Consider the following 104,969-nt stretch of genomic DNA (forward strand, 5'->3'; position numbering starts at 1 on the left):
GCGGGCGGCCCGTGGACACCAAGGACGCGTCCGGCCCGTACGAGGAACGCGGTTACGCCGACCCGGCCGGCCATTCCTTCACCCTGCGCCGCGTCGCCCCCACCGCGCCGAAACTCGGCTGAGCGGCGGGGGCGGCCCGGGCGGTCGGGCGACGGCGGGGCCCGTCAGTCCCGGCCGCCCTTGTCCTGCACCGGCCAGACACCGGTCGAGCGCTCGATGGCCTTGGCACCTGTGCGGTCCACGGCGCTGCGCACCGCCGCGAAGATCGCGCCCTGGACCGCAGCGGCCAGCAGGATCTCGCCCCAGCCGCGGTCCGGGTCCAGCGCGTCGGGCGCGTCGTCCTCGTGCCGGATCAGCTTCCACGTCTTCTGGAACGCGAGTCCGGCCAGCGCGCCACCGGCCCAGCCGAGCACGAAGCCGACGGGCTTGTAGGCGAGGGGGAGCGTCTTCTTCTTCGTCTTGGCCACTAGGTCTCCTCGGGTGTGGGTGTCGTGGGGGAGTGCGGGATCAGGGACGGCCGCGGGCCGGCACCTCCTCCGCGTGGCGCACCGGTCCCGGCGCGGTGCCGTCCCCGAAGGGCCGCCCGCCGAGCCGCTCACGGTGATGCGGCGTCAGCCAGCCCGCGAGGTCGGGGCCGAGCGGCACGATGCCGGTCGGGTTGATGCCGGTGTGCACCTGGTAGTAGTGCCGCTTGATGTGGTCGAAGTCCACGGTGTCGCCGAAGCCGGGCGTCTGGAACAGGTCCCGGGCGTACGCCCACAGCACCTCTTTCTCGGCCAGCTTCCACCGGTTGCACTTGAAGTGGCCGTGGTAGACCGGGTCGAAACGCACCAGTGTGGTGAACAGCCGGATGTCGGCCTCGGTGATCGTGTCCCCGACCAGGTAGCGCTGCCGCTCCAGCCGGGCCGTGAGCTTCTCCAGCCGCTGGAAGACGCCGGTGCAGGCCTCCTCGTACTCCTCCTGCCCGGTGGCGAAGCCCGCCCGGTAGACGCCGTTGTTGACGTCCTCGTACACCTCCGCCATCACCGTGTCGATCTCGTCCCGCAGACTTTCCGGGTACAGATCGGGCGCCCCGGGGCGGTGCAGCGCCCGCCACTCGGTGGCCAGGTCCAAGGTGATCCGCTGGTAGTCGTTGGTGACGAGCCGCCCGCTGGGTACGTCCACGATCGCCGGCACGCTCACCCCGCCCGGATAGCCGGTCTCGCGCCGGTCGTAGGCCTCGCTCAGATGGCGGATGCCGAGCACCGGGTCGCGGCCGTCCGGGTCGAGCGTGAAGCGCCAGCTGCGGTCGTCCTGCACCGGGTCGGCGATCCCCATCGACAGCGCGTCCTCCAGGCCGAGCAGCCGCCGCGAGATCACCGCACGGCTCGCCCACGGGCAGGCCCGGCTGACCACCAGCCGGTACCGCCCGGCCTCCACCGGCCAGCCGTCCCGGCCGTCGGCGGTGATCCGGTCCGCGAAATGACTCCTGGACCGGCGGAAGGCCTTCCTGCCGTACGCGCTGTTGCCGTCGCCGTCCCGCCCCATGACCCGCTCCTCACTCCTGCCGGGGGTGCGATCCTGCCCTTCTGCCTTCCCCGGGTTCCCCGAAACACCTCACCGGCACGGTGTGATCCCCCACGGCCGGGGCAATCGCGTCTTCGTGAGCGGTACACACACGCAACGTGACGCGGAGCGCCCGGCGGACCGCAGGACGCGGGTCACCGTCCTGGTGGCGCTGGCGGCGAACCTCCTCATCGCGGCCGCCAAGGCGGTCGGCGGCCTCCTCGCGGGCTCCCCCGCGCTGCTGTCGGAGGCGGCGCACTCCGTCGCCGACAGCCTCAACGAGGTCTTCCTGCTGGCCGCGCTGCGCCGCAGCCGCCGTCCCGCCGACCGGCGCCACCCCTTCGGCTACGGCAAGGAACGCTTCTTCTGGTCACTTCTCGCCGCCGTCGGGATCTTCGTGATGGGCGGCTGCTTCTCCGTCTTCCAGGGTTTCGAGGCCCTGCGCGACGGGGCGGAGGAGAGCACCGGCGGGTACGTCGCGGGCCTGGTCGTCCTCGGCGTGGCCCTGCTCGCCGAGGGCGCCTCGCTGCTGCGGGCCATGCACCAGGTGCGCCGCCAGGGCGGCGTGGCGGCCGGCCTGCGCGACCCGGCGCTGCGCACGGTCGTCGCCGAGGACGGCACCGCGGTGCTCGGCGTCGTCCTCGCCATGATCGGGATGGCGTTGCACATGGCCACCGGGCAGGTCGTCTACGAGGCCGCCGCCTCCTTCGCCATCGGCGCGCTGCTGGTGTGCGTGGCCTACCACCTCGGCCGCGAGGCCCGCGATCAGCTGATCGGGGAGGCCGCCGACCCGGAGGCGAGCGAGCGGATCCGGAGCCTGCTCGCCGGGCAGCCGGAGATCGACAGCGTGGAGGCGCTGTTCACCATGAAGACCGGGCTCGACTCCGCGCTCGTGGCCGCCCGCATCGACCTGGTGCCCGGGCTGGACAGCGAGCGGGTGGAGGAGGTCGCGGTGCGCATCAAGCGGTCCATCGCCGACGCGGTGCCCGAGGCGACACAGGTCTTCCTCGACATCACCGACCGCGCCGCGCGCGAGTCGTACGAAAGCCCCGCCGCGACGGGGGAACGCGGCGGGGCCTGACACTCACGTGCCCGCCCCGCGCCGGACCATGCACCCGGGCGCGGATTTTTCCGCAGAGGTGCGGCGAGTGCGCCGCGAGCGGCTCGTCCGGCCGGCCGGGGAGTCGCCTCGCAACGGCCGGCCGGGAAGTCACCTCACGCGCGGGCCGGGGGAGCGGGCCGCGTCATCCGGCCGGTTCGAGGACGAACACGGGGATCTCGCGGGACGTGCGCGCCTGGTAGTCGGCGTACGGCGGATACGCGGCGACCGCCCGCCGCCACCACTCGGCCTTCTCCTCGCCGGTGACCTCACGGGCCGTCATGTCCCAGGCATGGGGGCCGTCCCGCAGTTCGACACGGGGGTCGGCCTTGAGGTTGTGGTACCACACCGGGTGCTGCGGCGCGCCGCCCTGGGAGGCGACCACGGCGTACCGTCCCTCGTGCTCGACGCGCATCAGCGGCGTCTTGCGGATCTTGCCGCTCTTCACCCCGCGGCTGGTGAGGATGATCACCGGCAGGCCCGTCTCGCGCAGCGTCGTGCCGCGCGTACCGCCGGAGCTCTCGTACAGCTCCACCTGCTCGCGCACCCACTGTGTGGGGCTGGGCTCGTACTCGCCCTCCAGAGGCATGGCATCGGTCCTTTCGTCACTTGGCACGGTGTGCGTACCGCTTCTGTGCCGGACTGCAACACCGGTGCGCGGGCGTACATTTCCCCGGGTGCCCAACGGATCGCCGCCGCGCTGTCCGGGCCGGGACGGCCGGCCACGGAGTGAAGGGTTCCGGCCAGATTCCCCGGTCGGCCGATGTGGCCGAACTTCGCGTCGCAGCATAGATGCCCGAGGCATCTAATGAAGATCGAACGACGTACTCGACGTCTGCGAGGTCTTCCATGACGGACTTGACGCACCAGCCGGCACCCGTCGCCTTCCCGCAGGACCGCACCTGCCCCTACCACCCGCCCACCGCCTACGACCCGCTGCGCGCCGGCCCCCCGCTGGCCCGCGTCACCCTCTACGACGGACGTGCCGCCTGGCTGGTCACCGGGCACACCGTCGCCCGCGCCCTCCTCGCCGACCCGCGTCTGTCGACCGACCGCACCCGGCCGGACTTCCCCGCGCCCTCCCCCCGCTTCACGGCGGGCCGTGACCGCCGGGCGGCGCTGCTGGGCGTGGACGACCCCGAGCACCACGCCCAGCGGCGCATGCTGGTGCCCCGCTTCACACTCAAGCAGGCGAACGCGTTACGGCCGGACATCCAGCGGATCGTCGACGACCTGCTGGACGCCATGGTCGCCCAGGGGCCGCCCGCGGAGCTGGTCGGCGCGTTCGCCCTGCCCGTGCCCTCGATGGTGATCTGCGCGCTGCTCGGGGTGCCGTACGCCGACCACGAGTTCTTCGAGGAGCAGTCCCGGCGGCTGCTGCGCGGCCCGGGCGTCGAGGACGTCCTCGCGGCGCGCGACCGGCTCGAGGCGTACCTCGGTGACCTGATCGACGGCAAGGCCAAGGACGCGGAACCCGGCGGGGGCGTCCTCGACGAACTGGTCCACCAGCGGCTGCGCACCGGCGAGGTGAGCCGGGCCGACGTGGTCGCGCTGGCGATCATCCTGCTCGTCGCGGGCCACGAGACCACCGCCAACATGATCTCCCTGGGCACCTTCACCCTGCTCCAGCACCCCGACCGGCTGGCCGAACTGCGCGCCGACCCGGGGCTGCTGCCCGGCGTGGTGGAGGAACTGCTGCGGATGCTGTCCATCGCCGACGGTCTGGTGCGGCTGGCCGTCGAGGACATCGAGGTGGCCGGGACGACGATCCGGGCGGGCGAGGGCGTTCTGTTCGCGACGTCGGTCATCAACCGCGACGAGACGGTCTACGCCGACCCCGACAGCCTGGACTTCGGCCGCTCGGCCCGCCACCACGTGGCCTTCGGCTTCGGCATCCACCAGTGCCTCGGCCAGAACCTCGCCCGCGCCGAACTGGAGATCGCCCTGCGCACCCTCTTCGAGCGGCTGCCCGGCCTGCGGCTCGCGGTCCCCGCCGAGGAGATCCCCTTCAAGCCCGGAGACACCATCCAGGGGATGCTGGAACTCCCCGTGACCTGGTAAGAGGCTGACGCACCATGCGCATCCACATCGACAGGGACGTCTGCATCGGCGCGGGCCAGTGCGCCCTCGCCGCGCCGAACGTCTTCACCCAGGACGACGACGGCTTCAGCACCCTCGTTCCGGGCCACGACGGCCCCAGGCCCGACCCGATGACCCGCGAGGCGGCCCGCGCCTGCCCGGTGGGAGCGATCACGGTGGCGGCCCCGGCGGACTGACCCCGTCCCGTCCCGTCCAGTCCGGCGGCGGACCGGACGCGGCGACCCCGGCCGCGCGCCATCGCGGCGGGCGCCCCGCCGGGGCCTCCGGCAGTGGCGCGCGGCTGTGCCTCACGGCGGGCGTCCCGCCCGGGCCCCCGGCACCGGCGCGCGGCTGTGCCTCACGGCGGGCGTCCCGCCACGGGCCTCCGGCAGCGTCCACGAGTGCCACGACGTCGGCGGTCAGGGGTGGCGCCGACCCGGCGGGAGGCCGGCGTCGGCGACGTACCGGTCGAGGAGCACGAGCGCCGCGTCCACGGCCCGCGCCCGCAGGGCGAGCGGGGCCGCACGTTCCCGCTCCGGTGAACCCGGAGGCCCGCGGTCGCGGTCACACCGGTGATGATCTTCGAGTGCGCACGAACCCGTAGGCTCGCCACGTCAGCCACTGACCAAGGCAGGAGCAAGCAACGATGCAGTACGTGAAGCTCGGTTCCACAGGTCTGGACGTCTCCCGGATCTGCCTGGGCTGCATGACCTACGGCGTCCCGGACCGCGGCACGCACGAGTGGACCCTGGACGAGGAGGCCTCCCGGCCGTTCATCCGCCAGGCCCTCGACGCCGGGATCAACTTCTTCGACACCGCCAACGTCTACTCCGACGGCACCAGCGAGGAGATCGTCGGCCGGGCCCTGAAGGACTTCGCCCGCCGTGACGACATCGTGCTCGCCACCAAGGTGCACGGCCGGATGCGCCCCGGCGCCAACGGCGGCGGGCTGTCCCGCAAGGCGATCATGACCGAGATCGACCACAGCCTCACCCGCCTCGGCACCGACTACGTCGACCTCTACCAGATCCACCGCTGGGACCCGCACACGCCGATCGAGGAGACGATGGAGGCCCTGCACGACCTGGTGAAGGCGGGCAAGGTGCGCTACATCGGGGCGAGTTCGATGTACGCCTGGCAGTTCTCCAAGGCGCAGTACACGGCCGAACGGCACGGCTGGACCAAGTTCGTGTCGATGCAGAACCACTACAACCTCCTCTACCGCGAGGAGGAGCGGGAGATGCTGCCGCTCTGCGCCGACCAGGGCGTGGGCGTCCTGCCGTGGAGCCCGCTCGCCCGCGGGCGGCTCACCCGCGACTGGGGCACCGTCACCGGCCGCAGCACCACCGACACCTTCGGCAGCACCCTCTACCAGGAGGGCGACCGCGCCATCGTGGAGGCCGTCACCCGCATCGCGGAGGAACGCGGCGTCCCGCGCGCCCAGGTCGCCCTCGCCTGGCTGCTCCACCAGGACACGGTGACCTCCCCGATCGTCGGCGCCTCCAAGCCGCAGCACCTTCAGGACGCGGTGGCCGCCGTCGACCTGACGCTGACGGAGAAGGAGGTCGAGGAACTCCAGAAGCCGTACGTGCCGCACCCGGTCGCCGGTCACTGACCCGCCGGGCGCCGCGGGACGGCTCAGGCGCCGGTGCCCGCAGCGAACGGTGTCAGCGTCACCGCGGAGGCGTTGCCGCCGACCGGCACCGGGCCGCCCCGCCACGGCACCCTCAGCGACTCGCGCTCGTCGGGCGGCGTGACGAGCAGCGCGGCCGGAGTGGCCGTACGGGCCTCGCTGATCTCGGGGTTGGAGAAGGTCAGCCCGGCCCAGGCGCTGCTGCCCGGCGCCAGCGTCACCCGCGCCGCGGCCGTGCCGCTCCCGCGGCGCGGGTCGGGGCCGAGCTGCCGGCCGGAGGCGTCGACGAACGCGGCACCCGGGAAGCCGTACACGGTGCAGGTACGGGTGGAGGTGTTCGTCAGCACGACGGGGAAGTTCTCCTGCCCGGCGCCCGGGTCGTTGCGCCCGACCGAGGCGCGCAGATCGCCGGTGTGGCAGCGGGAGGACGCGGCGGGCCGCGCCGACGCCGTGGCCGGCGCCGTGGACCGACCGCCCGCCGGGGCGGGCGTGCCGGTGGGCTCGGCGGCTCCGGGGCGCATCGTTCCGGTGGGTGCGGCGGAGCCGGTGGCGGTCGTCGCCGGCGGTCGCTGCGCGGTGCTCGCGGCCGTGCCGCTGCCGCCGTCACCGCCGCCGCAGGCGCTCAGCGCGCCCAGCGCGGTGAGCGCGCTCACGAGCAGGACGGGAAATCGCGTGTACGGGGCCATGCCTGACGTCTGCCCCGGGCGCCGGGCCGTGATGCCGGGAGCGCGCGGGTTCACTCCGCCAGTCCCTCCATCATTCCGTCTGCCAGTCCCAGGGCCAGTCCTTCCTCCAGCAGCCCCAACTCCGCCCAGATGGTCTTGCCTTCGGTGGTGTGCCGGCTGCCCCAGCGCTGGGTGAGCTGGGCGACCAGCAGCAGCCCGCGGCCGCCCTCGTCCCAGGTCTTCGCCCGGCGCAGGTGCGGGGCGCTGTGGTTGGTGTCGGACACCTCGCAGATGAGCGTGGTGTCGTCGTGGATCAGCCGCAGCCGGATCGGCGGCGCCCCGTACCGGATGGCGTTGGTGACCAGCTCGCTCACCACCAGCTCGGCGGTGAACGTCGTGTCGCTCAGCGACCAGGCGGCGAGCTGGTCGACGACCTGCTTGCGGATCGGCGCGACCAGCGACGGGTCGGCGGGGATGTCCCAGGTCGCCACCTGCGCCGAGGGGAGCCCCTGGGTGCGGGCCAGCAGCAGGGCGACGTCGTCGGCCGCCCCGCCCGGCGGCAGCAGCGTGTGCAGGATGTGGTCGCAGGTCTCGTCGAGGGAGCCCGTGTCGGCCTCCAGCGCGCGGCACAGCAGCCGGTGCCCGGCGTCGACGTCCCGCTCCCGCGACTCGATCAGCCCGTCCGTGTAGAAGGCCAGCACGCTGCCCTCCACGAGTTCCAGCTCGATGCACTCGAACGGCAGTCCGCCCACGCCCAGAGGCGGGCCGGACGGCAGGTGCACCCGGCGCGCGGGACCGTCCGGCGGGAGCAGCACCGGCGGCGGATGCCCGGCCCTGGCCAGCGTGCAGCGCCGCGACACCGGGTCGTACACGGCGTACACACAGGTCGCTCCGACCTCGCCGGGGCTGCCCTCGCCTCCGGCCTCCTCGGACAGCCGCATGACGAGGTCGTCGAGATGCGTGAGCAGTTCGTCCGGCGGCAGGTCGATGTCGGCGAGCGTGCGCACGGCGGTCCGCAGCCGGCCCATGGTCGCCGACGCCTGCACCCCGTGCCCGACGACGTCCCCGACGACCAGGGCCACCCGCAGCCCGGACAGCGGGATGACGTCGAACCAGTCGCCTCCCACCCCCGAGCGGGCCGCGGGGAGATAGCGGGAGGCGGCCGAGACGGCGGCGCTGCGCGGCAGGGAGCGCGGCAGCAGGCTGCGCTGCAGGGCCAGGGCGGTCTCCCGCTCGCGCGAGTAGCGGCGGGCGTTGTCGATGCAGACGGCTGCGCGGGCGGTGATCTCCTCCGCCAGCAGCGCGTCGTCCTCGGTGTACGGCTCGGGGTGGCGGAACCGGTGGAAGACGGCGACGCCGAGCGTGGAGCCGCGGGCCTGGAGCGGCACCGCCATCGTGGAGTGCACGCCGTACTGCTGGAAGAGGCGGTGGCGGCGTTCGTCCCAGGACAGCCACCGTTCCAGGTCCTCGGAGGGCGCCGAGACCACGATCGCCTGGCCCGCCAGCAGCGCCGCGGCCTGCGGTGAGGGAGCCGGGTACTCCTCCGCGTCGCCCGGCATGGTCACCGCCCCGGGGCTGCCGGGATTCACCGAGTGGTGGGCGGCCCGGCGCAGCACGACGGGCGGGACCAGCCGGGCCGGCGGCTCCCCGCCGTACTGGTCCGGGTCGAGCAGGTCGACGCTGACGAAGTCGGCGAGCACGGGGACGCACACGGCCGCCAGTTCCTGCGCGGTGCGCGAGACGTCGAGGGTGGTGCCGATGCGGACGCTGGCCTCGTTGACGAGTTGCAGCCGCTCCCGGGACAGGTACTGGTCGGAGAGGTCGTGGGCGGTCACGCACACCCCGCGCACCCGGCCCTCGGTGTCGGTGACGGGGGCCATCCGGGCGAGCCAGGCGCGCGCACGGCCCGCACCGTCGGCGCGCAGCCGGGTCTCGGTGTCGAGCGGACGGCCCGTGGTGAGCACCTGCACGAGGCCGCGTTCGAGGTCGTCGCTCTGCGGGATCCCGCCGATCTCGGCGAGCCGCAGTCCGCGCACCCGGTTCTCGGGCAGCCCGACGAGCTCCACCATGGCGTCGTTCATCCGGTGCAGCCGCAGCCGCTCGTCGAAGAGGGCGAGGGCGCAGGGGGACTGCACGAGCGCCGCCGCCTCCAGCGGGTCGTCGGGCGCCGGGGGACCGGTGGCGTCCAGGGGGGTGACCACCAGCCAGTGGCCCGGTTCGCCGTCGTGGGGCCTGAGGTGATGGGCGAGCACCCACACCTCGACCGCACGGCCGTCCCGGTGGCGCAAAGTCACCGTTCCGTGGTGGCGCGGTGCCGCCGGACGGGGCGACACGGCCGGCGCCTCCGCCAGGAGACGGGTGGCGGGCCGGCCCACCACGTCCGTGGCGGTCCAGCCGAGCAGACGCTGCGCACCGGCGTTCCACCCGGTCAGCGTGCCGTCGTCGGCGATGACAGCCCGGGCCGTCGCGGCGTCGTCGAACGGGTAGTCCGGGCTCATCCTCGCACTCCATTGCGCACACTCACAGTGAACGGTGTGTCACTCGGTTCCAGAGTAGTGCGTCCCCGCCGCCCGCGGTCGGGAACCCCCGGCCTTGACCGGCTTCCGCCGTTCACGGTCAAGGCGTAATTCGGCCGGTATGGCGCGTCGAGTCGCCCGGTCGGAAAGCGGTGCCGCGACTCTTGACGCACCACCAAGCCCTCGCGTCAGAATCTGTTCGATCACGTTGTCTTGTGTGTACTTCTGCGCCCTCATGAAAGGGGAGCCGCTGTGTCGGTCACCAGGAGATCGGTCCTGCTCGTCTCCGCGGGAGTGCCCGCGGCCACGGCGCTGCTGGGGGTGGGGGCGTCCCCGGCCGCGGCGGCGGACCCCGGCTCCGGCGGCCGTCGCGCGCTCCCGCTGCGTGACGGCTGGCGTTTCGCCCTGGTGAACCCGGGCGGGATCACCGACCCGACCGGTGCCTACGCGAACGCCGCCGACCCCGGATACGACGACACCGGCTGGCGCCAGGTGGCCGTACCGCACGACTGGAGCATCGAGCAGACGCCCACGACCGAGCACGGCACCACCGCCGGGACCGGCTTCCTGCCCGGCGGGCTCGGCTGGTACCGCCTGTCCTTCACCCTGCCGCCGGCGTACGCGGGCAAGCGGATCGCGGTGGAGTTCGACGGCGTCTACATGGACTCCCGCGTCTCCTGCAATGGCACGGAGGTCGGCCACCACCCCTACGGCTACACGGGTTTCGCCTTCGACCTCACGGACCTGGTGCACACCGACGGCCGCACCCCGAACGTCCTCGCCGTCAAGGTGCAGAACCAGTTGCCGAGCAGCCGCTGGTACTCGGGCAGCGGTATGTACCGCGAGGCGCGCCTGGTCGTCACCGAGCCGGTGCACGTCGCCCGCTGGGGCACCCGGGTCACCACGCCCGAGGTCACCCCCGAGCGGGCCGTGGTGCGCGTGAGCACCGACGTGGTCAACGCGTCCGGCGCCGCCGCCGAGGTGGAGGTGGTCTCCCGGATCACGGATCCGCGCGGCCGCACCGTCGCCCGCACCTCGACCACCGTGCGCCTCACCGACGAGCACACGGAAGCTCACGAACTCGTCGTCCGCGAACCGCTGCTGTGGGACGTCGCCACCCCTGAGCACCGCTACGCCCTGCACACCGAACTCCGGGTCGCGGGGCGGACGACCGACACCTACCGCACCGGTTTCGGTATCCGCACGTTCCGCTTCGACCCGGACGAGGGTTTCCACCTCAACGGTGTCCACACCAAGATCAAGGGCGTCGACCTCCACCACGACCTCGGCGCGCTCGGCGCGGCCGTGCACATCGACGCGGTCCGCCGTCAGCTGACGATCATGAAGTCGATGGGCGTCAACGCCCTGCGCACCTCGCACAACCCGCCCGCGCCCGAGGTCGTCCAGGTCTGCGAGGAACTGGGCATCGTGATGATGGTCGAGGCGTTCGACTGCTGGCGCAGCGGCAAGAACCGCTACGACTACGGCCGCTTCTTCGACGAGTGGTGCGAGAAGGACGCCGGCGAGATGGTGCGCGCGGCCCGCAACTCGCCCGCCGTGGTGCTGTGGTCGATCGGCAACGAGATCCCCGATTCCACCTCCGCCGCGGGCCTCGCCATGGCGGACCGGATCATCGCCGCGATCCGGGCCGCCGACGACACCCGCCCGTTGGTCATCGGCTCCGACAAATACCGGGGGCTGCCCGCCAAGGGTTCGCCGGCCGACCTGATGCTGGCCAAGCTCGACGGGCTCGGCCTGAACTACAACACCGCCAAGTCGGTGGACGCGCTGCACGCCGCCTACCCGCACCTGTTCCTCTTCGAGTCCGAGTCGTCCTCGGAGACCTCCACCCGCGGCGCGTACCAGGAGCCCGAGCACCTCAACACCGGCGAGAACCACACCCCCGGCAAGCGGGCGGCCTCCTCCTACGACAACAACCTCGCCTCCTGGACCATGAGCGGCGAGTACGGCCACAAGAAGGACCGGGACCGCAAGTGGTTCGCGGGACAGTTCCTGTGGTCCGGCATCGACTACATCGGCGAGCCCACGCCGTACAACGTCTTCCCGGTGAAGGCGTCCTTCTTCGGCGCGGTCGACACGGCCGGCTTCCCCAAGGACATGTACCACCTCTTCAGGAGCCAGTGGACCAGCGAGCCGATGGTCCATCTGCTCCCGATGAGCTGGAACCACGAGGAGGGCGAGACCGTCGAGGTCTGGGCGTACGCCAACGTGGACACCGTCGAGCTGTTCCTGAACGGCGCGTCCCTGGGCGTGCGCACCTTCGACCGCAAGAAGACGCTCGACGGCCGGGAGTACCTGGAGACCACCGAGCCCACCGGCGACGACAAGACCTTCACCGACGGCCCCCACCCGGGCAGCTACACCAGCCCCAACGGCAGCGCGGGCAAGCTGCACCTGATCTGGAAGGTGCCCTTCCGGCCGGGTGAGCTGAAGGCCGTCGCCCGCCGCGACGGGCACGTCGTCGCCACCGACGTCCTGCGCACCGCCGGGGAGGCGCACGCCGTGCGGCTGACCGCCGATCGCACGTTGCTCGCCGCGGACGGCCGTTCACTCGTCTTCGTCACCGCCGAGATCGTCGACGCGCACGGCGTGGTGGTACCGGACGCCGAGCATCTCCTCTCCTTCGACGTCACCGGCGGCACTCTCGCCGGAGTGGACAACGGCCGCCAGGAGAGCGCCGAGCGCTACCAGGCGAGCACCCGCACCGCCTTCCACGGCAAAGCGCTCGCCATCGTCCGCGCGGGTACGAAGCCCGGCACCCTGAAGGTGACCGCCCGTGCCGAGGGGCTGCGCTCCGGCACGGCGAGCGTGCACACCCGGCCGGCCTCCTCGGCGTCCACCACCCCGCCCGCAGTGTTCGCCCCCGATCTGCCGACCCCGCCCGCCTACCCGTCCGCGGACGCGAGTTACTCGGGCCGCCCGGACACGCTCCCGGCCGCGATGCTCGACGGCGACCCGGCCACCGGCTGGTCCAACGGCTTCAGCAAGGCGCCCACCGGCCTGCTGCCCGGGTTCAGCGGGGCCCGCGCCAAGGACTGGGTGTCGCTGGACTTCGGCCGCACCCGCACCGTCGACCGCGCCGAGGTCTCCTTCACCGTCGACCCCACGCACAGCCTGCCGGCCGCGCTCACGGTCGACGTCTGGGACGGCCGGCGCTGGAGGTCCGTCACCCGGGCGCGCACCGACTGGGCCACCGTCTCCGACACCCCCACCGTCGTCACCTTCCCCGCGGTGCGCGGCTCCCGTCTGCGCCTGACCCTGACCAGCGCCCACCCGGGCGAGCCCCGGGGAGCGGTCCGCATCAGCCGGCTGGAGGTGCCGGGGACGTGACACCGGGGGCTCCGCCACGCGGGCCCCGGCCACCCTCGCCCGGCCCGGGTGCGCGCCGTCCCGCGCACCCGGGCCACATTCCGGGCGGTACCTGGTGACCGCTCATCTGACCTGGGCATATTTACGCGTGAGTACCCGAGCGGTACCGTGAGGGCATGCCAGCTCTGAATGTGGAGTTCAGCGAGCGCGAGCTAGAGGACCTGCGGCAGATCGCCAAGGAGCGCGGTACGTCGATGAAGGCGCTCGTGCGGGAGGCGGCCGCGGCCGACATCGCACGCCACCGGGCGCTGAAAGAGGGCGCCGAGGCGTTCCGGCGCTTCTTCACCGCCCACGCCGAGGAGTTCGCCGTCGCCTTCCCCGACGACGAGCCACCGGTGAGCGGCGAGGGGCGGGTCGCCTGAGCGATGGCTTCCGTCGTCCACATCGACGTCCCCTGGCTGCTGCAGCGACATGAAGAGGTCCTGCCGGAGCAGCCCACGATCAACGACTTCTCCGCGCTCGTCGCCGCCGTCGCCCGGCACCGCGTGGACCCGCCGCGGCTCGGCGTGAACTCCGACCCCGCCTGGCGGGCGGCCGCCCTGCTCCACACCCTCGCCGTGCTCAAGCCGCTGCCCTCGGCCAACGCCCGCTTCGCCTGTTCCACGGCGGTGGCCTACATGTTCGTCAGCGGGGTCGGCATCGACCCGCCCTACGGCGCCCTGGTCGACCTCGCTCGCGACCTGATGTCCGGCAAGGCGGACGTGTACCGCGCCGCCGACCGGCTGCGCTCCTGGCAGATCTGAACGGGCCTCCTCCGGGCCGCCGGCCGAGGGCGGGAGGATCAAGGCCGGCGGCCGTTTCGCGCGGGAGAGCCGCCGTCCCGCGCGGGGCCTCCGAGGAAAGGCCGTGTCCAGTGGACTACGGCGCGTGGTGGCCCGGCAGCGTGCGTGCGGCGCGGACGTGTGCGCGCGTTTCACACGGGGCGCGGGAATGTCCGAAAACGCTTGCCACAAGGGGGGATTGGGATGCGCCATTCTGACTTTCTGTCAATGGCGGGGACCCCCTCCGGGCGGCTTGTTGCGTGCAAGTCGGGTATGCAAGGCTGAGCGCTTCCCGCGCGCCGGAAATGGCAGGCCGTACCGCGTGTTGCTTTCACGGCGCGCGGAGATCCTGTGTTGTTCCAGCGCGTGGGAAGGAATCCGCTCACCGTGCCCACCCCCCACCCCCCTCGTCCCCCCTTTCCGCCGCCCTCCGCGCTCTCCCGCGGCGCGGTGGAGGAATCCGACGAGGCGCTCGCCGCCCGGGCCCGCGGCGGGCCCGACGACGACGTCACCCAGGCCACCGCCCTGCTGATGGCACGGCACTGGCAGCCGGTGCACGACTACGCCGTCATCTGCCTGGCCTCGTCGTCGCAGGTCGCGGCGATGGTCACGGCGGCCGCGTTCCACCAGGTGCTCGACCGGCTCACGCTGGGGGAGTCCGCCGCCGCACTGCGCCCGCGGCTGCTGCTGGCCGTACGGGGCACGGTGCGGCAATGGGCCGGCGCCGAGCGGATAACCGGGGTTCTGCCGCAGTTGCGCAAACCCGCCGGCGGGCGCGGTATGCGAGTCGCCAAGTACATGACAGCGGAAAACCGGCGGCTGACCGAGCGGTCATTCCACGCCCTTCCCGCCGAGGCCCAGTGCCTGCTGTGGCACATCGACGTCGAGGCCGAGCCGGTAACCGTTCCGGCCGCACTGCTCGGCATGACCGAGGAAGCCGCGGCGGCCGCTTACGAGGACGCCCGGGAAAAACTCCGCGAGGGCTGTGTCCGCGCCCATCGGGAACTCGCGCCGAACCCCGACTGCCGCCATCACAACCGTCTTCTCGACATTCCCCTGCGCCGCGGCGGCGGGCTGCTGCCCGAGGTGCGCCGGCATCTCGCCCAGTGCCGCCACTGCCGAGCGGCAGCCGAGCAACTGGAGCACTTCGAGGGCGCGTTGGGCACCCTCCTCGCCGAGGCCGTACTCGGCTGGGGGGCAGGCCGCTATCGCGACTCCCGGCCCGGCCGCGGCCGCGCCGGGGGCCACCACCGGGGCTCCGCACGCCACCGCGGCGGCCGCCCGGGCCGCCGGCTGCTGCCGCGCCGCCCGCTGCCCGGGGCCCGCTCCACGCGCACGCTGCTCACCGGGGCGGGACTCGCCTCCGGCGTACTGCTGACCATGCTCCTCGTGACCGGGGTGTGGTCCGACGACGGCCGGGGCACCGGCGCGGCCGCCTCCGCCGCCGCCACAGGCGTACCGGGTACGACCCCCTCCACCCCCGGTTCGCCCCGTACGACCGCCTCGCTGCCGCCCGCCGTCTCCACCGCGCCGCCCGGAGCAGCCGAGCTGCCGGCGGCTGCCGGGCGCAGCAGGCTGCGCAACGTCGCCGCCGGCCTGTGCCTCGACATCCGCGGCCGGGCCGCCGCCGGCGCCCAGGTCCAGCTCGCCGTGTGCTCCCCGGCCTCGACCCAGCAGTGGTCGTACGACGACGACGGACTGCTGCGCAGCACGGCCGCGCCCCAGCTGTGCCTGGACTCGCACGCGGACGCCGGGGTCGTCATCCTCGGCCCCTGCGCACCGCGCGGCGACCGGCGGGCCGACGACGTGCGCTACGACCTCACGGTGCGGGGCGAACTGCTGCCTCGCTGGGACGAGTCGCTCGCCCTGGCCGCGGCGTCCGAGGACGTCGGCGCCGACATCGTCGTCAAGGTCCGCGACGGCTCCGACGCCCGGCGCTGGGTCAGGGACACCCCGCTCCCGTCCTCCGCCTCCCGGTCGGTGGCCGGCACGGCCACCCGGCAGGCCCGTCCGGCCCGCCTGGCCGGCCACACCTGACGGGTGCGGGGGGGCTACGTCACGACGTCCCGGGGAGAGGCGCCCGCCAGGAACGCCGTCGCGTTGTGGACTGCGGCCGCGCCGATACGGACGACCGTCTCGCGGGTGACACCGCCGACGTGCGGGGAGAGCACCACGTTCGGCGCCTTCAGCAGGCGCAGGGACTGTGTCGGGGGCTCGGGGTCGAAGACGTCGAGCCCCGCCCCGGCGAGCGCGCCCCGCTCCAGCGCGTCGGCGAGGGCGTCCTGGTCGATCAGGGCGCCCCGCGCGGTGTTGACCACGAACGCCGTCGGCTTCAGCAGCGCGAGCCGGCGCGCGTCGAGCAGGTGCCGGGTCTCCTCGGTGAGCGGCGTGTGCAGGGTGACGTAGTCGGAGGCGGCGAGGAGTTCGTCGAGGGGGACGTACCGTGCGGCGAACCGGTCCTCCGTCTCGGCCGGCACCCGGCGGCGCGCCGTGTACAGCACCGTCATGCCGAAGGCGACGGCCCGGCGCGCGACCTGCTGTCCGATGCCGCCCAGGCCGACGATGCCGAGCGTCTTGCCGGACAGTTCCGTGAGCGACCGCGTGAGACGGGGCAGAGCCCAGTCGGCCTGTGTCAACGCGGTGTGCGCCGGGACGAGTTGCTTGGCGAGGGCCAGCATGAGGGCGAACGTCTGCTCGGCGACGTTCTGCGCCTCCGCCCCGGTGGAGCCGATCGTGCACACGGTGACACCGCGGGCGCGCGCCGCCGCCACGTCCACGTAGTCGTAGCCGTGGCTCGCGCACTGCACCAGCTCCAGATGCTCGGCGGCGGCGAGATGGCGGGCCGTGACCGGGGCGAGCGCCGTGACGAGGACGTGCGCGGCGCGCAGGGCGGTCGGGTCCTCGTCGGCGCTCTCCACGACCGTGACACGCGCGTCGCCGGGGAACAGGGAGGCGAGTGCGGCGCCCGAGGCCCGGCCGCCCACGTGCGGCGGGACGATCGCGAGGACGGTACGGCGGGCGCTCACGCGGTCTCCTCGGCGAGGTCGCCGGCACCGACGGTGGCGGGGCCGGCGTGCCCGGACAGGGCGAGGGTGAGGTCCAGTTCGGCGAGCAGACAGCGGATCACGTGTTCCACGCCCGCCTGCCCGTCGAGGCCCAGCCCGTAGACGTACGGCCGCCCCAGCAGCACCGCACGCGCGCCGAGCGCGAGCGCCTTGAAGACGTCGTCGCCGGTGCGCACCCCGCTGTCGAACAGCACCTCGAGCCGGTCACCGACCGCTTCCACCACCTTGGGCAGGGCGTCGGCGGCGGCGATGGAGCCGGCCACCTGGCGGCCGCCGTGGTTGGACACCACCACACCGTCCATCCCGGCACTCGCCGCGCGGCGCGCGTCGTCCGGGTGCAGGACTCCCTTGAGCACGATCGGGCCGTCCCAGTTCTCGCGCAGGAACTCCAGGTCCGGCCAGGTCTTGCCCGGGTCGGAGAACATGCCGACGAAGTGCATGACGGCCGCGTTCGGATCCTCCTCGACCGGCTTGGCGAGGCCTGCCCGGAAGGCCGGGTCGGAGAAGTAGTTGGCGGTGCCCACCCCGCGCAGGAACGGCAGGTACGCCTGGTCGAGGTCGCGCGGCCGCCAGGACAGCAGCGGGGTGTCCAGCGTGACCACGAGCACGCTGAACCCGCTCGCCCTCGCCCGGCCGAGGAAGCTGCGGGCGACCTCCGGGTCCCTGGGCCAGTACAGCTGGAACCAGCGCTCGGCGTCCCCCATCGCCTCGGCGACCCGCTCCATCGGCGTGCTGGAGGCGGAGGACAGGATGTACGGCACGCCCTGGGCGGCGGCGGCCCGGGCGGCGGCCGGCTCCGCGTCCGGGTGCATGATCGACAGGACGCCGACCGGGGCCAGCGCGAGCGGTGCCGGCAGCGAGCGGCCCAGCACCTGGACCGACAGGTCCCGCTCGCGCACGTCGCGCAGCATCCGCGGCACGATCCGGCGGCGCTCCAGGGCGGCCCGGTTGGCGCGCGCGGTGCTGCCGTCGCCCGCGCTGCCGGCCACGTAGCCGACCGGGCCGGGGCCGAGCCGCTGCTCGGTCAGTTCCTCCAGCCGGGTCAGGTCGGTGGGCAGGCGGGGCACCGCGCCCGTCATCCCGTTCAGGTAGATCTCGTACTGGAAGTCCGCCCAGTGCTTGGCCATGCGGGATCCGCCTCTCGTCACAGGGACCGTGGTGCCCAGACCATACCGACCGGTAGGGCGGTCGCGGCAGGTGAAAAGTGAACGGAATGGATCCTTCCGGCGACCTCCGGACGCGGAAGCGGAATGTTTCCGGACGATTAACTGACCGTGCGAATCGCGTCATTTGACCGGTTCTCATGATCGAAAGCGCTTGGAACCGGCATTGGAACGTTCGAATTACGTCACTTCACGCCACTGATTCAATACGCAATGTTACTGAAACACATGGGGTCGATGTGTGTTTCGGCGGCGGACTCGGCAGAGTTGCGCTCGCCGCCGCGGCCCCCGACCGGGGACACGGCCGGCACCACCCCCGAACCGAAGCGGAAGGATGCACACAATGCGGAACCCCGCGCGCTGGGCAGCGGCACTGACTCTGACGGCCACCGCCGTCTGCGGCCCCCTGGCCGGCGCCGCCCACGCCGCCCCGGCCTCGCTCTACGCGCCCTCGGCGCTCGTCCTGACCCTCGGCCACGGTGACAGCGCCGCGAGCGCGACACCGGCCCGCGCGGTCACCCTCTCCTGCGCGCCCACGGCCTCCGGCACCCACCCGGACCCCGCCGCGGCCTGCGCCGAACTCCGCCTGGCCGGCGGCGACCTCGACGCGCTGAACGCCGGCGCCGAACCGCTGTGCACCAAGCAGTACGACCCCGTCGTCGTCACCGTCGACGGCGTGTGGCAGGGCAAGCGGATCTCCTACGAACGGACCTTCGCCAACGAGTGCGTGAAGACCGCCCACGGGCCGACCGTCTTCGCGTTCTGAGGACCGGGATCGCACGGACCCCGTGAAACGCCGCGCGAGGCTCGCAGGTGGGGAGTGCGAGCCCCTGTTGCGGGGCGCCGTGTGATCTCGCACCGGGGGTCGGCCAGGCGGAGTGGGGCCGCCGGCCGACCCCCGGCGTGACGGTCGTGCCAGAGGGGCGGCCCTCCGGGAACACCGCGGGGGCGGCGGTGGTGTGTGCGGGCGCGGGCCGCCCGAGGGGGGGGGCGCCCCCCCCCCCCCCCCCGCCAGGAGGGCCCCCCCACCCCGCCGCCCCCCCGGCCCCCCCGCCGCCCCGGCTCTGCTGTGTCCGGCCGAGGACAGCCGACGAGGTCAGCCGCCCCGGCGGCCCCGGTCCGTCCGGTCCCCGGCCGCGTCCGTCGGGCGGTCGCCGCCCCGGGCCGGGGTGTCCGGCTTCGCCGTCCGGCGGTGGCTCGTGTCGCACCACGGGTAGCGGCGGCTGCGCCGGCAGGTGCACAGGGCGACGCGGAAGCGGTCGGAGGAGACGGTGCTGCCGTCCTCCAGTTCCACCTCCACCGGGCCCTCCACCAGCAGCGGGCCGGGGCGCTGCACCTTGATCCTGCGCGGCGGGTCAGACGGGGAGTTCGGCACGGACCACCACCAGTTCCTCGCTCGTGTCCTCGGCGGACAGCAACCCCCGCGCCCGCAGCCAGCCCTGCCGTTCACGCAGCACGGGACCGAAGCCGATGCGGTGGCGCCGGGTCACCGACGCCTTCAGCCCGGCCGCACGCAGGCAGGCCAGGGTCTGCTCCGGATCGCTCAGCGCGGAATGGACGATCAGCAGGATCCCTCCCGGGCGCAGCAGACCGGGTGCCTCCCGGCAGATCCGGTCCAGCAGCAGCCTGCCGTCGCCTCCGGCGTCCCAGGCGCGGGCCGCGCCGCGCGCCGCACGGGGGCCGTCGGGGGCCGGCACGTAGGGCGGGTTGGCCACGATGAGGTCGAAGGACTGCCCGCGCACCGGCTCGAAGAGGTTGCCGCGCCGGATGCGCAGCCGCAGTCCGGACCGCCAGGCGTTCACGCGCGCGCTCCACACCGCCCGCCGCGACACGTCGACAGCTGTCACCCGCATACCGAGACGCGCGGCCTCCAGGGCCAGGGCCCCGCTGCCGGTTCCCACGTCCAGCACGGCCGCGCCCCGGGGGAGCGGCTCGTCGCACAGCGCCCCGGCCAGGAGCCGGGTGTCGTCCTGAGGGGCGTACACGCCCGGAAGCACCAGAGGAGTCACGAGCCGTCGAGTTCCCCCTTCATCAGGAAATATGAGGGACTTCTGTGGCAGTCGGGGCGTCCAGTGGTGTCCGCAGCGAAGAGGAGCCCGAGCGCCAGGCGTCGAGCAGCCGGTCGGCGAGACGGCCCTCCAGGTATTCGGTGGCGTCGATGCCGAAGACCACGTCGGGCGCGAGGTGCGGCTCCTCCTCCAGCAGGCCGTCGATCACCTCGTGCCGGACGATCTGCTCGTGCACGGCGTCCGCCTCCACGTGCTCGTCGTAGAAGAACACGGCGGCCGGGCCCGCGCCCGCGCGGCGCATCGCCTCCGCGAGCCGCCGGGAGCCGGGGGAAGAGGTGATCTCGACGTCGGCGAAGTGGCCCACCAGGGCGCCGCGCAGCTCGCGGTGCAGGCCGAACAACGACATCAGGTTGACGATGCCGAGCATCTCCGCGCAGCCCGCGTCGAGATAGCGGCCGTAGGCGGTGTCCAGGCCCAGGTCCGTCATCAGGTCGGCGAACAGGCGGGCGTGCACCCGGTCGGCGCGGCCACCGCCGAACTCGTCGAACTCCACCGCCGCCATCGCCGCCTTGGCCCGCCCCGTCAGCCGGGGCAGCACCCAGGCGTGCGGGTCGGCCTCCTTCAGGTGGTACAGCGAGCGGTGCGCCGCGTACTCGCGCAGCTGCCACAGCTCGCCCTTCTCGCACAGGTGGTGGCTGACGCCGGTGCCGTCGGCCGGTTCGACCAGCAGATCGCCCACGGCCTCCTCGACACTGGCGTGCACGGGTGTGTCCGCGCGCAGCGCCGACAGGAAACGCTGCTCCAGTGCGGCCCGGGTGCGCAGCAGGTCGGGGTCCCACTCCCGGTCGCCGGGCACCCCGGCGAAGCCCCGGTAATGCAGCTCGTAGCACACGTACAGAGCGAGTTGCAGGTCGTCGCCGTACGGGTCCGCGCCGGCCACCGCGGAGGCGGCGGGCAGCGGACCGGTGCCGCGCAGATGGTCCAGGACGGCCCCGGACAGGGGGCCGCGGGCCGACGGCAGCCGAGGTTCGCGGAGATCATGTGCCATGCCGCCTGGGTACCCGGGCCGACCGAAGACACGCGTGGCACGCCTGGTGGGCGTACTGCGCGCCCGCCGGCTGCCGCCCGTGCGGCCTGGCGGCACCGCATGACGGCGGCCCCTGCTTCGACCGCGGCCGCCCGCGGAGGCGTGCGTGCCCGAACGGTCGCCGAGCTGGAGTCGGGCAACCTCGACGCCGCCTGCGAGCAGGGCGTGCGGGCGGTGGAGGTGGCCGGACGGATCTCGTCGGCGCGTACCACGAAGTACGTGAAGGATCTGCTGCACCGGCTGGAGCCGTACGGGGACGAGCCGCGGGTGTGACGGGGCCGCCGGGGGGAGACGAGCCGACCCGGCCGCGGGCCGACCGGCGTCGCGGTGGCGGGTCGGGTCAGGTGGGAAGGCCGGGGGAGGGGGCATCTCGGCGGGGCTCCGGCCCGGGCGCGGGAGAGTCAGCGCCCGTCAGCCGGGTCGCGCGCCTCCGCCCTTGCCCGGGGCTGCGCACCCAGGGCCCCGTGCCCCGGTCATGCGCGCCGCGCGTCCCGTCCGTGCAGGTGCACGCAGCGCCGGGGACCCGTCAGCCGGGCCCACGCGCCCTGGGGTCCGTGTGCCCTGGGTCTGCGCGCCGCGCGTCCCGTCTGTACACGTCACGCAGCCCCGGGGGTGTCAGCCGGGGCCCGCGCGCCCTAAGGTCCCTGTGCACTGCGTCTGCGCGCCGCGCCTTCGTCCTCTGCACGGCCCCGGGCCCGTCAGCCGGACCTACGCGCTTCACGAGGGTCCGCATGCCCTGGGCCCGCGCGCCCCGCCTTTACGCAGCCCCGCCTCCACGCAGCCCCGCCCCCCGCGCCCCCGGCGGGCGCGTCCCGCCGCGGCGCCCCCAGCGCGCACCAGCCGGGGCCCGGAGCGTCTCCGGGCCCCGGCTGGGCGGGCCGTGCGGCGGTGGCCGTCGGTGTGCGGCCGTCGGTGTGCGGCCGTCGGTGTGCGGCCGTCGCGGCGGTCCGGGCTCAGTCGCCCTGGGATTCCTCCTCGGCGCGGGCGTTCGGTGTGATGGCCTCGCCGGCCTCGCCCCGGTGGCGCTTGTCCCGCTCGTCGTCCGTGACGCGCTTCTCGGCGTCCTCCACCTCGTGCAGGATCTCCTCCAGCGCCGTCTCGGGGCGGCGGCTGCTGTTCTCGGCCATGTCGTCGTCCTCCTCGTTCTTGCCGTTCACTTCGTCAGCGCCGCGATCCGCAGCGGCACCGGCTCGGGGAGCGCCGGCTCCTCGGCGCGCCGGCAGATCTCCGCCCACCAGGACGGTCCGTCCTCGACGTGGCGCAGCATCACGCCCTCGCGGATCGCCCACGGGCAGACCGCGACCGACCTCAGCCCGGTCAGCTTCATCGCCGTGTGCCCGACCACCGCACCGGCGAGGCTCTGCGTGGCGCGCGGCGCGGAGATACCGGGCAGTGCGGCCCGTTCCGCGGCCGGCAGCCCGGCCAGCCGGGCGGCGGCCCGGCGCAGGTCCGCGCGGTGCAGCTCCCGCTCCACGAACGGCCCGTGCCGACCGGGCGCCGCCCCGCACAGCCGCCCCAGCTGCTGGAAGGTGCGCGAGGTGGCGGCCGCCGTGCGCGGACCCTCCCACCGGATCCGCGCCGCCACGTCCCGCAGCTCGTGGCGCACCCGGCGGCGCAGTGCCCGCAGCTGTTCCGGTGCCGGCGGATCCTGGCCGCCCTCGAGGAACTCATGCGTCAGCCGCGCCGCACCCAGCGGCAGCGAGGCCACGAAGTCCGGCAGCCGGCCGCGCCCGAAGGCGACCTCCAGCGAGCCGCCGCCGATGTCCAGCAGGGCCAGCGGTCCCGACCGCCAGCCCATCCAGCGCCGCGCCGCCAGAAACGTCAGCTCGGCCTCCAGCTCACCCGGCAGCGTGCACAGATCCACCCCGGTGCGGGCCCGCACCTCCCGGAGCACCTCGCCCCGGTTCGGCGCGGCCCGTACGACGGCTGTCGCGAACGCCAGCGGCCCCGCCGCGCCCCACTTCGCCGCGGTCCGGCTCGCCCCGGCGACCGCGTCGGCGAGCTGGACGACGTCCTCCTCGGGCACCGGATCCCCGGGTCTGACGCGCTGTCCCAGTCTGAGCCGCCATTTGGCGGTGTGCACCGGCAGCGGCACCCCGCCCTCCGCGTCCGCGACCACCAGCCGGACTGTGTTCGATCCGACGTCCACCACACTCATGCGCATGGAGGGGCGAGTACCCAGCGCGGTGGGATCATGCCGTTACGCATTTGTGCATTCCTTGACAGGCATATAACCAAGAAGGAATATTGGGTCGCATGTCCGACGACGCCTCACTGTGGACCGCCCTCGCCGACCCGCACCGGCGCGCCATCGTCGCGCTGCTGCTGGAGGGACCGCGGTCCGTCGGCGAGATCGTCGAGGTCCGCGGACTGAGCCAGCCCAGCACCTCCAAGCACCTCAAGGTGCTCAGACAGGCCGGCCTGGTCCGGGTACGGCAGGACGCGCAGCGCCGCGTCTACGCCCTCGACCCGGCCCCGATCGCCGCACTGGACGCCTGGCTCGCCCCCTACCGCGGCCTGTGGAACACGAGCCTGGACGCCCTCGGCCGCCGCCTCGACGGCACGTCGGACGCGTCCGGGGACGCCACAGACCCCGAGCCCCCCGAGACCTCCCCGGAACCCCCCACCCCGAAGGACTGATCCGCCATGGCCGCCGACCTCACCGGCACCTACCTCACCCTCGACGACGGCCGCCCGGCCGTCCGCTTCAGCCGCACCTACGACCACCCCGTGGACCGCGTCTGGCGTTTCGTCACCGATCCGGACGAACTCGCCCAGTGGTTCCCCTCCCGCGCCGAGTTCGACCTGCGCCCCGGCGGCACCGTCACCTTCCGCGGCGACCCGGCCATGGCGGACTCCACCGGCCGGGTCGTCGCCGTCGACCCGCCCCGGCACCTGTCCTTCACCTGGGGCGACGACGAACTCCGCTTCGACCTGGAGGAACTCGCCGAGGGGCGCACCCGCTTCACCCTCACCAACGTCCTCGCCGCACCGGACAGCGCCGCCCGCAACGGCGCCGGGTGGGAGGTCTGCCTCGCCGCACTCGACGCCGCGGCGCGCGGCGAGCGCCTCCAGGGGCCGCACGCGGGCCCCACCGCCGACTGGAAGGCGCTCTACGCCGCCTACATCGACGCGGGCCTGCCCTCGGGCGCCCCGGTGCCCGGCCTGGACTGACCCACCGCGCCACGGGAGAACATCACGTCATCTGCCGTCGCACCAGCTCGTGCAGCCGCCCGCCCGTGTCGGCGAGCAGCTGCGCGGGCGGCCCCTGCTGGGCCACCCGGCCGTTCTCCATCACGATCACACGGTCCGCGTCCAGCACCGTCGACAGGCGGTGCGCGATGACGATCCGGGTCGCGTTCAGCGCCTTCGTGGACTCGATCACCGTGCGCTGCGTCTCGTTGTCCAGGGCGCTGGTCGCCTCGTCGAAGAACAGGATCCGCGGGCGCCGGATCAGCGCCTGCGCGATCATCAGCCGCTGCCGCTGCCCGCCGGAGATCGCACCGTTGCCGGCGACGATGGTGTGCAGCCCCATCGGCATCCGCTGGATGTCCTCGGCGAGCCCCGCCATCTCGGCCGCCGCCATCGCCTCCTCCGGCGTGTACGGCTCGGTGCCGCAGATGACGTCCAGGATCGACCCGGTGAACGGCTGCGCGTGCTGGAGCACCACCCCGCACTGCCGCCGCACCGCCGACTGGTCGAGGGCGGCCAGGTCCTGCCCGTCGTACAGGACACTGCCGGAAAGGGGTCTGTCGAAACCGATCAGCAGCCGCAGCAGCGTGGACTTGCCGCAGCCGCTCGGGCCGACGACCGCCACGAACTCACCCGGGCGCACCTCGAAGGACACGTCGTCCAGGACGAGCGGTCCGTCGTCGGAGTAGCGGAACGACAGCCGTCGCGCCTCGATCGCCCCGGACAGCGGACCCGGCCGGGTGCTCGCCGCGGGCACCTCGGGCGCGGCCTCGAGCACCGGCCTGATCTCCTCGAACAGCGGCAGCGCGGCCACCGCGGAGACGAACGCGCCGGTCAGCTGGGTGACCGAGGTCAGCAGCATCGTCACCGACGTGTTGAAGGTGAGGAAGTCGGCCGCCGACAGCGCGCCGCGCGCCGGACCGGCCAGCAGCATGAACATCAGCAGCGAGCACAGCGGGAGATACACCGCGCCCAGCACCGAGTTGAGGTTCTTGATCTTCCCCAGCCGCTGCTGCAGCTCACGGCTGCGGGCGAACTCGGACGCCCACGCCGCGTAGGCGTAGTTCTCGGCCGCCGCCACCCTCAGCTTCGGCAGTCCGCGCAGGGTCTGGAAGGCCTGGTTGTTCAGCTTGTTGGTGAGCACCACCAGCTTGCGCTGCCAGCGCACCTGCCACAGGCCCAGCGCCGTGAACACACCCGCGATGACCACGAGCATGCCGATCGCCGCCATGGCCATCGGCACGCTGAACCACAGCAGCAGCCCCAGGTTCATCGCGCCGACGGTGACCGACTGCGCCACCGACGGGCCGACTCCGGCCAGCAGTCGGCGCATCGCGCTGACACCCATCGCCGCGCTCGCCAGTTCACCCGTGGAACGCTGCGCGAAGAACTTCGTCGGCAGTCGCAGCAGCCTGTCCCACACGGCCGGTTGCAGCGTGGCCTCGATCCGGCCCTCCAGCCGCAGGATGGTCAGGTTCTGCAGCAGCATGAACGCCGCCGCCACCACACCGGAGACCATCACCGCCAGGCACACCTGCACGATCAGCCCGGACTGCGCCCGCGGCACGTACTCACCGAGCACCCGGCCCGTCGCCACCGGCACCAGCGCGCCGATCGCCACCGTCACCAGCCCCGCCAGCAGCAGCCACATCAGATCCGAGCGGGTGCCGCGCAGCGTGAACCGCAGCAGCCCCAGCGGCCCGAGCCCCTTCTCCGGCAGCGGCCGGTAGAACATCACCGCGCGCGCCTCGAACTCCCCGGCGTTCGCCTTCTCCACCGGCGTCTCCCGGCCGGTCGCCGGATGGACGGCGACATAGCCGCCGCGCCGCCACAGCAGGGCCACCGGCGCCCCGGACAGCGCCCGCCGGCCGACCAGCGGCCCGGCGTTCTCCCGCCACCAGCGGCCGTTCAGGCGGACGGCCCGGGTGCGCAGCCGCGAGGCGAGCGCGACCCGTTCGACCGGGTCGAGCCGGTCGTCACCGGTGCCGGACTGCGGCGGTGCGGTGAGCGTGATCCCGGCGGCCTCGGCGACCAGTTTGCAGGCCGCGTAGGTGGCGTCCGCGTCGGCGGACGTGGTGCGCTTGGCCGAGCTGCGCCCGATGGAGGCGAGCAGGGTGCGGTCGGCCTGGGCGCGCACCGCCTCACCGGCCTTGATGCCGGCGGCCGTGCGGGTCTCGTGGGTGCGCTCCAACTGCTCGATCCAGCGGTCCAGGGTGGCCAGCAGCCGGTACTGCTGGTCCACCATGCCCTGCCAGACCGCCGGGTCCATCAGCAGGTCGGCGGCCGCCTCCTGGCCGTACAGGGAGCCGTACTGGACGCTGCCGGGCGGCACCTGCATCCAGAAGACGTCGTCGTCCTCCGCCATGCTCGAAGACGCTCGCACGGGGGCGCCCCCACCGTCCGCCGGGCGTTCCTCGGCCATCGGCGCCTGGAACAGGACCGACAGACCGCGGCCCACGCCGAGCGCGAGGGCGTACTCCAGCGGACTCGTCGTCGGCGGCACGTACTGCGGGTTGCCGTACTCGTCGTAACTCCACGTCTGCGTCTGCGCGGGCTGGTACAGCTCGCGCAGCGCGACGCGGTGCATCACGCAGTCGCGCACCGGGCGGGCGACGAGCGTGTGCTGCGGCCCGGCGACCGGGCCGAGCAGCAGCGAGCCCGCCTCCAGCCGTCCCAGGTGGTGCCAGTGGCCCTGCTGCGCGGCGTCGACCGCGAACAGGTCCAGTGCCCCGGCCGCGACCAGCCACAGCACCTGCGGGCCCTCCAGGTCCAGCCGGCCGAGGCCCGCGCAGTCCAGCGGCGTCCCCAGCTGCCCGAACGCGCCGAGCACCAGGTCGCCTTCGTGTACGGCCGTCATCTCATCGCTCCCTGACCAGCGCCGCGTACGCGCCGCCCAGCGCCACCAGCTCCTCGTGCCGGCCGCGCTCCACGATCTGGCCGTGCTGGAGCACGACGATCTCGTCGCTGTCGCGCACCGTGCTGAGCCGGTGCGCGATCACCACGCAGGCGCAGCCGCGGCGGCGCAGGTTGTCCATCACGATCTGCTCGGTCTCGGCGTCCAGGGCGCTGGTGACCTCGTCCAGGACGAGGATGCTCGGGCGGCGCACCAGGGCGCGCGCGATCTCCAGCCGCTGGCGCTGCCCGCCGGAGAAGTTGCGGCCGTCCTGCTCCACCTTGCTGTGGATGCCGCCGGGCCGGCGCGTCACCACGTCGTACAGCGCCGCGTCGCGCAGTGCCTCCAGCACCGCGTCGTCGGGGATCGACGGGTCCCACAGCGCCACGTTGTCCCGGACCGTGCCCTCGAAGAGGAACACGTCCTGGTCGACGAAGGACACCGAGGCCGCGAGCGCGCCGCGCGGAATGTCGTCCAGGCGCTGCCCGTCGATGCGGATCACGCCCTCCCACGGCGTGTACAGGCCCGCGATCAGCCGGGACACCGTCGACTTGCCGCTGCCCGAGCCGCCGACCAGGGCCACCTGCCGGCCGGGGCCGACCGTCAGGTCGAACCCGCTCAGCAGCGGCTTGTCCAGCGGGCTGTAGCCGAAGGTGATGTCCTGCAGCTCGACATGGCCGTGCAGCCGGCGTGTGGAGTCGGCGCCGCCCGCGCGGCCGTAGAGCGGATCGGCGCGGAAGTTCTCCACGTCCTTCAGCCGGGCCACGTCCGCGGCGAAGTCCTGGATGCGCCCCGCGACGCCGTTGAGCCGGGTCAGGGGAGCGGTGAACCGGGTCACCAGCGCCTGGAAGGCGACCAGCAGACCGACCGAGATGTGCCCCTCGATCGCCCGCATGCCGCCGATCCACAGGATCAGCGCGCTGTTCAGCGTGGCCAGCGTCGGCGCCACCACGCCCAGCCAGGCGCTCGGCACGCCGAGCCGCTGCTGCTCCTCCAGCGTGGTGGCGTGCTGTCCGGCCCACTTGCGGAAGTAGCCGTCCTCGCCGCCGGTCGCCTTCATCGTCTCGATGAGCTGAAGGCCGGTGTAGGCGGTGTTGGTCAGCCGTGCGCTGTCCGCGCGCAGCTTCGCCGTGCGCGTCGCGCGCAGCCGGACGACCACCCGCATGGCGACGACGTTCAGCAGGGCCACTCCGATGCCTACGGCCGTGAGCTGCGGGTCGTAGGTGTACAGCAGGATCGCGTACAGCACGACGACCACCGCGTCCACGCCCGCCGCCGCCAGATCGCGGGCCAGGGTCTCGGCGACCTGGTCGTTGGACTGCAACCGCTGGACCAGGTCGGCCGGGCTGCGCTGGGAGAAGAAGGTCACCGGCAGCCGCAGCAGATGGCGCAGGAAGCGGGCGCTGGAGAGCGTGGAGGAGATGATCCGGCCGTGGTGCAGGTTCGCCTGTTGCAGCCAGGTCAGCGCGACGGTGAGCGCGACACACGCCGCCATGGACGCGAACAGCACGCCCAGCAGCGAGGTCTGCCCGCCGATCAGGAACATGTCGATGTAGGTGCGGCTCAGCGCCGGCACCGCCGCGCCCACCAGCACCAGCAGCAGGCTCGCCAGCACCGCCGCCGGCAAGGTGCCCGCGGTGCCCTTCAGCCGTGCGGGCATCGCCCCCCACACGCCGGGCTTGCGGCCACCCGTGGTGAAGTCCTCGCCCGGCTCCATCACCAGCACCACACCGGTGAAGCTGCCGTCGAAGTCCTCCAGGGTGACGAACCGGCGGCCCTTGGCGGGGTCGTTGACGAACACGCCGCGCCGGCCGAAGCGGCGGCCCATCCCGTCGTAGACCACGTAGTGGTTGAACTCCCAGAACAGGATCGCGGGCGCCTTGACCTCGGCGAGTGCCGCCAGGTCCATCTGCATGCCCTTGGCCGTCAGACCGTAACCGCGGGCGGCCTTGAGCAGGTTGGAGGCGCGTGAGCCGTCGCGGGAGACGCCGCAGGCGATGCGCAGCTCCTCCAGCGGGACGTGCCGGCCGTAGTGGCCGAGCACCATCGCCAGGGAGGCGGCACCGCACTCCACCGCCTCCATCTGGAGCACGGTCGGGGTGCGCACGGTCCTCGCGCGCGGCTTCGGCACGGAACGCTTCGGCGGGGCGGCGCGTCGCCGGCCCCGCGTCTCGGGTGCGGCGGTGATCACGGCAGCAGCCAATCGACGGGACGCTGATCGGCCAGGTGGATCGAACCCGTGGCCAGGGTCATGGAGGTCAGGGGGTACGGCGGGCCGTCCGCGGACGACCAGCGGTAGCCGCTCCCAGTGCGGGACGAGGTGTCCAGTTCGACCGTGACGGCCACCGGCCGACCCTTCTTCGTGAACTGCTCGCCGAGCTGGCTGTCCCCGAGGAACGCGCCGATGGCCTGCGCCGACTGGGCGGTGCGGTCCACGGACTTCACATGGCCGCGCAGCACGCCGTACTGCTGCGCCGGCACCGTCTGCACGGTCAGGTCCACGGCGGCGTGCGCGGGGATGATCGAGGCGTTCTCGGCCGGGACGTACACGGTGGCGTACAGCGGGTCGCCGGCGTGCGCGACCTTCTCCACGGCCGCGACGTTCGCGCCGGTGGAGATGATCTGCCCGATGGTGGCGGCGAGCGCCGTGATACGGCCCGCGGCGACCGTGCGGACCGTGGTCTCGCCGTCGGCCGTGCGGACCTTCAGCACCGGGGCGTTCGCGGGCAGCCGGGCGCCCTCCTCGGCGAGGACCGCCGTCACCTGCCCCGCGACCGGGCTCTGCAGGACGTAACTGCCCTCCCCGTGGGTGAGAACGGCCGGCGCGCCGACCGTGGAGGCGACGGAACCGGTCACCGCCCACACCGAGGCGGCCACGATCGCGACCACCGTCACCGACAGCACGAGCCAGCCCTGCGGGCGGGCGAGACGCACCGGAAGATCGAGCTCCTCCGGTGATTGGAGCTTGGCGAGGGCCTGTTGGCGGAACTGCACGGTCACCTACATCGGGTACGGCACCGGTGGCACGCCCGTAGGTCCCGGAGCCGGGGGGCGGCTGCGGGACCTACGGGGGGCACAGAAGGTGCGATCAGAGGCCGGCGACCAGGCCGGTGATCGGGGCGGTGTTCAGGCCGGTGACGCCCTCGACCGTGCCGACGACCGTGTCCACCACGCCCGAGACCGGGGCGATGCCGTTGAGGGCACCGGTGGCGGTGTTCAGGGCGTTGACGGACAGGCCGCCGGAGACGTTGTCCAGCTCGGCGTCGGAGATCTCGACGGTCGCAACCTGGGGGGTGGAGTTCATGATGGAACTTCCCTTCATATGGGTATGTCACAAGGGGGGTACCGGGGGTCACGGGGATCCCCGCGGTGCGTTGGATAAAAGCACGCGGCGACCGCGCGCTTCCAATCAACCTGGGCTCTCACCTGGGCACTTGTGCCGCTCGCCGACCCAAAGGTGCAGGCGCGCGCACGCGGCGTCGGCGACTTCTTCACACCTCGCTCCGCTTCGGCGCACACCCCGGCTTGCGGTCCGCCGGCCGAATCGGGCACTTGGCGCAAACGAAGACCGGGCGCCGCGCGGTTGTGCAGATCCGCGGCACCCGGTGACCTGGTTGAGCATTCGATGTGCAGATTCCCTGAAGCAGATATTCCGTTCCGTGTCCGCAACCGACCGTCGCCGGACGGATACCGATCGTGTCAGCCTCGGGTCCGACCGGCATGGCGCGCGTCAGCCGTCGCGCCCCACCGATACGGCTCGCAACAGCCGTTGCCCGGCCGGTATCGCTCGCGTGAGGCGTCGCCCAGCCGGTATCGCTCGCGTGAGGCGTCACCGGACCCGGATCGACCGCCTCAGCCGTCGCCGGGCCCGGACCGGCCCCGTCAGCCGTCGCCGGACCCGGATCGCTCGCGTCAGCCGAGCAGTGCGTACACCGTGGTGGCGTGTGCGGCGAGCTCGCCCGAGGCCGCGTCGACGAGCGAGACGTCCGCGAACGCCATGCGGCGGCCCAGCTTGGTGAGCACCGCCGTGATCAGGACGTCCGCCCCCGTCACGGCGCGCTGGAAGGACGTCGACTGCTGCACGGTCGTCATCGGGACATAGCCGTCGCGCGCCGCCGACACGGCGAGCACGGTCGCGGTGTCGGCGGCCGCCATCAGCGCCTGCCCCGACAGCGCCCCGCCCTCCCTGGCCAGCCGGTCCGACCAGGGCAGGCGCAGCGTCGCCCGGCCCGGCTCGATCTCCTGCACGGACAGCCCCAGATCCAGCACCCAGGGCGCGAAGTTGCCGGACAGGATCTTGTCCGCCTCGGCGGTGGTCATCGTCATGCGGGGATTCTTCCCGCATCCGGCCCGCCACGCCCGTGTCCCGGCCCGATCGCCCCTCCGTGTCCCGGCCCGATCCCCCCTCCGTGTCCTGGCCGGATCGGCGCGCGTGGCAAGCTCGTTGACACACCGCGTTGAACACCCCGCCCGCGCCCTGCGTACCAACGGCCGTCCAGGCGCCGCTGAGAGGGCCCTACCCCCACAACCCCCCAGGAGGGCGAGAACGTTGAGTCACAAGCGAATCCCGAAGCGCAAGGCAGCGATGGCGGCGGGCGGTGTGGCGGCGCTCGGCGCGGCGGCGATCCTGCTGCCGCAGGCCAACGCCTCGCAGGACGGCGCCTCGGGCACGCCGGCCCCGCGCACCCTCAAGGCCGCCGACGCCCAGGGCCTGGCAGCGCAGCTCTCCGGCCTGCTGGGCGATTCCTTCGCCGGCTCCTACTACGACGCGGGCAAGCGCCAACTCGTCGTCGACGTCGCCCCCGGCGGCGACGACAACGTCGTCGCGCAGGCCAAGAAGGCCGGTGCGGCGGTGCGCGAGGTCGCCCACAGCCTGGCCGCCCTGAAGTCGGGTGCCCGCACGCTGAAGGACCGGGCCTCCATACCCGGCACCGCCTGGGCCATCGACCCGCGCACCAACAAGCTGCTGGTCACCGCCGACCGCACCGTCACCGGCGCGCGGTGGGAGCGGCTCCAGTCGACCGTGCGGAGCCTCGGCCAGGACATGGCCACGGTGAAGAAGTCCACCGGGACCTTCAAGACCTTCGTCTCCGGCGGCGACGCCATCTTCGGCGGCGGGGCGCGCTGCTCCCTCGGCTTCAACGTCACGGCGTCCGACGGCTCACCCGCCTTCCTGACGGCCGGTCACTGCGGGGTCGCCGCCAAGCAGTGGTCCGACGCGCAGAACGGACAGCCCATTGCCACCGTCGACCAGGCGGTCTTCCCCGGCAACGGCGACTTCTCCCTCGTCAAGTACGACGACCCGAACACCCAGGCGCCCAGCGAGGTCAACGCCGGCGGCGGACGGACCGTGCAGATCAGCCAGGCCGCGGACGCGACCGTCGGCCAGCAGGTCTTCCGGATGGGCAGCACGACGGGACTGCACGACGGGCAGGTCCTCGGACTCGACGCCACCGTCAACTACCCCGAGGGCACGGTCAGCGGACTCATCCAGACGAACGTGTGCGCCGAACCCGGCGACAGCGGCGGCTCCCTGTTCACCCAGGACGGCCTCGCGGTCGGCCTCACCTCGGGCGGCAGCGGCGACTGCACCTCCGGCGGGGAGACGTTCTTCCAGCCGGTGACGACGGCACTGCAGGCGACGGGGGCGGCGCTGGGCGCGGGTGCCGGCGCGGGTGCCGGCGGCGCGGGCCAGGGCGCGGGTGAGCAGCAGTCCGGCGCCGGCCAGTCCGGCAGCGGCGCGGGCGACGGCTCGGCGACCGGCGACGGCTCGGGCGCACAGGACGGTTCCGGCGCGCAGGACGGTTCCGGCGCAGGTGACGGTTCCGCGCTCACCGGGACGAACTGACTTCGCCCCCTGCGGACCCCCTGACCGGCCTCACCGCGGTTCCCGGCCGGCAGGGGAGACGGTCCGGTCCTCCGGCGGGAGGGCCGGACCGCTCATCGCGACCTCATCACACCGGCTCGTCCCGAGCGGGTCCTCACGACCAGGCTCATCGCGCCCCGCTCACCGGGCTCGCAGGACCAGCAGCGCCACGTCGTCGATGCGTTCCTCCCCGGCGGTGTACTGCGTGACGAGAGCGTCGGCGAGTTCGTCCAGCGGCATGTCGCCGCAGTCGGCGAGCCGCTCGCACAACTCGGCCAGCGCGTCCTCGATGTCGGTGCCCGGGGACTCGATCAGCCCGTCGGTGTAGAGCAGGAGCAGCGCCCCCGGCGGCAGCTCGAACTCGGTCGTCGCGTACGCGGCCCCCGCGTCGATGCCGAGCAGGGGACCGCCCGCCCGGTCGAGCACCTTCACACGTCCGTCCGGCCTGCGCAGCAGCGGCGGGGGATGCCCGGCCCGCGCCATCACCGCGCGTCCGTGTCCCGGGTCCAGCCGCAGGTACAGACAGGAGGCGAACAGGTCGGAGCCGAGGTCGATCAGCAGCCGGTTGGTGGCGCTCATGACCTCTCCCGGGCTGTGCCCGACGGTCGTGTACGCCCGCACCGCGGTGCGGATCTGCCCCATCAGCCCCGCCGCCGTCACGTTGTGCCCCTGGACGTCCCCGATGACCGCCGCCGCCAGCGGAGGCGAGGGCACCAGGTCGTAGAAGTCGCCGCCGATGTCCATGCCGCGGGTCGCGGGCAGATAGCGCGCGGCCGCGTCGATGCCGGGCAGCGGGGGCAGCGAGTGCGGCAGCAGGGCCTCCTGCAGCCCGTGCGCCAGCTGGTGTTTGACGTCGTACAGCAGAGCGCGTTCCAGTGCCTGCGCGATCAGTCCGCCGAGACTCGTCAGCACCGCGCGCTCGTCGGCCGGGAACGGGTGCGGCTCGGCGTAGGCGAGGACGCAGGTGCCGACGGGGCGGCCGGAGGCGATGAGCGGCAGATACGCCCAGGCCGCGAAGCCGTCCGGGGTGGCGTGGCGGGACGGGTACAGCCGCTCCAGCTCCCGCCGCGAGGCGAAGAACGCGGGCACCCCGCTGTTCAGGGCCTGCGTGCCGGGCGTCGCCTCGGTCAGCGGGGTCCCGTCGAACCGCTCCACGACGTGCGCATCCGGGTAGCCGCGGTGTCCCAGCACATGCAGCCGGCCGGCCCGCGAGCCGAGCAGCACCACGGCCCGGCTGCCGACGGCCGGGGCCAGCTCCTGAGCGACCAGCGCCACCACGTCCTGCACGCCCACCGCCTCGGTCAGCGCCCCGGCCAGGCTCAGCACCTGCGAGATGGTCACCAGCCGGGACGGCGCGTCCCCGGGCTGCGGACCGGCCCGGTACAGTTCCGACACCGCCCGGGCCCGCGAGATGCGCACGCTCAGCCCGGTCGTGCTCGGATACAGGCGGAACGACAGCCATGTGCCGGGCGGGCGCATCGCCACGAACGACGTGACCTGCTGGCTGATCAGCGCGCCCCGGTAGCGGTCCTCGTACATCGGATCGCGCAGCCAGGGCAGCGTGACCCACGGCTGGTCGCCGAGCAGGTCCTCCACCTCGGCGCCCAGCAGTTCGGCCGCCGCCGCGTTGACGAAGGAGACCCGGCCGTTCAGATCCAGCGAGCACAGCCCGTACGGCAGCCGTGCCACCATCCGGGCCGCCTCGGCGGAGCCCAGCGAGCCGGTCAGCCCCTCCGGGGGCGGCGTGGCGAGCAGGTCGGGCTCGGACCGCAGCGGCCGGCCCTCGGCGGCGGCCCGCTCGAGCTGCCGGGCGAGGTGGTCGCAGGCCGCGGTCAGCCTTCGGAGCTCGTCCTGCTGCGGCTCGGCCGGACGCCCGCCGGGCCAGGTGACGAACACCGCCCCGTACACCGTGGAATTGGTGGCCACCGGCAGGGCGGCCAGCCCGAAGGGGTAGGGGAGCACCACCGAGATCCGGGGGTAGCGGCGGGCCATGTCCTCCTCACCGCCCACCCACACCGGGCGCCGCTCGCGGGCCGCCTCCGCCACCGGGATCGGCGCGCCGAGCCCGACCCGCTCCCACGGGGCGGCGAACGCCCGGGGCATCCCGACCATCACCGCCATCTCCAGCACCGGCTCGTCGGGGACCCTCAGGTACACCGCGCCGGAGTGCGCCCCGACGTCCTCCAGCATCGCCGTGAGCGCCAGCGACAGCAGCGGTCCGCTGTCCGGTTCGCCGTGGCCCGCTTCCTCGCCCGGCGTCCCGTGGTCCGCTCCCTCGTCCGGTTCCCCGGGGGCCGGTGCGCCGTCCGGCTCCCCGTGAGCCGGCGCAGCACGCCCGGGCGGCTGCCCGTCGGTCACGCCGACCACCTCCTCGCCCGCCCGCGTCGGCCGCGGACCCGACGTTGCACGCGTTCCCCGCAGGCACGCCGGAAAGCCCCGGGGAGGTCCCAGGGATCAAATCTGCCTCGCCGGGCCGAGCCGCGCACGGCGAGCGCCCGCGAGCCGCCGCGACGGGCGGTGCCCTGGGCCGTCACGCCGCACCGGCCGGCGCGGGGATCGGTTGCCGGCGCCCTGCGCCGACGCAAACCCACCCGGCTACCCCGCCCTGCGGGTGATCATGCCCGGACAGTCGGAGCGCGGGGCGGTGCACGGGCTGCACCCGTGCGCCCCCGCGCCTCGCGTTGGCCGGATCTCCGCCACCGGGGAACGTCACTAACGCCAACAATGGGGCACGCGTTCACCACCACGACTCCGGCGCAACGAGCTGAAGGGGCAGCATTGATCCGGGTACTTCTGGTCCATGACGCGTCTCTGGTGCGGTCCGTCCTCGCGGACTGGCTGCGCCGGGAGGACGACCTGCGCGTCTACGACACCTCATGGCGCGCCGCGCCGGGCCGGGTGCGGTCGGTACGGCCCGACGTGTGCGCGGCGGACCTGGAGTGCTCCGACGCACCCGGCGTCCCGCCCCTCGGGGAGCTGTGCGGGCGGCCGGCGGACGGCACGGGGCCGCGGCTGCTGGTGCTGGCCGACGCGCACCGGCCGGGGCTGCTGCGAAGAGCCCGGGAAGCGGGGGCGCTCGGCTACATCGGCAAGGAGGGCGCGCCCGAGCGCCTGATCGAGGGCATCCGGCGTGTCGCCGAGGGGGAACGTTTCGTCGACGACTCCCTCGGCTTCGGCTTCCTGGAGGCCGCCGAGATGCCGCTGACCCGGCGCGAGCTGAGCGTGTTATCGCTCGCGGCCGGCGGCGCCTCCGTCGCGGAGATCGCCGGGAGCCTGCACCTGTCGCACGGCACGGTGCGCAACTACATGGCGGCCATCACCCGCAAGACCGGTGCCCGCAACCGCATCGACGCCATCCGCATCTCCCAGGGTCAGGGCTGGGTCTGACTCCGCCGGAGCCGGGACCATGGCGGGGGCGGTGTCGGTGGCCCAGTGGCCGACCAGGTCGCGGTACAGCGGCGAGCCGGCCAGCAGCTCGCCGTGCGTGCCGTACGCCGTGCGCGGGCCGTCCAGCACCAGCACCCGGCCGCCGCGCCGCGCCGAGCTGATGCGGTGGGCCACGACGACCAGCGTCCCGCCCGCCCGCCGGGCGAAGGCCCGCTCCGCGCGCTCCTCCGCCTCCGCGTCCAGATGGCAGGTCGCCTCGTCCAGCAGCACCAGCGGCGCGTACGACAGATGGGCCCGGGTCAGCGCGATCAGCTGCCGCTCGCCCGCCGACAGCGCCGCCGGGTCCACCGGCGCGCTCGGACCGCCGAGCCGCTCCAGCAGCGGCGTAAGCCCGACCGCGTCGGCCGCGGCGAGCAGCTCCGGCTCGGGCACCGGTTCCGGCCGCAGCAGGCTCAGGTTCTCCCCGAGGGTGCCGCTGTGGACGTACGCCTCCTGCGGCACGAGCACCCGCAGCGCGGCGGCCCGCGCCGAGGGCACCGGCGCGCCGTACACGCGGATACCGCCGCGCACCGGCTCGAGCAGCCCCGCGACGAGCGCGGTGAGCGTCGACTTCCCGATGCCGCTGGGCCCGACGACGACCAGATGGGCGCCCTGCGGGAGCGTGAGGTTGAGGTCGTCGATCACGGGGGCCGCGCCCGGGCCGTAGGCGAAGCTGACGCCGGTCAGGCGCAGGGCGGCTTCCTCGGCCGCCGCTGCCGGTGCGGTGACGGGAGCCGCCGGGGGGCCCGCCGCGGCCGTCTCCCGCGCGCCGCCCGGCACCGGCTCCCCGGCGTCCGCCCGCGGTGCCAGCCGGCGCAGGACCACCGTCAGGCGGGCGCCGCTCGTGCCGAGGCCGTGGACGAGGGTGCGCAGGGCGGGCAGCAGGGACTGGGTGACGTAGGCGAGGGCGCCGACCAGGGCGCCCGGGGTCACCCCGCGGGCCAGGAGCCAGGGTGCCGCGGCCGGCAGCAGGACGGCCGGCAGGTGGCCGCCGACGGCGAGGGCCGCCGTGCGCAGCACGGAGAAGCGGGCCAGGGAGCGCGCCGCACGCAGTTCGGCGTCGATGTCCACTCCGACGTCCGCCGCGACGCGTTCCTCCGCCCCGGACGCGGTGATGTCCCGCAGCCCGGGGCAGACGGCGCCGAGGCGCGCGGCGAGTGCCTCGTCGGCGGCGAGGTAGGTCTCCTGCCGCCGGGCCAGCGGCCGCAGCGTCACCGCGAACAGCGCCACACCGGCGGCCAGCGGCGGCCCCACGACGAGCAGCAGGGGCGGCGCGAGGGCGAGCAGCCCGGCGACCGCGCCGACGGACGTGAACAGGAACGACCGCGCCACCATCACCAGCCCGGCGAAGGTGTCCCGCGCGATCTCCACCTGCTGGGTGAGGCCGGACAGCGCCCCGTCGTCCGCCTCGCGCACACCGCGTTCCACGACCAGGGTCACCAGCCGGTCCCGCAGCGGTTCCACCAGCGCGGCGACCGCGCCGTACACCCGCCCGGTGCCCAGCGCGCCGGCCAGCACCCCCGCGCCCGCCACCGCCAGCCAGACCAGCCCGGTCCCGGCCCGCCCGGCGAGGAACCCGTCGTCCAGGGCGCGGGCCAGACCGTAGCCGAGCAGGAAGGTCTGCCCGGTCTCCAGCACCGACCAGCCGGCCAGCCGCAGCAGCACGGGCCACCGCCGGCGCAGGAACCGCGCCCCCCGTACGAGGAGCCCGGCGCCCGCAGCCGTACCTTCCCCTCCGCGCACCGCCCCGCCTCCTGCGCTCACCGCCCCGCCTCCTCCCGCTCCGCGCCGGCGAACACCGCCCGGTAGCCGGGGTCCCGCCACAGCGTCTCGTGCCGGCCCACGGCGCGGACGCGTCCGCCGTCCAGCCAGGCCACGACGTCCGCGCGGGCGGCCGTCGCGGCGCGGTGGGCGACGAGCAGGCGGGTGCCCCGGCCGCCCGGACCGGTGAGAGCCTCGGTGATGTGGTGCTCGGTCACGGTGTCGAGGCTCGACAGCGCGTCGTCCAGGACGAGCAGCCGCCCGCCCCGGGCGAAGGCGCGCGCGAGACCCAGGCGCTGCGACTCGCCGCCGGAACGCGGGGCGTCGGCCAGGGCGGTGCCGTAGCCGGAGGGAAGGCGTCGCACGAAGTCGTCGGCGTGCGCCGAGCGGGCCGCGTCGCGGACGCGGCCGGGGGACGGGTGCGGCAGGCCGAGGGCGAGTGCGTCCTCCACCGTGGTGCCGAGCAGCACAGGGCGGTCGAAGGCGCAGGCCACCGCTGTCCGCAGCTCCTCGGCGGACAGCTCCCGCAGGGGCACCCCGTCCAGCAGGATCTCCCCGGCGTCCGGGTCGGCCAGGCGCGCAACCAGCGCCGCGAGCACCGACTTGCCCGTCCCGGAGCGGCCGACGACCGCGAGCGTGGTCCCGCCCGGCACGACCAGGTCGACCCCGTCGAGCACCGTGCGCTCGCCGCGCCGCGCGGTCACCCCGCGCAGTTCCAGGCGTCCTAGGCCGCCCTCCGGCAGCCGGCGTCGGCCGTACCGGGGCGCGGGCACGGCGTGCAGCTCGCCCAGACGTCCGGCCGCCGCACGGGCCCGCGCCACAGCGGTGAGCTGCCCGACGAGCGCTCCGACACCGGTGGCGAGCACCGCGTACCGCGACGCCGCCAGCAGCTCCCCGGCGGTGAGCCGGTGCCGGGCCAGCAGCAGGCCCGCGACCGCCACCACCGCCAGTTGCAGCAGCGGCGCCACCGCGACGGCCTGCGCCGCGGCCCGGCCCTGCACCCGCCACATGCGGTGCCCGGCGCGGGACAGTTCCTCAAGCGGCGCGAGGATGCGGGCCGTCTCCCGCTCCTGGAGCCCGGCCGCGCGGATGGTGCGCCGCCCGGCGACGGCCTCAGCCAGCGTCGCCGCCATCCGCCCCTGCACCCGCTGGTAGTCGGTGACGCTGGCGGACGTGTCGCGGGCCAGGGCGCGCAGCAGGAGGTAGAGCGGCGGTGCCCCGGCGAGCAGGACGACCGCCAGCCAGGGGTCGATCAGCGCCAGCGCGACGACGCCCCCGGCCGGCACCACGATCGCGGCCGGCAGCGCGGCGCGGGCCGCCGGGGCCGTTCCGGCCGCGGCGGCGTTCCCGACCAGCCGGGCGACCAGTTCACCGGCCGGGAAGCGGTCCTGGGCCCGGGGACCGAGAGCGAGCACATGGCCGGTGGCACGACGGCGCAGCCACGCGGTGGTGCGGGCGTCGACGGTGCCGTGGAGCACCGTGTCGGCCGCGTCGAGCACGGCTGTCAGCAGCACGAGGCCCGCGCACAGCAGCACCCAGCGCGTCGCGGACTCGTGCGCCAGCAGCAGGTCCAGGGCCCGCCCCAGCGCCGCCGGCAGCAGCAGCCCGGCGCCGGCCGACGCGACACCGGCCACCGTCAGGGCCGTACGGCGACCCGCGCTGTGCCGGGCCGCTGCGCGCAGCAGCACCCGGCTCTCGTCGTTCGCCGTGCCGCCTCGCTGGTGCGCACCTGCCATGCCGCCTGCTCCCGGAGAAGAGTGAGGGCCCCGGGTGGCCCCCGTGCGAAGGGGGCCACCCGGAGCCTGGGTCACGCGAGGGGTGTCACGCTCGGGGCGTCACACACAGAGCAGGACGCTCGCGGCGCTGATGCAGGACAACAGGCTGACGGTGCTCGCGCCGCCGCCGCCGGTGTGCTCGTCGGACTCCATCGTCTGCAGGTCGAGAAGAGCCATGATCGTGTCCTTTCGTCATGGGGACAGGGGTGATGTCACGACCGCGGGACTGCGGCCGCGTCTATTGGGGCCGCGTGAGCGGCGGGAGGAACGGCAGGTGTGCCGGGCCGGGGCCGTCGAGGGCCGCGCCGAGCGCCAGCAGGCAGCCCGCCGTTCCGGTGGCGAGGTCCATGGAGAGCCGCATCATCTGGTGGCCGGGGAAGGCGAGCTGGCCCTGGTAGGCCATCGCGTACCAGCCGAGCCCGGAGATCTGGCCGGCCAGGAGCTCCGGCGCCGCCCCGGTGCGGCTCAGGTGCAGGATCAGTCCGGCGCGGCCCTGGAACAGCCCGGGCTGCGCGTAGAAGCGGGAGGTCGCGGCGGTCAGTACGCCCGCCCGTACGGCCGCGAACTGTTCGGCCGCCTGCGGCGCGTGCGTGAGGAAGTCGTCCAGGACCATGCCGATCCCGGCGCTGCCGTCGCCGAGATACGGCAGGGTGCGCCAGCCCTCGTCGACCTCCAGCGAGCCGCCCGGCCGCACCACGCAGCGTTCCAGGTCCCGCTGGAGTGCCACACCGGCCGCCCGCAGCAACTCCGCCTCACCGGTGCGTTCGTACTGCCGCAGCAGGAACAGCGCCGGCCCGCTCGCGCCGCGCATCAGCCCGGCCCGCCGTTTCGGCGCCGGCGGCTCCGCCAGACGCCCGACGAGGACCCGCGCCGCCTCGGCGGCCCGCTCGCCCAGCTCGCTCTCGCCGGTGGCGTCCGCGAGCGCGCCGAGGACCAGGCCGAGCCCGGCGAGTCCGCCGTGCAGGTCCGAGGACAGGTTCTGCCAGCGTTCGCGGAGGATGCCCTCGACGAGGTCCAGGGCCCGTTGCCGGTGGCCCAGCAGGGCGAGTACGTGGGCGACGCCCGCGAGACCGTCGTACAGGCCGAGCGGGGTGCCCACGGGCGCCGGGTCGGTGTGGTCCAGCAGCCAGCGCTCGCCCTCGTCGTAGCGTTCGGCGCCGGTCGCGGCGAGCGCGTACAGCACGCCGGCCGCGCCGTGGCCGATACCGAGACCGCCCCCGTCGGAGAACTGGGCGATGTCGCCGGGGAAGAGCCGGTCGTCGCGTTCCGGGGTCGCCGAGGCGAGGATCGCCTTGGTCATCGAGTCCCGGCTGTGCGGCCAGTCGGCGGGATCCACGAGCGGGACGGATCCCGCCGACCGGCCGGCCGTGTCCCGGGTGATCTCGGCGACCGCCTCCGCCAGGAAGCCGGCGGGCACCTCGGGGAACTCACGGGCGATGACCTCGGCGAGGTGGGCCGCCTTGCCGCGGTCCACCACGAACAGCGTGGTCACCGGCAGGAACAGCGCGAGCCGCAGGCAGGCGAGGGCGTAGCGGTCCACCTCTACGCCCCGCCGGTCGGGCGGCGCGAAGAAGCCCGGGTGGGCGACGACCTGGCGGCCGTGCTCCTCGACGGGTGCGGCCGCCTCGAAGTCGATCAGGTACACCGACTCCTCGTCGGGGGCGACCATGATGTTGAAGACGTGCAGGTCGTTGAAGACGATCCCGCGCGCGTGCACCTTCTCCACCGCCTGCTCCACGGCCCGGTGGATGCGCACCGCCCACGCCGTGTACGCGGCGACCTCGCCGGGATCCGGGTCCGGCGTGAGCAGCGGATGCCGCTCCGCGAAGAACGCGTTCAGCGGCCGCCCCTCGACGAAGTCCGTCACCAGGAACCGGTGGTCGCCGAGCGTGAACCAGTCCCGCACCTCCGGCACCACACCGGTGCCCGCCAGCCGCTCCAGCGCGTCCTTCTCCCGCTCCAGCCGGGCGATGGCGTCGGCGCCGTCGGAGGCCAGCCCCGCGTGCGGGCGGCCCTCCTTCAGCACCACCTTGCGGCCGTTGCGGGTGTCGGTGCCCGCGTACACCCCGCCGCCGTTGGAGAAGTGCAGCGCCTTGTCGATGCGGTACGGCAGCTCGCCCACCGTCGTGGTGTTGCGCGCGGCCAGATGCGGCGCGAGGAACTCGGGCAGCGTCACCCACTCCGGCACCTGGAAGGAGGGAGTGCGCCGGTCCGGCACCAGCCGGCCCTCCCCGTCACGGACCGCCGGCACCAGCGCGCCGCGCTCGTCGACGACGTAGGAGCGCGCGAAGGCGCCGTAGCGGACGTACAGCGGGCCCTCGCCCCAGCGCAGGTCGGTGAGGATGTACGGGCCCTCGAAGCCCTCCAGCAGCTCGCCCAGCTCCCGCAGCACGGTGTGCAGCTGCTCCTCGCCGTCCGGGTAGACGGTGACGAACTTGCCGCTGGTGTCGCGCCCGGCGTACTTGGCGTTGCGCAGGTGCAGCAGGTGCGGGCCCGGCACGAACTTGAACGGGATGCGGCGCGGCACGCAGTAGTCCCACACGATCGCCGCGATCCGCTCGGCGTTCGCCCGGGTGGCCGAAGCGTGGATCTTCCAGCCCTGGGCCGGACCGAAGTGCGGCCGGCCGTCCGCGGCGAGCGGGGTCAGCGTCAGCCAGTCTCCGACGCGCGCCGCGCTCCAGCCCGCCGGCACTTCACGGCGCGCCGCCGCGAACAGCGGTGCGGCCTGCTCGCCGCCGTCCGACAGCCGGTCCGGCGTGTCGTAGAAGTGACGGTCGGCGAGGGCGTACACCTCGTACCGCTTGTCCATGCCTCCCCCTCCGTGGTCCGCCCAAGAGATTTCCAGTGAGTGACCGACCACCGACAGTCACGGGTGTCACCACATCGCCGTGCAGAACGCATGCGTCAACAGATGTTCGGATCGTTTCGAGCAGCTCAGCCGCCGCGGCCCGGTCGCGGTCGCAGGGGCTGCGCGGGCGGGCGATGCGCGCTGTAATACCGACGTGGTCGGTGAGGGAGCTGCGGGACGCGAGCCGCGGACACTGCGTGCGGAACGTGCCCTCAAGGCGCTCGCCTCCGGCCGCGACTCACCCGAACGGCTCCGGCAGGTCCTCGAACAGGCACTGGTGTTCGCCGACGCGCAGCTGGCCGCCGTCTACACCCCGGGTGAGGACGGCGACCTGCTGTGTCTGGTGGAGTGCGCCGGAGTGCCGAGATCCGTGTACGGCCTGCGCGAGAGCTACCCGGTGTCCGGGGGCTCGCCGGCCGCCGACGTGCACCGCACCGGGCACGCGGTGTGGCTCGGGCCCCGGGAGCTGGCCGCGCGGGCGCCGTCGCGGCGCGTTCCCGCACTCGACTTCCACCTGGCCGCGCTGCCCCTGCACGGCACCGGCGGCTGCCTCCTCGCCGTCACCGAGGAGAGCGGCGGCTTCGGCACCGAGGCGCGTACCTGTCTGGAGCTGGTCGCCGCGGCCGTCGTCACGGGCGTGCCGGTCGCGGCCACCGAGACCGGTGAGCTGCCCGCGCACTCCTTCAGCCTCGCCATGGACAGCGGGCGGGTCGCGGTCGGTGACGGCATCCTGCGGCTGTTCGGGCTGGACCGCGAGGACTTCGACGGCAAGGTCGAGACCCTGCTGCGGCTCACCGTCCCCGAGGACCTGCCCGCACTGATGTCCGTCGTCGAGGCCGACCACATGTCGATAGGCGACCGCGAGCTGGAGTTCCGGATCCTCCAGCCCTCGGGCGCGCCCAGGTGGCTCCGGCTGCGCGGGCGGCTGCTGCCCGGCGGGGAGGGGCGGCCCGCCCGGCTGGTCGGCACCGTCGAGGACACCTCCGCGCTGCGCTCCGACGTCACCGACGTGGCCCGGGTGCAGCGCCTGGCCGCCATGCTGGCCACCGCGGGAACCGTGCGGGACGTCAGCCAGGCCGTCGTGTCCGCCCTGCGCAAACCGCTGCGGGCCGACCGGATCGCGCTCGCCGAGCTGGAGGGCGACCGCCTCGTCGTCACCGTCCTCGACCCGCCGCAGCCCGAGGCCTGGCCGGAGCTGTGGCGGCTGGAGTGGCGCGCCGAGTGGCCCGACGCGCCCGTGCGTGCCATGCCCACCCTCGCCGCCGCGCTGCGCGAGGGCCGCGCCCAGATCTGGCCCGCCGGCACCGCCCTGGAACCCGCCCTCGCCGAGGTCGGGCCCGGCGGACTCGCCGTGCTGCCGCTGCCCGCGGGCAACCGCATGGCCGGCGCCTGCCTCATCGGCTGGGACGCCCCGCACGACTTCGGCCCCGACGAACGCGCCCTGCTCACCGCCTCCGCAGGCCTCGCCGGGCAGGCCCTGATGCGCGCCCACGCCTTCGACGCCGAGCACGAACTGGTCGGCATGCTCCAGCGTCAGCTGCTGCCGCGCCGGCTGCCCACGCTGCCCGGCGCCGTCGCGGTCGCCCGCTACCTGCCCGCCACGGCCGGCCTCGAGGTCGGCGGGGACTGGTACGACGTGATCCCGCTGCCCGACCACCACGTCGCCCTCGTCATCGGCGACGTACAGGGCCACAGCACCGCCGCCGCCACCCTCATGGGGCAGATGCGCACCGCCCTGCGCGCCTACGCCGTCGAGGGCCACCCGCCGGACGTGGTCGTCTCGCACGCCAACCGGCTGCTGGCCGACCTGGAGACCGACCTGTTCGCCACCTGCGCCTACGTCGACCTCGACCTGGAGTCCGGCTCCGCGTGGTGCGTACGGGCCGGGCATCTGCCGCCGGTACTGCGCCATCCCGACGGCAGCACCGAGATCGTCGAGTCCGACGGCGGCCCGCCGCTCGGTGTGCTCCCGCAGGCGGACTTCCCGCTCGGCCCGCTGTCCCTGCGGCCCGGCACGGTGCTCGCGCTCACCACGGACGGCCTGGTCGAGTCGGCGGACTCCGACATCGACACCGGCCTCGCCCGGCTCGCCCACGACCTCGGCGGCTGCGGCGTCGCCGACCTCGGCACGGTCGCCGACGCCCTGCTCGGCAACGCCCACCGCAGCGACGACGTCGCCCTGCTCCTGCTGCGCTACGACGGGATGGCCTCGCGCCCGCGGCGGGAGAGCTGGACGGTGTGGCGGGTGCCGCAGGCCGTCGGGCACGCCCGCCGCTTCGCCCGGCGCACCCTGCGCGCCTGGGGCGTCCCCGCGTCCGCCGTCGACGCCGCCCTGCTCGTCGTCTCCGAGCTCGTCACCAACGCCCTCGTGCACACCGGCGGGCAGGTCCGCCTCAGCCTCACCCTGGTCAACCACCGGCTGCGCATCGCGGTCGCCGACGCCTCCCCGCGCACCCCCGTGAAGCCGACCAGCATCGGCTGGGAGGCCACCGGCGGCCGCGGCATCCTCCTCGTGGAGGCCGTGTCGGACACCTGGGGCGCGGTCCCCGTCAGCGGCGGCAAACAGGTGTGGAGCGAGATCGACATCGCCCGCTGAATTCCCGTGTCACCGGGCGGCTGCGGGTAACCCGGCTCCCGCACACCCCCTTGGCAAGGAGTACGCCATGACCCAGCACGTCCGCGACATCATGACCGCCGACCCGGTCACCGTGGAGCCGCAGGCCTCCGTCACCGCCGTGGCCCGGCTGATGCGCGACGAGGACCTCGGCGCGGTCCTGGTGACCGACGGCGACGACCTGCGCGGCCTGGTCACCGACCGTGACCTGGTGGTGCGGGGCATCGCCGACGGCGGTGACCCGGAGCAGACCACCGTCGCCGGCATCTGCAGCGACGACGTGGTCACCGTCGGCCCCGACGACGACCTGAGCCTCGCGATCCGCCTGATGCGCGAGCACTCGGTACGCCGTATCCCCGTCGTCGACCACGGCCACCCGGTCGGCATCGTCTCCCTCGGCGACACCGCCATGGAACGCGACCCGGACTCGGCCCTCGGCGACATCAGCGCGGCCCGCCCCAACACCTGACACCACGTCACCCCCTCCGACCGGACACCCCACCGGCCCGGTGCCCGGCGGGCGCCTTGGGGCCGGCCCGCGGCCCTGGCAGCCACCGCCCCGCGACGGGCGCCGCCGGGCGCCTGCGGCGAAGCCGCCCCGGGGCTGACGGGCGCCGCCCACGACGCCGTGCGCAGGCGTGCCTGGCGACCCGCCGGTCTGCCCGGGGGCGGGCGGGCGTAGCACCGCCGCGCAGGCTGCCGTCGCCGGTCGCAAGTGAAGGCCCGTCCAAGCCGCTGTGGGCGGCGCCCCAGGGATGGACGCCGCCCACAGGGGCTTGTGCAGCCGTGCCTGGCAACTGCCGGTCTGCCCGGGGCACGTGGGCAAAGCCTCGCATCGCGGGCAGCCGTTCCCGGCCGCCGGTGAAGGGCCCGTCCGGCGACCTGCCGGAGTCTCCCCGCCCCGGGGTGCGGATGCAGCCCACGGACCCTTGCGCGGGCGCGCCTGGCAACGTGCCGGTCTGCCCGGTGCACGTGGCGGAGCCCTGCCCGGCTGCCTGCGGCCCGGGCCGCCCTGCCAAGGGCTGATCCGGCGGCCTGCCGACGCCGCTCGTGGGCCGCGGACACCGCCCACGTAAGCCTGCCTGCTGACCCGGTTGCCATCCGAAGGCCCGTTCGGCGGCCTGCCGCGTCGCGGCGCTCGGGGGACTGGCGAGCCACCCGGCCGCCAGGGCCCGCCACCCCGGCTCCCGACCCCGGCACCGGCTCCCCCGGCACCGGCTCCCACCCCCGGCACCGGGCGTGGTGCCGGCTCACTCCCGCACTAGGCGCGTCCGGTGCGGGCGCCCACCCTGCGCGTCCGGCGCGGACGCCCACCCGGCGCGTCCGGTGCGGACGCCCACCTCGCGGCCCCTCCCCGCAAGGGCTCGCCCACCCTCTCCGCACCTGCACCGGTCCGTCCGCCCCCGGCGTGTGCGGGATGCGCGGGCCCGAACGGGTGCAGTGCGGTGGAGACGCGGGTGGTTCCGGCGGCGCCGCGTGGCGCGGGTGCGCCGGCGGGGGAGGGACATTTGCGGTGCATCGGCGAGCGCGGGAGGCACAGGGACGTGGAGCGGGACGGCCGGCCGGAGCCGGTGGCGGGGGACAGCAGGGGCGAGCGGCTGGCCGGTGCCCTCGACGCGCGGCTGCCGGTCGGCGAGGGCGGCGCGATGCTGCGCAAGGCGTTCCCCGACCACTGGTCGTTCCTGCTCGGTGAGATCGCCCTGTACAGCCTGCTGGTGCTGGTCCTCACCGGCGTGTGGCTGACCTTCTTCTTCGACCCGGAGATGCGCGAGGTCGTCTACGCCGGCTCCTACGGGCCACTGCGCGGCGTACTCATGTCCGCCGCCTACGACTCCACCCTGCGCATCAGCTTCGACGTACGCGGCGGGCTGCTGCTGCGCCAGATCCACCACTGGGCGGCCCTCGTGTTCGCCGCCGCGATCGGCGTGCACCTGCTGCGGATCTTCTTCACCGGCGCCTTCCGCCGGCCCCGCGAGCTGAACTGGGTCATCGGCGTCACCCTGTTCATGCTGGCCCTGGCGGAGGGCTTCGCCGGCTACTCCCTGCCCGACGACCTGCTCTCGGGCACGGGCCTGCGCATCGCTCAGGGCATCATGCTGTCGCTGCCGGTCGTCGGCACGTATGTGAGCTTCTTCGTCTTCGGCGGCCAGTTCCCCGGGCACGACTTCATCTCCCGGCTCTATCCGATGCACATCCTGCTGCTGCCCGGCGTGCTGATCGGCCTGGTGACCGTGCACCTGATCCTGGTGTTCCACCTCAAGCACACCCAGTGGAGCGGCCCCGGACGCACCGAACGCAACGCCGTCGGCAAACCGATGGTGCCGCAGTTCTCCGCGAGCTCCGCCGGACTGTCCCTCATGGTCTTCGGCCTGCTCGCCGTGCTCGGCGCCGTCGCCCAGATCAACCCGGTGTGGGTCTACGGTCCCTACCGCCCCGACCAGGCCTCCACCGGCTCCCAGCCCGACTTCTACGTCGGCTTCCTGGAGGGCGCGCTGCGCCTCGTACCGCCGTGGGAGACGGATCTCGCCGGTCACACCCTCATGTGGAACGTGCTCCTGCCCGCCGTGGTCCTGCCCGGTCTGCTCTTCCTGGTGCTGTACGCGTACCCGTTCGCCGAGCAGCGGCTGACGGGGGAGTGGCGCCAGGAGCAGCACCTGTGCGACCGGCCCCGCGACCGGCCGGTCCGCACCGGCCTGGGCGTCGCCGGGGTCGTCTTCTACGGCGTCCTGCTGGTCGCCGGCGGCAATGACGTGGCCGCCGCCACCTTCCGCGTCTCCGTGAACGTGATGACCTGGACCCTGCGCGTCCTGCTCGTCCTCGCGCCGATCGCCGCGTTCTTCCTCACCCGCTGGCTGTGCCACGCCCTCACCGACGAGGAACGCGAGCACCTTCTCGAGGGCGTGGAGACCGGCGACGTACGGCAGACCGTCGAGGGCGGCTACGAGGAGAGCCGGCGCCCCGTCACCACCGTGCGGCCCGGCGCCCCGCGGCCGCAGCTCACTCCTGGTCCTCGCCCCGGTGCACGTACTGGAACGCCATCCCCAGAACCCCCCGAGCCAGCACCGCCGTCCCGATGAGGAACAGCCACAGCCCGTACACCACTCCGGTGGCCGCCAGCGCGAACCCGGCCGCGGTGACCACCGGCCAGTGGCTCGCCGCGGGGAAGAACTCCACCGGCCCGGCCGCGTCGACGACCTCGGCGTCCTTGCGGTCCTGCGGCCGCGGGCCCCGGCGCCGGTACTGCACGGCGCTGAAGAAGGACACCAGGGACGCCATCAGAAAGGCGATCACGAGCACCGCTGAACCGGCCGGCTCCCGTGACCAGCCGCCGTAGAGCGCGGCGATGCCCGCGAAGAACAGCGCCACGCCCCCGAACAGCTTCGACTCCGCCTTCACCGCTGCCCCACCTCCTTCGCCCGGCTCGCCACATGGGGATGGTGCAGCTCGAAGGCGGGCGATTCGGAGCGGATCCGGGGCAGGGCGTGGAAGTTGTGCCGCGGCGGCGGGCAGGAGGTCGCCCACTCCAGGGAGCGCCCGTACCCCCACGGGTCGTCCTCGGTGACCACCCGGCCGTGCCGGGCGGAGTACCACACGTTGTACAGGAACGGCAGCGTGGACACCCCGAGCAGGAACGCCCCCGCCGTGGACAGGGTGTTGAGCAGGGTGAAGCCGTCGGAGGGCAGGTAGTCGGCGTACCGGCGCGGCATGCCCGCCTCGCCCAGCCAGTGCTGCACCAGGAACGTCAGCTGGAAGCCGGGGAAGAGCAGCCAGAAGTGCAGCTTGCCCAGCCGCTCGTCGAGCATCCGGCCGGTCAGCTTCGGCCACCAGAAGTAGAAGCCGGCGAACATCGCGAACACCACCGTGCCGAACAGCACGTAGTGCAGGTGCGCGACGATGAAGTACGAGTCGGTGAGGTGGAAGTCCAGCGGCGGTGAGGCGATCAGCACGCCGCTCAACCCGCCCAGCAGGAACGTCACCAGGAAGCCCAGCGACCACAGCATCGGCGTCTCGAAGGAGATCGAGCCGCGCACCATGGTGCCGATCCACGCGAAGAACTTGATGCCCGTCGGCACGGCGATCAGGAACGACATCAGCGAGAAGAACGGCAGCAGCACCGCCCCGGTCGCGAACATGTGGTGCGCCCACACCACCGCCGACAGCATCGTGATGCTGACGGTCGCCCCGATCAGCGGCAGGTATCCCCACAGGGGTTTGCGGCTGAACACCGGGATGATCTCGGAGATGATCCCGAAGAACGGCAGCGCGACGATGTAGACCTCCGGATGCCCGAAGAACCAGAACAGGTGCTGCCACAGCAGCGCGCCGCCGTTCGCCGAGTCGAAGACGTGCGCGCCGAACTTGCGGTCCGCCTCCAGCGTGAGCAGCGCCGCGGTCAGCACGGGGAACGCCGGCAGGACCAGGATCGAGGTGAACAGCACGTTCCAGGTGAACAGCGGCATCCGGAACATGGTCATGCCGGGCGCGCGCAGGCACATGATGGTGGCGATGAAGTTCACCGCGCCCAGCGTCGTCGACACACCGGCCACCACCAGCCCCATCGCCCACAGGTCACCGCCCGCGCCGGGCGTGTGCACCGCGTCGTTCAGCGGCGCGTAGGCGAACCAGCCGAAGGACGCCGCCCCCGTGGGCACCAGGAACCCGGAGACCACCATCAGGCCGCCGAACAGGTACATCCAGTACGACAGCGCGTTCAGCCGCGGGAACGCCACGTCCGGCGCGCCGATCTGCAACGGCATCACGGCGTTGGCGAACCCGGCGAACATCGGCGTCGCGAACAGCAGCATCATGATCGTGCCGTGGATCGTGACGAACTGGTTGTAGCCCTCCTCGCTCAGCAACTGCAGCCCGGGCCGCGCCAGCTCCGCGCGCATCGCCATGGCCAGCAGACCTGCGAGGAGGAAGAAGCAGAACGCGGTCACCAGATACAGGTGCGCGATCACCTTGTGGTCGGTCGTGGACGTCCAGCGCAGCAGCGCACGGCCGAACGTCCGCCCGGCCGAGGCCGGGTGTCCGTCCGGTCTGCGCTGTGCCCGCAGGTCTGTCATCGTCCTCCTCCCCGGACCGCGGCGACGCTACCGCCGTGGTCCACGGCGGTGTCCGCGCCACGCAGGGCCCGGGGCCGGAGGTGCGCCCCTACGGCCTATCCGCGGCTGCCGCCCGGTTTGTGGACGTCTGTTTGAATTCGGGACGTCCGGGGACCCGGCGACGTAGTGCGAACGAAGGAACGCGCGGGCAGCGAAGGAAGATGAGACGCCGTGACGACCGCTCAGTCCCAGGACAAGACCGTCATACGCCGAGCCGAGACCGGCTGGGCGAGGGCCCGCAGGCTGCGGCGCCAACGCGCGCTGCGCACCTGCCTGCCCGCCGTGGAGGACCCCGGCGCCGAGTCCGCGTCGTACACCGGGACCGACGGGAACATCGTCCGGGGTGAGGACTGAGGCCGGTGCGCGTCAGGCGTGCGTCTTGGCGAGGAGTTCGAGGATCTCCTCGGTCGTGCCGGTCTCGCCCAGCCGCGGGAAGATCCGCCGCACGCTGTTCGAGTGCGCCTCGGCGTCCATGTCGCTCATGGCGTCCGTGGCGAGGGTGACGTGGTAGCCGTGCTCGTGCGCGGCACGGGCGGTCGACTCGACGCCGATGCTGGTGGCGATGCCGGTCAGCACGATCTGCGTGACCCCGCGGCGACGCAGCTGCACGTCGAGGTCGGTGCCGTGGAAGGCGCCCCAGTTGTGCTTGGTGACGGTGATGTCCCCCGCGTGCCCGGCCAGTTCCGGCACGATGACGTCCCAGCCCTCGGGGCGGGCACCCCCCGCCCGGGGGGCTTCGGTGCGTCCGGGGACGGCGTCGGCGCCGTCGGCGCCGAACGACACCCGCACCAGGACGACCGGCAGGCCGCGCTCCCGGAACGCGTCGGCCAGCCGGGCGGCACGGGCGACGACGTCGGCGCCCGGATGCGGCTGCACGGGCGCGGCGGCGATCCCCGCCTGGAGGTCGATCACCACGAGGGCGGTGCGCGGATCGAGAGCGGTGACTGCCATGGTCGGGCCTTTCGGTGGTGTTCTGACGTCGGGTGAGCGTTCCGGGTCGACGGAACGAGGGAGTGTCACGGCTGCGAGAGACGCTCCAGCAATGCCAGCGCCTCGAGCACCGTGTGCCGCTCGGCCTCGGTGAACCGGTCCTGCAGGGCGCGGGTCAGCCACTCCTCGCGGGCCTGCCGGTCACCGGCGATACGGTCCTGGCCGGACTCGGTCAGGGTGACCAGCTGGCGCCGGCCGTCGGCGGGATCGGGGCTGCGCCGGATCAGGCCGTGCTGCTCCAGTGCGGCCAGCGTGGCCGCCATCGACTGCGGGCGCACCCCCTCGGCGGACGCGAGCGCGCTCGCCGTGGCCGCGCCGTGCTTGCCGACCAGGGTCAGCGCGGAGACCTGCGACGGGGTGAGCGCGTCGTCCCCGGCGACCTCACGGACGCGGCGCCGCAGCCGCCCGATCAGGACGCGCAGCTCCTGGGCGGCGCGCACGGCGCTGCCGGAGACCTGCGGGGCGTTCTCGTCGTGAGGCATGCCCCGACGGTAATTTCTTCAGGCAAAACTGTCCAGTTTCACCTGAACAGCCTTCCTGAACAGTTTCACCTGAAGACAGCGCGGGCGCACCTGCCACGAGCCGACACCTGAGGACAAGGCGGGCGCGCCTGCCGCGAGCCGGCGCCCCGCCGCCGCGGACCCGCGCCGTACGCTGAAGCCGTGCGCCTGCTGCTGATGTCCGACACCCATCTCCCCAAGCGCGCCAAGGCGCTGCCGGCGCCGCTGCTCGCCGAACTGCCCGACGCCGACGTGGTCCTCCACGCCGGCGACTGGGTCGACACCGCCACCCTCGACCTGCTGGAGAGCCGCAGCCGTCGGCTGATCGCGGTGTACGGCAACAACGACGGCCCCGAGTTGCGCGCCCGCCTGCCCGAGGTGGCCCGCGCCGAACTGGGCGGCCTGCGCTTCGGCGTGGTCCACGAGACCGGCCCCGCTCAGGGCCGCGAGGCGCGCTGCGCCGCCCGCTTCCCCGACCTGGACGTCCTGGTCTTCGGGCACAGCCACATCCCCTGGGACACCACCGCGCCCGGCGGCCTGCGGCTGCTCAACCCCGGTTCCCCGACCGACCGCCGCCGCCAGCCCCACTGCACCTACCTGACCGCCGCCGTGGCCGACGGCCGGCTCACCGACGTCGTCCTGCACCGGCTGCCGCCGCGCTGACGGCCGCCGCCCGCAGGCCGACGTCACCGCGCGGCGGGCCGCGCGCCGGGCCGTTTCACCGCCCCGGCGTCAGGGCACCCGAGGCGGACGCCTCTCGACGAGTGCGGCCGACGCGGACACCCATTGACCGCGTCGGCCGCTACGAATGATCCATGGCTGACACACCTCTGACGCTCCTCAAGCGCGCGGTGCGGCCCGCCGCGCGCCCCGCCTCGCCCCGGGGCGTGCTCGTCGTCATGTGCGCCGGGTACTTCCTGGTGCTGCTCGACGTCACGATCGTCAACGTCGCCCTGCCCGCGATCGGCGCGCGTCTCGGCACCGACGTGGGCGGCCTCCAGTGGGTGGTCGACGGTTACGCCCTGGCGCTCGCCGCCCTGATGCTGACCAGCGGCACCGCGGGCGACCGGCACGGACACCGGCGCGTCGTGCTGGCCGGACTGGCGGTCTTCGGCGCCGGATCACTGGCCTGCGGGCTCGCCCCTACGGCCGGCGCGCTGATCGCCGCCCGGGTCGCGCAGGGCGTCGGGGCCGCGCTGCTGCTGCCCGGCACGCTCGCCGTGATCGGCCGTGCCTTCCCGGACCCCGCCGGGCGGGCGCGAGCCATCGGGGTGTGGGCCGGTGTCGGCAGCCTCGCGCTGCCCGCCGGGCCCCTGCTCGGCGGTGTCCTCGTCGACTGCCTGGGCTGGCGGGCGGTCTTCCTGGTCAACGTGCCGATCGTGCTGGTGGCCCTGGTCCGCGCCGCGGCCGTCGTCCCGGAGAGCCGCGAGGAGACGGCCCGCCCCCTCGACCTGCCGGGGGTCGTCCTCGGCGCACTGCTGCTCCTGGCGGCGACCTACGCCTTCATCGAGGGCGGCCGCTCGGGTCCGGCGGCGCCCCGGGCCGTCACGGCCGCCGTCGTCGCGGCGGCCGCCCTCGTGGCGCTGGCCGTCGTCGAGTCGTGCCGCGGCGACGACGCCATGCTGCCGCCGGCCCTGCTGAAACGACCTGCGTTCGACGCGGCGAACACCGCCGCAGGGATCATGAACCTGGGCACCCTGGGCACCCTGTTCGTCCTGATGCTCTACCTGCAGTCGGTCCAGGGCCGCTCGCCTCTCCTCGCGGGGCTCGCCCTGCTGCCGCTGTTCACCCCGCTCGCGGTCCTCGGGCCGCTCGGCGGCCGTATCACCAGCGCAATCGGCGCCCGGCTGCCCGCCACCGCCGGTCTGCTCGTCGCGGCGGCCGGGCTGGCGCTGCTGGTCCGCGCGCACGCCCACTCCGGCTACGGCGTGCTGCTGCCCGCGTTCCTGCTGTGGGGGACCGGTCTCGGCCTGCTCACCCCGGCCGTGGTCGCCGCCGCCGTCGCCGCCGTACCTCCCGAGCGGTCGGGGCTGGCCTCCGCCGTGAACAACACCGCGCGCCAGACCGGCGGAGCCATCGGCATCGCCGTCGCCGGAGCCGTCGCGGGGTCCGCCGCCGACCAGAGCCGCTTTCTGCGCGGCTTCCACGCCGTGGCGCTGGGCTCCGCCGGTCTCTATGCGGCCGCCGCGCTCCTCGCACTCGCCGTCCTGCCCGGGGCGCTGCTGCCCGCGCCGGCGCGCGGGGACTGACCGGCGGGCTGCGGACATGGGCCGGGCCGCCTCACCTCGGTGGAAGCGGCCCGGGCGCTGCGAGTGGATTGCGCTGTCACGGACCTCCTTCGATGGGACGGTTTCCCTGAAGGCGAAGCATGTCGTGCATGCCTCGTCCATATACGGCGCGACTACCCCGTACCGCCCCTGTCACACCCATGCGCCGACGGATTTTTTCCCGTCGGGCAGGCCCGCGCTCAGCTGCTCGGAACGCTCCAGCCGGCGGGGACATGGCCCAGCCGCACCCGCTGCGGGTGGTCGCCGACCGGGACCGACACACGCTTGCGTCCCGTGGCGAAGTCGATGGCCGTGACCTGGTCGGCGCCGCTCTCGGAGATCACGCAGTCCCGGCCGTCGCCGCTGACCGTCGCCCAGTACGGCTTGGACGCGGGGACCAGCGGGCCCTCCTGGAGGGTGGCACGGTCGACGACGGTCGCGTAGTCGTCCATCGTGCCCGCCACGCACAGCTTGCTGCCGTCCGGCTTCATCGACAGGCCGTGGTGACGGGAGTCGTTGACGAAGGTGGTGCGGTCGTCGCTGGTGGCGGGGTTCTTCGGCAGGGTCTTGACGCGGGTGATCTTGTCCGTGACGAGGTCGTACTCGAAGAAGCCGTTGAAGAACGACACCTGGAAGTACAGCGTGGACTCGTCGGGGGAGAAGACGGCCGGCCGCACCGCGTCGGAGTAGTCCTTCAGCCCGATCGCGTCGAGCCGCTCGCGCATGTCGATCACCTTGACGGGCTTGTACGTCGTCGCGTCGACGACCGTGATGTGCCGGTCGCCCTTCGTCCAGTCCAGCCACGGTGCGTCCAGCGCGGTGTTCACGTCGCCGATGGCCATGTTCCAGAGGTACTTGCCGTCCTTGGTGAAGATGTTCTCGTGCGGCTTGTCCCCGGTGGCGAAGGAGCCGACCAGCCGGCCGGTGTCGATGTCCAGGACGTGCACGGTGTTCGCGGTGGACGCGGACACCGCGACCCGGGTGCCGTCGGGGGAGACGGCCATGTGGTCGGCCCGGTAGCCGGACACCGGGAACCGCCAGTTCAGCCTGCCGGTGGCCAGGTCGATGGAGACGACGTCGGCGAAGCTGGGCCGTGAGACGACGACCGAGCGGCCGTCGGGCGTGGAGTACATGTCGTCGGCGAACTGGTCGTGACCCTCGCCGACACTGCTGCGGATCGCCATGAAGTACACCCACTTGACCGGATCGGCGTTGATCTCCGCCAGCCGCTGCTCCTTGTCGGGTACGACGTTGATCCGGCCGACCCGCGCGAAGTCACCGCTGGAGGCGATGACATCGGCCGTGCCGTCCCAGTTGTTGCCGACGAACAGCACCTCCCGCAGCCCCGCCGCATCGGCGTGGGCGGCGGTGGCGGGGGAGGCGGCGGTGAGCGCGAGCGCGGCGGCGACCGTGCACAGAAGTCGGGGGCGGAAGGCGGGCATGACGGCTCCTCGGGGTGGGGTGGAACCCGAACACACGTGATGCGCAAGAGACTTACTGCAAAGTAAGGAAGGGTCGCCCACCCCGGCAAGAGTGCGGACGCACCTATGCCGCGATCCGCCCCAGCGCCTCCAGGACCGGCCCCTCGCCGTCCTCCGCGCGGATCCGCCTCCCGAGGTCCCGGGCCCGCCGCCCGTACGCCGGGTCCGTGACCGCCTCCACGAGCGCGGAGGCCAGCGCGCCGGCGGTGAGGCGGCGCAGCGGCAGCACGCGCGGAGCGACCCCCAGGGCGACCAGCCGGCCTGCCCAGAAGCGTTCGTCGAACTGGATCGGCACCGGCACCGCGGGCACCCCGGCCCGCAGCCCCGCGGCGGTGGTACCGGCGCCGCAGTGATGGACCACCGCCGCCATCCGCGGGAACAGCAGCGAGTGCGGCACCTCGTCGACGAGCAGCATGTCGTCGCCGTCGGCGCTGAGCCCGCCCCAGCCGCGCTGGATCACCCCGCGCAGCCCCGCCCGGCGCAGCGCATCCGCGACGGCCGCGCTGACGCCGCCCGCGTCGGGCACGGTGGCGCTGCCCAGGCCGACGAACACCGGCGGCGGCCCGGCGTCCAGGAACTCCCGTACTTCCCGGGGGAGTTCGTGCTCCCCGTCGTACGGCCACCAGTAGCCGGTCACCTCCAGGCCCGGGCGCCAGTCCCGCGGCCGGGGCACCACCAGCGGACTGAAGCCGTGCAGCACCGGCCAGCGCTGCCGCTCCCGGGCGCGCAGCGCCGCCGCCGGACGCAGCGCGGGCAGCCCCAGCCGGGCCCGGACGGCCGGCACGGCCGACGCGAAGACGTGCTCCACGGCGAGGTTCACCCCGAGACCCGCGATCCGGTTCCCGGCGCCGCCCCAGGAGCCGGTGGTGAGCAGGGGCGGGGCGAACTCCCGCGTGGCGGCCAGCGGTTGCAGATGCAGGCCCAGGCTCGGCCGGCCCAGCCCCTCGGCGACGGCGTGCCCCAGCGGGGCGAGCGCGGCGCCGAGGAGGAGCACATCGGCGTCGGCGGCGGCCGCCAGCAGCGCGTCGGTCATCCGGCCGGCCAGCGCCCGCGCCATCCCCACCACCCGTACCAGCTTGCCCACCCCGGTCGTGCTGCGGTGCAGGCCCCGGCCGCGGGCCGACTCCAGCTCGGCCCGCGGATCGACCGGCAGCGCGTGGAACGCCACCCCCGAGCCCGCCAGGAGCGGCGCGAACCGCTCATGGGTGACCAGGGTGACCTCGTGCCCCGCCCGCGCCAGGGCGTGCCCGAGACCGGTGAAGGGGGCCGCGTCGCCCCGGGATCCCGCCGTCATGATCGCCACACGCACGCAGCGCAGTATGGCGAGGATCCCGCGACTCCACAGGAACGACCCGCGGGAAACGGCCACTTCGGCGCTACCGGGTCACACCGACACCCCGAGCTGCCGGGCCGCCGCGTCCACCGTCTGCTCCAGCAGCGTGGCGATGGTCATGGGGCCGACCCCGCCCGGCACCGGGGTGATCAGCGAGGCGCGCTCCACCGCCGAGTCGAAATCGACGTCACCGACGTTGCCCTCGTTGTAGCCCGCGTCGATCACCACCGCGCCCGGCTTGAGGTCCTGCCCCCGGATCAGCCGGGGCCGGCCCACGGCGGCGACGACGATGTCCGCCTCCCGCACGGCAGCCGGCAGATCCGCGGTGCGCGAGTGGCAGTAGGTGACGGTCGCGTCCCGGGCGAGCAGCAGCATCCCGACCGGCTTGCCGAGGATCGCGCTGCGGCCGACGACGACCGCCCGCTTGCCCGACGGGTCGACGCCGTACTCGTCGAGCAGCCGCATGATCCCGCCCGGCGTGCACGACACGAACCCGGGAAGGCCGAAGCTCATCGTCGCGAAGGACGCGAAGGTGACCCCGTCGACGTCCTTCTCCTGGGCGATCGCCTCGAACGCGGCGCGCTCGTCGATGTGGTCCCCCACCGGGTGCTGGAGCAGGATGCCGTGCACGGACGGGTCGGCGGACAGCGCCCGCACCGTCGCCACCAGCTCCTCGGTCGTGACGGACGCGGGCAGCGCCACATGCCGCGAGTCGATGCCGGCCTTGCGGCAGCGGTTCTGCTTCATCCGCACATAGGTGACGGAGGCGGGATCCTCGCCGACGAGCACCGTGGCGAGGCAGGGCGCCGTCCCGGTGCGCCCGGTGACGTCGGCGGCGCGCTTGGCGGTCTCCTCGACGGTGCGGCGGGCCAGCGCGGTGCCGTCCATGAGGCGGGCCTGGGTCACGATGCAACTCCTGAGCGGGTACGACATCGCCCAGGCGCACGGCATCGACTCCACGGGACCGCTCCCCGGTGGTGCTCCACCTCAGCGCCAGTCACGGCCCGCGACCAGGGTAACCGAGCCCGTGCGCCGCCCCGGCTCCCGGTACCGCACGAGGAAGGCCCAGGTCAGCCCAGGGCGGACCCGGACCTTCCGTGTCTCGTCACTCGTCCCATGCCTCGACCATGATCTGTTCCGAGATCTTGCCGTCGGTCAGCGTGATCATCGACTCGGACAGCACCCGGGTGCCGTCCGGATACTCGCAGGACTCGCAGTAGGCCGCGTGGTCGCCCTGGACCACGCACTGTTCCAGCTTGTGCGTCATGTCACGGCTGCAGACGTCGTCGAGCATCTCGCGGATCTGGTCCCGGCCGCGCAGCACCGCCGGGTTGCTGGGCTGAGCGTTGCGGTTGACGAGACGGATCTCCGCGTCGTCCGCGTACAGGGACAGCAGCGCCTCGGCGGTGCGGTCCTCGATGCCCCTACGCAGAGTCTCCGTGTCGAAGCCGGTGGGTGTCGTGGTGCCCATGGTGACCTCCTTGCCAGGCCGCGGCCCGAAGGAGGAGGGGACGGGCCGCTCGGGGCCTACCCCAAAGGCTCCTCCGCCCCGCCGGGCTCGGCAAGCGCAGCCAGGACGCTCCGCCTGACGGGTGAGCTGCCCGGCGCGCCCGTGTCCACCGGGCCCCTCCGGGCGTTGCTGAAGACATGATCTCCACTCGTCGTATCGTCGCCGCCGCCGCACTCGCCGCCGGGATCGCCGGCATCACCGCACCGGCTGCGAACGCCGGCGTCCTGGGCGCCGACCAGCTGAACCCGATCGCCACGCTCGACTCGCTCACCACCAGTGACATCCCGGCCGAGTACAAGGACGAGGTCCCGCGGGTCTCCCAGCAGCTGGCCGGGCTGAACCAGGTCAACGACCTGAACAAGCTGAACGAACTCCACCAGGTCACCGACCTGGTCGCCCCGGTGACCGGCCTGCTCGGCTGAGACCGCCCGACCGGTGCGCGGGGCCGTCCCGACGGGCGGCCCCTTCGCATGTCCCCGTCCTCGGCTCCCCGGCCCTTGATCACGCGTAGGGTCGGAACCGGGACGGATGCCCCGCCTAGGGAAGGATGGAGCAGCATGGCGCAGGAAGTACGCGGCGTGATCGCGCCGGGCAGGGACGAGCCGGTGCGCATCGAGACGATCGTCGTACCCGATCCCGGGCCCGGGGAGGCCGTGGTCCGCGTCCAGGCCTGCGGGGTCTGCCACACCGACCTGCACTACAAGCAGGGCGGCATCAGCGACGACTTCCCCTTCCTGCTCGGACACGAGGCGGCCGGTGTCGTCGAGTCCGTCGGCGACGGCGTCACCGACGTCGCGCCCGGCGACTTCGTGATCCTCAACTGGCGCGCGGTGTGCGGGCAGTGCCGGGCCTGTCTGCGCGGCAGGCCCTGGTACTGCTTCGCCACGCACAACGCCACGCAGCAGATGACCCTCGCGGGCACCGGCCGGGAGCTCTCCCCGGCGCTCGGGATCGGCGCGTTCGCCGAGAAGACCCTCGTCGCGGCCGGCCAGTGCACCAAGGTCGACCCGGCCGTCTCCCCGGCCGTCGCCGGACTGCTCGGCTGCGGGGTGATGGCCGGCATCGGCGCGGCGATCAACACCGGCGGCGTCACCCGCGGCGACTCGGTCGCCGTGATCGGCTGCGGCGGCGTCGGCGGTGCGGCGATCGCGGGAGCGCGTCTGGCCGGCGCGGGCCGGATCATCGCCGTCGACATCGACGACCGCAAGCTCGCCACCGCCCGCACCCTGGGCGCCACCCACACCGTCAACTCCAAGGACACCGACCCGGTCGAGGCGGTGCGCGAACTGACCGGCGGTTTCGGCGCCGACGTCGTCATCGAGGCCGTGGGCCGCCCCGAGACGTACACCCAGGCCTTCTACGCCCGTGATCTCGCCGGTACCGTCGTGCTCGTCGGGGTGCCCACACCCGAGATGAAGCTCGAACTGCCGCTGCTGGACGTCTTCGGCCGGGGCGGCGCGCTGAAGTCGAGCTGGTACGGCGACTGCCTGCCCTCCCGCGACTTCCCGATGCTGATCGACCTCCATCTGCAGGGGCGGCTGCCGCTGGACGCGTTCGTGACCGAGACCGTCCGGCTGGACGAGGTGGAGAAGGCGTTCGAGCGGATGCACCACGGAGACGTACTGCGCTCGGTGGTGACGCTGTGACGACCGCCCGCATCGAACGCCTGGTCACCTCGGGGCAGTTCACGCTCGACGGCGGCACCTGGGACGTCGAGAACAACGTGTGGATCGTCGGCGACGACCACGAGGTGATCGTCATCGACGCCGCGCACGACGCGGACGCCATCGCCGCGGCCGTCGGCGACCGCCGCCTCACCGCGATCGTGTGCACCCACGCCCACAACGACCATGTGAACGCCGCGCCGGAACTCGCCGACCGCACCGGTGCCGTGATCTGGCTGCACCCCGACGACATGCCCCTGTGGCAGCTCACCCATCCCGGCCGCGAGCCCGACGCCCACCTGGTCGACGGGCAGGTCATCGAGGCCGCCGGCGCCGATCTGACCGTGCTGCACACCCCGGGGCACGCGCCCGGCGCCGTCTGCCTGTACGACCCGGGCCTCGGCGCCGTCTTCACCGGCGACACGCTCTTCCAGGGCGGCCCCGGCGCGACCGGCCGTTCCTACTCCCACTTCCCGACGATCATCACCTCGCTGCGGGACCGTCTGCTGAAGCTGCCACCCGAGACGAAGGTGCTCACCGGGCACGGTGACGCCACCACCATCGGCGCCGAGGCACCGCACCTGGCGGAGTGGATCGACCGGGGGCACTGAACACCGGCGGGCCGGTCGAGTGACCGGCCGTAAAACCCGACAGAAGATGTCCGGCTTCCACGGCACCCTCGGGGACGACAACCTCACCCAGGGAAAGAGGAGGCCGGACATGGCAGGTCCGCTGGACGGCAAGGTGGCGCTCGTCGCCGGGGCGACACGCGGCGCGGGCCGCGGGATCGCGGTCGAGCTCGGCGCGGCCGGCGCCACCGTGTACGTCACGGGTCGCACCACCCGGGCCCGGCGGTCCGAGTACGACCGCCCCGAGACCATCGAGGACACCGCCGACCTGGTCACCGAGGCGGGCGGCAAGGGCATCGCCGTACCCGCCGACCACCTGGACCCCGCGCAGGTGCGCGCCGTGGTCGACCGCGTCGACGACGAGCAGGGCCGTCTCGACGTCCTCGTCAACGACATCTGGGGCGGCGAGACGCTCTTCGAGTGGGACACGCCCGTCTGGGAGCACGACCTCGACAACGGGCTGCGGCTGCTGCGGCTCGCGGTGGAGACCCACCTGGTCACCAGCCACCATGCCCTGCCGCTGCTGCTGCGCCGGCCCGGCGGGCTGGTCGTCGAGATGACCGACGGAACCGCGGACTACAACCGCGACACCTACCGCAACAACCTCTTCTACGACCTCGCCAAGGCGTCCGTGCTGCGCATGGGCTTCTCCCTCGGCCATGAACTCGGCCCGCGCGGCGCCACCGCCGTGGCCCTCACCCCCGGCTGGCTGCGCTCGGAGATCATGCTCGACCACTTCGGGGTGCGCGAGGACAACTGGCGCGACGCCCTCGACCGCGAGCCGCACTTCGCGATCTCCGAGACCCCGCGCTATGTCGGCCGCGCGGTCGCCGCACTGGCCGCCGACCCGGACGTGGCCCGCTTCAACGGCCGGTCCCTGTCCAGCGGCGGCCTGGCCCGGGTGTACGGCTTCACCGACCTCGACGGCAGCCGCCCGGACGCCTGGCGCTACCTGACCGAGGTCCAGGACGCGGGCAAGCCGGCGGACACCACGGGCTACCGCTGACCCGGCCGGCCCCGCTCACGTGGACCACCACCGGCCCTGCTACGGGCGGCCCGTGGGCGTGCCCGGCAGCGCCCAGCGCGCCGAGTGCCCCGGCGGCAGGGCCAGGTCCTCGCGCACGGCCGCGTAGAACTCCTCGCGGCCGGCGCGCTGCCGGTCGAGCAGGATCTGCCAGGCGCCCGGGTCCCGGGTGCCGGCGCGTACGAAGTTCTCCATGTCGAGGGTGACGACGACCCACGCGCGTGCCTTCTCCACCACCCCGGTGCTGCCCAGCATGAGGAGAGCCTCCCCGGAGGGGTCGCGTGCGAGCGCCGCCTCGGCCAGCAGCGGCTCCGCCTCCGCGGGTGTCAGGGGGTGCGGGTGCGGGTCGTTGCCGAAGTGGGCGGCGACCCGGTAGGTCAGCGTGACCGACTGCTTCACCGCGCGGGCCCAGTCCGAGTAGACGGCGAGCCGCCGCTCCTCCCACCGCGCCGCCCGCTCCCGCCGGAACCGCGCCCGGTCCGCCCGCGCGACCGCCAGATACGAACCGACCGCACCGATCACCACACCGAGCAGAGCCGGGAGTTGCTGTATGAACGTCGACATGTCGGCACCGTATCCGTCCGCGGGGATGGCCGGTGCGGCGCACGACGGAGACCGTGCGTCATCCGACGGGACGTCAGCTTGACTCCGACCGGCTCCTGTTCGCCTGCGTCACGGCCGTACGCAGCCGCCCGAGCAGTTCGCGGGCCGCGGGCGAGACCGGACCGTCCGACCGCCAGGCCAGCGCCACCCGGCCGCGCGCCCGCGGATCGTCGACGCGCCACACCCGCAGCCCCTCGCCCGCGGGACGCCCCGGCAGGACGGCCACGCCGAGCCCGCGCGCGGCCAGGTCGACCAGCGCCCGTGGGGTCGCCGCCTCGAAGGCGACCCGCGGCCGGAACCCGGCCTGGGCGCACAACCGCTCCAGCACGCCGCGCACCCCGGTGCCGCGCGGCAGGGTGATCAGCGGATGCCCGCCGAGCGCGGCGACCGGCAGGGCACCGCGGCCCCCGTGGGCGGCCGCCAGCTCGTGTCCCGCGGCGACGGCCGCGCTGAGCGGTTCGTCGATGACCACCTGATGGCCGACGCCCGGTGGCGGTTCCTCCCCGGCGAGCCCCGCGACCGCGAGGTCCAGCTCGCCGCGGCGCACCGCCTCCAGCATCCGGTCGGAGGTGTCCTCGGTGAGCGTGATCTCCACCCGGGGATGCTCCTCGTGGAAGGCGGCCAGCAGCCCGATCAGATCCATCGTGTGCCCGAGCGTGCCCGGGACCATCCCGATCGCGACCCGGCCGCGCAGCAGCCCGGTGAACTCCTCCACCGCCTGCCGCACCCCGTCCACCGCCGCCAGCGCGGCCCGCGCGTACGGCAGTACCGCCTCCCCGGCCTCCGTCGGCCGCACCGCGCGCCCCGAGCGGTCCAGCAGCGGATGGCCCAGCTCCCGCTCCAGCCGCCGGATCTGCGCGCTCAGCCCCGGCTGCGCCAGATGCAGCCGCTCGGCGGCCCGGGTGAAGCCGCCCTCCTCCACGACGGTCACGAAGTAGCGCAGCTGCCTCAACTCCATAACGGATGATGCTAGATGCCAGAGCAAACGTCTCTTGGACTTATGGTCGCGCGGACAAGACCCTGGACGCATGGGGACCACAGACGACGCCATCGCCGCCGAACGCCGTGACCTGGCCGACCTGTTCGGCTCGCTCACCCCGGACCAGTGGGAGCGGCCCAGCCTGTGCGCGGGCTGGCGGGTGCGGGAGGTGGTGGCCCACATGTCGATGGGCTTCCGGTACTCCCGCACCCGCGTCCTGCGGGAGCTGCTCGCCGCGCGCGGCAGCCTGCACCGCATGACCGACCGGCTCGCGCACCGCGACGCCGCCGCCCACACCGACGCGGAACTCGCCGGATTCCTGCGCACGCACGCCCGCCACCCGTGGGGGCCACCGGTGGGCGGGCGCGCCGCCGCCCTCGGGCACGACGTGGTGCACGGCCTCGACGTCACGGTCGCCCTCGGACTCGGTCGCCGGGTCCCCGAGGAGCGGCTGCGCATCGTCCTCGGGACGATCTCCCCGCGCGGCGCCCGCTTCTTCGGCGCCGACCTCACCGGCGTCCGGCTGGTCGCCGACGACCTCGACTGGTCGTACGGCAGCGGCAGCCCGCTGCGTGGCGCCGCGCAGGATCTCCTGCTCGTCGCCTTCGGGCGGCGGCTGCCCGCCGTCCGGCTCGATGGGCCGGAAGTTCACCGATTCGTCACAGCCTGACCGGTGCCTGCAACCAACACCCCCGCCCGCCTGTCTACCTGGCAGAGACCGCAGGACGGGCAAGGGAGAAACCGGACATGAGGAACATAGGCCGTCGGGGCGCCGTCGCCCTCGGCGTCACCGGACTGGTGGCGCCGCTCACACTGGCGCTCGGCGCCGCGCCGGCGCAGGCCGCATCGAGTTGCACCACCAGCACCGGCCCGTACCAGAAGCAGGTCGAGAAGTTCCTCGGCCGCCCGGTGGACGGCCGGCAGTCGTCCGCCGACTGCAAGGCCATCCAGGCGTTCCAGACCAGACACGGCATCACGCCGAACATCGGCTACGCCGGGTCCGTCACCTGGGGCGTGATGGACCTCATGAACAAGCAGAAGGCCGTCGGGAAGAACCCGAACAAGTCAGGCAAGTGCCCGGTGAACAAGGGCCGTATCGCCTGTGTCGACCTCACTCTCCAGCTGAGCTGGATCCAGGACGGCAAGAAGCTCGTCTACGGTCCCGTCCCGGTGCGCACCGGACGGGACGGCTACGAGACCCGCACCGGCCTGAAGAAGATCTACTGGCGTGACATCGACCACGTCTCCAGCCTCTACCACGTGTCCATGCCCTACAGCCAGTTCTTCGACGGCGGGCAGGCCTTCCACTCCGTCGGCGTGAGCATGTGGAACCCGCCCGGCTCGCACGGCTGCGTCAACATGACCAAGACCGACGCGAAGAAGTACTGGTCACTGCTGCGCAACGGTGACGACGTCTTCATCTACGGCCGCAAGCCCGGCACCTGACGGCCGCCGCCGGGGGCGGCGCGCGGACGGCCGCCCCCGGTCGTTGCCCCGTTTGGACGTGATCATTGACACGTCCGGAATGTCACGTTTGTGCGAGCTTACTCACAGCGCCTTCACCTACAGCGCCGTATGCTTCACAGCATGTCCACCACTGTTGAACCCGCCTCCGAGCGATCGGCCGCGGAGGTCAACGAGGAGATCCGGGCCCTGTGGCTCCGGTCGGGCGGGACACTGACCGGCGAGCAGCGCGAGGAGTACCAGCGCCTCGTCCTGGAGTGGGCCGCAGCGGCCCACCGGCCGGTCAACGCGGCCTAGCGCCGCCTGACCCTCTCCTGCCTCCCGACGCGCCTCCCGGCATCATCTCAGGGCACCCGCTGACCAGTGGGTGCCCTTCTCGCTCCGACCTCCGCTCTCGCCTACGGCATCGTCGTCCCCCAAGCGCGGCTCCGCTCAAGCAGGGGGTACCCCCATCACGGGCGGCCTGCTGTCCCGCCGAGCCCCCTTCCGTGCCGTGACCTTCCTCGGCCAGGCCGACGGGCTGCTGCTCGCCGTACTGGCCGCGTGGGTGATGTCCGCCACCCCCGGCCACGGTGCTGCTGAGCCCGGGCCGACCGTGCCGCCGTTCAGGCCGGCCGGCCCGGGCTCAGCCCCACATCGTCGAGTAGTGCCGGCGAAAGGCCCGGCGGTCCTGTTCCTCCCGCAGCCAGCGGGTCGCCACCAGCGCCACCAAGCTGCCCGCCACGACCAGAAGCCCCGGCCCGACGGCGCGGGTGTCCGTCAGGCGGGACAACAGCGTCGTGCCGTCCGCGCCACCGCCCAGCGGGGACGGTGAGCCCGGCGACGCCGCCGCGGGGGCCGGTGAAGGCGCCGTGGAGGAGGGCCCGTTGCCCGGCGCGGCCTGCGCCGACACGATCAGCCGCACCCCCAGCGAGCGCAACGCCTTCGTCACCGGCTGGAAGAACGTCGTCCCGCCCGAGGTGCAGTCCCCGCTGCCCCCGGACGTCACCCCGAGCGCGACCCCCTCGGAGAACAACGGGCCGCCGCTGTCACCCGGTTCGGCGCACACGTCGGTCTGGATCAGCCCGGTGACCGTGCCCTCGGGGTAGTTCACGGTGGCGTCCAGGCCGGTCACCCGCCCGTCGTGCAGTCCGCTGGTGCTGCCGCTGCGGAACACCCGCTGTCCCACCGCCGGATCCGCCGCACCCGTGATCCGCACCCCCGTGCCACCGCCGATCGCGACGACGTCCGCCGCCTCGCCCGCCCGGCCGCTCGCGTAGCGCACCAGGGAGAAGTCGGAACCGGGGAAGTCGGAGGCGACGCTCTGCCCGACCTGACGTGTGGCCCGGGCGTCCGCGAACCACACCGAACCCTTCGGCCCGCAGTGCCCGGCCGTGAGGATGAAATCGGCCCGCCCATCGGTCACGTTGAACCCCGCCGAGCAGCGCCCGCCCGTCGACAGGATCGGCTGCGCCCCGTTCAGCCGGGTCGTGAACGTCCCGCTCGTGCGCTCCATCCGCACGAAACCGCCGATACCGCGGGCCACTTGGGTCAGCCGGGACCAGTCGCCGGCCGAGACGCTGCGGTCGGCGCGCACCACGACCTCGTTGGTGCGGTAGTCCACGGACCACGCGGTGCCGGGCACCCGTGGCGCCGAACGCAGCGCACGCGTGGCCGACTTCAGCTCCTCCATGCTGTGCCCGACCAGCTTCGCCTCGCCTCCCGCACGCCGCACCTCGGCCGCCGCGCCCGGGTCGGTGACGGCGACGACCGGCCGCCCGTCGGCGCCGATCCAGCTGCCCGCCGTACGCCCGGTGCCCAGCCGTCGCACCAGCCCCGCCGCACTGTCCCCGGCCGGCTGTGCGAGCGTGCGCGCCGCCGTGGGCGGGCCCGGCGGTTCGTCGGCGACGGCCTGCGTCACCATGGCGCCGCCGAGCAGAAGCCCACCGGCGGCCGCCAGCCGTGCCGCTCGCCTCACGAACCGTCGTCGTGCGTGCCTCATGATGCCTGGCTCCCGAACCCCGAACGCGCGGCCGGCGGGCCGCGGGGCGCGCCGGTCGGCGCGCGCCCCTTGTCCATACGGCGCCGGGCCCGGGGGTGTTCAGCGCTTGCGGCCCACTCCGCCGAACATGGCCACCTCCGCCGGCTCGGTGCCGTCGGTCGTGTCGGGACGCCAGCGCGAACACGACACCACGCCCGGCTCCAGCAGCTCCAGCCCGTCGAAGAAGCGGGCCACGGCCTCCGGGCTGCGCTGGGTGAGCTTGGGGGTGCCGTGCTCGTTCCAGAACTTCACCGCCTCGTCCACGTCCGGCATCGCCGGATGGGTGACGGTGTGCGACAGCACCAGGTGGCTGCCCGACGGCAGCGCGTCGAGCAGGCGGCGCACCAGCGCGTACGGGTCCTCCTCGTCGCCGACGAAGATGACCACGCCGAGCAGCATCAGCCCGACCGGCTGGGTGAAGTCCAGGGTCTTCGCCGCGTGTTCGAGGATCGCGTCCACGTTGCGCAGATCCTCGTCGAGGTAGTCGGTGACCCCTTCGGGCGTGCTCGACAGCAGGGCGCGCGCGTGGGCGAGCACCAGCGGGTCGTTGTCGACGTAGACGATCCGGGCGTCCGGGGCGTGCCGCTGGGCCACCTGATGGGTGTTGTCCGCGGTGGGCAGCCCGGTGCCGATGTCGAGGAACTGCCGGATGCCCGCCTCGGTGACCAGGTGCCGCACGGCCCGGCCCAGGAACAGGCGGTCCTCGCGGGCGTACTCGCCGATGCCCGGGTGCAGTTGGCGGATCTGGTCGCCGGCCGCGCGGTCGACGTCGTAGTTGTCACCGCCGCCGAGCCAGTAGTTCCAAATGCGGGCCGTGTGCGGCTGGGAGGTGTCGATACGCGCGCGCGGGCTGTCGGTCACGGGCCGGCTCCTGGAGAAACGGGGACGATACGGGGACAGCACGCAATCTAGACGGCGGAATCCAGCCGCGCTGGCACTCCGCGGATTTCGCTGCCCGAACCCCGGTCCGGCCTGGTCGATAAGGCACCGCCCGGGCCCCGGCGGTGGGATCACGCCGGCCCGACAGCGCGGCGGGCCGCGGTCCGGCCGCCGCAGGGGGAACGGCCCTACACTGCCCGGCATGGACGACGACACGCCTTTGGACCGGCTCGGCGCGGGCAGCTATCTGCTGCTGACCAGTTACCGCCGCAACGGCACGCCCGTCCCCACCCCGGTGTGGGTGGTGCGCGACGGCGATGCCCTCGGGGTGTGGACCGTCGCCGACTCCTACAAGGTCAAGCGGATCAGGGCCCGCGCCGACGTCCTGGTCGGCCCGTGCGACGTCCGCGGCAATCCGACGGGGGAGCAGGTGCCGGGCACGGCCGAGATCACGGACGCGGCGACCGCGGGCCGCTACCGGCAGCTGATCGCCCGCAAGTACGGCGTCATCGGTCGTCTCACCCTCCTCGGCAGCCGCATCCGGCGCGGCCACGACGGCACGGTGGGCATCCGGGTGACGCTGAACGCGTGAGCCGCCGCGGCTTCGGTGGGCGGACCCCTCGCCCGTGAGCCCTGGCCGGCCGCACCGCGCGCGGCCGGCCAGGACGCCTGTCGTCGGCTACGACGCGTCCAGGACCGTTCCGGTCAGCACCGGACCGCCCGGCAGCGGCGCACCCGAGTCGTCCGTGACCGCCAGGCGCACGGACTCGGCGGGCTCGGACACCGTGTCCTTGACGGTGGGCACGGACACCTCCGTGCTCGTTGTGCCCGCCGGCACCGACACCCACACGCCGAGGTACTCGACCTGGGACAGCGGCCGCTCCGGGTCGGGCTCGGCGCCGGAGGCTTCCCGCAGCCACGCCGGGTCGACGTCCTTGGTGGACAGCTCCGGGCCGCCCGTCACCGGCACCACGGAGAACGACGCGCCGATCTCGGCGTCCGCGGGCTCGGACAGCGTCACCTTCCAGCGCAGCGCCTGGCCCTCGGTCACCCGGTCGGCGACCGGGGTCACCGAGACCTTCGGCATCGGGTCGTCGTTCAGCGCGGTGACCCCGCCGCGGTGCGATCCGACGACCGTGCCGTGGACCGCCTTGACGACGACGTCGTGCGTCACGTCGTACGCGAAGCGCTTGTTGCCCTCGACGCGGACCGCCACGGCGATGTCGTCGCGGCCCGGACGCACCGTCACCAGCCGGTCCCTGGCCTCACCGGTGACCGGGTCCATGACGTACACGCGCACCTGGCCGCCACCGTGCCCGGACACCCGCACCGGCACCCGGCAGGTGCGTACGCCGGAGTCGCCCTCCTTGACCGACAGCCGGCCGAGGTCGACCCGGGCGAGCGGGGCCTCCCGCACCGCGGGCGTGCCCGGGCGCCAGGCCCAGGCGTCCATCAGCCACGCCTGCCCGGCGCGCGAACGCGGGGTCAGCTCCAGGGACTTGACGTGTCGCAGGTCCAGGCCGGCGCGGGTCGCGGCGGTGAGCGGGACGCGCAGTTCACGCGCCCAGTAGGAGGCGGTGCGGTCGCTGCCGGGCAGTCCGTCGGCGGTGACCCGGCCGAGGACGGCCCGCCGGCCGCGGGTGTCGGTGACGGCGACGTCGAGCTGCGTACCCCTGCTGTTCGGCGGCACGATCACACGCAGCGCCAGTGAGGGGGCGCCGGTGAGGGACAGCGGGGCGGCAGGCTGCACACGGGCCGGGGTTCCCGGTGCCGACCAGCGCAGCGCCACCGCGCGGCGGCCGGTCTCCCGGCCGGTCTCCCACCGGGCGAAGTGCGGTGAGGCGCCGTGGGCGTCCTCGCCCAGACAGGCGACAGCGGGCCTCGGATCCACCGCCGAGCACAGCCGGGCGCCGGTCACACCCACCGTGCCGTCGGGCAGGAACCCGGCGCCGCGCTGAGCGCCCACCGCGTGGGTCAGCACCCGCGCGGGGTCGGCGGACGGAGCCCGCCGCCCGGTGCCGTCGAGCAGCTCCCGCGCCCGGTCGTCCCCGGCGACGAAGAGCCGTGCAGCCGTCGCGATGTACGTCGACCCGGCCCGGTGCTGCTGGTCGGCGGTCAGCCGGGTGCGGCTGCCCGGCGAGCACACCGGGTCCTTGTGGTCCGGGTCATCGAAGAAGTCGTCCTCGGCGGGCGCTTGAGCCTTCCCCGGCGTCCACTCGGTGTTGAAGAAGTTGTGGTTGGCGCCCTCCACATAGACGGCGCTGTGCAGCGCGCGGCCGCCGCTGACCCCGCGCGTGCCGTCGACGTAGACCTCGCCCTGCAGGTCGGAGACGTCACCGTCGCAGCCCGGCAGAAGAGTGGCCGAGGGCACGTCGGGCACCGGGTTCTGGCCGAAGATCGTCGGACCGATCAGGACCGTGCCCCGCACGTGCCAGCGGACCGGGCCGCGGTAGCCGTCCTGGGCGGCGGGCGGCGGGTAGAGGCTGTCCATCGCGGCGCGGTTGACGCCCTCGCCGCCGCGGGAGTGCCCGACGAGCAGGACCTTCGACAGGTCGGCCTTCGGCATCTTGCGGACCGCCGCCGGGGCCGCGGCCGGGTGGGCGGCCCAGTCGGCCCAGCGGGCGAGGTGCTGCCGCACCAGCGAGGAGCGGGCCTGCGCGCCGCCGTCCTCGGCCGCCCAGTCCTGGCCGTTGATGCCGTTCGCGGAGACCGAGACCGTCACATAGCCCTGTGAGGCCAGCAGTTGCTGGTCGCGCAGATAGCCGCGGTAGCTCGGGATGGGCTTGGTGCCGGCCGGGCAGGGCCAGTCGCCGGTCGCGTCCGCGCCCTTGTAGCAGGTGGCGTGGCGGCCGTGCAGGAACAGGGCCAGGGGGCGCGGGCCGCGGGCGGCCGTCGGCGCCACGACGACGGCGCGCATCTCGACCGGTGCCTTGAAGCCCGGCAGCCGAACGGACGGCAGGTCGTACTCGCCCGTGGCCGTGCGGTAGGAGCCCGGCTTGCCGGGATCGACGGCGCCCGCGGGCAGCGGGGCCGGCGGTTGCGCGGCGGCGAGCGAGCCACGGCGGCCCTGACGGGTGTTGTCGCCGGGGGCGTCCAGGCGGCGTCCGCCGGCCCATACCTGAAGGTCCGTCAGACGGGTGGCGTCGCCGGCGTCCAGCTCCAGCCGGAAGGTGTGGCCGTCGCGCGCCGCGGCGGGCACGCCGAGCAGCCTGCCGCCGGCGTGGAACTCGACGCGGGCGTCGCCCATGGGTATCTCGGGCGCCGAACGCCAGACGAGGTGGCGTGCGGTGCCCTCGTCGGTGATCCGCCAGCCGGGCGGGAGGGTGTTCTCGTGAGCTTCCCGTGTGGGTGCGGCGGCGTGTGCCGCCAGTGGCGATGCCCCCGTCATCGCGAGCACCGCCGTGGCGGCGATGCCCATGCGCCGGGCCAGTGGCAACCGGGCAGGTGACAATGGTCTCTCCTTACAACCCCGTGCGCGGGCACCCCGTCGGTCCCGGGGGCCCCTCGCGCCTCGGAGGACGGAGAGCGTCGTCTGTGGGTTGTCTGTGAGAGGGGCGGGTTCAGGTCAACTTCGCACACGTGCACGACTTCGGTGCGCATGTGCGGCCGGAACCGCCCAGCGGTGCTGACGTCCCGTCAGGTCCAGGCCCGGTACGGCTCGTCGACCAGCTGGAAGACGGGCTCGCCGCGCACCGGGTCCTTGGCGGTGGACAGGCGTACGCGGTCACCGCTGTGGATGCCGATCGGCGGACCCATCACACGGCCCCGCACGACGAAGCCCTCCGCCATCTCGACCAGGGAGACGTTGCGCGCGGCCGGGGAGTTGCGGTGCACCACCGTGGAGTGGCGGACCGTACCGACGCCCTCGCTGCGCTCCGTGCGCAGCTCGCTGCCGCGGCAGACGGGACACAGCACCCGGTGGTACATGGCGGTGCCGCACCAGGTGCAGCGCTGGAAGAACAGGGCGTCCTTCGCCTCGGTGGTCCCGGGACCGGTGGCCGGGTGGTCGAGGACGCCCGTCGCGGAGCGGGCTACCGGGGACACGGCGGTTCCTGAGTGGTGGTACACGCGGCTCAACTCCCTGCACTCGGCCGGAATCCGGCGCGCGCGGGGCAGCCCGCGCACGCGTGTGCCCGGTTCACGGGGGGACCGTGCACAGCCTCAGCGTATGGCACTCAGTGCCACAGGTAAAGGTACTGCGTACCACGAAAAGGGAACGAAGGCCCAACTAGATCCGCCCGAAGGCCGACTCGACCTCCTGCACCACCCGCCACAGCGGGGCGTCCCGCCGGGAGACCACGACCACCACGTCGTCGTCCCGAGTGGCGGTGGGCCGGATCGGGCCGGTGGCCTGGCGCCGGTCCTGTGCGCCGGCCGCGGGTCCGGCCTGCTCGCCGAAGGCCTCCTGCACATAGCCGAGCGCATGGTCCACGGTGGCGCTCGCGTCGCCCTCGCCGTCCGAGCGCAGCCACGAGCGCAGCGCGTTGTTGTGCGCCGCCACCACGGCGGCCGCGATCACGTCCGCCCGCAGGATGCCATCCGGCCGGCCGGCGAAGCGCTCGCGCAGATACTCCGCGAGCGCCCGCTCGTAACGCCACACCACCGACAGCTCGTAGGCGCGCAGGCCCGGCACCTGCTTGGTGAGCCGGTAGCGCTGCACGGAGAAAGCCGGGTTCTCGGCGTACAGCCCCAGCACCAGCCGGGCCGCGTCGCACACCCGCCGCACCGGCTCGTCGCCTTCGCCGCTCGCCGCGAGGAACGCCGTCATGTCCGCCAGGCAGCGCTCGTGGTCGGGGAAGACCACGTCCTCCTTGGACGGGAAGTAGCGGAAGAACGACCGCCGTCCGACGCCGGCCAGCGCCACGATGTCGTCCACGGTGGTCTGCTCGTAACCGCGTTCGAGGAACAGCCGGAAGGCCGCCGCGACGAGCGCCTCCCGCATCGGCGGCCGCGCGCCGGCCTCCGCCCTGTCCTCACGCCCGGAGGCGGCACTGCTGGAACTCATGCCCGGAACGTAACACTTGATCGGCCATTTTGGCACTCAGTACCCTCGATGCAGGGTACTGAGTGCCGTGCGGCTTCCCGGGCTCAGTCCGAGTCCTCCGGCACCCGGATGTCGACCACGCACACGTCGTCCCGCCGCTCGCCGTCCAGCAGCGCGGTCAGCAGCGGCGCGAGCGTGCCCGACGGGGCCGGCACCGGCGTCTCGAGCGCCGTCGCGAGCCGGCCGATTCCCAGGTCGATGCACTCACCCGGCCGCTCGACCAGCCCGTCGGTGTACAGCACCAACCGGTCACCCGGCAGCAGCCGGCACTCGGCCTCCTCGTAGTACGGCGTGTCGGTGGCCCCGAGCAGCATGCCCGCGGGCCGCTCCAGGGGCTGCGCCCGGCCGTCGCGCAGCAGCATCGGCGGCGGATGTCCGGCCTGCGCCCACACCAGACGATGGCCGTCGGCACGGTAGCGGGCGAGGATCAGGGTGGCGGTGCCGTGCGGACCGCGGGAGTGCAGCAGCAGCCGGTTGAGCCGGGCGAGCGCCCCGGTCAGCGACGACCCCGTGCTGATCATGCCCTTGGCGGTGAAGCGCAGCTGCGCCATGGTGGCCACGGCGTCGATGCCGTGCCCGGCGACGTCGCCGACGACGAACAGCGCGTCACCGTCGGGCAGTTCGATGGCGCTGAACCAGTCGCCGCCGACGCTGAGCCCCGACTGCGCGGGCAGGTACGCGATCTCGGCACGCAGCCCGGCGAGATCGACCGGCGTACGCGGCAGGGGCAGCAGGGCGTGCTGCAGCCGGGTGGCGAGGGCCCGCTCGGCCTGCAGCACACCCTGCTGGGTCGACATCGCCCGCTCGCTCTCCACCAGAGCGAGTTCGGCGTTGCGGCGCGCGGATAGGTCCTGCACGAAGCCGTGCACCTCCACGGGGACGCCGCTGTTGTCGGCCACCGCCTCGGCCACCACCCGCAGATGCCGTATCCCGTCGGGCGTACGCACCCGGAACGGCACGTCGAAGCGGTGCCCGTCCCGCAGCAGCTGCCCGACCGCTCCGGCCAGCGCGGGCATGTCCTCGGGCACGGCCAGCGAGGGCAGCTCGGCCAGCCGCACCGGTCCGCGCGCCGGGTCCCGGTCGAGCACGGTGAAGGTCTGCGCGGACCAGGTCGCCTCGTGCGTGACCAGGTTCCAGTTGGCCCAGCCCAGGTTGCCCAGCCGCTGCACGTCCGCGAGCCGCTGCTCCTGCCGGTCGGAAGGGTCGTGCCGGACCCAGTTCACGACCAGGCCGGCGCCCAGGCGGGCCACCCGTGGGGCGGACGTGACCAGTTCGGCGACGCCTCCCGCCACCACGCGGTGGGCGAGCGGTTCGCCCTCGTACGGCTCACCGGTGGCCAGCACCCGCAGACAGCCCTGCCAGAGCTGCTCACCGGCCACGCTCGGCCGGTACTCCAGCAGCCGCAGACCGACCAGCTCGCGTCCGGTGCGGCCGACGGCGTCGACCGCGTGCGGGGTGGCTGCGTCGATACGGAAGTCCTCGACGTCGCCCGACTCCGACCGCAGCGGGGTCAGCAGCAGCGCCGCGCCCGGCAGCGTCTCGAACACGCCCTGGACCACGTCGGCGGCCGCGTCGACGGAGGGTTCGCGCGGGGCGTCCAGCGACCGCAGCCGGCCGGCGCACAGCCGGGCGACCGCCCGCATATGATCCCGGTCGGTTTCGGTGAACGGGCCGGCGCGTCCGCACAGGACGCCGATCACCACGTCCGCCCGGCCGCCGACCGGCACCGGCAGCCAGGCGCGCGACGGCCACCGCTCGGGAGGGTCACCGATGAGCAGATGCGTGTGGCTCGCCGCCTCGATGTCCTCCAGCCACTGTTCCTGCTGCGCCTCCAGGCTGTCCCGGGCGGCCACTCCGCGCAGCGGCGGCACATGATGCCACTGGGTGGCGGTCAGCTCGTCGAGTCCGGCCTGCCCGATCAGCTCCAGACCGCCGACGTGCAGCCGCTGGTAGATCATGATCGCGGTGGCGTCCACGCGGCGCCCCAACTGCCGGAGCAGTACCGCGGCGAGCCCCTGCGGACTGTGCACCCGCAGCAGGGCACGGCCGAGGCGGGCCAGCGCGGTGGCGTCGTCGGGCAGCGCCGGCGGCTCCTCCGGACTCTCGGCGAGGTCGGTGCCGGCGCCGGGCCGCCGGGTCTGCGAGGGGGGCGGGGGTGCCGCGAGCGTGCCGAGCGTGATCCAGCACTCCTCCAGCAGGGTGCGCTCGGCGGCCTTGGCCCGGTACAGCAGCTCCTCGTAGGCCGTCTCCGCCGAACATCCGGTCAGCGCCATGACGGCGCCCTTGGCCCGCTCCAGCACAGCGGAGGTCGCGGCCATGTCGTGCAGCCGGTCCATTTCGGCACGCTGACGGGCCACGACCCGGCTCAGCGCGGCCAGGTCGGGCACGTTTCCGGACTCCGCCGGGAGGGCCGGTTCGCTCGTCACGCCTCGAGCATTGCACAGGAGGGGGGCTTCGCTCGCGGTCTGGGGCGACCTGATCGCCCCTACCGGTCCGGCGGGGGGTACAGCCACAGGCGCAGCACCCGGCTGAGCAGGGGCATCACCAGGTACGTCAGCACCGGGAGCAGCACCAGCGGGAAGACGGCGGCGCGCAGCGGCAGGGGCCAGGCCGCCGTGCGCGGGGTCACCAGCCACTGGATCAGCAGCGTGAAGGGGTAGGCGCCGAGGAACGTCGTGAGCACCATCTTCCAGCGCGGCGGGGACTGCACGCTGGTGCCGGGCAGGCGGAACCAGGTCTCCAGGCCGGTGGTGGACTGCCGCTCGCTGCTGACCTCGGTGGCGATGCCCTCGATCCGCTCGTGCCAGTCGGCGCGCTCGTCGGAGCGCAGCCAGGCGCCGAGCCGGTCGCTGTCGCTGAAACGCAGGACGGCGTGGAAGCGGTGCCCGCCGTCCGCCGGCCGCAGCCAGGCGACGCCCTCGTTGCCGGGGAACTCGCGGACGCAGCGGGAGATGCCCCGCGTCCACTCCTCGAACTCCTGCTCGTGCCCGGGCCGCACCCGCCAGGTCAACACGGTGGTGACGGGTTCCGGACGCCGCCCGTCCGGGGTACTCGTGGTCATCGCCGCTCGCGGTGGGTACCTCATGGTCCCCCCGTGTGCCACGCCTGACCCCACCCATGCACACCACGGGTGCACACCACGGGCCGCCCCGTGGGGACGCCCGCACCGGCGCCGGATGCGGTCCGGGTGCGGCCCGGTGTCGCCGTCGAGCGCGGCCCGGCTCGCGAGGGGCGCACCTGCCGGCGGGGCGGGCGATTCGCCGGGCAGCCCGGTCGGCCCTGGACCCGGCCGTACGCCGCGCCACTCGAGCCGGTCCGTCCGTCGGCGCGGGCTCCGGGCTCAGGGCTGTGGGCCCGTGCCGCGGGGGTGGTTCTGTCGGCGGACCGCATGGTCCGCGCGCAGGGGTCGGGCCGGCTACTGCGTAGGCGAGCGCTCGGGTCGCACGCCGGGCTCGCGGGGGGCCGCTGCGTCGGCGGGCGCTCGGGTCGCGCGCCATGCCACCCGGGCCGTTCCGCCGGCGGGCGCACCGTCCGCGCGCCGCGGGCTGGGGGCCGCGGAGGCGGGGGCCGCCCGGGCGCGCGGCCGGGGTCGTGTGCCGGGGTCCGCCGGAGCCGTGAGGCTCGGGGGCCGGGAGGCGGGAGGTGGGAGGCGGGGGTCGTCCGGGCGCGAGGCCGGGGCCTGCCGGGGCCGTGTGCCGGGGTCCGCCCGAGCCACGCACCGGGGCCCGCCCGAGCCGTGGACCGGGACCGGCGCCGCGGCCGGGGCCCGATACGTCAGCGCGGGCCCGTCAGGGCTTCCGTGACCGCGCGGACGCTGCGGGCGATGTGCTGCAGTTGCAGGACCTCCGCCGCGTACAGCTTGATCGTGTGCTCGATGACCGACTCCGGCAGGCCGAGCCGGGGCAGGTCGGCGCGGGCGGTCTGCAGCGCGGTGCGCGCGACGCGGATCTCCTGCTGGACCTGGAGCTGCGCGTGCCGGGCGAGTAGCACCGGGTGCCGCAGCAGCGCCGGGTAGCCGGCGTAACGCGCCGGCACCAGTTCCCGCAGCCACCGCACGGCCGAGCGCTCCCAGTCGTAGGAGCCGGGGGTCTTCACCTGGCACGGCCAGTCCGGGCTGATGCGCGTCGTCGTCAGGGCCATGATCGTCGCTTCCGGCGTCGGGTGCGGTGGTTCGAGGGGGAGGGGCGGCCCCGGCCTAGGGGATGACCGGGGCCACCACGGGCGCTCGCACAGGTGAGACGCCCGACCGGACTGCCCCTCGCCGTCGTGGGTAGGGGACGGCGGCGGAGGGGGCGGTGTACGGCCCCGAGCAGTATTTATATATGCCGTCTGGTTTGCAAGACGTATGAAAACATTCATGCGTGCTTTACGACGGGTCCTCCCGCTGTGCGCCGGTATGAGTCCGGCCCACCCGGGGAACGGCACCGTCGCGGTTCAGTCCCGCAGGAAGAAGTGATGCTCCTCGGCGACCTGCTCGTACTCCTCCAGGCGTCCCTGCGTCCGCTCCGGACCGGCGTCGGTCATGGCCTGCAGCAGCGCGGCGGCCATCACCCCGGGCGCCGCGTAGGAGTCGAACACGAGCCGCGAGCCCGTCCCGGTCGCGAACGTGACGTCGGCCTCGTCCACGACCGGCCCCAGCGCCAGGTCGGTGATCAGGGCGACCTTCAGCCCGGCGCGCCGCGCCACGCGCACCGCCGTGAGCGTCTCCTGCGCGTGCCGGGGCATGGAGAACGCCAGCACCCAGGTGCCGCCGGCCTCCCGGGACTGCAGCAGCGCGTCGTACGCGACGCTCCCGCCCAGCGTCACCAGCCGCACGTCGGGATGGATACGCCGGGCCGCGTAGGCGAAGTACTCGGCGAGCGAGGAGGAGATGCGCAGCCCGAGCACGGTCAGCGGTGCCGACTCCGACAGGCTGCGGCCGACCTCGATCACCTGGTCGGGGTCGGCGAAGTCGCGGCGCAGGTTCTCCAGGTTCTCGATCTCGGCGTCGACCGCGGCCTGCAGCTCGTTGCTGCGGTTCACCTCGGCGGGCCCGCCGGCCAGCGTGCCGAGCGCGATCGTCTGCAGCCGCTCCCGTAGCGCGGGGTAACCGCTGAAGCCCACCGCGGCCGCGAACCGCGTCACCGACGGCTGGCTGACCCCGGCCCGCTCCGCGAGATCGGTGATCGACAAGAAGGCGGCCTCGGTGATGTGCTCGATCAGGTACTGCGCGATGCGCCGCTGTCCCGGCGACAGCCGCGGCTGGTCGAAGAGCGCCCTGAGCTGGGAAGTCGGGGACGCCTCCACCTCCGGCGCGGTCTTGCCGGACGTGATCGCCGATGCCTGTGCGCGTGCCTGCTGCGGCGACGGCACGGGTGCGCCTCTGTTGTCTCCCACAGTGCTTCAACATAGCTCACGCACCGTGGTGAACAGGGCGGATGGATAGCCCGGCGCCCGCCGGGAACCCGGCGCGGGACATGACCCCCGACGACACGTCAGGAGCAGTACGCGATGACCGTCCCCGAGGAGAACCGGGCGAAGACCGGCACCACCGACGACACCCTCAAGGCGCGGGGCGCGGCCCGGGCGGCGAACGGGCCCGAGGAGCGCGGCGCGACGAGGGACCAGGGCGCGAGCGGGCGCACCCTGCGCGAGGCGTTGGAGGAGGCCCAGGTGCGGCCGGACGACTTCGAGGAGAAGTGAGGGGGCGGACTCCATGGGAGCGCTCAGCGGGCTGGAACGCGCCTTGGAGCAGCGCTGGGAGGCGCTGTGGGAACGCGTCGTCGGCCGGGAACCGGTCGAACTGCTCGCGGCCCTGCGCCGCGAGTGCGACGAACACGCGGTCGTGTGCAGCGAGAACCTCGTCGTGGTGCCCAACGCCTACGACGTCGAGCTCGACGCCTCCGTCCACGACGAGCTGAGCCGCCACGGCGGCCGGGTCGGCCAGGACCTCACCGACAGCCTGGTCCGGCACGCGGAACGCAAGGGCTACGCCTGGGCGGGCCCCCTGACCGTGCACATCACCCGCTCCCGAGAGGTGCCCAACGGCCGCTACCGGGTCGCGAGCACGGTGATGCGGCACGTGAGCGCGCAGGGGTTCGAGGCGGCCCGCTAGGGCCTGCCGGGTGGATCGCTCCGGCGTCGCGGGGCCCGGCACACGCCCCGCGCCCGGCGGGAACGCCCCGCCGTGCGAACCGGGGCCTCCCGTGCGAACCGGGGCCTCCCGTGCGAACCGGGGCCTCCCGTGGGAACCGGGGCCTCCCGTGGGAAACGGGACGCCTACCGCCGGAACACCGTGATGGAGTGGCCGACCTCGTCGACCGGCCGCAGGCCGGCGACGAGTGCGGCCAGCCGGCCACGCGCCTTGGCGAGCGCGGAGTCGGACACCACCAGCAGCCCGTGCACGTCGTCGGCGGGCACCCCCAGCGGATTCGCCGCGCGGATGCCGTAGGCGGACGGCACCCCGCTGCCCTTGTACACGAGCCACACCCGTTCCCCGGGGTGGCGCTCGCGCAGACGGTGGGCGAGCCGGCCGAGGTCCTGCCCCCAGTCGACGTTGGAGTCGTGCAGCCGCAGATGTGTCCGCGCGGGACCGCCGAACGCCTCGTTGGAGTACGGCAGGTAGTACGGGAAGGCGCGCAGCGAGCTGACCGCGACGCACAGCACCAGCCCGGCGGTCACGGCCGGCGCCCACCGCCGGCGCAGGACCGTCGCGCAGCCCGCGGCCACCGCGAGGAACACCGGCACGAACAGGGCGTACCGCGTGCCGAGGTCCCGCGACCCCGTCATCGCCGCCGCCAGCAGCACCCCCGTGGGCAGCAGCAGATACGGTGCCGCGGCCCGCAGGCGCCGCACCGTCAGCGCGACCACGCCGGCGACCCACAGGGCGAGCATGCCGAGCGGTGTCTTCACCAGCAGCGCGGCCGGCAGGTAGTACCAGAGCGAGCCGGTGTAGAGCCGCCCGAACAGGAACCCCTGCCAGGGCTGGTTCTCGAAGGCGAACTGCATGCGCAGTCCGTCCCGGTACGCCCGCGGCAGCGGCAGCAGCCGCACCAGCAGCCCGCGCAGCCCGTGCACCACCGGCACCGGCTGCTCGGGCGACCACCGCAGCCGCGGATCGACCACCAGATACGTCGCCCACACGACCGCCACGGCGGTCACGGCCACGACCAGCGCCCCGCCGGCCGCCCGCAGCAGCCGCTCCCGCCGCCCGTGCGTCCCGCACGCGTGCCACACCGACACCGCCGCCAGGACGACCAGCACCGGTACGGCCGGAAGCGACGACGCCTTGGTCGCCAGCGCCGCCCCCAGGGCCGCACCGGCCGCCGGCAGACACCGCCGGGGCCGCTGCCGGGCACGCCACAGCAGCCACACCGACGTCAGCAGGAACCCGGCCGCCGGCGCGTCCAGTGTGGCGAGCGAGCCGTGCGCGATCACGTCGGGCGAGAAGGCGTACATCCCGAGCGCCACCAGGCCGGCCGCCGGGCCGGCGAGATCCCGGGCGAACGCGAAGGCCACCAGGCCGAAGAGCAGCGTCAGCACGATCACCGGCAGCCGCGCCCAGAACATCAGCCGCCAGGGGTCGTTCCCCGACCCGTACAGCAGATGCTGCCCGACCCGCTGCTGGGTGCCGGTGAAGGAGGCGTCGAAGTGCGGCGCGGCGGCCGCCACGCCCACGGCGATCACCAGCTTGCCGAGCGGCGGATGCTCGGGATTGATCTCCAGGCTGTGCTCGTGCAGATAGACGGCCGCCGCGCCGACGTAGACGGGCTCGTCGACGGTCGGCGTCTGCTGGACGGCGGTGGTGACCATCGCGACCGCCATCTGCCCGAGCAGCACGACCACGACCAGCGGCAGCAGCCACCGCCGCCCGCGCCGCCCGTCCCCGCGCGCGGGCGTCTCACGCACCCGCTGCCGCTCGCTCGTCGCCATGTGCCGCCCCGCGCGGGCGCCACCCCCTCAGGAGCCGTACGCCGGACCTTCCGCCGCGCCCACAGGTACGGCCCGAGGGTCGCCGTGGTTCACCCTTCCAGGCACGTCATCGTGATCACGAGGTCCGCCCGGTCCCGGGTGGCCGCCACCAGGTCGGCGTTGCGCTGGTCCGTGCCCCGCACCCAGGCCACCGCCTCCTCGTGACCCTTGCCGAACTCCTCGTGCCGGGCGATCAGGCGGCGCACCCGTTCGGGCTCGGGCAGCTCGCAGAACCACACCTCGTCCAGCGCGGCCCGCACCCGCGCCCACCCACCGGTCCCGAGCAGCAGGTAGTTGCCCTCCGTCACCACCAGGCGGGCGGCCGGCGGGACGGGGATCGCACCGGCCAGGGGCTGTTCCAGGACCCGCTCGAATCCCGGCGCGTACACGACGTCCTCGTCCTCGTGGCGCAGGCGGCGCAGCAGCGCCGCGTACCCGGCCGCGTCGAACGTGTCCGGCGCGCCCTTGCGGTCCCGGCGGCCCAGACGCTCCAGCTCGACGTCGGCGAGGTGGAAGCCGTCCATGGGCACGTGCGCCGCCCATGGCTCGCCCGTCCCGTTCAGCGCCCTCACCAGCCGCTCGGCGAGCGTCGTCTTGCCCGCGCCGGGACTGCCGGCGATGCCGAGCACCGCGCGCGTGCCCGAGGGCCCGACGAGGCGGCGGGCCCGGGTCAGCAGATCGTCGAAGGTCGGCACGCAGGGAAGTGTGCCATCCCCTCGAACGGCGCCCTGTGGCGTGGGACACCCCGTAGGAGCCGCTGTGTGGGGAACGGTGTCAGGTATGACGACGGATCTCGGTCTGCCCGACCACATCCAGGCCTGCCTCTTCGACCTCGACGGGGTCGTCACCAAGACGGCCGTGGTGCACGCGGCCGCTTGGAAGGAGACGTTCGACGCGTTCCTGCGGCAACGCCAGGGCGCGGACGCCGAGCCGTTCAGCGACGACGACTACGACCGGTACGTCGACGGCCGGCCCCGCGCCGACGGCGTGCGCACCTTCCTCGCCTCCCGCGACATCCACCTGCCCGAGGGCTCGCCCGGCGACCCGCCGGACGCCGGGACCGTGCACGGCCTCGGCAACCGCAAGAACGAACTGCTGCTGGAGAAGATCCGCACCCAGGGCGTCGAGCCCTACGACGGCACGCTGCGCTACATCGAGGCCGTCCGGGGCAAGGGCCTGCGCACCGCCATCGTGTCGTCCAGCGCCAACACCCTGGACGTCCTGAAGTCCATCGACGCCGAGCACCTCTTCGACGTGCGCATCGACGGGGTCGTCGCCGTCGAGCGCGGCCTGCCCGGCAAGCCGCGCCCCGACACCTTCCTCGCCGCCGCCGCCGACCTCGGCGTCGAGGCGGGCGACGCGGCCGTCTTCGAGGACGCCCTGGCCGGCATGGACGCCGGCCGTGCGGGCAGGTTCGGATACGTCGTCGGAGTCGACCGCGTGGGGCAGACCGACGCGCTGTACGCGCACGGCGCGGACCGTGTCGTCAAGGACCTCGCGGAGCTGGGAGGGCAGGCGTGATCACCGAGCGGTCGTACACCGTCGAGCCGTGGGCCGTCCGCGAGACCTCCCTCGACCTCGACCTCCTCGCACAGAGCGAGTCCGTCTTCGCCCTGTCCAACGGCCACGTCGGCTGGCGCGGCAACCTCGACGAGGGCGAGCCGCACGGCCTGCCCGGCGCCTACCTCAACGGCGTCCACGAGCTGCACCCGCTGCCGTACGCCGAGGCCGGCTACGGCTACCCGGAGTCCGGTCAGACCGCCATCAACGTCACCAACGGCAAGGTGCTGCGGCTGCTTGTCGACGACGAGCCCTTCGACCTGCGCTACGGCCGGCTGGTCTCCCACGAGCGCAAGCTCGACCTGCGCCGGGGCGTGCTGGAACGCGTCTGCGAGTGGACCTCCCCGGCCGGTACGACCGTCCGGGTGCGCTCCACCCGCCTGGTCTCCCTCACCCAGCGGGCGATCGCCGCCGTCGCCTACGAGGTCGAGCCGGTCGGCCGCCGCGCCCGGGTGGTGATCCAGTCGGAGCTGGTCGCCAACGAGAGCCTGCCCGACCCGAACGGCGACCCGCGCGCCGCCCGCGCCCTGAAGTCGCCGCTGGAGCCGGAGGAGGACATGGCGGCCGGACCCCGGCTGCGGCTCGTGCACCGCACCCGGCGCAGCGGACTGCGCGTGGCCGTGGCCGCCGACCACCGCGTCGAGGGGCCCGAGCGGACCACGACCAGCAGCGAGTCCAACGTCGACGTGGCCCGGTACACGGTCACCGCCGTGCTGGAGCCCGGGCAGCGGCTGCGGGTGGAGAAGCTGGTCGCGCACGGCTGGTCCGGCGCCCGCTCGCGGCCCGCGATGAGCGACCAGGTCGAGGCCGCCCTCGCGGCCGCCGACCACAGCGGCTGGCAGGGCCTGCTGGACGACCAGCGCGCCTACCTGGACGACTTCTGGGCGGCCGCCGACGTGGAGGTCGACGGCGACGAGGAGATCCAGCAGGCCGTCCGCTTCGCCCTCTTCCACGTCCTGCAGGCCGGTGCCCGCGCCGAGCAGCGCGCCATCCCCGCCAAGGGCCTGACCGGGTCCGGCTACGACGGGCACGCCTTCTGGGACACCGAGATGTTCGTGCTGCCGCTGCTCACCTACACGGCGCCCGGGGCCGTCGCCGAGGCGCTGCGCTGGCGGCAGAACACCCTGGACGCGGCCCGCGAGCGCGCCGCCCAGCTCGGCCTGCGCGGCGCCGCGTTCCCGTGGCGCACCATCGAGGGCCAGGAGGGCTCCGCGTACTGGCCGGCGGGCACGGCCGCCTTCCACGTCAACGCCGACATCGCGGACGCCGTCGTGCGGTACGTGGCGGCCACCGGAGACGTCGCCTTCGAACGCGAGACGGGTCTCGAACTGCTCGTGGAGACCGCGCGGTTGTGGCGTTCGCTCGGCCACCACGACGGCACCGGCGCCTTCCACGTCGACGGCGTCACCGGGCCCGACGAGTACAGCGCGGTGTGCGACGACAACACCTACACCAACCTCATGGCCCGGCAGAACCTGCTGGCCGCCGCCGACACCGCCGAACGCCACCGCGAGCAGGCCGCCCGCCTCGGCGTGGACGACGAGGAGACGGCCACCTGGCGCGACGCCGCCGCGGCGATGAACATCCCCTACAACGACGAGCTGGGCGTGCACGAGCAGCACGCGGGGTTCACCCGCTACCAGCGCTGGGACTTCGCCGGCACCCGCCCCGACCAGTACCCGCTGATGCTGCACTTCCCCTACTTCGACCTGTACCGCAAGCAGGTCGTCAAGCAGGCGGACCTGGTGCTGGCCATGTACACCTGCGACAGCTTCTTCGACGAGGAGCACATCGCCCGCAACTTCGCCTACTACGAGCCGCTGACCGTCCGCGACTCCTCCCTGTCGGCGTGCGTGCAGGCCGTCGTCGCCGCCCGCGCCGGCCATCTGCGCCTCGCCTACGACTACACGGCCGAGGCCGCGCTGATGGACCTGGCCGACCTGGAGCACAACACCCGCGACGGACTGCACATCGCCTCCCTGGCCGGCACCTGGACGGCCCTGGTCGCCGGTTTCGGCGGCATGCGGCGCGACGGCGGGAGCCTGCGCTTCGCACCCCGCCTGCCGGAGCACTTCAGCCGGCTCGCCTTCCACCTGCGGCTGCGCGAGAGCCGCCTGCGCGTGGAGATCGGCCCGGAGAAGGCCGTCTACACCCTGCTGGCGGGGCCGCCGCTGACGATCCGGCACCACGGCGAGGAAGTGACCCTGTCCACCGAGAGCCCCGCCGTACGCCCCGTACCGCCCGCCCCGCAGCGCCCCGACCCGGAGCAGCCCCCGCACCGCGCCCCGAACGCCCGCTAGCGCCCGCGGCCCGAACGGGGAGGGCGGCGCCCGGGCCACAGGTGCGCCCGTCCTCCGCCCGGCCGCGCTCCGCGGGCCCCGGGCGGCGCCGCCGGTTACGTTGGCGCTGATCACCGCGCGCGTGGCCGGCTGCCCGGTCCGTGCGCGGACCAGCGACCGCAGGGAAGGGCCGGGGCGATGGCCGACAGCGCGCACCGCACCCGCGTCGGCCCGCGGCCCGCGCCCTCCTCCGCCCGGCCCGCGCCCGACCGCACCGGCGGCCCGCTCGCCCTGGTGGCCGGTGCGTTCACGCTCGCCCAACTGCTGCTCGTCCACCCGTCCATGGGCCTCGGCTGGGACGAGACCGTCTACGTCAGCCAGGTCTCCGGCCACGCCCCGGCGTCGTACTTCAGCGCGCCACGCGCGCGTGGCGTCAGTCTGCTGGTGGCGCCCGTCACGTCCTGGTCGTCCTCCACCCCGCTGCTGCGCGGATACCTCGCCGTGCTGTCGGGCCTCGCCCTGTACCTCGCGCTGCGCACCTGGCGAGGCGTGTTCCCCGTCCGCGTGCTCGCCACCGCCGGGGCCCTGTTCGCCACCTTGTGGGTCACGCTCTTCTACGCCCCGCAGGCCATGCCCAACTACTGGGTGGCCGTCGGCGCCCTGGCCTGCGCCGGCTGCTTCCTGCGAGGGTGGCGGAACCCGGCCGACCGGTGGGCGCTGGGCGGCATCGCGGCAGCGGCCGCGCTCATGGCGCTGATGCGGCCCACCGACGCCGTCTGGACGACCGCCCCGCTGCTCGTCCTCGCGGCCGCCACACGCCGGTGGCGACTGCTCGTCGCCCTGCTGTCGGGCCTCGCGGCCGGTGCCGCGCCATGGGTCGTCGAGGCGTACGCCGACTACGGCGGCCTGGCCCGCCGCCTCGCCGACGGCTCCCGCCTCCAGGGCGGCCTGGGCCTGCACTTCGCCGTCGACGACCAGCTGCGCAGCCTGGACGGACGCACCCTGTGCCGCCCCTGCGACGTACCCGCACCCCACCCGGCGGTGATCCTGTGGTGGTGCGCGCTGCCGCTGCTCGCCGCGGCCGGTCTGGCCGTCGCCGTCCGGGCCGGACGCACCCTGCCCACACTGCTCCCCGTGGCCTGCGCGGTCACCGCCGCCGTGCCCTACCTGTTCCTCATCGCGTACGCCGCCCCCCGCTTCCTGCTCCCGGCGTACGCCCTGCTGTCCCTGCCCGTCGCGGACGCCCTGCGGGCCCTGGTGACCGGCCCGCGAGGGCGCCCGCGCCCGCTGCTCACGGCCGCCGCGGTCCTCGCGCTCACGGGCCATCTGGCGGTGCAGTACGGCGTCCTGAGCCACACCGTGCGGCGCACCACCGCGCAGCACCGGGCCTGGGCCCGCACCGCCGCCGAGCTGCACCGGCTCGGGGTACGCCCGCCCTGCCTGGTCACCGGCCACGAGGCCCTGCCGATCGCCTACTACGCCGGCTGCGCCTCGGCCGCCACCTCGGGACCGAACGCGAACGCCACCGCGGCCGGCATCACCCGCACCGCGCACCGCGTCCCCACCGCCCACCTCACCCCGCCGGACGGCGCGCCCGCCGGCTACGCCCGCACCTGGCAGCCGTACCGCTTCGGCACACTGCGGATCTACGTGGCGCCTAGCCCTCCACCCCCAGTGCGCGCCGCCACCGGGTGATCTGGCGGGCCGGGTCCCCGGTGCACGACCACGGTGTGCGGGTCGCGCGGCGGCCCACCAGCGCGAGCAGCGCGGCGGCGACGTCCGCGCACCCGGCGAGGCACGCCGCGTGGGCGAGATGGTGCACGTCCCGCAGCTCGGCCGGCGCCACGGGGCCCTCCCCGCGCCCGGTGATCCAGCGCTGGTGGCTGCGCCGTACGTCGGCGACCGCGCCGGGGTGACTCCAGTGCTCACCGAAGGCGACGGCGGCCGTCCCGCCGGAGGCCGCTTCCAGGGCGTAGCGGTACTCCTCCACGCGCGCGTACTGCACGAGCACCGGCAGCGCGCAGCCCGGCGGCGCCACCCCGGCGGCGTCGCGGGCGAAGTCGTACATCAGGCCGTGGCTGCCGTGCCAGCGCGCCGAGTAGTAGTGCAGCACCTGAAGATGCCCCTCGACGCTGTACGCGTCGCGCCGGTGCAGCTCGTCCCACCAGCGGGCCAGCTCCCGCCGCCGCACCCCGGACGGGTACAGCCGGGCCACCGACACGAGCGACACCCATGGCGTCGGGTCCTGCGGGCAGGCCTCGGCCGCCGCGTGGCAGGCCGACACCGCCGCGTCGATGCGCCGCCGGTCGATCGGCACGCCGCGTCCGGCGGCGATGGCCACGTTGAAGGCCCGCGTCGTCTCCGTAGCGGCCCGCAGCACCAGGGCGTCGGCGCTGCGCGGCTCGGCGGCCAGCCAGGTCTCCACCGTCGAACGGTCCGCGCAGGCCTGCGCCAGCAGCCGCACCCGGTGTCCGCGCACCGCCCAGTCCGGGCCGGTGGCGCGCAGCAGTGCCCGCAGCCCCTGCCAGCGGCCGATCACGACGTCCTGGCGTGCGGAGGTCAGCGCGGCGTCGCCGCAGTCGGGGTCGAAGTCGGGTGTGAAGCGCTCCCGCGCCATCGTCCTGCCCACCCCTCAGAAGTCGGTGGGGAGGCCCTCGTAACCACCCGGCGGCAGGGCCGGCCCGGCGGCCGGGACGTAGTCGGTCTCGACCGTGCGCGAGGCGTCGAGCTTCGCCGGCCGGTAGTACTCGCTGCCCCGCCGCCAGTACCGCAGCATCGGCACCAGACCGGCCGCGAGGCCGCCGAGCCCGATCGCGACCGCCGCCCCGCTCAGCTCGGCCAGCGACTCGGCGAAGACCCAGAACATGAACACCGCGCCGAGCAGCGGCCACAGCCCGTTCAGCAGGAAGGCGCCCGGCGACGACAGCAGCGTCCTGCGGTACGCGACGACGACCGCGACGCCGGCGAGGCCGTAGTACACGGAGATCTGCAGACCGATGGCGCGGATGGCGTCGGCGAGGATCTCACCCACCGTGCCGAGCGCCGTGGACGCGACGAACAGGGCCAGCGCCACCGCACCCACCACGGTGATCGCCACCCACGGCGTGTTCCAGCGGCGGTGCACCAGGCCCAGCGCCGCGGGCATCGTGCGGTCCCGGCCCATCGCGAACAGCGAGCGCGTGACCTGGATCAGCGTGGTCTCCAGCGTCGCGACGGTGGACAGCATCACCGCGACCGTCAGCAGCTTTCCGCCCCAGCCGGGCCAGATCACCTCGCCGAGCGCGGCCGGCACGTCGGCGCCGTGCGCGGCGATCTGCTCCGGGGTCAGGAGCGTGTTCGCCAGGACGGTGAACACCTCGAACAGCACGAACACCACGCCGAGCCCGATCAGCCCCGCCGGGCCCGCCGTACGGCGGCTGTTGCGGGTCTCCTCACTGAGGTTGCTGGTGACGTCCCAGCCCCAGTAGGAGAACGCGGCCACCAACGCGCCCGAGGCGAACCCGGACACGCCGTCGAAGTGGCCGAGCCCGAAGCACGACCAGTCGAAGGTCGGGACATGGCCGAAACGACCCAGCGCGAGCACCGCGAACAGCGCCAGGATCGCCAACTCCACGCCTGACATGAGGAGTTGGGCCCGCGCGGTGAGGCGGGCGCCGCCGAGCACCACACCCAGCATCAGCAGGAACCAGCCCGCGCCGACCAGCGTGGCCGGTGCCGTGTCGTCCGCGAGGCCCGGGTCGAACAGGGCCAGCGTCAGCGACCCGGCGGGCAGCGAACCGGCCACCATGAACAGGGTCGCCGACACCACCAGCGCCCAGCCGCTGAGGAATCCGAGAAAGGGATGCAGCGTCCGGCCCACCCACGAGTAGCCGGCGCCCGCGTTCGCGTCGAGGCGGCCCAGCCGGCTGAACGCCAGGGCGATGCCGAGCATCGGTATCGCGCAGTACAGCAGCGCGGCCGGGCCCGCCGGCCCCACCGCGGCGACCAGGACCGCGGTCGTGGCGGCCAGCGAGTACGCCGGTGCGCTGCCCGCGACCGCCATCACCACGGTGTCCAACATGCCCAGGGCGCCTGCCTGCAGCCCTCTGCCGCCGCTGTTGCTCATGGTCGCTGCCTTCGTTCGTGCCGGCGCGCGGGCGGGACCGGCACCGGCGACGTGGGGGGTGGGGGGTGCCGCCGCGGCCCCGTGGGGAGGCCCCGGGCGCGGCGACCGCGCAGCCGGCGGGAAGGTACGCCGCTGCGTGGACGAACGGTCACGCGGAGTGTGCGAGTGATGATAGCCCCACCGCTCGACGTGGCACGACGCGCTCCCGGAGCCGTACGCGGGCACCGGGCCAAGGGGGTTGGACCCGGCCGAACGGGAAACGCGGAACACGGAAAGCACGCACACGCGCATCACGAGGTGACTGGCGCACCCGAGGGAGGCAGCCATGGGCACCCGCCCCGAACCGATGGCCGACGACGCCTACCAGCCCACCGGTAGCAACGAGGAGCAGGAGGACGCCGCGCCCCTGGACATGCAGGACGCCGTCGGCGAACGCACCTATGACGACACCCTGGACGAGGGCTACTCACCCCCCGAGAAACCGCTCGGCGTCACCAAGTACGGCACCACCGCCGCCGAGCAGCACGACGGGGAGAGCCTCGACCAGCGGCTCGCCCAGGAGCAGCCGGACGTGCAGCCGCCCTCCGGCGACGACATCGGCGACCTGCCCGGCGGCGAGGGCGAACCCGTCGACCCGCAGGCCGGAGCGGACCGCGCCGGACGGCTCGTCGCCCCCGACGAGGGCGTGCGGCCCGACACCGAGAAGGACGCCGTCGCCGCGGACAAGGGCATCGACGCGGGCGCGGCCGGCGCGGAGGAGGCCGCGATGCACGTCGTCGACGACGACCTGACGCAGCCGTAGCCGACTTTCGTCCTCTCGGCGGCAGACGCGCAGGGACACACGTGGGGCGGTCTCCTCGACGGTGAGGAGACCGCCCCACGGCACGGTCCCGGCTCGAAGCGCCCGGCCCGTCAGGGCAGCAGCTTGTCCAGCGCGGCGGGGCCCTCCCGGTCCAGCTTGCGCTTGGCCCACTCCAGGTTGCGCGGAGTGATGTCCCGGCCCGCGGCCAGCACGACGTCCTCCGCGGAGACGTCGGTACCGGTACGGGCGTGCAGCAGGCTGTCGGGAGTGGCGCGGTCCTCGGACGGCTTGGACGCCTCGGGCTGTGATGTCGGCATGGCAGTGCTCCCTCCGGTCCGGACGGCTGCGACGACCCGGTGCGCGCAACCGGTCCACTCTCACCATTCATCCATCCGGCGCACCCTGCATCCGGACGGCACGGACACGCGCGCCGCAGCCGCGTGCCGTGCCGCCGGAGTACCGCGGTGCCGCGCCGCGTAACCCTCCCGCCCGCGATCGTCCGGGATGCCGCGCCCGGCACCCCGACGTCTAATGGGAAAGGTCGAACGGGAGAGGTCGAGCACCCCGCCCCGCGTACGCCAGGAAGGGCCGGGCCCATGGCACGCACCCGGGAACGCACCAGGGGACACCACGGCGCCGCCGGGGACGGCACCAGGGCCACGGGGGGCCTGCGGGGACTGGGGGAGTGGTGCGCGAGGCACTTCGTCGTGGTCATCGTGGCGTGGCTGGTCGCCCTCGCCGCCCTCCAGGTCCTCGACCGGAACTTCGGCGGGGAGTACTCCGACAACTTCTCCCTGCCCGGAGTGCAGTCGCAGCAGGGCCTGGACGTCCTCAAACAGCACGATCCCGCGGCCGGCGGCTACGGCAGCCAGATCGTCATGCACGACGGCAGCAAGTCGCTGACCGCGCTCGGTTCGCAGATGTCCACGACCGTCGCGGACCTGCAGAAGATGCCGCACGTCCTGTCGGCGCAGAACCCGCTCACCGCTCCCGGCTCCACCCAGGGCAAGCCGGCACCGAGCAGCGTCGGCCCGCTCTCCGGCGACGGACACACCGCCTACATCACCGTCCGCTTCGACGTGCAGCCCTCGACCCTCGGCGACAGCTATCTCAACGGCGTGGACAAGGCCGTGCAGCCGCTGCGCTCGGCCGGCGCGCAGGTCGAGTACGGCGGACCGCTCGGCGAACTCGCCCGGCCCGCCGCGGACGACCGGGTCAGCGAGCTGATCGGCTTCGCCGTGGCCATCGTGGTGCTGCTGGTCGGCTTCGGCAGCGTCATCGCCGCAGGGCTGCCCCTGGTCACCGCGCTCATCAGCGTCATCGGCGGCCTGGCCTGCCTCGGCCTGCTCGCCGCCGCCTTCACCTTCGCCACCGTCTCCCCGACCCTGGCCACCATGATCGGCCTGGGCGTCGGTATCGACTACGCCCTGTTCCTGATCACCCGGCACCGGCAACATCTCATGGACGGCGCGGATCCGGTGCACTCCGCCGGCCGGGCGGCCGCCACGAGCGGGCGGGCCGTCCTGGTCTCCGGCACGACCGTGATCATCGCCCTGGCCGGCCTGTACGCCTCCGGTGTGTCCTTCATCGGGAAGCTGGGACTCGCCGCCGCCGTCACGGTCGTCACCGCCGTGCTCGGGGCGCTCACCCTCGTGCCGGCGCTCCTCGGGCTGATCGGCAGACGCATCGACCGCTACCGGGTGCGCCGTCCCGTCGCCGAGACCGACGCCGAACCCGGCACGACACCGCACGGCACCTGGCACCGCTACGCCCAGCGGGTGGAGCACAGACCCTGGTCCTACCTCGCCGCGGGAGTGGTGACCGTCGTCGTCCTCGCCATCCCGGTCTTCTCCATCCAGCTCGGCCACATCGGCGACGGCGCGGACCCCACCTCCTTCACCGACCGGCGTGCCTACGACCTCATGACCAACGCCTTCGGGCCCGGCTCCAACGGCCCGCTCACCGTCGTCATCGACCAGAGCGGCGTACCGGGCGACCAGCGTTCGGCCCTGTCCTCCCAGGCGCAGAAGACCCTGAACGCCGTGGCCGGCGCCGCCACCGTCACCCCGCTGACCCCCACCAAGGACGGCGACGTCCTGATCGGCACCGTCTACTCCAAGTACAGCCCGCAGAACGCCGGCACCACCGACCTCACCAACCGGCTGGTGGACACGACCCTGCCCGACGCGGTCGCCGGCACCCACGCCAAGGGCTATGTCACCGGTACCACCGCAGCCCAGGTCGACTTCCGCGACATCGTCTCCAGCCGGCTGCCGCTGATCATCGGCGTGGTCGTCGCCCTCGCCTTCCTGATCATCCTCGCCGTCTTCCGCGGACTGCTCGTCGCCGTCAAGGCCGCCGTGCTCAACGTCCTGTCCATCGCCGCCTCCTACGGCGTGGTCGTCGCCGTCTTCCAGTGGGGCTGGGGCGGGCCGGCGCTCGGCGTCTCGGGCAAGGTGCCCATCGAGAGCTATGTGCCGATGATGATGTTCGCGATCATCTTCGGCCTGAGCATGGACTACGAGATCTTCCTGCTGTCCCGCGTCCACGAGGCCTGGCTGCGCACCGGGGACGCGAAAGCCTCGGTCGCCCACGCCCTGGAGATCACCGCGCGGGTGATCACCTGCGCGGCACTGATCATGGTGAGCGTGTTCGCCGCGTTCATCCTCAGCGACAACATCGTCGTGAAGATGCTGGGCCTGGGCCTCGCCGTCAGCGTGCTCATCGACGCGACCGTGGTCCGGCTGCTGATGGTGCCCGCGGTGATGACCCTGCTCGGCCGGCACGCCTGGTGGACGCCGCGCTGGCTGGACCGGGCCTTGCCGCACATCGACGCCGAGGGCGAGTCGGCCGGGCAGCCGGACGACGTCAGCGGGCGTCCGGCGGCGTCGGCGCGAGGACGAGCATCGTGACGTCGTCGCGGATCTCGGGGCAGAACCGCACGAGATCGGCCCACACCAGCCCCGGCAGCGTGTCCGGGCCGGCGCCGGCGAAACCCGCCAGCCGGTCCTGGAGCGGATAGAACGCACCTGCCCCGTCCCGCGCCTCCAGCACCCCGTCCGAGGCCAGCAGCAGCCGGTCGCCGGGCAGCAGCGGCACCGCGGCCCCGGCCTCCGGACGCGTGTCGGCCAGCCCCAGGCCGAGCGGCGTCCACGGCTTCACCGGCACCTCGCTGACCGTGCCGCCGCGCAGCAGCAACGGCGCCGGATGCCCGCAGGAGACGATGCGGACCGCCCGCGTGTCCGGCGCGAACTCCAGCAGTACGGCCGTCGCGAACAGCTCCGCGTGCTCCGTGCGCGCCGAGTCCACCACCAGCCGCCGGTCCAGGCGGGCGGCGACCGACTCGACGTCGGCCTCGTCGAGCACGGCCTCACGGAAGGCACCCAGCACGGAGGCCACCGTCGCGACGGCCGACAGCCCGTGCCCCTGCACATCACCGAGGACGGCCCGGACACCGTACGGACCGCCGCGGACGTCGAAGAAGTCGCCCCCGACGAGCGTGCCGCGCTCAGCCGCCCGGTACAGCCCCGCACAGCGCACCCGTCCCACCCGCTCCGGCACCGGCGGCACGACGGCGCGCTGCGCGGCCTCGGCGACCGTGCGCTCCAGGTCCAGCTGGGCGTCGCGGCGGCTGCGCACGAACGACACGAAGATGCTCAGCACCGAGACGAAGGCCAGGGTGAGCAGGTCGGTGTTGCCCGGGCGGTTCAGGTGGAAGGCGGGGATGTTGAGCACGGCGAGGGCGGCGCCGCCCAGCAGGGCGGTGGCCAGGGGCCCGTACGACAGGACGGCCAGCGGCGGGATCGCGCCCAGCAGGAAGCCGATGTCCTGGGCCTCGGGGGTGACGAGCGTGGCCACGCACACGCCGACGACCAGCAGCACCGGCAGCACGCGCACCCACGGGGGCGGCGGCGCACCGCGCAGCCAGCCCCGCCGGTCCTGCTCCCGGCCCGCCACCACACCACGCAGCCTCGCCACACCCCCACGCTCCTACGACCCTCCGCGTCCCGCACCCCGGGTCCGGCCCGCGCGGCGTTGTCAGTGCCGGGTGCGATGCTGGGGCGGACGGCATGATCACGGGCGATCGAAGGCGCGGGGGAGAGGCGACATGGGTTTCGTGGGCCAGGTGTGGCGACTGACCGGTGCGGCGGGCGCGATCGGGGAGGTCGTCGTCGAGGAGGCCGACTTCCCCTGGCTGCGCGGGCGGTTCACCGCCGGCCCGGCCTTCGGCTCGGTGCGCGGGTTGTTCGAGCGGGAGCTGGCGCTGGCCGACGACGAGGACCGGGACGCGTGGGAGCGGGTGTGGGACGACATAGCCCGCGCCGTGACGCTGCACGCCCCGCACGGCCCCGTCGCCGAGTTCCTGCTGCACATCGAGGACGACCGCGCCTGGTTCCGCTGGAGCGACGAACCCGTCGACGGCGGCCCGGCCGCCGCCCCGGCGGACGGCGGTCCCGGGGACGGAAGAGGCTAGTTCTCCGAGGGCGGCAGCAGGTCCTCGGCCTCGGCGAGGATCTCGGTGACCCGCAGGGCGAAGGCCGCGTCGCAAGGGTGGGGGCCGCCGCCCGCGGCGGCGGCGAGCAGGGCGTCGACGGCCCGGGCGTACGACTGCTGCGCCCCCTGGGTGCGCTCCGGGAGCCGTGTCACGCCCGACTCGCCGCGCAGCTCCACCACGGCGCCGGCCGCCGCGGGCGGCACCGTCAGGCTCAGGTCCAGGGCGCTGGAGGCCCCGCCGACGTGGCGCAGCACCAGGTGCACGGTGTCCTTGGGCCCGCGCGCGGCGGCGGCCACCTGCGCGACGTCCCCGAGCACCGGCAGCAGCACGGACAGCGCGTGCGGGCCGACGTCCCACAGCGCGCCGCGCTCCCGGCGCCACGGCGAGGTGGCGTACGGACTGCCCTCGGCGAACGCCGCGCCCAGCCACTGCGCCCGCGCGGTGAACCAGCCGCCCGTGTCCGCCTGTTCGGCGATCCACGCCTCGGACTCCGGCTGGAACCGGGCGGTGAAGAAGACGACCGAGGCCACCTGGGCCTCACGCACCGCTTCGGCGACGGCGCGCCCGCCGGTGACGGAGGTGGCCAGCGGCTTGTCCAGGAGGAGATGCCGCCCCGCGTGCGCGGCCCGCGCCGCCAGTTCGGCCTGTACGTCGGGCGCCAGTGCGACGGCGACGGCGTCCACGTCGGTGAGCAGGGCGTCCACGTCGTCGTAGGCCCGCGTGCCGTGGCTCTCGGCCAGCTCCTTGGCCGCTTCGGGCCGGCGGCCCCAGACACCCACCAGGTCCACGTCCTCGTGGGCGGCGAGCGTGGGGGCGTGCACCAGGCGCGCCCAGGGTCCGGTGCCGAGCAGTCCGATGCGCATGCCGCTCCTTCACAGGGTCGTCGTCCTCACGGTCCTTCGGCGAGGTCACGCACGAGCGTGGCACACCGCGGGTCCCGTGAGACACCCCGCACCGACCGGGGCGCTCAGGCCGCCGGGCGTTCGGCGAGGCGCGTCAGGCCGCCGGGCGTTCGGCGGGGCCCGCCGGCTCGGGCGACGTGGCGCCCGCCGCCGCTTTGCGCGAGTGACTGGCCCGCCCGCCGCGCACCAGACGCAAGTGGCGCCGCCGCGCCGCGTGCCGGTGCCTGGCCGGCAGTGCGGTGAACAAGCGGTCCTCCATGCGATCCATGATCAGCAGCAGAACGGACAACAACGGCAACAGCAGAACGGCGACCCAGACCACGGCAGCCCCCTAAGCAGGGTGAATGTCTTCACGGGTGCTCCGAACCGACCCGCTGATGCGTTCGACGCCGGTGAAGAATGCGTGACGATTCACGGGAGACGTGCACAAAACGGTGATATGCCACAAACGGCTCAGGCGCAACAGGACGGTGCCATGTGCCGCGTCGGGAAGCGATGCGCATGTGTCCGAAAGTCGCCGTGCACGAGTGCGGGAACGGACCTACGCGCCCCGGTCCTGCCAGTACGCTCTGTGCTGCCGGTTGGGGCGACGGGGTGCGGAGTTGGGGGCACGGTGCGGGAAGACAGGAAGCTGTCCACGGAGATCGACTCCAGCGTGCCGACGGCCGCGCGCATGTACGACCACTACCTGGGCGGCCGGGACAACTACGCCGCCGACCGCGCGGCGTGCGAGCAGCTCGACAAGGTCGTTCCCAGCACCCGCCGGCTCGCCCTGAACAACCGCCACTTCCTGCAGCGCGTCGTGCGGACCCTCACCGAGGAGCACGGAATCCGGCAGTTCCTGGACCACGGCTCCGGCCTGCCCACCCAGAACAACGTCCACCAGGTCGCCCAGCGGCTCGATCCCACGGCGCACGTCGTCTACGTCGACAACGACCCCATGGTGCTGGTGCACGGCCGGGCGCTGCTGGAGCAGGACTCGCGCACCACCGTGATCCACGCCGACCTGCGCGACACGGACCAGATCTTCGACCACCCCGACACGCGGCGCCTGATCGACTTCTCCGAGCCCGTCGCCGTGCTGTTCAACTCCGTCTTCCACTGCATCCCCGACAGTGACACCGACGGACCGCTCGCGGTGGCCCGCCGGGTCGCGCGACGCCTCGTGCCCGGCAGCTACCTGGTCATGTGCCAGCTGGTCAGCGAGGATCCGGAGGTGCGTGCGTTCGTCACCGGCTTCATGGACCAGGCGACGCAGGGCCACTGGGGCCGCGTGCGCGAGGAGAAGGACGTCGCCGAACTCTTCGAGGGTCTCGAGATCCTGGAGCCGGGGCTGGTGGAGGTCTCCACCTGGCGTCCGGACACCGAGGTCGCCCCGCGCCAGCTCACCCACGAGTGGATCGAGTTCGGCGGAGTGGGCCGGGTCGTCTGACCGCACGCCCTCGGCCGGCGCCGGCCCGTCCCCACGTCGCGGTCGGGCCGACGGCGGCAGGCGCGACCCGTCTCGGCCGCCCGCGGTGGTTCCTGCCCGCGGCGGCCCGTCAGGGGCCCGCGGCGGCCGTCAGCTGTAGCGGCTCTTCACCGTTTCGCGCAGCAGCTCGATCGTGTCGCGCGGCTTCAGGGCCTCGTCGGCGAGGCGGTCCAGGGCGAACCGGTACTCCTCGGTCTCGTCGCGGTCCTCGAGGAAGTTCGCGCTGCGGATGTGCTCCAGATAGACCACGTCCGGCAGATCGAGACCGTCGAAGCGCAGATAGGTGATCGGGATGGCGGGCGCCGACGCGTCCGTGACGTCCAGGGGTACGACCTGGACGGTCACGTTCGGGCGTTCGGCCATCTCGATGAGGTGCTCGAGCTGCTCGCGCATGACGTCCTTGCTGCCCAGCACCCGCAGCAGGACCGATTCGTCGATGACCGCCCACAGCTGCGGCGCGTCCTCCCGCCGCAGCAGCTGGGCCCGGCGCATCCGCAGCTCCACGCGTCGCTGCACCTCGCCCGCCGGCGCGTTCGGCAGGCCGCGCTTGACGACGGCCTGGGTGTAGGCCGAGGTCTGCAGCAGACCGGGAACGTACTGGATCTCGAAGGTACGGATGGTGGCCGCCGCCTCCTGAAGCCCCACCAGCCGCTCGAACCACTCGGGCATCAGGCGCTTGTCGTAGCGCTGCCACCAGCCGGGCTGGCCCGCCCGCTGCAACAGCCGCAGCAGTACCGACGCCTCGTATTCCTCGGTGCCGTACAGCGACAGCAGGGCGCGCACATCGCTCTCGGCCGGAGGACGACGGCTCTTTCCGGCCTCGATGCGCGACAGCTTCGCGCCGCTGAAACCGAGCTCCTTGGCGGCCTGGTCCTGGGAGTACCCGGCGTCCTCGCGGAAACCGGCCAGCTGGACGCCGACCAGCATCTTCAGCAAGGTCGGCGCGGGCTCAGACCGGTCCAGATACGATTCCAGCCGGGAGAGACGATGCGACTGAGCGGACATCCTTCACTCCCCGTTGACCGGCAGACCTGACGGCCAGAATATCGCACTCGTTGCCGATGCGGCCCATCATCCGCCCGATCCGGGGGAGTTGGGTCAGGGCCGGGATCGGCCGAACGGCTCCCGGGTCCGCCTCACACCAGGTGGTCGAACTCGCCGTCCTTCGCGCCCGCCAGGAACGCCGCCATCTCGGAGGCCGTGTAGATCAGCGCGGGTCCGTCCGGGTCACGGGAGTTGCGCATCGCGATGCCGCCCTCGACGAGGGGTGCCACTTCGACGCAGTTCCCCTCGGCGTTGCTGTGCCGGCTCTTCATCCACCGTGCGTCCAGCGAACTCGCCCGCACTCCGTTGCGTACTGGTGGCATCGCAGTCTCCTTGCCGTGACCGACCCGTCGACGCAGTGTCGCGCAATTTCTCGTGCAATTGCACGCGAGCGCCGTCTGCGTGGATAATAGCCGTGGCGTCAACCCTTCGGTGGACGCCCGGTCCTGACGTCATTTCAGGGAGAAGACGTGCTCTCACCTGCGCCGACACCGCCGCGGACATCGGGCGTCGCCGGGGTGTGCGGGCACGTGAGGCACTCGGCCGGCGAACCGTCCGGCCTCCCGGGCCGACCGGCCCCTGCGAGCTGACCCGACCGCCGTGGAAAGGCCCCACGTCATGCGCACCGCTCCGACCGGACAGCAGAGCACATCGCGCACGGATCGCGACGTCCCCGCCGCGGCAGCGGCCCGGCAGGCGCCCCTCGCCGGCCTCGGGCAGGTGCCCTGGGCGGAGATCAAGGACTCCACCGGCTCCGCCGCGGCGATCCCGCTGCTGCTCAACCAGATCGCGTGGGGGGACCCCGCGACGGCCCGTGCCGCGCTGGAGGATGTGCGGAAACGCATCTGCCAGTACGGCTTCGTGGTGGAACAGGCCACCGCCGTCACGGTCCCCTTCCTGTGGGAGCTGGCCCAGCTTCCCCACGTCTCCTGCCGGGCGAGGATCATCCAGCTGCTCAAGAGCATCGCGGACGCCCGGCAGTGGGAGAGCACCGCCGCCGCCTATCCCAAGCTCCTCAACCACCGTGAGAACCACGTCACCTGGGAGCGGGCCGCCCGTCAGGCCGTGCGCGACCGGCGCGGCGTCCTGCGCCATCTGATGGCCGAGGGCGACGCCGAGATCGCCCGGGCGACCACCGAACTGGCCCGCGCGCTCGGTGAGTGGGGCTCACACGTCTCGGACAGCGCACAGCGGGTGTGAGGCCGGCGCAGTCGTCGGCCTCTGAGTTGGAGGAGGCGCTTGACCACGCGGGCCGCGTTGTGCGATGCCGCCAGGGTCGTGGTCATGGGCGACGGCGCCATGCCGGAGACCGGCACCCATGACGAACTCCTCCACCGCGGCGGGGCCCGCATGGCGCTGCACGCGCCGCAGGCGGCCTGAGCGGCGGTTGTTCGCGCGTCGCCGTCCACGCACCGAGGGCCACGTGCGGGGCCGCGCCGCCGAAAAGGGCGGCGACGGCGAGGGCGCGCGCAGTACTGTGCCGATCGGTGGGACACGGGGGAAGCCCCGCGTGCCCCTGGCGGCGCCGAACGCACCGCGGGTCTACTGAGGAGACGCAACCAACATGGGAGCCACCGCGCCCGACGCAGCCGCGGAGGGATCGTCCGAGGGCGCGCTCGCCGCGGCGCGGCACGACACCTTCACGGTCTCACTCCACCTGCCCGCACCCGCGAGCGCCGTGTACGAGGCGTTCTCCGACACGCCGCTCCGGCTCCGGTGGTTCAAGCTGCCGGGCCGTCAGACGGCCTACCGGCACGATTTCACGGTGAACGGCGGTGAACGGGCGTCGAGCCTTTTCCCGGTTCCCGGCGCACCGCCGGAACGGCTCGAGTACGCGTCCCGCTACCTCGACCTCACCCCGTGCTCGCGCATCGTGTACGCCTACACGGCGCGGGTGGACGACGTCGTGCGGTGGGCTTCGCTGGTGACCGTCGCACTGGACCCGGAGGCGGACGGCACCCGGCTGCGGTGGACCGAGCAGGCGGCCTTCCTGGCGGCGTCGGCGGAGCCGGAGCACGACCTTCCGCACCTGCGCGGCGCCACACGCCTGCGGTTGAACGGCCTCGTGGCCGCCCTGGCGGCCGACGCCTGAGCCCGTGGCCGGGGGCGCGCCGGGCGTCAGGCCGCGCTGCTGCGGTGGGTGGGGTGGCGGCAGGTCGCGTCGTGGGACGTGCCGAGACTGGTCCACCAGCGTTCGCAGCACGCCGCCCCGAGCTCCGCGCGGACGAGGGCCTCGGTGGCGTCCGGGGCCGCGGGTGTGGTGGTGGCGCCGGTACCGGGGCGTTCCGTCTCCCGGACCACGGCGATCAGCGGGACCAGACTCGCTGCGCTGAACAGACAACCGACCCAGGCGGGACCGTGGCCGAACTCCAGGACGGCCGTCCACGCCAGGCCGGCGCTGGTGACGACGTAGAGCGCGCACAGGGCGCGGGCGGACCAACTCATCGGTGGACACCGTTCGTAGACAGGGGGCCGTTCCCCCTGTCCAACTGCCCCCGGTGCGGCGAAGAAGCGGTTCCTCGCGACGCGCCCACGGTTCGGGTGAATTCGGCGGACGTACCCGTGCCGTGATGGTTCCGCGACCCACACGTGACTTTTTCGGCCGCAACGGCCCGTCATCGACGGAAATCCTGCCAATGGGCCGGGAAAGCGTGCATGATCCTGCCAGGGCGGGGCATACGGAGCAAAAAGTCGAGAGAGGGGAGCTCCGTGCTGGTTCCGGACCCGAAGGTCGTCAGGCATCTGCTGACGCAGTACGCATCACTCAAGATCGCCCAGGCGGAGAGGGAGAGGCCGTCGACGGCCCGGGAGTTGGAGGACGTGAGCTACACCCTGTGCGTCCTGATGGGCACCACGAGCGTGTACGACGCGATCGCCAAGGCGGACGCCCTGCTTCAGGCCGCGAACCGGCCGCAGCCGCAGACCCACGAGACGGACGGCGACAACGGCCTGTCCCTCGCGGTTTGACCCGCACGAACCCCTGACGCCCCGCGCACCGGCCCGATCGCCGGTGTGCGGGACTGCGGGGTAAGGCACCCGGGCGTGGACGAGGACGCCTAGACTCGACCCTCGTGCCCACCACGCGGGCCCACGAGAGGAAGAGCGCCGGGTGTTCCAGGATTCCCCCATCTACGACCGACTGATCGCCGAATGCGGAGACGTGCCCACCGAGGTGCGCCGGGAGGCCGAGCGCGTGAACAGGGAGCTGGAGATGGTCATGCGCCCGCTGCGCTCTCACGGCTACCCCGACCCGTCCCCGCGCGCCGCCCACCCCGGCGCAGGCTGGCAGCGCACGGCCATGCTGCCCGCGCCACGCCCGCAGTGACCCCCCGCACCGGCCGCGACCACCCGAGGGTTCAGGGCAGGGCGGAGCCGGTGCAGTTGACGTGCTGGGGCCGGTGATCGGTCAGAGGCCGCCCCAGCCACTCGGCGACGGCACGGGCGATCGGCAGGCCCGTGTCCACCTCCACGAAACCGAACTGACCTGACTGGTTGCACTCCAGGAACCACCAGGTCCCGTCGGCGTCCTCGGCGAAGTCGAAGGCGCCGTACGCCAGTTCCGCCTCCCGCAGATAGCCCCGCACCGCTTCCGCCACGCGCGGCGGCACCTCGGCCGGCTCCCACGGCCGGCCCGACGTGTCGAAACGCACGTCGACCAGGTCCGGGTGCGCGTGCGGATCGGCCGGCTTGCGGGCGGCCAGCAGACGCTCCCCGACGGCGGTCAGCCGGATGTCGGCCCGTTTGGCGATCCGGCGCTGGAGCAGGGTGGGTCCGTAGGCGACGGCCGAGAAGTCGGTGTCCGGGGCGACCCGGCTGGTCGGCACCGCCCGCGGCGGATCCTGCGGGTGCGCGCCCGAGACCGGCTTGACGACCAGGTCCGGATAGCGTGCGGCGAACTCCCGGGCCGCCTGCGGGAACGTCGTGATCAGCGTGGCCGGAACGGGCAGCCCGCAGCGCTGGGCGAGGTGCAGCTGCCAGGGCTTGTGCCGGGCGCGACGGGCCGCGTCCGGATGGTTCATCCAGCGCGCGCCGCTGCCGCGGAGCATGCCGTACAGTGCCTGCGCCGACTCCTCCGTGAGCCACGCCGACGCGTGCGGCGCCCGGGCGGCCGTGGCGCCGGGTCTGCGGACCCACACGGACCGCAGGCCGTCCAGGCTCACCAGCCGTCCGGCGGAGGACAGATGGCCGCGGAACGCCCCGTGGACGTACTCCCCGGAGAGCGCGACACCCCCGGTGAGATCGGCGGGGTCCAGCCGGACCACCGGAACGGCGGCGGCGTTCAGGTGGACCACCACCATGTCGGCCGTCACGTCCTCTTCACAAGTGAGGATCAGCACGGTCATTGTCGGCGGTCTCGCGTTCAGTCGTCGAAGTGGGTCTTGGAACCCGCCGTCGATGTCGTGGTCCCGAGCTCCCTCAGCAGCGCGTGGTCGCGGGCGGCGATCCGGCCGTCGATGAGCACGTTCAACTGCAGCCCGGAGTCGTAGGTGTACGGCACGGAGAACTCCAACTCCACGGCGGGCCGTGCGTAGTTGAGCGCGAACGGTTGCATCGTCTCTCCCTCGTCGGTACTGCATCGAACAAGTGGTGCCGCCGTGCGGAGCCCCTTGGCCGGCGCTTTCCTGCGACCTCCAGTCACTTATACGAATCGAACGGGTGAATGGTTTCCTTACTCTGCGTGATCGGCGCGGAGTTGGGCCTCGTCGCCCGTCGGTGACACGGTGGTGAGGAGGATGTGCGGGCCGGGCTCCCGGTGGTCAGCTCGCCGGTACGGCGCCGTGCGCGAGAGGGCGCGGGGGCCGCGGTGCGCGCGGGAGCGCGCCGATGTCGTCCGGATGGAGGGCGTCGGGCAGAACGTCGGCCGGCAGGACGGTGCGCGTGGTGGCCGTGTCCACGAGTCCTCCCCCAGCGCGGAGCCGCCGCGCCACGTCTGCTCTTCCCCCGCTTTCGATGGACGGATTCCCGTTTCCGGGCCGGGTTACCGCCTCGCGCGGCGGAACCGTTCCCGCGAACGTCCGTTCCCACTGCCCCCGGGCCCCGTGTGTTTCCGTGTTCACACGGGTGCGCGGGTGGAGTGGCGGGCGCGTCCTCCGCCCGTTAGTAATGGGCAGGGCAAGCCGCGTGTCGCAGCTCGGGGGCCAGGCGCGACCGCACCCCTCAGAGAGGGCCGATAATGATCACCCGCTCTTCACGGCAAGGTCCGGACCGTCCCCACACCGCCCAGACCGACCCCGCCGAGGCTCAGGCCGTACCGCCGGGCCCCGGGCACGCCGCCTTTCCCGCCGGTCCCGACCCAGGCCCGGCGCCCGTCGCGGCCCCGGTCCGTGACGCCGGTCCGGCGCGTGCCGCCGAACCGCCGCACGGCCCGGCAACCGAGTCCGCGCCGACTCCCGGGCATGACCTCAGCCCCGCACCCCGGTCCGCGCCGGCTGCCGATCCCGGCGCGCGCGCCGGTGCGGGGCCGGGCGCCCTGCCTGCGGCCTGCGCCGCGCCGGGGGCGGACCCCGCCGCGGCGGCGGAGGCCGTGCCGGCCGGGGCCGGCCTGACGGCCCCGGGCACCGCCGCGGCCTCCGGCGCCGCGTCCGGCGTGGACGCCGTGTCAGGAGCGAACCCCGCCTCAGGGGTGAGCGCCGGGCCGGGCGTGGGCGCCGCGGCGGACGCGCCGTTCAGCGGCGGTGCCGGGACGGGCGCGGTGGCTGCCGGGACGGACGTCACGTACGGCGTGGGGAGGGGCTCGGGCTCGGAGGCCCCTTCCGTCGAGTACGTTCCCTACGTTCCGTTCGATGCGAGGGCCCAGGTCGGCGCGGATGCCCAGGCGGGTACGGGAGTCCAGCCGGGTACGGAGGCCCCGTCCAGCGCGGGGTCGCCCCCGGGTGCGGTTGTTCCGTCCGGCCCGCCCCCGGCCCCGTACGCGCAGGACCCGTCCGGTCCGGGGCCGTCCACGAGTGCGGATGTCCCGTCCGAGCCGGGACTGGCCCCGCGTGCGGACATGCCGCCGGTTGCGGAGCAGTCCTCGCCCTCAGCCGTTCCTGCGGATGTGAGCCCCCGTCCGGTCGAGGGTGTCGCGTCCGGCTCGGGCACCCCCGCCACCACGGACGGTGTCGCCGGTGAGCATGCCGCCCCGGCCGGGGCGGCACCCGAGCGCGATCCGGCCGGAGATACCGATCCGGGCGGCGACACGGGCCCGGCGGCCGGCACCGACTCGGTCGCCGGCACCGGCCCGGTCGCGGGCCCCGACCCGGTCGGAGGGACCAACACGGGCGAACGCACCGATCCGGCCGCCGGCACCGGCCCGGTCGCGGGCCCCGACCCGGTCGGAGGCACCAACACGGGCGACCGCACCGGCCCCGACGCAGGCACCGGCCCAGCCGCCGGCCCCGATCCCGTCGGAGGCATCAACGCGGCCGAACGCACCGACCCGGGCGCGGGCACCGACCCCGTCGGCGGCCTGCTGCACGTCGCCGCCGCGCAGCGGCCGTTGGAGGACATCGTCCAGCTGATCACCCTCCTCCAGCAGTCCGGGGAGTACGCGGGCGCGGCGGCCGACGTGCTGCGCGCCGTCGGTGTCGAACGGCCCGTGGAGGACGTCAGCCGGCTGGTCGCCGTGTTCTCCCGGCCTCCGTACCGCCCCGGGGACGCCGACGAGATGATCCGTGCCGCCGCCGCGCACCGCCCGGTCGCGGAGGTCACCCGGCTGATGGAGTTGCTCTACCGCGAGCCGGCGGAGCAGCACTGCGGCGACGAGGCCGTACGCGCTGCGGCGACCGGCCGCCCGGTGGAGGAACTGGTGGAACTCGTCGGGCGGTTGGCCCGTGAGCGGGAGCAGCGCGCCGCGCAGGCGCCGCCCGCGCCGTCCGGCACCGAGCAGCCGGTGGCCGAGGCGGACCGGGCGGGCGAACCGGTGTCGCCGTCCCGCGAGGACGGGCCGCCCGCCGCGCTCGCCTCCTGGGCCGGCCGTCTCGCCGCGCTCGTGCTGACCCTGTGCGGCGTCGCCTGGTTCCCGCTGCACCGCGACGGCGCATCGGCCCGGGTGTACGGCGTGGCCTTCGGGCTGTCCGCCCTGTGCCTGCTGCTGGCCCTGCTCCTGACCCGCCGGCGTCCGGCACTGCCCGTGCTCGGCGCGGCGGTGGCCGTACCGGCGGCCATGGCGGCGGCCCGGCTGCTGGTCGGCCGGATCGACGTGGCGGGTCTGTCACGCTCCCTGGAGCTGACGGCCGCACCGCCGTGGGTCACGGGCCCGCTGGCCCTCGCCGCCGCCCTGACCGCACTCGCGGCGCTGTGCGTGCGCCCGGCCGCCGGACGCCCGGCCGCCGAACGTGCGGATGCCGAACGCCCGGCCCCGGAACCGGCCGCGGCCCCGGCGGCAGTGGGGGAGCGGGCTTCCTCCGAGTAGACGCGGGTGCGCGGAGCGCGCGAGGCGACGGGCCGGCGCCGCGGGCGGGCGGGGCCGCGGGGCGGCGCCGGCGGGGGCCCCCCCCCCCC

General features: G+C 73.9%; 97 protein-coding genes, 3 pseudogenes and 1 riboswitch (1 of these 101 cut by a window edge). Of the genes and pseudogenes, 45 read left to right on the forward strand and 55 right to left on the reverse strand.

All coding sequences use genetic code 11. The features are described from left to right. Positions 1–122 carry the end of a VOC family protein gene (locus AB0E88_RS14930; RefSeq protein WP_361629653.1) on the forward strand. It extends 271 nt beyond the left edge of the window, so the window shows 122 of its 393 coding nt (coding positions 272–393); the start codon falls outside the window, past its left edge; it ends in the stop codon at positions 120–122. Positions 123–164: 42 nt separating this feature from the next. On the opposite strand, the gene AB0E88_RS14935 is transcribed toward AB0E88_RS14930, so the two are convergent. Next, positions 165–467 carry a DUF4235 domain-containing protein gene (locus AB0E88_RS14935; protein WP_361629656.1) on the reverse strand — a complete coding sequence of 101 codons (303 nt, stop codon included), beginning with the start codon at positions 465–467 and terminating at the stop codon, positions 165–167. Positions 468–507: 40 nt separating this feature from the next. Beyond that, a complete protein-coding gene (locus AB0E88_RS14940; protein WP_361629659.1) occupies positions 508–1,527 on the reverse strand; it encodes a glutathione S-transferase C-terminal domain-containing protein in 1,020 nt (339 codons plus the stop codon). 181 nt (positions 1,528–1,708) lie between these two features. Between AB0E88_RS14940 and AB0E88_RS14945 the strand changes: the two genes are divergently transcribed. Further along, positions 1,709–2,626, forward strand: coding sequence for a cation diffusion facilitator family transporter (locus AB0E88_RS14945; protein ID WP_361629915.1), 918 nt, complete (start codon positions 1,709–1,711; stop codon positions 2,624–2,626). 163 nt (positions 2,627–2,789) lie between these two features. On the opposite strand, the gene AB0E88_RS14950 is transcribed toward AB0E88_RS14945, so the two are convergent. Further along, the gene (locus AB0E88_RS14950; RefSeq protein WP_361629661.1) at positions 2,790–3,233 is read right to left on the reverse strand and encodes a nitroreductase family deazaflavin-dependent oxidoreductase; all 444 of its coding nucleotides are present in this window, start codon (positions 3,231–3,233) and stop codon (positions 2,790–2,792) included. A 260-nt stretch (positions 3,234–3,493) separates the two neighbouring features. Between AB0E88_RS14950 and AB0E88_RS14955 the strand changes: the two genes are divergently transcribed. The 4 genes and pseudogenes from AB0E88_RS14955 (at position 3,494) to AB0E88_RS14970 (ending at position 6,338) form a co-directional block, all read left to right on the forward strand. Further along, positions 3,494–4,705, forward strand: coding sequence for a cytochrome P450 (locus AB0E88_RS14955; RefSeq protein ID WP_361629664.1), 1,212 nt, complete (start codon positions 3,494–3,496; stop codon positions 4,703–4,705). 14 nt (positions 4,706–4,719) lie between these two features. Then, positions 4,720–4,920, forward strand: coding sequence for a ferredoxin (locus tag AB0E88_RS14960; protein WP_361629667.1), 201 nt, complete (start codon positions 4,720–4,722; stop codon positions 4,918–4,920). A gap of 237 nt (positions 4,921–5,157) precedes the next feature. Next, positions 5,158–5,265 (forward strand): annotated as a pseudogene (locus AB0E88_RS14965) (DUF1348 domain-containing protein); the annotation flags it as partial. A 104-nt stretch (positions 5,266–5,369) separates the two neighbouring features. Further along, positions 5,370–6,338, forward strand: a complete 969-nt coding sequence (locus AB0E88_RS14970) for an aldo/keto reductase (protein WP_361629670.1) — start codon at positions 5,370–5,372, stop codon at positions 6,336–6,338. A gap of 23 nt (positions 6,339–6,361) precedes the next feature. Here AB0E88_RS14970 and AB0E88_RS14975 read toward each other — a convergent pair whose 3' ends face one another. Next, positions 6,362–7,042 carry a DUF4232 domain-containing protein gene (locus tag AB0E88_RS14975; protein WP_361629673.1) on the reverse strand — a complete coding sequence of 227 codons (681 nt, stop codon included), beginning with the start codon at positions 7,040–7,042 and terminating at the stop codon, positions 6,362–6,364. Between the two features lie 50 nt (positions 7,043–7,092). Further along, complete coding sequence (locus tag AB0E88_RS14980) at positions 7,093–9,519, reverse strand: SpoIIE family protein phosphatase (RefSeq protein WP_361629676.1); 2,427 nt, start codon at positions 9,517–9,519, stop codon at positions 7,093–7,095. Between the two features lie 270 nt (positions 9,520–9,789). On the opposite strand from AB0E88_RS14980, the gene AB0E88_RS14985 reads away from it, so the two are divergent. The 4 genes from AB0E88_RS14985 (at position 9,790) to AB0E88_RS15000 (ending at position 15,725) form a co-directional block, all read left to right on the forward strand. Next, positions 9,790–12,888, forward strand: coding sequence for a glycoside hydrolase family 2 TIM barrel-domain containing protein (locus tag AB0E88_RS14985; RefSeq protein WP_361629679.1), 3,099 nt, complete (start codon positions 9,790–9,792; stop codon positions 12,886–12,888). A gap of 155 nt (positions 12,889–13,043) precedes the next feature. After that, positions 13,044–13,289, forward strand: coding sequence for a hypothetical protein (locus tag AB0E88_RS14990; RefSeq protein WP_361629682.1), 246 nt, complete (start codon positions 13,044–13,046; stop codon positions 13,287–13,289). Positions 13,290–13,292: 3 nt separating this feature from the next. Then, positions 13,293–13,670 carry a toxin Doc gene (locus AB0E88_RS14995; RefSeq protein ID WP_361629685.1) on the forward strand — a complete coding sequence of 126 codons (378 nt, stop codon included), beginning with the start codon at positions 13,293–13,295 and terminating at the stop codon, positions 13,668–13,670. A 405-nt stretch (positions 13,671–14,075) separates the two neighbouring features. Further along, positions 14,076–15,725, forward strand: a complete 1,650-nt coding sequence (locus tag AB0E88_RS15000; protein ID WP_361629688.1) for an RICIN domain-containing protein — start codon at positions 14,076–14,078, stop codon at positions 15,723–15,725. 14 nt (positions 15,726–15,739) lie between these two features. Here AB0E88_RS15000 and AB0E88_RS15005 read toward each other — a convergent pair whose 3' ends face one another. Together AB0E88_RS15005 and AB0E88_RS15010 are read right to left on the reverse strand one after the other, a co-directional pair. Then, positions 15,740–16,714 carry an NAD(P)-dependent oxidoreductase gene (locus AB0E88_RS15005; RefSeq protein WP_361629691.1) on the reverse strand — a complete coding sequence of 325 codons (975 nt, stop codon included), beginning with the start codon at positions 16,712–16,714 and terminating at the stop codon, positions 15,740–15,742. Then, on the reverse strand, positions 16,711–17,880 hold the full coding sequence (locus AB0E88_RS15010) for a lactate 2-monooxygenase (protein WP_361629694.1): 1,170 nt from the start codon (positions 17,878–17,880) through the stop codon (positions 16,711–16,713). The genes AB0E88_RS15005 and AB0E88_RS15010 overlap by 4 nt, the downstream gene beginning before the upstream one ends. Before the next feature lie 379 nt (positions 17,881–18,259). Between AB0E88_RS15010 and AB0E88_RS15015 the strand changes: the two genes are divergently transcribed. Beyond that, positions 18,260–18,682, forward strand: a complete 423-nt coding sequence (locus AB0E88_RS15015; RefSeq protein WP_361629697.1) for a subtilase-type protease inhibitor — start codon at positions 18,260–18,262, stop codon at positions 18,680–18,682. A gap of 330 nt (positions 18,683–19,012) precedes the next feature. Here the strand turns inward: AB0E88_RS15015 and AB0E88_RS15020 are convergent, their stop codons facing one another. From AB0E88_RS15020 to AB0E88_RS15030, 3 genes are read right to left on the reverse strand one after another with little or no spacing between them, the layout of a single operon-like run. Beyond that, positions 19,013–19,291 (reverse strand): CDGSH iron-sulfur domain-containing protein, encoded by a 279-nt coding sequence (locus AB0E88_RS15020; protein ID WP_361629700.1) that lies wholly within the window; start codon positions 19,289–19,291, stop codon positions 19,013–19,015. Beyond that, positions 19,272–19,925 carry a HemK2/MTQ2 family protein methyltransferase gene (locus AB0E88_RS15025; RefSeq protein WP_361629703.1) on the reverse strand — a complete coding sequence of 218 codons (654 nt, stop codon included), beginning with the start codon at positions 19,923–19,925 and terminating at the stop codon, positions 19,272–19,274. Before AB0E88_RS15025 ends, AB0E88_RS15020 begins: the two co-directional genes overlap by 20 nt. Positions 19,926–19,947: 22 nt before the next feature. Beyond that, entirely contained in the window at positions 19,948–20,973 is a 1,026-nt protein-coding gene (locus AB0E88_RS15030; protein ID WP_361629706.1) for an iron-containing redox enzyme family protein, read from the reverse strand. 156 nt (positions 20,974–21,129) lie between these two features. Here AB0E88_RS15030 and AB0E88_RS15035 point away from each other — a divergent pair. Further along, positions 21,130–21,285 (forward strand): annotated as a pseudogene (locus tag AB0E88_RS15035) (MFS transporter); the annotation flags it as partial. A gap of 680 nt (positions 21,286–21,965) precedes the next feature. Here AB0E88_RS15035 and AB0E88_RS15040 read toward each other — a convergent pair. Both AB0E88_RS15040 and AB0E88_RS15045 read right to left on the reverse strand, forming a co-directional pair. Continuing rightward, positions 21,966–22,169 (reverse strand): hypothetical protein, encoded by a 204-nt coding sequence (locus AB0E88_RS15040; protein WP_361629709.1) that lies wholly within the window; start codon positions 22,167–22,169, stop codon positions 21,966–21,968. After that, entirely contained in the window at positions 22,166–23,176 is a 1,011-nt protein-coding gene (locus AB0E88_RS15045; RefSeq protein WP_361629712.1) for a Ppx/GppA family phosphatase, read from the reverse strand. Before AB0E88_RS15045 ends, AB0E88_RS15040 begins: the two co-directional genes overlap by 4 nt. Before the next feature lie 92 nt (positions 23,177–23,268). Between AB0E88_RS15045 and AB0E88_RS15050 the strand changes: the two genes are divergently transcribed. Both AB0E88_RS15050 and AB0E88_RS15055 read left to right on the forward strand, forming a co-directional pair. After that, entirely contained in the window at positions 23,269–23,652 is a 384-nt protein-coding gene (locus AB0E88_RS15050) for a metalloregulator ArsR/SmtB family transcription factor (RefSeq protein ID WP_361629715.1), read from the forward strand. A gap of 6 nt (positions 23,653–23,658) precedes the next feature. Next, entirely contained in the window at positions 23,659–24,186 is a 528-nt protein-coding gene (locus AB0E88_RS15055; protein WP_361629718.1) for an SRPBCC family protein, read from the forward strand. Between the two features lie 22 nt (positions 24,187–24,208). On the opposite strand, the gene AB0E88_RS15060 is transcribed toward AB0E88_RS15055, so the two are convergent. From AB0E88_RS15060 to AB0E88_RS15080, 5 genes are all read right to left on the reverse strand, one after another. After that, the gene (locus tag AB0E88_RS15060) at positions 24,209–27,061 is read right to left on the reverse strand and encodes an NHLP bacteriocin export ABC transporter permease/ATPase subunit (protein WP_361629721.1); all 2,853 of its coding nucleotides are present in this window, start codon (positions 27,059–27,061) and stop codon (positions 24,209–24,211) included. Between the two features lies 1 nt (position 27,062). Next, complete coding sequence (locus tag AB0E88_RS15065) at positions 27,063–29,285, reverse strand: NHLP family bacteriocin export ABC transporter peptidase/permease/ATPase subunit (protein ID WP_361629918.1); 2,223 nt, start codon at positions 29,283–29,285, stop codon at positions 27,063–27,065. Beyond that, complete coding sequence (locus AB0E88_RS15070) at positions 29,285–30,091, reverse strand: HlyD family efflux transporter periplasmic adaptor subunit (protein WP_361629921.1); 807 nt, start codon at positions 30,089–30,091, stop codon at positions 29,285–29,287. Before AB0E88_RS15070 ends, AB0E88_RS15065 begins: the two co-directional genes overlap by 1 nt. 94 nt (positions 30,092–30,185) lie before the next feature. Further along, entirely contained in the window at positions 30,186–30,401 is a 216-nt protein-coding gene (locus AB0E88_RS15075) for a type A2 lantipeptide (protein WP_361629724.1), read from the reverse strand. A gap of 608 nt (positions 30,402–31,009) precedes the next feature. Next, positions 31,010–31,423, reverse strand: a complete 414-nt coding sequence (locus AB0E88_RS15080) for a PaaI family thioesterase (RefSeq protein WP_361629727.1) — start codon at positions 31,421–31,423, stop codon at positions 31,010–31,012. A gap of 223 nt (positions 31,424–31,646) precedes the next feature. Between AB0E88_RS15080 and AB0E88_RS15085 the strand changes: the two genes are divergently transcribed. Further along, entirely contained in the window at positions 31,647–32,945 is a 1,299-nt protein-coding gene (locus AB0E88_RS15085) for a S1 family peptidase (RefSeq protein WP_361629730.1), read from the forward strand. Positions 32,946–33,104: 159 nt separating this feature from the next. On the opposite strand, the gene AB0E88_RS15090 is transcribed toward AB0E88_RS15085, so the two are convergent. Next, entirely contained in the window at positions 33,105–35,177 is a 2,073-nt protein-coding gene (locus tag AB0E88_RS15090; protein ID WP_361629924.1) for a GAF domain-containing SpoIIE family protein phosphatase, read from the reverse strand. Positions 35,178–35,741: 564 nt separating this feature from the next. Here AB0E88_RS15090 and AB0E88_RS15095 point away from each other — a divergent pair. Further along, positions 35,742–36,350, forward strand: a complete 609-nt coding sequence (locus AB0E88_RS15095) for a response regulator transcription factor (protein WP_361629733.1) — start codon at positions 35,742–35,744, stop codon at positions 36,348–36,350. 261 nt (positions 36,351–36,611) lie between these two features. Here the strand turns inward: AB0E88_RS15095 and AB0E88_RS15100 are convergent. The 4 genes and pseudogenes from AB0E88_RS15100 to lanKC all read right to left on the reverse strand — a co-directional run. Continuing rightward, positions 36,612–37,724 (reverse strand): annotated as a pseudogene (locus AB0E88_RS15100) (ABC transporter ATP-binding protein); the annotation flags it as partial. Positions 37,725–38,149: 425 nt separating this feature from the next. After that, positions 38,150–39,886, reverse strand: a complete 1,737-nt coding sequence (locus tag AB0E88_RS15105; RefSeq protein WP_361629736.1) for an ABC transporter ATP-binding protein — start codon at positions 39,884–39,886, stop codon at positions 38,150–38,152. Between the two features lie 99 nt (positions 39,887–39,985). Further along, a complete protein-coding gene (locus AB0E88_RS15110) occupies positions 39,986–40,102 on the reverse strand; it encodes a SapB/AmfS family lanthipeptide (protein WP_361629739.1) in 117 nt (38 codons plus the stop codon). 61 nt (positions 40,103–40,163) lie between these two features. Beyond that, the gene (gene lanKC / locus AB0E88_RS15115; RefSeq protein WP_361629742.1) at positions 40,164–42,734 is read right to left on the reverse strand and encodes a class III lanthionine synthetase LanKC; all 2,571 of its coding nucleotides are present in this window, start codon (positions 42,732–42,734) and stop codon (positions 40,164–40,166) included. A 193-nt stretch (positions 42,735–42,927) separates the two neighbouring features. On the opposite strand from lanKC, the gene AB0E88_RS15120 reads away from it, so the two are divergent. The 3 genes from AB0E88_RS15120 to AB0E88_RS15130 all read left to right on the forward strand — a co-directional run bounded on the left by AB0E88_RS15120 (position 42,928) and on the right by AB0E88_RS15130 (position 48,464). Next, on the forward strand, positions 42,928–45,369 hold the full coding sequence (locus AB0E88_RS15120) for a SpoIIE family protein phosphatase (RefSeq protein WP_361629745.1): 2,442 nt from the start codon (positions 42,928–42,930) through the stop codon (positions 45,367–45,369). 67 nt (positions 45,370–45,436) lie between these two features. Next, positions 45,437–45,856 carry a CBS domain-containing protein gene (locus AB0E88_RS15125; RefSeq protein WP_361629748.1) on the forward strand — a complete coding sequence of 140 codons (420 nt, stop codon included), beginning with the start codon at positions 45,437–45,439 and terminating at the stop codon, positions 45,854–45,856. A gap of 1,177 nt (positions 45,857–47,033) precedes the next feature. Further along, on the forward strand, positions 47,034–48,464 hold the full coding sequence (locus tag AB0E88_RS15130; RefSeq protein WP_361629927.1) for a ubiquinol-cytochrome c reductase cytochrome b subunit: 1,431 nt from the start codon (positions 47,034–47,036) through the stop codon (positions 48,462–48,464). Here the strand turns inward: AB0E88_RS15130 and AB0E88_RS15135 are convergent. Both AB0E88_RS15135 and ctaD read right to left on the reverse strand, forming a co-directional pair. Continuing rightward, positions 48,385–48,783, reverse strand: coding sequence for a cytochrome c oxidase subunit 4 (locus AB0E88_RS15135; protein WP_361629751.1), 399 nt, complete (start codon positions 48,781–48,783; stop codon positions 48,385–48,387). The genes AB0E88_RS15130 and AB0E88_RS15135 overlap by 80 nt on opposite strands. Continuing rightward, positions 48,780–50,453 carry a cytochrome c oxidase subunit I gene (gene ctaD / locus AB0E88_RS15140; protein ID WP_361629754.1) on the reverse strand — a complete coding sequence of 558 codons (1,674 nt, stop codon included), beginning with the start codon at positions 50,451–50,453 and terminating at the stop codon, positions 48,780–48,782. Before ctaD ends, AB0E88_RS15135 begins: the two co-directional genes overlap by 4 nt. Before the next feature lie 210 nt (positions 50,454–50,663). Between ctaD and AB0E88_RS15145 the strand changes: the two genes are divergently transcribed. Then, complete coding sequence (locus tag AB0E88_RS15145; RefSeq protein ID WP_361629757.1) at positions 50,664–50,846, forward strand: hypothetical protein; 183 nt, start codon at positions 50,664–50,666, stop codon at positions 50,844–50,846. A 12-nt stretch (positions 50,847–50,858) separates the two neighbouring features. Here AB0E88_RS15145 and AB0E88_RS15150 read toward each other — a convergent pair whose 3' ends face one another. Next, positions 50,859–51,443, reverse strand: coding sequence for a hydrolase (locus AB0E88_RS15150; RefSeq protein WP_361629760.1), 585 nt, complete (start codon positions 51,441–51,443; stop codon positions 50,859–50,861). A 65-nt stretch (positions 51,444–51,508) separates the two neighbouring features. Then, positions 51,509–51,964, reverse strand: coding sequence for a MarR family transcriptional regulator (locus tag AB0E88_RS15155; protein ID WP_361629763.1), 456 nt, complete (start codon positions 51,962–51,964; stop codon positions 51,509–51,511). 180 nt (positions 51,965–52,144) lie between these two features. On the opposite strand from AB0E88_RS15155, the gene AB0E88_RS15160 reads away from it, so the two are divergent. Next, entirely contained in the window at positions 52,145–52,645 is a 501-nt protein-coding gene (locus AB0E88_RS15160) for a metallophosphoesterase (RefSeq protein WP_361629766.1), read from the forward strand. Between the two features lie 152 nt (positions 52,646–52,797). Continuing rightward, complete coding sequence (locus AB0E88_RS15165) at positions 52,798–54,231, forward strand: MFS transporter (RefSeq protein ID WP_361629769.1); 1,434 nt, start codon at positions 52,798–52,800, stop codon at positions 54,229–54,231. Between the two features lie 218 nt (positions 54,232–54,449). Here AB0E88_RS15165 and AB0E88_RS15170 read toward each other — a convergent pair whose 3' ends face one another. The 4 genes from AB0E88_RS15170 to AB0E88_RS15185 form a co-directional block, all read right to left on the reverse strand. Beyond that, on the reverse strand, positions 54,450–55,691 hold the full coding sequence (locus AB0E88_RS15170) for a YncE family protein (RefSeq protein WP_361629772.1): 1,242 nt from the start codon (positions 55,689–55,691) through the stop codon (positions 54,450–54,452). 103 nt (positions 55,692–55,794) lie between these two features. Continuing rightward, positions 55,795–57,024, reverse strand: coding sequence for a glycosyltransferase (locus AB0E88_RS15175; protein ID WP_361629930.1), 1,230 nt, complete (start codon positions 57,022–57,024; stop codon positions 55,795–55,797). Positions 57,025–57,114: 90 nt separating this feature from the next. Further along, positions 57,115–57,969, reverse strand: a complete 855-nt coding sequence (locus AB0E88_RS15180) for a bifunctional 5,10-methylenetetrahydrofolate dehydrogenase/5,10-methenyltetrahydrofolate cyclohydrolase (protein WP_361629775.1) — start codon at positions 57,967–57,969, stop codon at positions 57,115–57,117. 21 nt (positions 57,970–57,990) lie between these two features. Further along, a riboswitch (ZMP/ZTP riboswitch) is annotated at positions 57,991–58,074 on the reverse strand. A 94-nt stretch (positions 58,075–58,168) separates the two neighbouring features. Further along, on the reverse strand, positions 58,169–58,534 hold the full coding sequence (locus AB0E88_RS15185; protein ID WP_361629778.1) for a nuclear transport factor 2 family protein: 366 nt from the start codon (positions 58,532–58,534) through the stop codon (positions 58,169–58,171). Between the two features lie 176 nt (positions 58,535–58,710). Here AB0E88_RS15185 and AB0E88_RS15190 point away from each other — a divergent pair, with 176 nt between their 5' ends. The 4 genes from AB0E88_RS15190 to AB0E88_RS15205 all read left to right on the forward strand — a co-directional run bounded on the left by AB0E88_RS15190 (position 58,711) and on the right by AB0E88_RS15205 (position 61,872). Then, entirely contained in the window at positions 58,711–58,995 is a 285-nt protein-coding gene (locus tag AB0E88_RS15190) for a hypothetical protein (protein ID WP_361629781.1), read from the forward strand. A gap of 135 nt (positions 58,996–59,130) precedes the next feature. Beyond that, positions 59,131–60,219 (forward strand): S-(hydroxymethyl)mycothiol dehydrogenase, encoded by a 1,089-nt coding sequence (locus AB0E88_RS15195; RefSeq protein WP_361629784.1) that lies wholly within the window; start codon positions 59,131–59,133, stop codon positions 60,217–60,219. Next, positions 60,216–60,848, forward strand: a complete 633-nt coding sequence (locus tag AB0E88_RS15200) for an MBL fold metallo-hydrolase (RefSeq protein WP_361629787.1) — start codon at positions 60,216–60,218, stop codon at positions 60,846–60,848. Before AB0E88_RS15195 ends, AB0E88_RS15200 begins: the two co-directional genes overlap by 4 nt. A gap of 109 nt (positions 60,849–60,957) precedes the next feature. Further along, positions 60,958–61,872, forward strand: a complete 915-nt coding sequence (locus AB0E88_RS15205) for an SDR family oxidoreductase (protein ID WP_361629790.1) — start codon at positions 60,958–60,960, stop codon at positions 61,870–61,872. Between the two features lie 39 nt (positions 61,873–61,911). Here AB0E88_RS15205 and AB0E88_RS15210 read toward each other — a convergent pair whose 3' ends face one another. After that, a complete protein-coding gene (locus AB0E88_RS15210) occupies positions 61,912–62,454 on the reverse strand; it encodes a hypothetical protein (protein ID WP_361629793.1) in 543 nt (180 codons plus the stop codon). 73 nt (positions 62,455–62,527) lie between these two features. Beyond that, on the reverse strand, positions 62,528–63,451 hold the full coding sequence (locus AB0E88_RS15215; RefSeq protein ID WP_361629796.1) for a LysR substrate-binding domain-containing protein: 924 nt from the start codon (positions 63,449–63,451) through the stop codon (positions 62,528–62,530). Positions 63,452–63,521: 70 nt separating this feature from the next. Here AB0E88_RS15215 and AB0E88_RS15220 point away from each other — a divergent pair, with 70 nt between their 5' ends. From AB0E88_RS15220 to AB0E88_RS15230, 3 genes are all read left to right on the forward strand, one after another. After that, positions 63,522–64,142, forward strand: coding sequence for a maleylpyruvate isomerase family mycothiol-dependent enzyme (locus AB0E88_RS15220; RefSeq protein ID WP_361629799.1), 621 nt, complete (start codon positions 63,522–63,524; stop codon positions 64,140–64,142). 77 nt (positions 64,143–64,219) lie between these two features. Further along, complete coding sequence (locus AB0E88_RS15225; protein ID WP_361629802.1) at positions 64,220–64,918, forward strand: L,D-transpeptidase; 699 nt, start codon at positions 64,220–64,222, stop codon at positions 64,916–64,918. Between the two features lie 129 nt (positions 64,919–65,047). Next, the gene (locus AB0E88_RS15230; protein ID WP_103782029.1) at positions 65,048–65,233 is read left to right on the forward strand and encodes a hypothetical protein; all 186 of its coding nucleotides are present in this window, start codon (positions 65,048–65,050) and stop codon (positions 65,231–65,233) included. A 328-nt stretch (positions 65,234–65,561) separates the two neighbouring features. On the opposite strand, the gene AB0E88_RS15235 is transcribed toward AB0E88_RS15230, so the two are convergent. Continuing rightward, on the reverse strand, positions 65,562–66,917 hold the full coding sequence (locus AB0E88_RS15235; protein ID WP_361629805.1) for a S1 family peptidase: 1,356 nt from the start codon (positions 66,915–66,917) through the stop codon (positions 65,562–65,564). 99 nt (positions 66,918–67,016) lie between these two features. Beyond that, positions 67,017–67,817, reverse strand: coding sequence for an SAM-dependent methyltransferase (locus AB0E88_RS15240; protein WP_361629808.1), 801 nt, complete (start codon positions 67,815–67,817; stop codon positions 67,017–67,019). Between the two features lie 220 nt (positions 67,818–68,037). Between AB0E88_RS15240 and AB0E88_RS15245 the strand changes: the two genes are divergently transcribed. Next, positions 68,038–68,427: a PPOX class F420-dependent oxidoreductase gene (locus AB0E88_RS15245; RefSeq protein WP_361629811.1), complete on the forward strand. Its 390-nt coding sequence runs from the start codon at positions 68,038–68,040 to the stop codon at positions 68,425–68,427. Between the two features lie 87 nt (positions 68,428–68,514). Here AB0E88_RS15245 and AB0E88_RS15250 read toward each other — a convergent pair whose 3' ends face one another. From AB0E88_RS15250 to AB0E88_RS15280, 7 genes are all read right to left on the reverse strand, one after another. Beyond that, positions 68,515–71,223, reverse strand: coding sequence for a hypothetical protein (locus tag AB0E88_RS15250; protein WP_361629933.1), 2,709 nt, complete (start codon positions 71,221–71,223; stop codon positions 68,515–68,517). A gap of 248 nt (positions 71,224–71,471) precedes the next feature. After that, positions 71,472–71,903 (reverse strand): zinc ribbon domain-containing protein, encoded by a 432-nt coding sequence (locus AB0E88_RS15255; protein WP_361629814.1) that lies wholly within the window; start codon positions 71,901–71,903, stop codon positions 71,472–71,474. A gap of 160 nt (positions 71,904–72,063) precedes the next feature. Next, on the reverse strand, positions 72,064–72,840 hold the full coding sequence (locus AB0E88_RS15260) for a TetR family transcriptional regulator (RefSeq protein ID WP_361629817.1): 777 nt from the start codon (positions 72,838–72,840) through the stop codon (positions 72,064–72,066). 83 nt (positions 72,841–72,923) lie between these two features. Further along, positions 72,924–75,215 (reverse strand): SpoIIE family protein phosphatase, encoded by a 2,292-nt coding sequence (locus tag AB0E88_RS15265; RefSeq protein WP_361629936.1) that lies wholly within the window; start codon positions 75,213–75,215, stop codon positions 72,924–72,926. A 149-nt stretch (positions 75,216–75,364) separates the two neighbouring features. Further along, on the reverse strand, positions 75,365–75,940 hold the full coding sequence (locus AB0E88_RS15270) for an antibiotic biosynthesis monooxygenase (RefSeq protein WP_361629820.1): 576 nt from the start codon (positions 75,938–75,940) through the stop codon (positions 75,365–75,367). A gap of 713 nt (positions 75,941–76,653) precedes the next feature. Continuing rightward, entirely contained in the window at positions 76,654–77,019 is a 366-nt protein-coding gene (locus tag AB0E88_RS15275) for a hypothetical protein (protein ID WP_361629823.1), read from the reverse strand. A gap of 294 nt (positions 77,020–77,313) precedes the next feature. Beyond that, positions 77,314–78,231, reverse strand: a complete 918-nt coding sequence (locus tag AB0E88_RS15280) for a MurR/RpiR family transcriptional regulator (RefSeq protein WP_361629939.1) — start codon at positions 78,229–78,231, stop codon at positions 77,314–77,316. 138 nt (positions 78,232–78,369) lie between these two features. Between AB0E88_RS15280 and AB0E88_RS15285 the strand changes: the two genes are divergently transcribed. After that, complete coding sequence (locus tag AB0E88_RS15285) at positions 78,370–78,561, forward strand: hypothetical protein (protein ID WP_361629826.1); 192 nt, start codon at positions 78,370–78,372, stop codon at positions 78,559–78,561. A 13-nt stretch (positions 78,562–78,574) separates the two neighbouring features. Beyond that, a complete protein-coding gene (locus AB0E88_RS15290) occupies positions 78,575–78,973 on the forward strand; it encodes a DUF3662 domain-containing protein (protein ID WP_361629829.1) in 399 nt (132 codons plus the stop codon). A gap of 164 nt (positions 78,974–79,137) precedes the next feature. Here AB0E88_RS15290 and AB0E88_RS15295 read toward each other — a convergent pair whose 3' ends face one another. Further along, positions 79,138–80,682: a phospholipid carrier-dependent glycosyltransferase gene (locus AB0E88_RS15295; protein ID WP_361629942.1), complete on the reverse strand. Its 1,545-nt coding sequence runs from the start codon at positions 80,680–80,682 to the stop codon at positions 79,138–79,140. 197 nt (positions 80,683–80,879) lie between these two features. After that, the gene (locus tag AB0E88_RS15300) at positions 80,880–81,524 is read right to left on the reverse strand and encodes a nucleoside/nucleotide kinase family protein (protein WP_361629832.1); all 645 of its coding nucleotides are present in this window, start codon (positions 81,522–81,524) and stop codon (positions 80,880–80,882) included. A gap of 85 nt (positions 81,525–81,609) precedes the next feature. On the opposite strand from AB0E88_RS15300, the gene AB0E88_RS15305 reads away from it, so the two are divergent. The 3 genes from AB0E88_RS15305 (at position 81,610) to AB0E88_RS15315 (ending at position 86,363) form a co-directional block, all read left to right on the forward strand. After that, on the forward strand, positions 81,610–82,350 hold the full coding sequence (locus tag AB0E88_RS15305; RefSeq protein WP_361629835.1) for a beta-phosphoglucomutase family hydrolase: 741 nt from the start codon (positions 81,610–81,612) through the stop codon (positions 82,348–82,350). Beyond that, positions 82,347–84,689, forward strand: a complete 2,343-nt coding sequence (locus tag AB0E88_RS15310) for a glycosyl hydrolase family 65 protein (RefSeq protein WP_361629838.1) — start codon at positions 82,347–82,349, stop codon at positions 84,687–84,689. The genes AB0E88_RS15305 and AB0E88_RS15310 overlap by 4 nt, the downstream gene beginning before the upstream one ends. A gap of 177 nt (positions 84,690–84,866) precedes the next feature. Continuing rightward, entirely contained in the window at positions 84,867–86,363 is a 1,497-nt protein-coding gene (locus tag AB0E88_RS15315; protein WP_361629841.1) for a hypothetical protein, read from the forward strand. Here the strand turns inward: AB0E88_RS15315 and AB0E88_RS15320 are convergent. After that, entirely contained in the window at positions 86,326–87,285 is a 960-nt protein-coding gene (locus AB0E88_RS15320; RefSeq protein WP_361629844.1) for a hypothetical protein, read from the reverse strand. The genes AB0E88_RS15315 and AB0E88_RS15320 overlap by 38 nt on opposite strands. Positions 87,286–87,300: 15 nt before the next feature. Further along, on the reverse strand, positions 87,301–88,773 hold the full coding sequence (locus tag AB0E88_RS15325; RefSeq protein ID WP_361629847.1) for an APC family permease: 1,473 nt from the start codon (positions 88,771–88,773) through the stop codon (positions 87,301–87,303). 325 nt (positions 88,774–89,098) lie between these two features. Between AB0E88_RS15325 and AB0E88_RS15330 the strand changes: the two genes are divergently transcribed. Then, positions 89,099–89,575: a DUF5709 domain-containing protein gene (locus AB0E88_RS15330; RefSeq protein WP_361629850.1), complete on the forward strand. Its 477-nt coding sequence runs from the start codon at positions 89,099–89,101 to the stop codon at positions 89,573–89,575. Between the two features lie 110 nt (positions 89,576–89,685). Here the strand turns inward: AB0E88_RS15330 and AB0E88_RS15335 are convergent, their stop codons facing one another. Then, positions 89,686–89,892 carry a hypothetical protein gene (locus AB0E88_RS15335; protein ID WP_361629853.1) on the reverse strand — a complete coding sequence of 69 codons (207 nt, stop codon included), beginning with the start codon at positions 89,890–89,892 and terminating at the stop codon, positions 89,686–89,688. A gap of 279 nt (positions 89,893–90,171) precedes the next feature. Here AB0E88_RS15335 and AB0E88_RS15340 point away from each other — a divergent pair, with 279 nt between their 5' ends. After that, the gene (locus tag AB0E88_RS15340; RefSeq protein ID WP_361629856.1) at positions 90,172–92,487 is read left to right on the forward strand and encodes an MMPL family transporter; all 2,316 of its coding nucleotides are present in this window, start codon (positions 90,172–90,174) and stop codon (positions 92,485–92,487) included. Here AB0E88_RS15340 and AB0E88_RS15345 read toward each other — a convergent pair. Then, a complete protein-coding gene (locus tag AB0E88_RS15345) occupies positions 92,444–93,553 on the reverse strand; it encodes a PP2C family protein-serine/threonine phosphatase (RefSeq protein WP_361629859.1) in 1,110 nt (369 codons plus the stop codon). The two genes, AB0E88_RS15340 and AB0E88_RS15345, sit on opposite strands and share 44 nt — an antisense overlap. 130 nt (positions 93,554–93,683) lie before the next feature. On the opposite strand from AB0E88_RS15345, the gene AB0E88_RS15350 reads away from it, so the two are divergent. Continuing rightward, complete coding sequence (locus AB0E88_RS15350) at positions 93,684–94,049, forward strand: hypothetical protein (protein ID WP_361629862.1); 366 nt, start codon at positions 93,684–93,686, stop codon at positions 94,047–94,049. Here AB0E88_RS15350 and AB0E88_RS15355 read toward each other — a convergent pair. Together AB0E88_RS15355 and AB0E88_RS15360 are read right to left on the reverse strand one after the other, a co-directional pair. Beyond that, entirely contained in the window at positions 94,046–94,933 is an 888-nt protein-coding gene (locus AB0E88_RS15355; protein WP_361629865.1) for a Gfo/Idh/MocA family oxidoreductase, read from the reverse strand. The genes AB0E88_RS15350 and AB0E88_RS15355 overlap by 4 nt on opposite strands. Before the next feature lie 133 nt (positions 94,934–95,066). Continuing rightward, positions 95,067–95,294, reverse strand: coding sequence for a hypothetical protein (locus AB0E88_RS15360; protein ID WP_361629868.1), 228 nt, complete (start codon positions 95,292–95,294; stop codon positions 95,067–95,069). 291 nt (positions 95,295–95,585) lie between these two features. On the opposite strand from AB0E88_RS15360, the gene AB0E88_RS15365 reads away from it, so the two are divergent. Further along, positions 95,586–96,404 (forward strand): SAM-dependent methyltransferase, encoded by an 819-nt coding sequence (locus tag AB0E88_RS15365; protein WP_361629871.1) that lies wholly within the window; start codon positions 95,586–95,588, stop codon positions 96,402–96,404. 129 nt (positions 96,405–96,533) lie between these two features. Here AB0E88_RS15365 and AB0E88_RS15370 read toward each other — a convergent pair whose 3' ends face one another. Continuing rightward, positions 96,534–97,448 carry a helix-turn-helix transcriptional regulator gene (locus AB0E88_RS15370; RefSeq protein WP_361629874.1) on the reverse strand — a complete coding sequence of 305 codons (915 nt, stop codon included), beginning with the start codon at positions 97,446–97,448 and terminating at the stop codon, positions 96,534–96,536. A gap of 131 nt (positions 97,449–97,579) precedes the next feature. Next, positions 97,580–97,810: a DUF397 domain-containing protein gene (locus AB0E88_RS15375; protein WP_361629877.1), complete on the reverse strand. Its 231-nt coding sequence runs from the start codon at positions 97,808–97,810 to the stop codon at positions 97,580–97,582. Between the two features lie 295 nt (positions 97,811–98,105). On the opposite strand from AB0E88_RS15375, the gene AB0E88_RS15380 reads away from it, so the two are divergent. The 3 genes from AB0E88_RS15380 to AB0E88_RS15390 all read left to right on the forward strand — a co-directional run bounded on the left by AB0E88_RS15380 (position 98,106) and on the right by AB0E88_RS15390 (position 99,579). Next, the gene (locus AB0E88_RS15380) at positions 98,106–98,687 is read left to right on the forward strand and encodes a hypothetical protein (RefSeq protein WP_361629880.1); all 582 of its coding nucleotides are present in this window, start codon (positions 98,106–98,108) and stop codon (positions 98,685–98,687) included. A gap of 39 nt (positions 98,688–98,726) precedes the next feature. Further along, positions 98,727–98,867: a hypothetical protein gene (locus tag AB0E88_RS15385; RefSeq protein ID WP_361629883.1), complete on the forward strand. Its 141-nt coding sequence runs from the start codon at positions 98,727–98,729 to the stop codon at positions 98,865–98,867. A gap of 184 nt (positions 98,868–99,051) precedes the next feature. Beyond that, entirely contained in the window at positions 99,052–99,579 is a 528-nt protein-coding gene (locus tag AB0E88_RS15390) for an SRPBCC domain-containing protein (protein WP_361629886.1), read from the forward strand. A 26-nt stretch (positions 99,580–99,605) separates the two neighbouring features. On the opposite strand, the gene AB0E88_RS15395 is transcribed toward AB0E88_RS15390, so the two are convergent. Next, positions 99,606–99,932: a hypothetical protein gene (locus tag AB0E88_RS15395; RefSeq protein WP_361629889.1), complete on the reverse strand. Its 327-nt coding sequence runs from the start codon at positions 99,930–99,932 to the stop codon at positions 99,606–99,608. Positions 99,933–100,196: 264 nt separating this feature from the next. On the opposite strand from AB0E88_RS15395, the gene AB0E88_RS15400 reads away from it, so the two are divergent. Further along, positions 100,197–100,454 carry a DUF5133 domain-containing protein gene (locus AB0E88_RS15400; RefSeq protein WP_361629892.1) on the forward strand — a complete coding sequence of 86 codons (258 nt, stop codon included), beginning with the start codon at positions 100,197–100,199 and terminating at the stop codon, positions 100,452–100,454. Between the two features lie 142 nt (positions 100,455–100,596). Then, complete coding sequence (locus AB0E88_RS15405; protein ID WP_361629895.1) at positions 100,597–100,812, forward strand: hypothetical protein; 216 nt, start codon at positions 100,597–100,599, stop codon at positions 100,810–100,812. Between the two features lie 31 nt (positions 100,813–100,843). Here AB0E88_RS15405 and tgmB read toward each other — a convergent pair whose 3' ends face one another. The 3 genes from tgmB to AB0E88_RS15420 all read right to left on the reverse strand — a co-directional run bounded on the left by tgmB (position 100,844) and on the right by AB0E88_RS15420 (position 102,382). Then, on the reverse strand, positions 100,844–101,830 hold the full coding sequence (gene tgmB / locus AB0E88_RS15410) for an ATP-grasp ribosomal peptide maturase (protein ID WP_361629898.1): 987 nt from the start codon (positions 101,828–101,830) through the stop codon (positions 100,844–100,846). A 17-nt stretch (positions 101,831–101,847) separates the two neighbouring features. Further along, the gene (gene tgmA / locus AB0E88_RS15415; RefSeq protein ID WP_361629901.1) at positions 101,848–102,039 is read right to left on the reverse strand and encodes a putative ATP-grasp-modified RiPP; all 192 of its coding nucleotides are present in this window, start codon (positions 102,037–102,039) and stop codon (positions 101,848–101,850) included. A gap of 205 nt (positions 102,040–102,244) precedes the next feature. Then, on the reverse strand, positions 102,245–102,382 hold the full coding sequence (locus tag AB0E88_RS15420; protein ID WP_361629904.1) for a hypothetical protein: 138 nt from the start codon (positions 102,380–102,382) through the stop codon (positions 102,245–102,247). 1,142 nt (positions 102,383–103,524) lie between these two features. Here AB0E88_RS15420 and AB0E88_RS15425 point away from each other — a divergent pair. Further along, complete coding sequence (locus AB0E88_RS15425) at positions 103,525–104,880, forward strand: hypothetical protein (RefSeq protein ID WP_361629907.1); 1,356 nt, start codon at positions 103,525–103,527, stop codon at positions 104,878–104,880. Positions 104,881–104,969 lie beyond the last annotated feature (89 nt).

The organism is Streptomyces sp. NPDC028635, assembly GCF_040637635.1.
Lineage (GTDB): Bacteria > Actinomycetota > Actinomycetes > Streptomycetales > Streptomycetaceae > Streptomyces.

Coding starts and splice junctions, on each gene's coding strand:
- AB0E88_RS14940 (WP_361629659.1), bottom strand. CDS start 1,527: ATGGGGCGGGACGGCGACGGCAACAGCGCGTACGGCAGGAAGGCCTTC.
- AB0E88_RS14950 (WP_361629661.1), bottom strand. CDS start 3,233: ATGCCTCTGGAGGGCGAGTACGAGCCCAGCCCCACACAGTGGGTGCGC.
- AB0E88_RS14955 (WP_361629664.1), top strand. CDS start 3,494: ATGACGGACTTGACGCACCAGCCGGCACCCGTCGCCTTCCCGCAGGAC.
- AB0E88_RS14960 (WP_361629667.1), top strand. CDS start 4,720: ATGCGCATCCACATCGACAGGGACGTCTGCATCGGCGCGGGCCAGTGC.
- AB0E88_RS14970 (WP_361629670.1), top strand. CDS start 5,370: ATGCAGTACGTGAAGCTCGGTTCCACAGGTCTGGACGTCTCCCGGATC.
- AB0E88_RS14975 (WP_361629673.1), bottom strand. CDS start 7,042: ATGGCCCCGTACACGCGATTTCCCGTCCTGCTCGTGAGCGCGCTCACC.
- AB0E88_RS14980 (WP_361629676.1), bottom strand. CDS start 9,519: ATGAGCCCGGACTACCCGTTCGACGACGCCGCGACGGCCCGGGCTGTC.
- AB0E88_RS14990 (WP_361629682.1), top strand. CDS start 13,044: ATGCCAGCTCTGAATGTGGAGTTCAGCGAGCGCGAGCTAGAGGACCTG.
- AB0E88_RS14995 (WP_361629685.1), top strand. CDS start 13,293: ATGGCTTCCGTCGTCCACATCGACGTCCCCTGGCTGCTGCAGCGACAT.
- AB0E88_RS15010 (WP_361629694.1), bottom strand. CDS start 17,880: ATGGCCAAGCACTGGGCGGACTTCCAGTACGAGATCTACCTGAACGGG.
- AB0E88_RS15015 (WP_361629697.1), top strand. CDS start 18,260: ATGCGGAACCCCGCGCGCTGGGCAGCGGCACTGACTCTGACGGCCACC.
- AB0E88_RS15030 (WP_361629706.1), bottom strand. CDS start 20,973: ATGGCACATGATCTCCGCGAACCTCGGCTGCCGTCGGCCCGCGGCCCC.
- AB0E88_RS15045 (WP_361629712.1), bottom strand. CDS start 23,176: ATGCGCATGAGTGTGGTGGACGTCGGATCGAACACAGTCCGGCTGGTG.
- AB0E88_RS15050 (WP_361629715.1), top strand. CDS start 23,269: ATGTCCGACGACGCCTCACTGTGGACCGCCCTCGCCGACCCGCACCGG.
- AB0E88_RS15055 (WP_361629718.1), top strand. CDS start 23,659: ATGGCCGCCGACCTCACCGGCACCTACCTCACCCTCGACGACGGCCGC.
- AB0E88_RS15060 (WP_361629721.1), bottom strand. CDS start 27,061: ATGACGGCCGTACACGAAGGCGACCTGGTGCTCGGCGCGTTCGGGCAG.
- AB0E88_RS15075 (WP_361629724.1), bottom strand. CDS start 30,401: ATGAACTCCACCCCCCAGGTTGCGACCGTCGAGATCTCCGACGCCGAG.
- AB0E88_RS15080 (WP_361629727.1), bottom strand. CDS start 31,423: ATGACGATGACCACCGCCGAGGCGGACAAGATCCTGTCCGGCAACTTC.
- AB0E88_RS15105 (WP_361629736.1), bottom strand. CDS start 39,886: ATGGCAGGTGCGCACCAGCGAGGCGGCACGGCGAACGACGAGAGCCGG.
- AB0E88_RS15110 (WP_361629739.1), bottom strand. CDS start 40,102: ATGGCTCTTCTCGACCTGCAGACGATGGAGTCCGACGAGCACACCGGC.
- lanKC (WP_361629742.1), bottom strand. CDS start 42,734: ATGGACAAGCGGTACGAGGTGTACGCCCTCGCCGACCGTCACTTCTAC.
- AB0E88_RS15125 (WP_361629748.1), top strand. CDS start 45,437: ATGACCCAGCACGTCCGCGACATCATGACCGCCGACCCGGTCACCGTG.
- AB0E88_RS15130 (WP_361629927.1), top strand. CDS start 47,034: ATGCTGCGCAAGGCGTTCCCCGACCACTGGTCGTTCCTGCTCGGTGAG.
- ctaD (WP_361629754.1), bottom strand. CDS start 50,453: ATGACAGACCTGCGGGCACAGCGCAGACCGGACGGACACCCGGCCTCG.
- AB0E88_RS15150 (WP_361629760.1), bottom strand. CDS start 51,443: ATGGCAGTCACCGCTCTCGATCCGCGCACCGCCCTCGTGGTGATCGAC.
- AB0E88_RS15155 (WP_361629763.1), bottom strand. CDS start 51,964: ATGCCTCACGACGAGAACGCCCCGCAGGTCTCCGGCAGCGCCGTGCGC.
- AB0E88_RS15165 (WP_361629769.1), top strand. CDS start 52,798: ATGGCTGACACACCTCTGACGCTCCTCAAGCGCGCGGTGCGGCCCGCC.
- AB0E88_RS15170 (WP_361629772.1), bottom strand. CDS start 55,691: ATGCCCGCCTTCCGCCCCCGACTTCTGTGCACGGTCGCCGCCGCGCTC.
- AB0E88_RS15175 (WP_361629930.1), bottom strand. CDS start 57,024: ATGACGGCGGGATCCCGGGGCGACGCGGCCCCCTTCACCGGTCTCGGG.
- AB0E88_RS15185 (WP_361629778.1), bottom strand. CDS start 58,534: ATGGGCACCACGACACCCACCGGCTTCGACACGGAGACTCTGCGTAGG.
- AB0E88_RS15190 (WP_361629781.1), top strand. CDS start 58,711: ATGATCTCCACTCGTCGTATCGTCGCCGCCGCCGCACTCGCCGCCGGG.
- AB0E88_RS15195 (WP_361629784.1), top strand. CDS start 59,131: ATGGCGCAGGAAGTACGCGGCGTGATCGCGCCGGGCAGGGACGAGCCG.
- AB0E88_RS15205 (WP_361629790.1), top strand. CDS start 60,958: ATGGCAGGTCCGCTGGACGGCAAGGTGGCGCTCGTCGCCGGGGCGACA.
- AB0E88_RS15210 (WP_361629793.1), bottom strand. CDS start 62,454: ATGTCGACGTTCATACAGCAACTCCCGGCTCTGCTCGGTGTGGTGATC.
- AB0E88_RS15215 (WP_361629796.1), bottom strand. CDS start 63,451: ATGGAGTTGAGGCAGCTGCGCTACTTCGTGACCGTCGTGGAGGAGGGC.
- AB0E88_RS15220 (WP_361629799.1), top strand. CDS start 63,522: ATGGGGACCACAGACGACGCCATCGCCGCCGAACGCCGTGACCTGGCC.
- AB0E88_RS15225 (WP_361629802.1), top strand. CDS start 64,220: ATGAGGAACATAGGCCGTCGGGGCGCCGTCGCCCTCGGCGTCACCGGA.
- AB0E88_RS15230 (WP_103782029.1), top strand. CDS start 65,048: ATGCTTCACAGCATGTCCACCACTGTTGAACCCGCCTCCGAGCGATCG.
- AB0E88_RS15235 (WP_361629805.1), bottom strand. CDS start 66,917: ATGAGGCACGCACGACGACGGTTCGTGAGGCGAGCGGCACGGCTGGCG.
- AB0E88_RS15245 (WP_361629811.1), top strand. CDS start 68,038: ATGGACGACGACACGCCTTTGGACCGGCTCGGCGCGGGCAGCTATCTG.
- AB0E88_RS15250 (WP_361629933.1), bottom strand. CDS start 71,223: ATGACGGGGGCATCGCCACTGGCGGCACACGCCGCCGCACCCACACGG.
- AB0E88_RS15260 (WP_361629817.1), bottom strand. CDS start 72,840: ATGAGTTCCAGCAGTGCCGCCTCCGGGCGTGAGGACAGGGCGGAGGCC.
- AB0E88_RS15265 (WP_361629936.1), bottom strand. CDS start 75,215: ATGGACCGGCTGCACGACATGGCCGCGACCTCCGCTGTGCTGGAGCGG.
- AB0E88_RS15270 (WP_361629820.1), bottom strand. CDS start 75,940: ATGACCACGAGTACCCCGGACGGGCGGCGTCCGGAACCCGTCACCACC.
- AB0E88_RS15275 (WP_361629823.1), bottom strand. CDS start 77,019: ATGGCCCTGACGACGACGCGCATCAGCCCGGACTGGCCGTGCCAGGTG.
- AB0E88_RS15285 (WP_361629826.1), top strand. CDS start 78,370: ATGACCGTCCCCGAGGAGAACCGGGCGAAGACCGGCACCACCGACGAC.
- AB0E88_RS15290 (WP_361629829.1), top strand. CDS start 78,575: ATGGGAGCGCTCAGCGGGCTGGAACGCGCCTTGGAGCAGCGCTGGGAG.
- AB0E88_RS15295 (WP_361629942.1), bottom strand. CDS start 80,682: ATGGCGGTCGCGATGGTCACCACCGCCGTCCAGCAGACGCCGACCGTC.
- AB0E88_RS15305 (WP_361629835.1), top strand. CDS start 81,610: ATGACGACGGATCTCGGTCTGCCCGACCACATCCAGGCCTGCCTCTTC.
- AB0E88_RS15315 (WP_361629841.1), top strand. CDS start 84,867: ATGGCCGACAGCGCGCACCGCACCCGCGTCGGCCCGCGGCCCGCGCCC.
- AB0E88_RS15320 (WP_361629844.1), bottom strand. CDS start 87,285: ATGGCGCGGGAGCGCTTCACACCCGACTTCGACCCCGACTGCGGCGAC.
- AB0E88_RS15325 (WP_361629847.1), bottom strand. CDS start 88,773: ATGAGCAACAGCGGCGGCAGAGGGCTGCAGGCAGGCGCCCTGGGCATG.
- AB0E88_RS15330 (WP_361629850.1), top strand. CDS start 89,099: ATGGGCACCCGCCCCGAACCGATGGCCGACGACGCCTACCAGCCCACC.
- AB0E88_RS15335 (WP_361629853.1), bottom strand. CDS start 89,892: ATGCCGACATCACAGCCCGAGGCGTCCAAGCCGTCCGAGGACCGCGCC.
- AB0E88_RS15340 (WP_361629856.1), top strand. CDS start 90,172: ATGGCACGCACCCGGGAACGCACCAGGGGACACCACGGCGCCGCCGGG.
- AB0E88_RS15350 (WP_361629862.1), top strand. CDS start 93,684: ATGGGTTTCGTGGGCCAGGTGTGGCGACTGACCGGTGCGGCGGGCGCG.
- AB0E88_RS15355 (WP_361629865.1), bottom strand. CDS start 94,933: ATGCGCATCGGACTGCTCGGCACCGGACCCTGGGCGCGCCTGGTGCAC.
- AB0E88_RS15370 (WP_361629874.1), bottom strand. CDS start 97,448: ATGTCCGCTCAGTCGCATCGTCTCTCCCGGCTGGAATCGTATCTGGAC.
- AB0E88_RS15375 (WP_361629877.1), bottom strand. CDS start 97,810: ATGCCACCAGTACGCAACGGAGTGCGGGCGAGTTCGCTGGACGCACGG.
- AB0E88_RS15380 (WP_361629880.1), top strand. CDS start 98,106: ATGCGCACCGCTCCGACCGGACAGCAGAGCACATCGCGCACGGATCGC.
- AB0E88_RS15390 (WP_361629886.1), top strand. CDS start 99,052: ATGGGAGCCACCGCGCCCGACGCAGCCGCGGAGGGATCGTCCGAGGGC.
- AB0E88_RS15395 (WP_361629889.1), bottom strand. CDS start 99,932: ATGAGTTGGTCCGCCCGCGCCCTGTGCGCGCTCTACGTCGTCACCAGC.
- tgmB (WP_361629898.1), bottom strand. CDS start 101,830: ATGACCGTGCTGATCCTCACTTGTGAAGAGGACGTGACGGCCGACATG.
- tgmA (WP_361629901.1), bottom strand. CDS start 102,039: ATGCAACCGTTCGCGCTCAACTACGCACGGCCCGCCGTGGAGTTGGAG.